Raw genomic sequence first — 115,343 nt, forward strand, 5'->3', positions numbered from 1 at the left:
CTCACAAATCAAACGTGGAAAAGCACCGCAACCTGCCATTCTGCGAAGTATCGCAGGACCAACGGTCTTAGCAAAACTCATCTATGATAAATTTATTCTTTATTTACCCTTATATAGGCAGGTAAAGGAATGGCATCGTTATGGTTTACTAACCAATGATAAGAACCTATCCAACTGGGTGATTCGCACGGCAGAAGATTGGCTTCTTCCATTATATAATCGAATGAAAGAAACCCTCATGAAAAAATCAATTCTTCATGTCGATGAAACCTATGCCCAAGTATTGAACCGCTCAGATGGAAAGCCAGCTCAATCTAAAGCTTACAACTGGGTGTTCCGTAGCGTAGGATCTCAAGGTCCAGCAATTGTTCTGTTCCATAGTGCTTTATCCCGAAGTCGGGAAATTTTGACTGACTTTATGAAAGGCTTTAAAGGGACGATTATCTGCGATGGATATTCTGCATACCATGATGTGCCAAATATTCATTTTGCCAACTGCTGGGCTCATGTTCGTCGATACTGGTTAAAAGCCGAAAGTAAAAATGGACGGATTGGTGTCGATTATTGTGATCGACTTTACCGCCTAGAACGGAAATTTAAGAAACTTCGGCCGAGCGAACGGAGAAAAGCTAGACAAAAAGAGTCCAAACCTATCGTTGAGGCATTTTTCAAATGGATTGACGAATCTCCTTTCTATGGGAAGAATGCCCTTGCCAAAGCTGCGGAATATACATTGAAGCACGCCGAAGGTTTAAAAGCTTTTCTGTATGATGGACGCATTGAAATGGACAACAACCCAGCTGAAAATGCGATTCGGCCGAATGTCATTGGACGAAAAAACTGGCTGTTTTCCGTGAGTGAATCGGGAGCCGATGCAAACGCCATCTGTTTAAGCTTGGCTGAAACGGCAAAAGCTAATGGAATTGATTTTTATCAATACTTAGTGAAAGTATTGTCGGAACTCCCAAGTTTACCAATCCATCAACAGCCAGAAATATTAGATCGCTATTTGCCATGGTCGAAAACAATTTGTGAATCATGTGCAATGGCAAAATAGCCCTTAATCCGAAAAAATATTGGATTGAAGGGCTATTCGTCGTGCGTACCAGAGGGTGCGCATTTTTTTATTTATCTCACATATTTCGGGCTTACGACCAATATGCGTCATTCAATCCAATCAGTGTAAAATCTCCTTCTACCCCGGTGTCAAACCTCAATTACTTCAAGCGGTTATCAGGGAGTTGAATCGAAATGATTCATGATTTTACAAAATGCAAAAATATCTATATCATTTGCGGTCATACAGATATGCGAAAAGGAATCGACGGTCTAGCAACGCTAATTCAGGATTCATTCGAACTCGATCCATACAGCGAGGCAATCTTCTTGTTTTGCGGTCGAAGGAAAGATCGTTATAAATGTTTATACTTTGATGGAGATGGCTTCGCTATGCTTTATAAACGATTGGATAATGGCAAACTCCAATGGCCACGAAATAAAAATGAAGTTCGTCGGCTCACGCAACAACAACTTCGTTGGTTACTTGAAGGACTCACAATTCATCAACCGAAAGCCATACAAAAATCTAAAAAAGGTGTCTTTTAACCAATGATTACTAGTGATATAATCAAGACATTATTGAATTTGGACGGAAATGTGGTGAATGATGTGAGCAATGATTCGAATGAAAAATTAATTCAATTATTAGAAGAACAACTCGCGCAATCCAATAAGAGAAATGAAGAACTGTTGAAACAAATTGAATCGTTGTCACAACAAGTTCGCTATTTAACAAAGCTTCTTTATGGCTCAAAATCAGAAAAATCAAAGTACCAAGCTCCAGATGGACAATGTTCTTTATTTGATGATGACTCTTTTTTTAACGAACCTGAGCACACAGAAGAACAAAGCACGGACACTGTTACCTATACAGTTGTTCGTAAAATACATAAAAAGAAACGAAACGATTTCTTCGTGGATGGTTTAGAAATTGAAGAAATTCATCATCACCCTGAAAACTTACAATGCGAGTGTTGTCAATCTCAGATGACAGAGATCGGCAGCACGATTGTTCGTGAGGAAGCAAAATTTATACCGGCTATTGTGAAGCGTGTTCGACATATCGAACACGCTTATGAGTGCAGGAATTGTAAAAAAGATCTCAGCAAAAATTCACAAATCAAACGAGGCAAAGCACCACAACCAGCGATTCAACGAAGTATTGCTGGACCAACGGTCTTGGCAAAAATCATCTACGATAAGTTTGTTCAATATTTACCTTTATATCGCCAGGTAAAGGAATGGAACCATTATGGTCTCCTTACAAACGATAAAAATTTATCGAACTGGGTGATTCGAATCGCGGAGGATTGGCTTCATCCAATCTACCATCGTATGAAAGAGCTCCTTATGAAAAAATCAATTCTTCATATTGATGAAACATACGCTCAAATACTCAACCGTTCGGATGGAAAGTCGGCTCAGTCTAATGCTTATAACTGGGTATTCCGAAGCGTTGCTTCTCAAGGGCCGACCATCGTCATGTTTCATAGTGCGTTATCGCGAAGTCGGGAAGTTTTAAAAGACTTCGTGGAAAAGTTCAAGGGAACCATCATTTGTGACGGATATTCTGCATACGCTGGTTTACCTAACGTCACATTCGCCAATTGTTGGGCACATGTGCGTAGAAAATGGCTAAAAGCCAACAGTAAAAACGCCGAAAAAGGTGTAGAATATTGTAATCGACTCTACGAATTGGAACGAAAGTTTAAGAAACTTTCACCAAGCAAACGTCGAAAAGCACGAAAAAAATATTCCAAACCGATTGTGGAAGAATTCTTACAATGGGTAGATGAATCTCCTTTTTACGGCAAAAGTGCCCTTGCGGAAGCGGCAAACTATACCTTGAAACATGCCGAAGGTCTAAAAGCATTTCTATATGACGGTCGAATTGCGATTGACAATAACCCAGCAGAAAATGCGATTCGTCCGAGTGTGATTGGTCGGAAGAACTGGCTTTTCTCTGTGAGTGAATTGGGAGCTGATGCCAATGCCGTTTGTTTGAGTTTAGCTGAAACGACAAAAGCTAATGGAATTGATTTCTATCAATACTTGGTCAAAGTATTGACAGAACTCCCAAACCTCCCAATCCATCAGCAACCAGAAATAATCGATCGCTACTTGCCTTGGTCTAAAAATATACGTGAATCATGTGCAATAGCAAAATAGCCCTCAATCTGAAAAAATTCAAGATTGTAGGGCTATTTGTCATGCGTACTAATAGGTACGCTTTTTTAATCCCTGTTTTAAGTTTTTCAATGCGTCATTTGAATTCGGGCTTACAATATTTTTTGAAGTTTGGCTAATATCCTATTGACTTTGGCTAATATCTTCTCTACTTTGACTAATATCCTCTTTTTTGTACGCACGGTTTTTTCATTTGGCAAATATTTTTTGAAGTTTGGCTAATATCCTGTTGACTTTGGCTAATATGTTCTCTACTTTGACTAATATCCTCTTTTCCAATTGCTGATTATTCTCACTTTCCATAAGCTACTTATTCACGAAGTAGGTTATCAGAAGTACTTCACATCCATCAGAAATTCCCTCTTCCATCTTTCTCAGCAGAAAGGCCTTTGTAGACTCATCCCCTTATGAAGTCCAGTTTCGTGCTCGCTTCTCTTCAGATTCCGCGTCACCAGGGACACCTGAAGCTAGCCGTTACTTTTACTTTCACGATTCGGGACTTGCACCTTAGAGATTACACTCACATACCGGGGAACTTGAATAAAAAAGATAACTCATAATGTCTAGAAATTACTCAGACCGGGAGCACCTATTAACCCTCTTCAATCGGAAAGATCTTTTTTTAAAAAATTTTGACTTTTTAATGAACAATTTCGAATCCTAACCAAAATTCCATCAATTACCATTTTATTAAGATTTCGTTTATTCTTCTTTATCCGATATAAAAACATCATAAAATTATATTAATTTATATATATTTTCAATAAAAATAATCGATTATTTTCATCTATAACATGAATTGACATACCGAAAAGTTATACATTATAATGTTTTTCATAAAAATTCACTATAAAGGAGATATGCTTATGGAAATGATTGGTACAGTTATCGTCTATATTATTATGACGTGTGCAGTGATTGGTGCGATTGCTGCTATTAAAAATCCTGATGATGGGCTTGGCAGACAATTTATGGATGGAGTTCATGCAACAGGACAAATTTTCGTTCCTACTGCGGGAATCATGGCATCTATTCCATTTTTGACAATCATTGTAGAGAAATGTGTTAGTCCCATTTTTAAAACAATCGGTGCAGACCCTGCCATCGCTGCGACAACGATTTTAGCTTCTGATATGGGAGGCTATCAACTTGCCCAAACGCTAGCAAACTCTTATGAAGGCTGGATTATGGCGTTAGTTGTCGGATTTATGGCCGGTGCAACAATTGTATTCTCCATTCCAATGGGGTTAGCAATGCTTGACCGTCGCGATCATAAATATATGGCGCTTGGCATTATGTCAGGTATTTTATCGATTCCTTTCGGTGCCTTTATCTCAACAACACTCATCATGCTTTTTAACACAAAAGTACGTGAAGTCATTGGCACTTCAGAAGCTCCTACTTATGTGTTCTCCATTTCAATCCTTCAAGTATTGATTAATCTATTACCACTCATTGTATTCGTAATCTTGCTAGCTGCTGGATTAAAATTCTTCCCTGACTTTATGATTAAAGGCTTTATGCTTTTCGGTAAATTGATGGATACAGCTATTAAGCTAGTACTCGTATTTTCTATCGTTGAAATTTTCACAGGTTTATTCTCCAACCTGTTTGGTGCATGGGGCTTTGATCCAATTATGGCGGATAAAGAAGATCAATTTAGAGCACTTGAAGTTGCAGGAAATATTGGAATCATGTTAGCAGGGGCCTTCCCAATGGTGTACTTAATTCGTAAATACTTGTCGAAACCATTAGAAGTCATCGGCAGTAAATTTGGATTAAGCTCTGCTGGTAGTGCAGGAATCCTTGCGACATGCGCCAATATTTTAGCGATGTTTTCACTTGTGCGCTATATGCCACCAAAAGATAAAGTCATTAATATTTCCTTTGCTGTATGTTCTGCCTTTTTACTTGGTGACCACTTATCCTTTACAGCGAACTTCCAACCTTCCATTATCTTGCCAGTCATTATTGGTAAGTTTTCAGCTGGTATTATTGCCATCATCTTAGCCTTTTGGTTATCAGTGCCAACAGCAAAAAAATTGGAAGCAAAAGATCGTGCGGCAGGCATTATTAAACAAAATGAATACATGGAAGAAACGTCTGAAGCTAGCATGCCTTCACTAACAGAAGGAGAAGTCGCCATGTCAAAAGCGAACTAAAAGGAGAAAAGGCGATGTCAAAAGAATGTGTGATTAGTGCAGGAATTGATATAGGAACAAGCACTACCAAACTTGTATTGAGTGAGTTAGAAATTGAAAATACTGCAGGGTACGGTGTTGTTCCGCAAATCAAAATTACAAATAAACGCATTTTATATCGCAGTTCAATTCATCGGACACCACTGTTAGATGAAGAGATCATTCACATGCCATCCATTCGGCAAATCCTACTGGATGAATTTGGAAAAGCGAATCTCACACCAAAACAAATTCAAACAGGGGCCATTATTATTACAGGCGAAACCGCAACGAAACATAATGCCTCTGAAGTGATCCATACCCTTTCTGATGAAATGGGCGAGTTTTTAGTTGCAACTGCAGGAGCTGATTTAGAAGGGATTTTAGCTGCAAAAGGTTCAGGTGCCTTTGAATATAGCGCTCAACATCCCCATTCCGTCATTGCCAACATTGATATTGGAGGAGGAACTGCCAATATTGCTGTTATCAAAAATAAACAGTTTCTTGGCACATGTACCCTTCATGTTGGGGGACGTTTAATCGAATTTCAATATGATAAAGTAAGTTTCATTGCTCCTCCGATTCGTCAATGGATTCAAGCGACCAACCAAAATATAACGAAGGAAACAAACCGCCTTAATCACGCAATCACTTTATTAATCAATGAAATGGTTGAAAGTTTATTCCTTGCGCTTCATCAACAGATTGAAGCGCATCATCCTTTATTACTTGGCCATGTGCCGAATTGGGATGAACCAATCGATACAATTATGTTTTCTGGCGGCGTTGCCCGTTTCCTCCATTCCAATGAACCAGCAAGGACGGATGATATTGGTTGGTTACTAGCAAAACAAATTAATCAAAGCGAGCTGTTTGATCAATTCCAAATCATCACACCAACCGAAACAGTGGCTGCAACAGTGATTGGAACAAGCATGCAAACGACAGAAATTAGTGGCGCAACGATTCATGTTGAAACAGAAAAATTACCTATTAAAAATTGCCCGATCATTGTCGTAGATTTTGAGAATAAATTAGATCTTTCTCATACGATTTTCCGTGCAGTCAACCAAGCAATGGAAATTTATCGTTTCCATACAGAGGCCATTTCAGTAGCGTGGTATATCAAAAATTTACCCCGTCTGTCCTTTCATCATATCGAGGAAATGGCAACACAGTTCATTGAATTACTTGCGCCCTTCTCGATTCCATATATATTTATTTTTCAACAAGACTATGGAAAAGTTTTTGGTCAAACCCTTTTACGTTTCCCAAAAAACAACACCATTATTTCCATCGATCAAATCCAAGTGGAACACGGCGATTATATCGATATTGGAAAAGCATTAGATGCTGGTGTTGTGCCAGTAGTGATTAAAACGTTAGCTTTTTAAGAAAGGTAGTGTGAAAAAATGAAATTAGCAGTGCGCTTAGGCAACATCACATATCGTTTTCAAGATTTAAAGGAAGTCTTTGCAAAGGCCAATGAAGAAAAGTCTGGTGACCAATTAGCAGGGATTGGGGCAAGCACTGTACAGCAACGGATTGCTGCTAAAATCGTTTTGAGCGAAATCACATTAGAAGAAATTCGAAAACATCCGTTAATCCCCTATGAAACAGATGAAGTAACGCGCTTGATTGATCAAGATTTAAATAATCGCGTTTATGAAGAAATTAAAGGTTGGACCGTTGCTGAACTTCGGGAATATATATTGCAACAACATGTGGATAGTGATGAATTAAAACGTTTAAGCAAAGGTTTAAATTCCGAAATGATTGCCGCAGTTACAAAGCTGATGTCCAATCTGGATCTCATTCATGTGGCCAATAAAATTGAAATCATTACAACAAATCAAACGACAATCGGATTTAAAGGAACTCTTTCTTCTCGTTGCCAGCCAAATCACCCGACAGATGATGTAGAAGGCATCATGATAGGGGCAATGGAAGGGTATAGCTTTGGCGTTGGCGATGCGGTGCTTGGCATTAATCCTGTAAACGATACAGTAGAAAGCATCAAACGTGTACTCCATGGTACGAAGGATTTTATTACAAGATGGGACATTCCAACGCAAAACTGTGTACTTGGACATATTACAACGCAAATGGAAGCAATTCGCCAAGGAGCTCCTTGTGATTTAATTTTCCAAAGTATTGCAGGTACGCAAAAAGCCAATGATGCCTTTGGAATTTCCATTAATTTATTAGATGAAGCTAAAGAACTGATGACACAGCAACATGGCACTGAGAAAAATGTCTTTTATTTTGAAACAGGTCAAGGTTCTGCCCTTTCATCCGAAGCTCATTTTGGAGTTGACCAGTTGACGCTTGAAGCACGAAATTATGGCTTAGCAAGGCATTACCGTCCTTTTATCGTGAATACCGTAGTTGGCTTTATTGGTCCGGAATATTTATACGACAGTAAACAAGTCATCCGTGCAGGACTTGAAGATCATTTTATGGGCAAAATGCATGGTCTCCCAATGGGCGTAGATATTTGTTATACGAATCATATTGTTGCTGATCAAAATGATATCGAAAATTTAGGTGTGCTACTTGCTGGTGCAGGTGTAAATTTTGTCATCGGTGTGCCAATGGGGGATGATGTGATGTTAAATTACCAGTCTTTAAGTTATCACGATATTGCCACCCTTCATCAAACATTGAATAAACCGCCAGCACCTGAGTTTGTGAAGTGGTTAGAAAAGATGGGCATTTATGAAAATGGGAAACTATCGAAACGAGCAGGTGACATTTCCATTTTCCAAACACATGCTTTGTAGAAAGGAGTTGGTCGTATGAGTGAAGTACTATTAGATACATCGTTTTTAGAAGTAGTAGGTACATCAAAGGAGACCCCTGCTAGAATTGGTGTGGGCCGAGCTGGTTTACGTCCTTTAACGAAAACGTGGCTAAAATTTCGTTATGACCATGCCGCTGCAGTAGATGCAGTAAATAGTGAAGTTTCCAAAAGCTTTTTAGATAAAAGAAAATGGCCGATTTTGACAACACAAGCACTAGATCAAGCGACGTATATTCGCCGTCCTGATTTAGGGCGCAAGTTATCAAAAGAAAGTCGCGAATATTTAATGGAGCATGGACAAAAAGGGGCAACGGTGCAAATCATCGTTTCCAACGGGCTAAGTGCAACAGCGATTGAGGAAAATGCGGAAGATGTGTACTTATCGCTATGTCAAAGCCTTGAGTTATTAAATATTCCTTATGCACCCACGTTTTATTTTGAACGGGGTCGCGTTGGGTTAATGGATGAAATCGGCGAACTGTTGCAACCAGAGGTCATTCTTTATTTCATTGGAGAACGACCTGGGTTACTTTCTGCTGAATCCATGAGCGTCTATATGTGCTATCAGCCCAATGCGACAACGATTGAATCGGATCGCCTCGTCGTTTCCAATATCCATCGCAACGGTTTACCCCCTGTGGAAGCAGGTGCATACATCTCCACCATCGTTGAAAAGATGCTGCATTACAAAGCAAGCGGCGTGAAGTTGCTAGAAGCGGAGAAGAAAAGTAAATAAGGATCATAGGTCTCTTCGAATTTTTCGAGGGGATCTTTTTTCTAGAAAAAAATGGTATTTCACTTTCCTAATAATGGTAATACATGTGCTATATTGGACAGATTTTCGGATGTATCGGACAGATCTTAGGATTTATTGGGCAATTTTCCAGATTAATTGGACAGATTTTCCTGATATATTGGACAGTTCTCAAAATTTATTGGACACATCTTCGAATATATTGGACACTTCTCCAGATTTATTGGACACTCCTGAGAAAATATTGGACACCACTTCCGATATTGGACAGTTCTCACGATATATTGGACACATCTTCGGATATTGGACACTTCTTCAGATTTATTGGACACTCTTGAGAAAATATTGGACACATCTTCGGATATTGGACACTTCTCCAGATTTATTGGACACTCCTGAGAAAATATTGGACACAACTTCCGATATTGGACAGATCTCACGATATATTGGACACTTCTTTGAATATATTGGACACTTTTCCAAATTTATTGGACACTCCCGATAAAATATTGGACACCGCTTCGGATATTGGACAGTTCTCACAATATATTGGACACATCTTCGAATATATTGGACACTTTTCCAAATTTATTGGACACTCCCGATAAAATATTGGACACCGCTTCAGATATTGGACAGTTCTCACGATATATTGGTCAGATCTTCGAATATATTGGACACTTTTCCAAATTTATTGGACACTACTCCAAATTTATTGGACACTCCTGAGAAAATATTGGACACCGCTTCAGATATTGGACAGTTCTCATGATATATTGGACAGATCTTCGAATTTATTGGACACTACTCCAAATTTATTGGACACTCCTGAGAAAATATTGGATACCACTTCCGATATTGGACAGTTCTCACGATATATTGGACACATCTTCGAATATATTGGTAATTGGTAAGCGTAAAATAATCCCCACCTTTTAATGATAGGGATTAAATACTATTATTGTGATAAGTTATTAAAAACCCGACAATTCAAAGGAATTGTTTTGGACCAAGGAAGTAGTTGATCAAGCTCATCCATATTGCTTATATCCATATTGGGAAGCCTTTCAAATAAGTAGCGAAGATAATAAAATGGATTTAATTTATTCTCTTTTGCTGTCTCCACAATACTGTAAATGATTGAGCTGGCCTTAGCTCCTTTCGGAGTATTGCTAAAAATCCAGTTCTTCCTTCCGATCACAAATGGTTTAATGGATCGTTCACTTCGATTATTATCGATTTCTAAACGTCCATCCTCTAAAAATGCCACGAGTTTTTCCCATTGGTTGAGGCAGTATGTAATGGCTTGACCTAATAGACTCTTTGGTAAAACATTGCTTTTCTCTGTTTTTAGCCATGCTGAAAAAGCCTCCAACAATGGTTGGCTGTGTTTAAGTCGTTTTTTATATCGTTCTTCTGGTGTACATTCTTTCAAATCACGCTCGATGGCAAATAGCTGATTACAGAAATTGAGTCCTTCCCGAGCTGTGACTGCTGAATGACGTTTGGATTCAGGAAGTACGTTTAAAGCCTCATCGAACTTTCTGCGGGCATGAGCCCAACATCCAACTAATGTTACGCCGGATATCTTATGGTATCCTGCATATCCATCGACATGCAGGTATCCTTTAAACCCTTTTAGGAATTCTTTGGCATGTTCTCCTGCTCTAGTTTCCTGATAGTCATAAAGGACAAGTGGTGGATCCTCTCTTCCAGTCCGATAAAGCCACATGTAAGATTTCGATGTACTTGACCTTCCAGGTTCATGTAAAACCTGAACAGTTGTTTCATCCGCATGTAGAATGTCTTTAGAGAGGAGATGCTCTTTCATTCGTTGATAAATTGGCGCAAGCCATTTTTCGGCACCATAAAGCATCCAATTGGCCATGGTTTGCCTGGATAAGATCACACCTAATCGTTTGAACTGTTGTTCTTGGCGATATAGAGGTAGCCCCTCTACATATTTTTGATTCATAATATAGGCCATGCTTGACGGTGAAGCTAAACTTTTTGGATACACAGATTTTGGGGCAGGTGCTGTAACGATTGGTGTCTCTATTTCATTACGCTCACAATGACGGCATCCATAGACATATCGAACGTGTTTTAAAACTTTGACTTGAGCCGGAATAATCACTAATTCTTGTCGTACTTCTGTGCTCATTTCGTGTGTTTTTTCACCGCAACACGAACAGACCTGCTCTTCTTCGGGTAAACGATATTCAATCGTTTCCATAGGCAGGTTTTCAAACGTAGCTTGACGTTGACCACGTTTCTTTTTACGACGATATGTAATTGTTTCAACAGTTGGCTCTTCGGCTTTTACATTAGACTCTACCTCTGCTTCATTGAATAAAGGTAGTTCTAATTGATTAGGATTTGTTTTTTCGCTTGAAGAGCCAAATTTTCGTTTTTGACTAAGACGATACTGTTCTTCATACCATCGTAATTTCGCCGTCAATTCAACGATTTGCTGTTGAAGTTTTTCAATTAATTCAAATGGGTTTTGGTTAGGATTCTTTAAATTTTTCATCATGTAGTAATAATTCGACGGTTTTAGCTATTTTCCTCCAAGGTTTTTGTTAAAAGTAAAAAATTCATATAACTGTTCTAGCCTTTACTTCTGGGTGTGCTTTCTTTTGCTCCATTGGAAGACCATCCAATAACCAGCGTAATTGCCGATAACTAATTTGTATCGTTCCAGTGTCATTTTCATTTGGCCATTGAAATTTTCCTTTTTCCAATCGACGATAATAAAGCCAAAAACCATTATAGTCCCAGTGAAGAATTTTTAATTTATCTCGCTTTCGATTACAGAACACAAAATAACTTGATGAAAAGGGATCTAAATCAAATCCCTCTTTCACCAAAGCAGCTAATCCATCAATGGATTTTCTCAAATCAGTACTTCCTTTTGCCAAGTAAACTCGTTCAGCTCTTGTACCAACTAACATGTTGATTTCAACGTCCTAACCACTTCTGAAAGAAAGGCCGGATCGAAACCAGGTTTTACTTCAATTGAAATCCCACTAATTTCAATCCGTAATGAATTTTCAACTGTTTGTGAATGATCTTCTAGGGTAACGGATGCCCATTTTGTAGACTTTCCTTGATTTTTTATTGGATTTTCAATTTTTCTTAACCAGTATTTAAACTGGTGAATACTCCATTGATTTTCCTTGCACCAGTTTACTTGAGTTTGACCGCTTTTACGATAGTCAGCGATTCGTTGTTCCCAAACCTTTCGTAATTCAGGATTCTTAGGCATAAAAAAACCTCCTTCAATTTCATCATGAGGAGATTATCTCATGAAATTAGCACATCAAGAAGGTGTGCAAGATTTGACGCTTACATTCAAAAAACCAAGATTTATTTGAAAAACGTTGCCATACTTTTGTATCCTCAAGTATTTCGATATCTTCAAAAGCTCGGTCTGCCAGCAGAGGATTTTGTAGCAATACATTATAATTCCACAACATATACCCGAAGATGTTCTCCCAAAGAGTAAGAGGAGAGATGGTTGTTGTTTGGCGAAGTTGTACAATAATTTGATGGGCTTGATACAGGATTTTTGAAATGACATATTCCCTTTCATTTTCTTCTACATAGCGGAAGTCTGTAGGAGTAATGTATGTTCCGAGCGTATCCATACCATATTCATGTACATGGAAGTAACGAACATCTTCTAATTTTCCGTCCCAAATTTCATCATAAGCAGTGAGAAAATAAAATTGAGTAGCAACGAATAATCCAAAGCGACAGCTGAAATGGGATATAGCTGCCGCCTCTGTACTTGCTTGAGTAATTTCCATCATGAGCTTCAGAAAATCCTTTAGAAAAAATTCTTTATGTATATTTTCCAATGTAAATAAAGGGTTTTTCGGCTCTTCTGTAACAATACTATAGGAATTTAGGAAAGTAAGTTGTTCATATGTTAAAACGGGCATCGTATCACCTCTATGTTATTTCACTGTGTTTAACATAACATGTTTTTGCTGATTTTGTTTGGAGATGATATAGAAGGGGAAAGCCAAACGTCATTTGAGAAGTTTGGCTTTTTCTGATAGGTCTGATTTTTTTCCGATAATCGCTGTGTGATAGCTATGAAGTAGCATGCCTACGATAATAATCGCAAGACCGAAAAGTGCAATTGGATCTGGTAGAGGAACTCCAAGTATCATCATTTCTCCGATAATGACAAATACGACTTCCATTGACTGAGTTGCTTCTACTGCAGCAAGTTTTCCTTGATGATCTCGCACGCGGTCTGTGGCAATAAAGAACAACGTCGTCGCGATTACACCGGAACTAACAGCGACGATAAAGGATTGTATGACTTGGTTCATGGAAGGGAGCCCCACTGTACAAATGGCAATAACAGCTAAAATAATCCAAGCTGGCAGTGATGCAATGGTCATACCAAGCACCCGCTCAAACGCATCGATTCGACTGCCACATAACTCCATCATTTTTCGGTTACCAAGCGGATAACTAAAGGCAGCGATGACTACCGGAATCACTCCAAGCAGTAAGTGATTGAAAGTTACCTCTTTTCCTTGAGGTATTTGAATAAGCATAATACCGATTAGAATAATGCTTGAAATGAATAAGGAAGTGAGCGGTATTTTTTGACGTATGATTTTGTTATCTACGACGGTTACAAATAACGGTGCAAGAAGTACACCGGCAACAATCGTTAGCTGCCACGTTCCTGACACAAGCCAACCAGGTCCATAAGCTGCTGCAAAAGTGAGTGGTGCGTAAAAAAGAACAAAGCCCACGAAACTCCAAAGTAACCATTTTGAAGTATTTTCTCTCATTTCTCTATGTAAATTTTCAAAACCTGTTCGATAAGAGACAATGGCGATAAGGAAGGGGAGCATAAAGAAAAATCTTAGTGAAGAACTCCAAAGCCAACTTCCTCCACTTAACTCCATGGACCGATTTAAAATAAAAGTGACCGCAAAAAATAAGGCTGCAAATATGCCAAGAGTGATTTCTTTCATTATTAACACCTACTTTCTGAGAGAAAACATCGAAAAATTCTATACTACAAATATATTAACAGAATATTCAAACATGATTTATTTCGTTTCTGTCTCAAAGAGTTTGATTTCGTACTGTAATTCTCCTAGTGGACCACCATCCATCGTATAAGCAAAATCCGCACCGAAAGCTTTGACATCAAATTTATGTGGCCCACAACCGATTTCTTCATCAGGAGTAAAGGCAACTCGAATTTTTCCGTGTTTAATTTCAGGATGATTTACTAAATATTCCATTGCCGTCATAATCTCTGCAATTCCAGCTTTATCATCTGCTCCCAGTAACGTCGTGCCGTCTGTTGTAATCAATGTTTGTCCGACATAATTTTTTAAATTTGGGAATTGGTTAGGGGATAGAGTGCATTCATCGTTTAATTGAATTTCTCCGCCGTCATAATTGTCAATCGTTTCGGTTGGACATTTGTTCCAGAAAAATCTGGTGATGTATCAACATGAGCTAAAAAACCAATAGTTGGTACAGGCTTGTCTGTATTGGCTGGTAATGTGGCAAATAAGTAGCCATTCTCGTCCAATGTGATGTCTGTAAGTCCAATCTCTGCTAGTTCATCTTTTAGTACATTTAATAAATCCCATTGTTTTTTCGTAGAAGGGGTTGTAAAGCTTTCCGGATCAGATTGTGTGTCGATTTTAGCGTATCAAATCAATCGTTCAATAACTTTTTCTTTCATGACGCTGCCTCCTTATTAATACTGCCACTATTGTATCATTTTTCCTTTTTTATGATGAGAAAAATGCTGTGTCAAAAATTACTATTGAAAACCCGTGGTGCTAGTTGAGTCTTAACGCTCAACTAGCCCAAGAACAACAAGCGAGTAAGCCAGTAAAATACCATCCAGTGCCGTTTCAAATCCAAAAATCGAGTTCGCTCGAATCTTGGTGATCCGATACAAATCGACTAAAATCGAAAATACGGTTTCTACCAATTTGCGTTTTCGTTTCATCCACTGTTTCCATGCGTTGGGTTGGCGATTCGCTGATTTTTTCGAACGGGCGTCCAAAAAGCGATTCGATGCTCTTCGTACAGCTTCTTTTGCAGCTTTTGGCTGATATACCCTTTGTCACCTAGGTTATACGGATGTGGAATTTGTGTCATGACGGTCTCCGCAGCCATCCGATCATGACAAGACGCTTCAGTGACGACATATCCCATCGGAAGCCCTTGGTCGGTGACCTGCAGATGAAGTTTCAACCCATAGAAAGCGATCTTTTTCGAAGCACAATAGCCAATATCGGCAATTCCACGAAACCGTTTGGCACGATACATTCGGGATGAATGACACCGATCGATCGGCAAGCTGTCCACGACCGCATACGCATGGTCTGCCCGCGTTTGGCCAGCTGGTGCCGTATCCACTTGGTCGCAAAGCTAAGCGCTCGGCAGCGATGGTTGTACCGAGAACGTTCAGGGAACAAGGCCTTGGGAAACAAATTCCCGATCACAAACTGGTGCCAAGCCCGTTCGGAAGTGAAGCCCAGCAACTTTCCAAGGACATGGATGGTGATGATGACTTCGTCTTTCTGTTTCAACCAATGACGATTTCGACGTTGAAGATGAATCTGGATGCTCGACAGTTGAGCGGATACAAAGAATAAAATCGCTGCATATTGTTTTTGAAGTTTGGCTCGATCTGTTGTAAGATGAAAGTGCTCTTGCATGGGGATTCTCCTTTTGATGTTTGGTCGCACTTTCATTTTAAGAAGATCTCATGCAAGGGCTATTTTTATGCTTATCTGATTTTATTAATTAGAATTTATTTATTTAAAATGAGGATGTCCCAAAAGCGAACGCTATGCGAACACTTTTGGGACATCCTCATTTCATTGAGAAATTTGAGATGCAACATAATCAAGATTATCGGAACTCAAATGTATCTAGAATTATAAAATATCCCCGTTCATCAAATTGATGATGGTGTTGCAAAACTAGAGTAAAAACTCGAAGTTATGCATAAGGATGCAGCATAACACATGTAGTAAATATCGATGAAATCCATACCATCGTGGCTGTTCCACCCCATCACTCTTTCGCTCGTTAAATACCCGTTCAATCCCGCGGCGAAGCCCAAACAGCCATTGGCCAAACCTCGTTTTCAAAAAGACAGGAAGAACCCGGCCATAGGCATCTTTCCGTTCCTCGCTATTTTCGGCGGTTGATGGGAGAAAGGAATAAGATTCCTGCTTGTTCGGCTGTTTGTCGAATCTTTTCGCTGCCATACGCGGCATCGCCTAACACAAATTCAATATCCCATTGCCCTAAAGAAATTACCATGGAATGGGGGGGATTTGTGTTGCACACAATTTGAAAAAGTGGGCGGCCACCGTCCACCCAATAAAAAGAAAAAGGGAGAACATACGGGGATGAGAAGAAGCAGATCCTTTGAGAGAACAAAAAATATCCAAATAATGTAAAAGAAAAAGCAGGAGGCTGTCCTCAAAAAGGTCGTTTTACCGATCTTTTGGGACAGCCTCTTTGTTACGTTTTATCAGGCCCTGCCTGATTCCACACCTTCAGTGAGGGCAAAAATTCCTTATGCTCTTACATGAGAAACCATAAATGTGGTAACTCGTCAACCTTCATTCTGTCAGATTTACCGTCGACAAACACCAAATAATTTAAATCAATTGTTTAACTGCAGAAATAGCTTCATAAACAAAATAACCCGAAAAACCAATTAACACTATACCAGCAATAATAGAACTTACTTTTATCATCGAACGGCTCATTAACTTTCTTGTAGTAGAAACAATGGTTAATAAGCCAATGTCATGTAGTAAAATTCCGGTTAACACACCCGTCCCAATGGTGATAAATTTAATTGGATTCGCCATATCATATGAGTTGGTAAGAACCGACCCGAATACGCTTAGCCAAAACACTATATTCCCTGGAGATATCGCAACAAGAAAACCATTTCTATATGAAGAAAACCAAGATTTTGTTGGCTTTTCACCTGATAATGTGATATCATGATCCGCATTTTTAATAGAATCATAACCAATTAAAAACAAAAATACTGCACCAACAATCCACATCGGGATTTGAATAAACGGTTGCTTCAAAATGGAGGCTAATCCGAAATAAAATGCTGCGATTAAAGCTAAATCAATCGTCATACCTCCTAATCCAACAGCCCAACCATGCCAAAAGCCATTCTTGAGACCTTGCTTGATCATTTCTACAGAAATGGCTCCAATTGGCATGGCAATAGAAAGGCCCACAATAACATAAGTAAGATACAATGCCATAAAACCCCACACACTTTTATAAACTTAGTATGATGTACAAATCAGTAATTCTGATTATCAAGATTTAGGATGGAATGGACATACCCCTTTTCTTGGATTATTGTCATCAGTGATTATATACTGTTTCCATTCTCTGTTGCTTTCGTCTCCATATCTTCCTAGATCCGGATGGATTGGGAGATTTTCTATCGACTCTACTTTTGATCGAATTAAATCAATAGCCTTTGGAGTAATATCAGCAAAAATTCTTCTAGGTTGAAAGATCAATATAAGGCTTTTTCCCATGTTCCTAGTAATTCTATGTTTATATGCTGGCATATTAGCTGATACAAAAATAGGTTCTCCATCAAAACAAAATTCCCAAAGTGGAACATCTGGATCAGTTGGAATATTTGCATTCCATTCTTTTTCATCATTCTCATGTAGATATTTTAAAATATTCCAAAAATAATTTTCATAGTAATCAAATGACTGTTCTGGAATTTCAGGTTGCACAAAAACAACCAAAGCATGTTTATTATGCTCATTTTCTCTTGATAATTTCAAAAACTCTCTTAATACATTCGGTAGAGGGCTTAAATCATGATTTTCTATATAAAAATATCTTAAATCGCCTTTTTTCTCAGCGATAGTTCCAAAGTGGCAAGGGAAATTCTTATCAGAAACAACTTTTTCCCAATAAGAATATTCATCTTTTAGTCATTCTGGTATATTTTACCATATTTGAGATCTGATTTGGTTAACATTGAAATGGCTCGTTGCAACACTTTTCTACTCAACTCCACTCAACTCCTTGTCAAAATTCTACATTTATTTTCTATTTTTCCTAATAAAAAGCATAGCACAAAATCTTTAATCCATAGCAAATAATTCCATAATATTTTTCACCCTTTCAATTAATTGTTGTAAACGCTAAACTAGAATCAACAGTTTTCCACAAATAGAACTCAACAGAATTCCCCAAATAAGATTAAACAGTTTCCCCACCATCAATCACTTTCAAATATACTGTTACTAGTCTATTGAAAGTGAGGAATTAGGAGTGAACAGATTTATGCTTTACATCGAGATTCATCGTTTATACAAAGAGGGATTCTCCAAGAGTGCGTAAGAGCCATTCTATTTTAGTGTTTACATCATTGAATAAAGAATCGATTGTACCTTGTTTTGATATACTCACATCCCAAGACTAATACTGCAACATCCAAGTGCCCACAGCGTTATCCACCCCCGACACAAAGGAGTCTAGCCCTTTTCCTCCTCCACAATTCTTCCGGTAGATTTATAATATCTCGCATAAGCTGTGCCAGTGGGGCCATTGCGGTTTTTGGCGACGATGAATTCCAACCGTTCGTATGGCTGTTGGGGTTGGCTCTGTTCTTCGGGCGACAGCCGTTCGTAGTAAGAATCCCGAAATAATAAGATAATCACATCCGCATCCTGTTCGATGTTGCCGGAATCCCGGATGTCGCTCATCACCGGGCGTTTGTTTTGTCTCGTTTCCACTGCCCGATTGAGTTGTGCAAGGCAAACGACAGGGCAATGGAAGTCTTTCGCCATTTTCTTTAATTGTGCGCTGATGTACGCAGTGTTGAGATAAGGATTGTTTCGATCTTCTTCGCAGGCAATGATTTGCAAGTAATCGATGAACACAATCGGTTTTTTCGTTGGGTACTTATTCATAAGTTTCCGGATTTGCGCCCGCATTTGACGGACCGTCAACCCGGCCCGATCGTCGATGTGAAGGTTGGCATTCTTCAGATTGGAAAGGGTGTCCATCCATTCGTTTTTTTGCTCTTCGCTTAAATATTTATAAGGATTGCGCATTTTTAACCGGTTGATGTTGCCGGTGAGGGCGACCAGGCGTTCAAGCAGCATTTTCCGATTCATCTCAAGGGAAAAGATGATCGGCAAATAACCCATCATGCCTGCAGCCAGCGCAAAGTGGTTCATCACGTCCGTCTTACCCATCGATGGTCTTCCAGCGATGATCGTCACTTCTCCTTGCCGGAAACCGCAGAGCATTTTGGCCAGCTCCTCAATATCGATGGGGATGAAGTCGTCCATTTTTTCTGGAAAGAACGGCCGTTCCGCCATGTTGACCAAATCCTGTTCGATGCTTGTCTCGATGGTCATGTTGCTTGTGTACAGTTGATCCAGTTTTGTCTGGATTTCTTCGATGGTCCAGTTTTCCGAGAGGGCTTCTGTCAAGATGGCACTTTTTTGCCGCTCCCGCCATGCATCCAACAGCATGTCCGCGTAATGCTCGAATTTTTCCGGATTGGCGTAGTAGGCAATGGTTGTGAGATACTGTGCCCCGGCATCTCCCACGTCCACCTCGGTCAGGAGAGTTACGTAGTCCACCGGTTTACCCGCGTTGGCTAACTCCTTCATCGCTTGATAGATGACGCGATGGACTTGGGAAAGAAACATCTCCGGCTGGATGCCTGCATCAAGGATCAAATAATTTTCCTGCATCATCGTTCCCAAAATGCTTTTTTCGAGAAGATCCGTGTTCAATTCCCGCATCTTGATCTCTCCCTCCTTAATGTTGAAGCCATTTCGGCTTTGGGGCATCTTCTCCCGCTGTAAAATCCAGTTCGATCGGTTTGTAAATGCTGGCAGGCTTTTGTTTTTTCGCTTCTCTTAAATATTTTTCAAAGTTGGGCGATTTGAATAGCGTACTCGGCCGCAAGTAAACATTCATTTTTTCGTTGTGCAGCCATTGGGTTACTTTCAAATCGATGATGCATTGGAAATCTTTGAACGTATATCCTTCTTTAATCCTTTTGCATAAATCTTCATGATGGATACGCAGATGGGGATTATAGTTTTTATTTGCTTGTTTATTTAAATAATTAATAACTTTAATGATTAAGTTATACTGCCTTATCAAATTGGGTTGCTGCAGCTCGATTTGGACAGTGGAATCTGCCGGAATCTGGTGATGGCCGTCTACCCAATTTGCGACATTTTTGGAATGTTCATTTGCCCGATTTGAGTTGCTCGTTTTCTCACTTTGGGCATCGGCATTCCCATTTGAGTAACCATTTTGGGAAGGTGCATCAGCCCAATTTGTGATTCCCATCTTCTCATTTTGGGTACCGGCATCCCAATTTGGCATCCCATTATGCCCATTTTGGATAGTCCGTCCATGACGAAACAGGTCGCCATCCACAACGAGGTGCGAGATTTTTTCGTAATTGATCCGATACCATTTCCGTTGATTTTGCATCAATTGGGAAATGATATAACCATCCTTTTCCAGTTTTAAAAAAGTCCGAATGATGGTATTCCTGGACAAATAAGGCAACCGTTTCTGCCACTTTTCATATGTATGCACAAACCAATGGTGCCCGTCATGCACAATGGGGGATTGGAGCAGCTCTTTATGCAATAGTTCCAATATAATTGCACCATTCGCCCCAATGGTTTTGGCCAAAATCGGGGAGAATGTGAGTTGAGGACCATTGATCAACATTGTTCCGCCGCCTTTCTTGCCAATTTTTCGTAGAGATTGTTCAGCAACTTTTTCTCTTCTGGAGTGCCACAGAAATGGCAGATGCAATTGGAGTAGCCCTGCCAAGCCCTCAATCCTTTGAATGATTGTGCGAATTTGAATGCCCCATGCTCTGTCCAGAGGTAAAGGAGAGATACATATTTTAAGCTGGGCAGATGAGGGGATTCGCTCCATGCTGCAATGTCCTTTTTGGTGAGCAGGAAGTAGTCTTTTCCTTCTTTGAAAATTTCCTTATGGCGATAAAAAATGGCATAAATGCGCGCCATATCCGCATCGAAAAATTTCGCCAGCTGCTTTGTGGTAAGCACTTTCGTACCGTTGTATTCCATTTTCATCCCTCCTGATGATTTGGTGTTCTACTATCTATATACCTTGCAGAAGGGAAAAGAGGGACATAAGGGGGAATTTTTCTTAAGGATGTTGTATTAACTGATGTGGGTTGTTTTTGTTAATATAAAATTGAGATAAAGCGATTATTTCAACACTGAGGCACATACCCACTAATAATGATTGGGAGTGAGGGGTTAATTTTTTATAGATGTTCTCACACTAAGTATTTAGTTTTTCTTCGGATTTCTGATGTTTCAAACTTTTATTGAAACGATAGGACTTGCCATTCAATGGAGACAGGTTTTTGGATTAAACGTCCGGTAATCCGAGTGAGTAGTTTGAACCGGATGAACTTATTGATTGATAATGTTTTGTTCATAAAGACATTTTGAGTTCTAGCGGTCAAGACTGTAAGATGACATCTTTTAGGACATACAATTTTTTTGAAGGAGAGAAATGAGATGTATGAAAAGGATTTAAAACGGATTGTCAGTTTATTTCCAGAATTGATTGAAGAAGGGCTGTCAGTCGAGGAGGAGGAATATCCCATTCGGAGCAACCATTCTACCTATCGATGCGATTTAAAAGGAAAAGACAAGAATGGGAATACGGTGTATATTGAATTGAAGCTGGAGGCTGGAGAGGCGGTTGTCGCCCAAATGAGTAAATATGCTACGTTTGTCAAAGAGAATGGCCGTTTTATGGTGGCAGCATTTCAGTTTAAAAAAGATGTTATTCCTGTCTTGAATAAACTTGGTTACGAACACAAAGTTGTTGATTATGACAAAGCAAATCAACTATTAAAAGAAAACGAAACCAATCCCAAACTTTTCGAACGTAAAATGAAAGCTCTCCCTTCACATCCCGCATATAAGAAGACCCCGACACAACTGGTCTATCAAGATAATGAACGTGAAATCATTTCCGGCTTATTTCATGAATTGGAAAGTTTGCTTAGGGACTATGTAGAACGCGAATATCATTTACAGTTCATTGGGTTGGATATCAGAAAAAAGGAAGAACATCGCTTATTGTTTCAATCTCCAACTTCGCCTGGCGACCGGTTTGTCATCTATACACGCCCACGAGAGATGAATATCATTGAAATTCAATATGTACCTGATTTTAGTTTTACAACAGGTCATACAACAAAACGCAAAGAAGATTTTAAAGCCTACATAGATGCACATGAAGAGGAAGTCGCTGGCTTATTTGGATTCGATCAATTGCATTCAAGGACAAAAAAAGAAGTTCTTGAGCAAGGAGATCATTTGGATCATCGTAAACAAGCATGGAAAGGATTAAGTTATCGAATTGTTTCACCGATTGATGAATGGTCCAAACCTGATTTTCCTCAGTTTGTAGCAATGAAATTCATTTCATTTGTTGAAACAATATTGCCTGTTTTAGAGGATTTTGAAAAAATGAGCAATAAAGAAATGTAGTGTTCCGTTTCCAATATGGAAAACTACCCGCCTAAACAGTCATCATAGTATTCAGGAAAGATATAAGGGGCGCAAAAGAAATGATCCAATTTTACCGTGATGCCAACTTGCCCATCAGCGAAGATTCAACGTATTATGCCATTATTGAAAAACTGGAAGAAAACGAAAAAAACGCAATGAACCAGATGATTCGTCTTTATTTCCAAAACAATGGATTCCCCAAATCATAAAAAATCGGTTGATTTTATAAAATTCCAGGAATTTATGGAACGATATTACAAAAGCCTTTCCCTGACGTCGGATTTTTATCACAAATGGCTATTCGGAGACGTCAAAATCTTGGGGAGATTTTGACGTCTGTTGTTTGATTATGGGGGAATGCCAATTAATCCTCCGCAGCCGGTGTAAATACCCGTATATGGTGGTCTGCAATGTCCATAAATAAGTAATCGTGGCGGTGGAAAATGGCTCTTGTATGATTATTCCATTGAAAATCATATTCCTTCACTTGATTGGTTTGGAATTTCCATATTCGCATCCGCTCTTCTTCGAGAAAGACACCGCTTTGATACGTTAAAGCAAAGGCAAGGACATTTCCCGTATGAAAAGGAATCTTGATCGATTTTTCCATTTTCAATTGGTGATTGAAGAAAATCAACTCATCCGTTGACGGATCGATGCAGGCATAAGGCTTGAATCGCGCAAATAGGGCATCGTACAAAAGATGATGGCGTAAAGCGAAATTTTCCAGTGAAGTGACGCCTTTACCCGGTTCCGCATAGTTTAATATATGTTTGCCAATCCCTTTGCCGAAAACCCCCTGGTCGCTGTATATACAGATAACCCCATTTTTAAAAGGGAATAAATCCGAAATATAAGGGCCGACCTTCATTTCATCCATAAATTCTCCGGTAAGCGTATAGAAGGAAAGCATCGACCCCCGTAAAAGGCAAAAATGGTTTTCCGTCCATCGGATCATGGAATATCCGGTTGGCAAGCATAGGATGGTTTCGCCATTGAGCTGGACAAGATTTTCCCCTTTTCCTTTCAATAGCGCAATCACATCCCCTTTTTTGCAATCCGCATCGAGAATTTCGTAATTGGTTGTGAAAACGATTTCTTCCATTATTTGCATAAACTCAACCATCCTTTTTATGAAAAAATGAGTATTTAGTTTGATAAATCGAACAGAAAGATGCCGAAAAAAAATAACAATTTGTATAATGTGTAAGTTCCGACAATCTTTTCGGTTAAACGGGTTTTGGAAATATCTTAGATATTCCATATTTTGTTGTTTTTGTATTATCGTAGTTATACATAGTTTTGCATAAAAAGAAAAATTAAACTAGCCTGAATCAAAAACCGCATCGTACACAATAACACGAACACAAATAGTGGGTGTAGAGATGAATCAATACAAAGATATATGTTCACCAACAAGGTTTGATGTTAAAAGATATGATACTCAAAAAAATCCAAGAGAATCCGGGCTTGGCAATAGAGATTTACGTCATTACCCCATTTCGAAATGTCGCATATCAGTTAATTAAATTATTGAATCAAATCCATTTTCCGATCCGCGAAGATGGCAAGGTCATGAATATCGGCACCATGAAGCTGTATGAACTGTTTTATCCCTGAAAGAAACGCAGCACGAAAGCCTTCACTTGAGGATGTTGATCTTGTGCAAATTGGGTTTGTGTTGATGCGTTTTTTCATCCCTGCCTGGTTTCATGATAAAAACAGGTTTCTTTTTGGAGATTATTACCTTTCTGTTTTATAATGATAAAAAAAGCAAAGAAGCGGGGGAAAATCGATGAAATATCTGGTAACCAGTGCCACTGGCGATTTGGCGGGAAGAGCGGTAAAGCATTTGAAAAATTTCGTGCCGGTTTCGGATATCGTGGTGACGGTGCGCTCAGAGGAAAAAGCCGGAACTTTCAGAGAGCAAGGGCTTGAAGTGCGCATTGCGGATTTTTTGGACAAAGAATCCTTGGTGAAAGCATTTCAGGGCATCAACCGCGTCCTCTTTGTCTCATCCAATGATTTGGCGACACGGAAACAGCAGCATCAAAATGTGGTGGAAGCGTTGAAAGAAGCAGGGGTGGAGTTTGTGGTTTATACGAGTGCGCCAAATGCCCAAAACAGCACGCTTATTGTGGCGCCTGACCACAAGTTGACGGAGCAGCTCATTATGGAGTCTGGCCTGGATTATGGATTTGCCCGCAACAATTGGTATTTGGAAAATGAAACGTTCATGCTGAAAGCGGTGAAGAATGGGGCGCCTTTCACATATTCCGCCGGTGAGGGCAGGGTTTGCTATGCCTTGAAGGAAGATTATGCGGAAGCGGCGGCCCGCATTTTGGCCGGGGTTGCGCCTAAGCAAACTATTTACGAACTCGGCGGCGAACCGATCACTTATGAACAGTTGGCGCAAATCGCAAGTAAAGCGATTGGCCGGGAAGTTGAGACCGCATCAGTTTCAGATGAAGAGTATGTCAAAGCGTTGGTGGATTTGGGCTTGCCACCGGAAGCGGCGCAATTCTCTGTCATCGTCCAAAAAGATATCCGCAACGGATTGTTGGATGTGCCAAGTGACGATTTGGAAAAAGTGTTGGGCAGAAAGACGACGCCGTTTGACGAGTTTATTCGGGCATTATGATGATTGTACGTTGGAGAGAAATGGAAAGAGGCTGGGATAAAAGATAAAAAACACCATTTTTTCCCGGGAGAAAATGGTGTTTTTTTGATAATTGAAGAAAATTGATTTCCGTTCCGGGGACGCTTTCCGCGGGCCCGGCTCGAGCCTCCTCGGAGCTCAATCCTTCGCTCCTGCGGGGTCTCGAGAGGGCTCGTCGCAGGAAAGCTTTTGCTTTGCGACTAAGCGTGCGCGACAGGAGCACTCGCCCCGTCACTCCAATCAATTTTTTACAAAAAATCTTTTTGCAGCTCGTTCACTTTATTAGTTATGTCCCAGCCTCTTTTTATCCGTACGTACAGGAAAAAGTTGCGCACTTTTCGCTTCATCTCTAAATGAACAGTCTAGCGGCCTTTATGCTTTTGTTTCGCTTTTTGTTTTTTTAATTCCCATTTTCTTTGTTTAAGTGCTTCGTTGCGTTCTTTTTGGAGTTTCTTCGTTTCCCGTTTGCGTTGCTCGATTTCTTTTTTTATTGCTTCCTGCGCCTTGGTGGAAATCCCGCTTTTTTGCATTTCTTTGGCGACTTTCCGTTGAAGGCGTTTCGGATTCACTTTTTTCTTCAGCTTTTTCCGATCGGCAATTCCAATTTGTTTCCTGCTTTGAATGATTTTAGGCAACCGATTATTCACAAATTCCCATACTTCCGTATCATTGGGCTCTGTGCCGAATACGTAACGATACGCCTTTAATCTTCCGTTTTCGTGATATTCAATCACTCCAATCCAAAACTGGCCATCATAATAAATCGTCAATATCATGACGACTCCCTCCTCTAAAAAATGAATCATGGAATGATGGACAACCCGAGGAAGGGAAGGTTACTGACATCAATATGGCGATTGATGCATCCGGACTACCAACCGGATTGTGTTTTTTCATTCCATTATTTATGATAACAGTTACAACGAAATAAAAACAAACCCCAATTTCAATGGGTGAGGAGCCGTACATATGGAAAAAAAGATGATTGAAACAGAGAGATTAATTCTTAGAGAAATGACAGAACAGGATTTTGACGCATTGTTTGCCGTTTTGGGAGACCCCGAAGTGATGCAACACTATCCGAATGTTTTTGATGAAACCAAAGTGAGGGAATGGATTCATCGGAATATTGAAAGATATGAAATTTTCTCTTTTGGATTGTGGGCGGTTGTATTAAAAGAAACAGGGGAATTAATTGGAGATTGCGGACTGACCATGCAGCAGATTGGCGGGAACATCAAACCGGAAATCGGTTATCATATACGAAAAGATATGCAGAGAAAAGGATATGGAACTGAAACCGCAAAAGCGGTGATCGACTGGGCTTTTACAAATACTCCGTTTCAAGTTCTTTATTCATATATGAAGCACACAAATGCCGGTTCATATCGTACTGCGATTTCGGCGGGAATGAAACTGGTGGAGGAATTTCCTGATAAAGTAAATGGAATCACAAAGGTTTATGCAATTACAAGAGAAGAATGGATTGCTTTGAAAAAGGAATCCATTCTTTGCAGTGTTGAAACTCAATCGCAATTATGAAAGGAAAAGAGTCCTATGAATATCGGAACAATCATCTGTCTACTACTTGCAGTGGTTTTTGGAATGATCTCGATGATTTTTGCGCTATTAAAAGAAAAAGGCGCAATGCTCATTAGTGGATTTAATACGCTGTCCAAAGATGAACAAGCAAACTATGATCAAAAGAAAATGAGCATCGATATGAGAAATTCCCTTTTTCTTTGGTCCATCCTTTTATTATCAGGGGCCCTTTTCGGATATTTTCTCAGTCAGTATGGTGCATTCCTCGCCATTGTCATTTGGCTGATCCTTTTTTCAAAGATGTTCATCTTGATCCAAAAAAAGCCTTTAAGAAATATAGGAATCCATAAAATTTCCAAATGTATAAATTGAGTAAATCGGGAGAAGATTTTTTTATAACAACCAAAGGAGCAGTTCAATGGCGAGCCGCTCTTTTTTATTTGAAAAAATTTTAATATTATGATTATGAATAATCATGTTTGAGTATTTGCGGTAATAGTATTACAATCGAAACATAGTCAATTACGACTATAGAACTTAATAAGAATCTGATGGAAAAAAAAAGTCCATCATTGCGATGTAGTGAATCGAAAAGGGGATAAAAACCTTTCTACCACGCTTTAGGCCGCAAAAGATTTTTATAAAACATCTGTAAAATATCAGGAGGAAATCACAATGATCGTTATCACAAATAAAATTAAAACAAAAACAGGTTTTGCGGAAAAAATGGCGCCATTTTTTACAAGACCAGGGGCTTTACAAGAAATGGAAGGTTTTGTGAAAGTGGAAGTCCTCATTACAAAAAATCTTACAGAATATGATGAATTGAATGTCAATATGTATTGGGAAACAATCGAAGACTTTAACCGCTGGAGAAAAAGTGATGCATTCAGAGAGGCCCATCGAGGACCGGAAAACTCCAGTGAGGTATCTCCAATTTTAGGTAGTGAAATTATCATTTCAGAAGTTGCTTCCACTTTGGAAAAAGCATAATGAAATTACGGGAGGTCAGGCGGATTCTTTCTGCCTGGCCTCCCGATTTTTTTCACCTCAATGATCCGGGGCATGGCCTGGAAGATGCCGGTTTCCATTATGTCAAAGCAAGTTAATAATTTACAGCGTGCACAAAATGGATGGTTTCAAATGCCTGTAAATCATCATCCCGGTTCGCAAAATACCGGTCTTGTAAAGCGGTTGTCATCCTTTTCACCTCAAAAGCCTTGTCCTTATTTGCTCAACACTAATCGGGGGATAAAGAACCTCCTTCTTATTCATCCTATTCAACCATCATCGGAATCATACATAGAAAACGAGTATTACAGAATTCTTTAATTAGTTTGTTCCTTCACGCAAAGTGCGCGTTTATTCAGTAGAAAGCTCATTTTTGAAATCATTCTTTAAAACCGTTTGATGTATTGATAAGCTGATAATGGAGATCTTTGAAAGGAAGTTAGGCTTTGAGTAATTTCGCTGGAAATCGAAATAAATGGAAGAAAATGATCGAGAGAAAAATACGATATGATGCGAAAGTGGTTGAGTATAAATGCCATTTACTAAATTCCCAAAATCGCCGTATCGTTTTATTTCATCTGATAGAAGAACCTTTTACCATTAAAGTGGATGATTTTCAACTGACCATTCCGGTGGGGAGTTATACAACTGCTTATTATTGGTTGGATCGTCCATATAATATGTATTTTTGGAGAGATCATTCAGGACATTATTTAGCTTCGTATTTTAACATTGTAAAGAATACAAAATTCGAAGAGGGTATGGTCGTATTTGAAGATTTGATTATTGATGTCCTGGCGCTGCCAAATGGGGAGCATTTTATTTTGGATGAAGAGGAATTGCCGGAACCCTTTGAAACATTTGAGAATGGCTTCGCTAAAGGGGCATTGGAAACTTTATTAAGTTCGATCGGCGATGTCCTCTCGCAAACTATTGCGGAATCCCAAAGTATTTATAGCCATAAAAAATTTATTCCCATATTAGAAAAGGGGTATAAAGAGCTTTTCTGCTAAGTGTTCTATCGTTTGATTACACCGGATATTGCCGGCATACACAGACTAGGGTGTCCTATTTTAAATGAAAGCGGGAGTTCCAAAAGCATAATCTTTAAGAACTCCCTCCGCCATCCATTAATTCGCCGCCGTACTTTTTTCTTTCTTTTCTTCTTTTGCCTCCTCCAGTTTGAATTCTTCCGCCACTTCATCGACAATGTGTTTTGTCGATGATTTGAATTCCCTCAACGTTTCGCCGACCGCCCTTCCCAATTGAGGCAGTTTTTTTGGCCCGAAAATGATCAGGGCAATCACCAAAATGACAATCAATCCAGGTACACCGATATTTGGCATCCACAATCCCTCCATTCGATATTCATTAACTTTATGAGCCGCTTTGATTCATCACTTGTTTCATATTTCTTCTCTTCATTGACCAGCCGGAAATGAAAATGCTGATTTCAAACAATAGCAATAACGGAATAATAATCAAAAAATCTGAAATAAAATCCGGCGGCGAGATGGACACGCCGACCACCACCAAGATGAAATAGGCCACTTTTCTCATCCGCTTCAATTTTTCCGGTGTCACAATCCCCACATTCGTTAAAAATAAAATCACGATGGGCAATTCAAAAACGGCGCCGACAGGAATCGTCAAATTGAACAGCAACGAAAAGTACTGATTGATTCCATAGGTTTCCGTCGCCCCAATGGAAGTATTAATTTTCGATAAAAATTCGAGCATCATCGGAAATAAAATGAAATAACTGAAACTGATGCCCACTAAAAATAGGAGAAACGAGGCCGGGATGAAGGTCATTGTGTATTTTGCTTCCCTTTCTGTCAAACCGGGTTTTACAAACAACCAAATTTGAAGCAAGGCCATCGGTAAGGTGACCAAAATCGCCAAAATAAACGCACATTTCAGGTAGATCATGATGCCATCCGTATAACCAAACAGATTCCATTCCACTCCAGCCGCGGAAGGTTGATTTTTCAATAGTTGAAGCAGGTCCGGTGCAAACCAGAACCCTACCGCAAGCGATCCGATAAATAGAACCGTAACGAGGATCAACCGTTTCCGCAATTCCTCCAAATGGTCAATGACGGTTTGTTCTTTTTCTTCCATCATTTTCTATCACCCGCTTTAAATTCGCTTGAACCAGGATTTAATACATTTAATGAATGGAAGCGCTTTTCTATTCATTATTCATTTTGAAATTGAAATTTTTTTGAATTTTTAGGTCATACATAATACTTCCAATTACTAAAATAGGAACTGAACAGTAGTGTAAAAGGAGTGGTTCGGAAGGGGAGCGGCTTCAGTTCGTTGGAATCGCGCAGGTAGTGGATTTCATGAACCATAAGGTGAAGAAAAAGGGGGGTATCTGTTTGGTTTCCAGAAGAGAATTTTTGAAAGGTGCAGGATTGGCCATTGGGGGCATGGCACTGGGCGGCGGGATCGTAGGAACGATCGCTGCGAATATGTCTTCCTCCAAGGAAACGCCAAAAGGGGATCACCACGTTGAGACAACCGAGTATAACAAAGCGCTCATGTTTTTTACCCCAACGGAACACGCCGTAATCGATGCGGCGGCGGAGAGGATTTTCCCGAAAGATGAAAATGGCCCGGGAGCAAAGGAATTATTGGTTTCTTATTTCATCGATCATCAGTTGGCGGGTGCCTGGGGGACTGGTTCCAAAGAATATCGGCAAGGACCTTTCTATCCGGGCGAACCGACCCAGGGGTATCAAGGGCACTTGAACAAACAACAAATTTTCCGATTGGGCATTGAAGCTCTCCAAAACGAAGCAAAGAAACGATTCAACCAATCTTTCACCAGCTTGGAAGGTTCACAGCAAGATGAGATTTTACAAGCTTTTGAAAAAGGGGAAGTCGAAATCAAAGGGGTTTCTTCATCCTATTTCTTCTCGCTGTTGCGCAGTGCGACTTTGGAAGGCGTGTATGCCGATCCGTTATACGGTGGAAACCGCAATATGGAAGGATGGAGAATGAAAAAATTTCCGGGACATCAAATGAGTTTTGCAGACATTATCGATAAAGACGAATTTGTTGTGATTGAACCGCAAAGTTTACATTCCCAACATCATTCATGAAAGGTGATTGTGATTGGCGAAAGAATTGAAAAAAACGGATGTCGTGCTTGTCGGAATGGGATGGACAGGTGGAATTTTGGCAGCGGAATTGTCGAAAAAGGGATATAAAGTCGTCGGTTTGGAGCGGGGGAAAAATCAGACGCTTGCCGACTTTCAAATGATGCATGATGAATTGCGGTTTGCCCACCGATTCGAAATGATGCAGGATCTTTCAACAGAAACCGTTACATTCCGCAACAATCTAAAAATGCGGGCATTGCCGATGAGACAATACGGTTCCTTCCTATTGGGGAATAATGTGGGGGGTGCCGGAACGCATTGGAACGGACAAACCTTTCGCTTCTTACCATACGATTTTGAAATATATACAAAAACCGTGGAACGGTACGGAAAGTCCAAAATACCGGAAGAAATGACGTTGCAGGATTGGGGCATCACCTATGTTGAATTTGAAAAATATTACGACCAGTTCGAAAAAACGATCGGCGTTTCAGGAGATGAAGCTCCATTGGGCGCACCGAGATCCAATCCATTCCCGACTCCTCCCATGAAGAAAACCCCAGCCCTCGAATTATTCTTCGAAGCAGCGAAAAAATTAAACTTGCACCCATACATGATGCCTTCCGCCAATTTATCCGAAAACTACACAAATCCGGACAACATCTCGCGTCCCGCTTGCCAATACTGCGGTTTCTGCGAACGTTTCGGCTGTGAATATGCCGCAAAAGCCGATCCGCTGAATACGGTGATTCCGGTTGCGTTGAACACAGGCAACTTTGAATTGCGCACGCACGCCAATGTGGTGGAGATCCTCCATCAAGATGGAAAAGCGGTTGGAGTCAAATATATTGATACGATCACAAGGGAAGAATATATCCAACCTGCGGAAGTGGTGGGCATTACGAGCTATGCGTTAAATAATGTGAGGCTCCTGTTGATTTCAAAAATGGGCAAACCATATGATCCGAACACGGGTACAGGGGTGGTCGGCAAAAACTACTGCTATCAAACATTCGGCGCATCCGCACAGGGCTTCTTTGAGAATAAACAATTCAATTTGTATGCCGGCGCAGGAGCATTGGGGGCTTGTCTTGATGATTTCAATGGCGACAACTTCGACCATTCGGATTTGAACTTCCTCCACGGGGCCAATATTTCCATCACCCAGACCGGCAGAAGACCGATCGCCAACAATGCGACGCCTCCTGGTACGCCATCCTGGGGCGCGGAGTTTAAAAAACAATCCATTAAATATGCCAACAGTGTATTAAGCGTCGGTGCCCAAGGAGCAAGTTTGCCATACCGGCACCATTATCTCGATTTGGATCCGACTTATAAAGACGCTTTCGGACTGCCGTTATTGCGGATCACCTTTGATTTTGAAGAGCAGGATCGTCAGCTGGTGGCGTATTTAGGGGAACAAACGGAAAAAATCATGAAAGAGATGGGCGCGGACATTATTCAAGCAGGAAAAACGTTGGGGCCTTATAATATCGTTCCTTATCAATCCACCCACAATACCGGTGGCGCCATCATGGGGTCCAGCCCGGAGACGAGTGTATTGAATAATTATTTGCAAATGTGGGATTTTGAAAACGTCTTCATTCCGGGGGCCAGCGCATTCCCCCACAACTCCGGCTACAATCCGACAGATACGGTGGGGGCATTGGCATATCGCGCGGCTGAAGGAATTGATTTATATCTGCAAAAGGGCGGATTATTGGTTTAATGTTTTGAATGAGGCGGTGATTGTTTGAGTCTACCCTCCATTGGAATACCGGGACTCATCATTATTTTATTCATAGCCATCTTGTTATTTGGCCCAAGTAAATTGCCCCAATTGGGTAGGGCAGTCGGGGAAACCTTAAGGGAATTTAAAAATGGGACAAAGAAAATCGTGGAAGAGAATCAAAGAGATGAGTAAGATGGCGCGGCTACCTGGAAACGGCCAGTTTTCCGGGTGGCCTTTTTCGTTTTCAATGGATTTGGATGGGGGGAAGGCAGTTTCAATTATAGAGTTCCCTTCATTCGTGCGTATATAAACTTAATTGGTGCGGATGGTACAGCATTTAGTTCGGATAAAGTATCAATTCGTGCGTTTGATAACCCCTTTGGTGCGGATGGTACAGCATTTGGTTCGGATAAAGTATCAATTCGTGCGTATGGTAACCCCTTTGGTGCGGATAGTGTCTTAATTGGTGCGGATGGTACAGCATTTAGTTCGGATAAAGTATCGATTCGTGCGTATGATAACCCCTTTGGTGCGGATAGTGTCTTAATTGGTGCGGATGGCACAGCATTTGGTTCGGATAAAGTATCGATTCGTGCGTATGGTAACCCCTTTGGTGCGGATAGTACAGCATTTGGTTCGGATAAAGTATCAATTCGTGCGTTTGATAACCCCTTTGGTGCGGATAGTGTCTTAATTGGTGCGGATGGCACAGCATTTGGTTCGGATAAAGTATCGATTCGTGCGTATGGTAACCTCTTTGGTGCGGATAGTGTCTTAATTGGTGCGGATGGTACAGCATTTGGTTCGGATAAAGTATCAATTCGTGCGTATGGTAACCCCTTTGGTGCGGATGGTGTCTTAATTGGTGCGGATGGTACAGCATTTGGTTCGGATAAAGTATCGATTCGTGCGTTTGATAACCCCTTTGGTGCGGATGGCACAGCATTTAGTTCGGATAAAGTATCGATTCGTGCGTATGGTAACCCCTTTGGTGCGGATAGTGTCTTAATTGGTGCGGATGGCACAGCATTTGGTTCGGATAAAGTATCAATTCGTGCGTTTGATAACCTCTTTGGTGCGGATAGTGTCTTAATTGGTGCGGATGGTACAGCATTTAGTTCGGATAAAGTATCGATTCGTGCGTTTGATAACCCCTTTGGTGCGGATAGAATCTAAATTCGTGCATATAGAGACCCTTTTCGTGCAGATAAAATCCCAATTGGTGCGTATAGTTCCTTTTTTAGAGCAGAAGAAAATGATTCCCCTCCTTTATGCGAATCCAATATTATTTCCTCTTTGGATACAAATACACATTCAATTTACATTGGAGACTGTGGTAAAATGTGGTTAACAACATCGTTATCAAAGGAGGAAAAGGGTTGGATTGGAATTATTTCATTTTAGCATTGGGAATTGCGGCAGCTGGATATTTTATTGGGGAAGGTTTAAAGAATTTCAAAAGACCCGATGTACTGGATTCATTGGATGATGACGATTACGAACTGATCAATGAACGGGATGTGCATTATTTTATGGGGATTTCCAAAGAAGATGCAAAATCATTGATCCAGGAGCATCCTGACATTCCGCATATTTTGATCAATGGCAAAGTGTATTATCCAAAGGCCCAATTGCGTGAATGGTTATTGAATCTGGGGATGGAACAACAAAAATAATTTTGAATGATTCAACCAAACGATATCCAAGCCCGGCATGATGAAAAAATTATTATAGAAAGAAAGGCTGTATGTAAAGTGAATGATTGGATTACTAAAATAAAGAATAAAAAATTTATCGCATCCTTCAGCGGTGGAAAGGACAGTACGCTCGCTTTATATAAAGCCATACAAGCAGGAGAACCGGTTGGACTGATCGGGATGCTGGATGAAACGGATCACTTCTCCTACTCCCACCGATTGTCACCTGAATTTTTGGAAGCGCAAGCCCGTGCCATAGGCTGTCCCATCTTTACACGCGCCGCCAGCTGGACAACCTATGAAGAAAAGTTCATCCAGTTATTGAAGGAGGCAAAAGCAAAAGGGGCGGAAGTGCTCGTAACCGGCGATGTGGACGTACCTGACCACGGTTCTTGGCACGAAAACGTCGCGAATAAGGTGGGGCTTGATTTATGTATGCCCCTTTGGCACAGAGAGCGTCGAGAAATTGTCGAGGAATTTGTTGATTCTGGTTTTGTGGCCATGGTGACAACAGTGAATTTATCAATGGGTATGCGCATGGATGACTTGGGAAGAATATTGACCCGTGATTACATAGAGGAGCTTGTGGAACGGTCCATCGATCCATGCGGGGAAGCAGGGGAATTTCATACAACGGTGTTGGATGGTCCGATTTTTTCGGCGCCGATTCAAGTGGAAAAGTTGGACATCATTCGTAAAGATGAATATGTCTTTTTGCCGTTGAAATTGAAATAGTAATAAATATCGCATGCTTAATGCAGTTAGCAATGTCCCTGAACTTTTTGGTTATCCAAAGGGCGCTACATTTCGGTGCATCGAATTATTGCCATTTATACACAACATAAAACCATTCCCACCGGCGGAAACGGGCATGAAAAAATATGCAAGTTACTGAATTTAATAAGATCCGATTTGCTCGTTTATGGCGAAAAATGGACATTCTCTGGTGTTTATGGGCATCGGAATAAGGGAATTTCAATAGAAAGGAAGCATTTTGCCCAAATAATCAATTGAATATTTTACCTATACTTGAGAAATCTAAGATATGTGGATGAATAACGGTTTTTATTGGAGGTAGCGCTATTGAATCTCGCAGATGTGTTGATTATTGTCGGTTCGGTAATCATATGCTTCATCTTCATAGTTTTTATCGTCAGTGGATTATATTTGTATTTTATTGACCGCAGCCAAAAGCAACATCCGGTGTTGCGCAATTATCCGGTTATCGGCAGGGCGCGGTACTTATTTGAAACAATCGGTCCCGAATTGCGCCAATATTTATTCGATCATGATACAGATGGGAAGCCCTTTTCCCGATTTGAATATCAAACCATTGTGAAGTCTGCCAAATATAAACGGGATGTGATTGGATTTGGATCATTGCGGGATTTCGAGAAACCCGGTTTTTATATCCGCAATTCCATGTTTCCGAAACTGACGGAAGAATTGAAAATGGATCAGGAAACAAGGGTGAAAACGAAACGGTACATTCTATTGAATGAGCCTTTATTTGGACAAAGGAAAGAAAAATGGGAAGATCATGAATCAAAGGCGTTCCTCTTGCATGATGATGATGCCATTGTGATTGGGGAACATACGAAGCATCCATTCATTGTCAAAGGACAAATCGGCATGTCCGGAATGAGTTACGGTGCCCTGGGCAAAAATGCGATTACTGCGTTGTCCGAGGGTCTCGGCATTGCGAAAGGGACATGGATGAACACCGGGGAAGGCGGACTTTCCGATTATCATCTGAAGGGCAATGTGGATATCATTATGCAAATTGGTCCCGGTTTATTTGGCGTACGGGACAGAGAAGGGAATTTCAACTGGGACGCATTGGTGGAGAAAAGCCAAATTCCGCAGGTGAAAGCCTTCGAAATCAAATTGGCTCAGGGGGCTAAAACCCGCGGCGGCCACATTGATGCCGAAAAAGTGACGGAGGAAATTGCAAGAATCCGCATGGTGGAACCTTATACTTCCATTGATAGCCCGAACCGTTTCAAAGAGTTTAATGATTTCCATACGTTATTTGATTTCATTGAACAAATACGTGAAAAATCGGGGAAACCGGTGGGCATGAAGGTGGTCATCGGAAGCCCGCATGAAGCGGAAGCATTAGCCAAGGCGATGAAAGAATCGGGAAAAGGTCCGGATTTCATCACGGTGGATGGCGGCGAAGGGGGAACGGGTGCGACGTATCAGGAGTTGGCTGATAGTGTCGGTTTGCCGCTTAAGGCCGCCTTGCCATTGTTGCAGAATGCTCTGGTCAAACATGGCGTGCGGGAGCGGGTGAAAATCATCGCTTCCGGCAAACTGTTCTCCGCAGACCGGATTGCGATTGCCCTTGCCATGGGGGCGGATCTCGTCAATATCGCCCGCGGTTTTATGATTACAGTGGGCTGCATTCAGGCATTAAAATGCCATTCCAATGCATGTCCTGTGGGTGTCGCAACGACAGATCCGGATTTGCAGAAAGCGCTGGTCATTGATGAGAAGAAATACCGCACCGCCAACTATGTCATCACATTAAGGGAAGGGCTTTTCCGCATCGCTGCGGCATGCGGCATTGATTCACCGGTACACTTCAAGCCGGAACATGTGGTTTATAAAGATGAAAAAGGCCGGGTGTTCCCGCTGGAGGAGTATTATCAAACGTTGTTGGAAAAATAATTAGGATCGCAAGAATGAAAAGGCTGGCATCCACTCTTGATGAGGGGCCAGCCTTTGATACATGTCTGATTTGCGCCTGAACTTTAAGATGCAAGTACTAAACCACGATGGTAGACATGAGAGAAGCGGAATCTGAAGGAAGCTGGAGGCAAAGTACTGATCCGGGGAACACGAACCTCATAAAAGCTGGTCCATATGTTGAACGATTAAATAAGCGGATGCAGATTAAGGAAAGAATTAAAATTAAAGACAAGGTTAAGAATATTGTGGTCATAAACGCAATAGATGAATTTCCCCAAATTTATCAACCTTAATACCCATATAATCAAAGTAATAAAATAAGAAATATTTACTTTATTAGTAAAATTAAAAAAATAAATTAATTGAAATATTGAAATTTTAAGAAAAATTGTTTAAGATAATTACAATCCTTTAGCATATTAAACAACTGAAGAAATTAATAGTAATTAGATGAATATGGAAGCTTCTGTATGCAATTGATTGTTTGATAAGCCGGGCGTTCATGTGATCGATCAAGCACTAAAGTTTGTTCATGGCAGCAACTTCTTTTTAACGGTTCGAATTTTTTTTAACCATAATCATTAGTATTTCAATAGGAAAAATAAATTATTAGGAGGAATACACATGTCTTTACAATTTGCTTACTGGGCACCAAATGTTAGTGGAGGATTAGTGATTTCCAAAATCCCGCAAAAAACGGGATGGTCCTTTGAAGACAATAAACGTTATGCACAAATCGCCGAAAAGCTTGGATTTGATTATGTATTAATCCAAACCCGGTTTTTGGCAAGCTATGGTGCTGAAAATCAATTGGAGGCGGCAGCTCTTGCATCCGCGTTGGCGGCTTCCACAGAAAAATTAAATCTGATCACGGCTGTATTACCTGGCTTATGGCATCCAGGTGTGATGGCAAAAATTATCTCAACAATCGATCATATCAGTAATGGCCGTGCAGCCATCAACATTGTCAGCGGTTGGTTCAAAGGCGAGTTTAACGCATACGGTGAGCCTTGGTTGGACCATGATGAGCGCTATCGCCGTTCGGAAGAGTTTATTGAAGTATTGCGTGGTCTTTGGACAGAGGAAGAATTTACTTATCGCGGAGACTTCTATCGAATCAATCAGGCTCCTTTAAAGCCGAAACCGGTAAAAACGCCAAAAATCTTCCAAGGAGGAAATTCGAAAGCCGCCAAAGAAATGGCAGGACGTGTATCAGATGTGTACTTCATGAATGGCGGTTCATTGGAAGACATTAAAAAGCAAATCGATGAAGTTAAAGCCCTTCGTGAAGCAAATGGAAAAGGGCAAATTGAATTTGGGGTAAACGGCTTTGTGATCGTTCGTGATACGGAGGAAGAGGCAAAGCAAGTTTTACGTGATATCGTAGAACAAGCAGATCACGAAGCTGTGTTAGGATTTAAAGATTCTGTGAAACATGCCGGCCAATCTACAAATGAAAAAGAAGGTATGTGGGCGAATTCTTCATATGAAGACTTGATCCAATACAATGACGGATTTAAAACCGGATTGATTGGTACAGCGGAGCAAGTTGCAGACCGCATTATTGAATTGAAGAAAATCGGCGTCAACATCGTGTTAACAGGATTCTTGCATTATGACAAAGATCTTCAAGCATTTGGCGAAAAAGTGATTCCATTAGTCAGAGAAAAAGAAGCAAAATTAGAGCTGCAAAATGCGTAATGGGAGAAAGCAAGTACAAGCTCTCAATGGAAAAATGACAGGTTCAGCCACTCTATTGAATATAGGGTGGCTTTTATTTTTGAAACGGTATTTTTTAAGAGCATGAATGGGATTGGATTTAAGGGATCAAAGCATAATGGCGGCTTTTGGAAGGGATTAACGTAAGATTTGTTGTAATCTTTCAGTAAAAAAAATAGGAGGGAGGATTGCCATTAGGTTCTTTTAGGAATGGCTACATCTCCCATTTTTTGTCCAGCCACGTTTTCCAGTTTCCATCCGGGATTCGCTTTCCTAATCCTTTATGTATTGGATTGTACATATACACATAGGCTTGAATCCTTTCGCCGGTTTCCAACACAACTTCTTTGATTTCACGAATATAAAGGTTATCCCTTGTTGGTGCATTTTCATCGTAATCTTCCAATAGGTCCATCGCTTGCAAAGCCTTTTGAAAATGACGTTCTTTAATGGTAATGACTTCTCCGAACACCGTTGAATTTCCTTCGATCATGCAAGGATATTCGCCGCTGATATGTGAATATAGTTCCACATTGTCAATCGCCGCGTTTTGAATGTTTTCGATTGCATTTTTGGGGATGACATGATGATTGGAACACCCTGTCATCAGTGTGCCGTAGACAAAGAAATTTCGATTCATTGCAATCCCTCCGATTTCATTGTGTCAGGAACAACACTCATTATCAACTGGTAAAAAACAATACTTGAGTTTTTGTAATCTAAAGCCGTTATAAAAACACTTCATTAATCTCCTGGTTTTGATAAAGTTTTCCAGTTTTAAGCTGTAAAGCAACCGCTAAAAAAATCTATTTGCCAAAAACATTTTTAATGACCGATTAAATCAATTTCACGCCCCAAACAAAAAGGATAGACACACAGGCTCCCCGTGCATCTATCCTTTTCTTTTAACATCTTTATTTACTCTTCCAAGAAATCATTCTTCATCCCCATGAGACTGCATCACAGCCACCATTTCCACATCTTTCTGACGTTTGAATGAAATGGCCAAAGAGGCGGTTGTAAGCAACATAAAGGCCACCATGTAACCCAATAGGATGAAGTTGTTGTGCCACAAGTAGGAGATATCTCCGCTTGAGATGGCCGCTTTGAAGGCTTGGATTGTATAAGTCATTGGCAATAATGCGTTGATTGGTTGCAAGGCGTTTGGCAACAATTCCATCGGGAACGTTCCGGCACTTGTCGTCAATTGCAAAATCAACACGATGATTGCAATAAATCGGCCAGTGTCGCCCAACAATGTAACAAGCATTTGGATCAACGCCATGAATACGAAGCTGACAATTATGGACGTTAAGATGAATAACGGTAAGTTCTCAACCTCAAGTTTTAATACAACCAACAGAATGAAATCTACCAGTAACGCTTGGATCAAACCGATGATTGCGACAACGCCGAATTTGCTTCCGAACCAGGCGAATGGGTTTTTAGGACGGATCACTGGTCGTTTGAATTCAAAGACGATGGAAAGCATCAATGCTCCGACGAATAGGCCGAGCGACATGAAGTATGGAGAGAAACCTGTACCGTAGTTTGGCACTTCATTGACAGGTTCTTTATCCACAACGACCGGTTCACCCATCATATCATAAGTGTCATCGTTGGCATTCACTGTGCCTGCTTTTTCAGCGCCTTCAGCGAGTTTGTCGGCAAGTTCTGTTGAACCGTCCAATAATTTATCCGCGCCGGATGTCAATTGATTTGCGCCGTCAGAAAGTTTTCCTGCGCCATCTTGAAGCTGGCTGGCACCGTCAGAAAGTTTGTTCATGCCTGCAGTCAATTCATTGGCGCCATTGTTCAATGCAACGGAACCGTTGTAAAGTTTGCTTACCCCGCTTTGCAATGTTTGTTCACCGGAGTTGATTTGGTCAAGACCGGCAATCAATTGATCAAAGGCTGGGGCAGTTTGGGCTTTCAATTTCTCTTCAATGCCGTCAGCTGAACCAAGCAATTGGTTTGTCAATGACGTTTCAAATTGCGTCAATCCTTGGTTGAGCCCTTTGCTGATGCCTTCGGATATTTGAGGCTCCAATTGGGCTTGCAATGAAGTTTTATATTGCGCTTCGATTTGTTCTTTCGAAGGTGAATTGCTTGCGACTTTCGCCATAAAGGCATCCGCTTGCGCTTCCGTCATATAGCCGTTTGCCACAAGGGCGGATTTGATTTGCGCCAATGTTTGGGATTGATTTGAAACCGTTTGTTCCGCCAATTGGCCGGATAGACCGTTGACGATTCCGGTTGTCAATTGAGTTGATAATTCGCTGGACAATTGGGTTTCCAATTGGTCGATTCCAGCACTGATGTCTTTAACACTGTCTTTGAGATTTTCTGAAATTCCCTCCGCCACTTGAGCTGGCAGTTGGTCTTTCATTTGTTTGACGCCATTTTTCACTTGGGAAGTTCCATCCACCAGCGCTGGAAGATTATCATTCACTTGTTTTAGGCCATCTTTCAATTGGCCGGCACCGGAGGCGATGGAATTGGAACCAGTGGCAGCAGTGTTCACGCCTTCTTTGAACTCGATCATTTTGGATGCCAATGTGGCAAGATTTTCACTTAATGTTTTGGAACCGTCGTCGAGTTTAGCAATCCCATCTTTTAATTGGCTTGCACCGTCACTTGCCTGATTCAAGCCATCCGCCAATTCCGTGATGGAATCAAACATTGTTTCCGCATAAGTTTCAATGATTTTTTTGGAGATTTCCGCTTTCACTTCTTTCATGGCAGATTCTCCGATTTGGGCTGAAAGGAAGTTGGTGCTTTCATTTGGCACATATTTGATTTCCAATTTTTTCGGCTCATCATCGAGGATGGTTGTTGCATTTTCAGAGAAGTTTTCCGGAATTTCCACAAGCAAATAATAATCCCGGTTTTCAAGGCCTTTGTATCCTTCTTCCTTGGAAACCACATGGAATTCAAACTCATCGCTGTCTTCCAGCTTATCGGCGAGTTCTTTCCCGATTTGCAAGTTTTCGCCTTCGAATTCTGCGCCTTCATCTTCATTGACGACCGCAACAGGCAAGTCGTTCAAGTTGGCATATGGATCCCAGAATGCCCAGATGAACATTCCGGCATAAAGCAAAGGTACTAGCGCGACGGCGATCACCGAAATGAGCACTTTTTTGTTTGTAAGAAGGAATTTTAGTTCCGCCAAAAAAGACGATTTTTTCACATTGTTACCCCCTAGAAGTAATGACTATTTTGTTCATTTGGTCATTTTGCAGCAAATATGTAGGGCCCTCCTGAAATTGAGTCCCTTCAATGAAAAGTTATTTCGATAATCCTTCAAAGAAATATAATTTAAACAAATCGGACATTTCTTCCTTGTCCAAAGGCGGGTGATGTTGTTCCCAATCAAATATTAAGGCCACATAAGTTTTCAGCATGACAAAGGCGGTGATTTCCGGATTGCATTCTTTGATTTCACCACGGTCAATGGCATCCTGAATAATCCCTTTCATGTAGTCAATGATGGCTTGCTCCACCCGCTGAATGACATCCACAACCGCTTTTGTTCCAATTTCTCTCTCTTCTTGGAAAAGCTTGATCGTGAGCTGATGGGATTTCCGGAATTCCAAAAGCCTTATCAGAACACGATGGATGTTTTCATCAAAGCGGCTATTTGGATCGATGGCGTTTTCCGCTTCGGCCTTCATGTCCCGGATCAGGGAAGTGACAATTTCATCCAGAATTTCTTCTTTGCTTTTGAAGAATGTATAAATGGTTCCTTTGCCGACATTGGCCAGTTTCGCCACCTGATCCATCGTTGTCGCCTTATAGCCAAATAAGGAGAAGGATTTTTTCGCAGCTTCCAGGATTAATTGTTTTCGGTCGATCGCCATTGGATTCACCTCCATTAATCAAAAACTGACCAAATGACAAAATTGGTCATTTGTTTCACGTAATGTACTATACTACAATCAATCAAATTTATCAACCAAAATAAACGGTTTTTAACGTTTATTTAGTGGATATTCTTTTAGAGGGAACAAACACTAAAGAGGAATCAAATTCTACTGAATAAAAAAAGACGCTTGAAAACGTCCTTTGACTGGTGTTAGAAAAAGATATTGCGCAATCTCATGACACGGGAAAAAAATCGGGCATCCTTTGCCATTTTTCCAAAGTATGGATGCTGGTAAGGGGCAAGACATTGTTGGAACAGATCATCACAAAATCTTGATGGTCCATACATTCGGTAACAGTAATCGTGTTGCATCCAGCAATAGTCGACAGGATTTGTCGGGGCACCCGGACCGGAACAGCCTGGTCCGCAATAACGGTAACCGGGATAGCAAATGCCGAATAAAGATTTTCGTGGTTGCATCATTTTCAACCCTCCCTTTCCAATAAAATTTGTTTATTTATAATATGTAGTTTTTGCAGGAATGGGGAGGGCACAAATGGAGTTCCTTCCACCCATTCCGCTTATCAAACGAAATTGGACCGGGACGACGACGGATGGGCTTGTGAAAGATAAAAGAGGCTGGGACAAAACCCCCTCTAAAATGGAAACAGCCCATGAAATTTTGGAATGAAATTTCATGGGCTGTTTTTCATTTTTTCAATAAAAAATAAGGACCTCTTCTGTTAAAATTAAGTTAGCACACAAAACCTAACAGAAAGAAGGGTCCTTATGTTCAAATATTATAACATGAATCAATTAGTTTTGCCTCTAGATTTAGAAATAAAATTACAAGAAAATGATATTGCCTTCCACATTCACCATTTAGTTGAAAGTATTCCAGATGAAGCCTTCCAGCCGTTTCTTCGAAATACAGGTTGTCCTGCTTATCATCCACGCATGATGCTAAAAATTATTTTGTGTGCCTATTCGCAGTCTGTCTTTTCAGGTCGAAAAATTGAAGCGCTATTAAAGGACAGTATACGAATGATGTGGTTGGCACAAGGATATGAACCAAGTTATCGGACGATCAATCGTTTTCGTGTGCATCCGGAAGTAAAAGAATTAATTCGTCAATGTTTTGTCCAATTCCGTTGCCAACTGGTGGAAGAAAAGTTAATCGATCAAGAAGCCATTTTTATCGATGGTACGAAGATTGAAGCGAATGCCAATAAATTTACTTTCGTATGGAAGAAATCCATTGAAAAATACAACCAAAACTTAATTGAAAAGTCCAATCAGTTATACAACGAACTATTAGAAAAAGAAATCATCCCTGAAATGGAGCGGGAAAATGAGGGAGAACTGTCCGTTGAAGAACTCGCTCAAATGGTGCAACAAGTCGATGAAGTCATTAAGGAATATGACCAAAAGATAGAAACATCGCCCGATGCCACAGAACGAAAAGCATTAAGAAGCGAACGAAAATATCCAAAACAAGCGTACAAACAATTAATAGACTTCATTCTACGAAAACAAAAATACCAAAAAGACTTGGACATCTTGGGGGAACGGAACAGTTATTCCAAAACAGATCAAGATGCAACGTTCATGCGAATGAAAGACGACTATATGAAAAACGGTCAATTGAAAGCTGGATACAATGTACAAATCGCAACAGAAGGTCAATACGCACTAGCTTATAGCATCTTTCCAAATCCTACTGATACACGTACATTAATTCCGTTCTTGAATAAGATAGAAAAGGATTATTTTCCGTTGCCAAAGTATATTGTCGCAGATGCTGGTTATGGTAGTGAACAAAACTATGAAGACATCCTTTCGAATCGAAAATGTGAGGCACTCATTCCATATACCATGTATGAGAAAGAACAAAAGAAGAAATATAAACAAAATCCATTTCATCCAGACAATTGGATGTACGACGAAGAAAGTGATACCTACATTTGTCCAAATCAGCAGCGAGTAACCTTCCGTTATCGTTCTGTACGTACAGATAAGACTGGTTTCAAACGAGAATTGAAAATCTATGAATGTGAAAACTGTTCAGGATGTCCATTTCGTTCATCATGCACAAAAGCAAAGGAAGGCAATCACCGAAAGGTCATGGTGAATGAAAAATGGGAACAACAAAAAGAATATGTAAGAGCGAAGCTTTCAGAAGAAAAAGCTGGTTCTATTTTCCGTCAACGTAAAATAGACGTAGAACCAGTTTTTGGATTCTTGAAGGCTAATTTGCGTTTCACTCGATTTTCCGTTCGAGGAAAATCGAAAGTGGAAAATGAAATGGGCATTGCCTTAATGGCCGTGAATTTACGAAAATACACGGCCAACAAAGATCAACTAACCAAAAATAATGGGGATAAATGGAAAAAGGAGAATTTGAGTTGGCTCAAATTCTCCTTTTTCCTATCTAGAAGCTAGTTTTGTCCCAGCCACTTTTCTTTCGTATGGGGCCATTATTTCAGCCCTTTGTAAATTGCAGCCAAACGCTCTTCCATCTTCTCCCAACAATAATGGTTTTTCATCGCTTCCCGTGCGTTTTTACTCATCCGGGCAAGCATTTTCCGATCCTTGTATAAGCGTAAAAACTGTTCAACATATTCTTCGGCGGTTGGATCGTCTTTATCTATCACGATGCCGCATTGATGTTTCTCAATGATATTTTTCATGTCCATTGCCCGATTCACTACGACAGGGATGCCGTTATTCAAAAAGCTGAAAAACTTGTTGGGCAAGGCGTATTTTTTGTTTATATTCCTGATATCAAAGTAAATATAACCTGCATGGACTTGATTCAATTCTTTGGGCAGGTTTTCATATTCCACCCATTTGCAATGGATTGCAGGATGACCGCTGATCAATTTCTTTTCATTATACGAAATGGTCGGATCGATATAGCCGATAATATCGAATCGGAAATTTTTCATCGAATTTTTGCAAAGATCGGCGATTTGTAATATTTTTTTCGGATTCCCTTTTTGATACTGCACAACGCCTTCATAGGCAATGACAAAGTAGTGCTGAAAATGTTCATCCTTTGGCAATTCCTGCTGGTATAAAGGGGAGTTGTAGATGACGGTGACGGGCACGCCTGGATATCTTCGTTGATAAATATTTTTAATGGAATCGGAAACGGTTATGAGATGATCCACTTCCTTCATCAATAATCTCAGCAATTTGCTGTTTTGCTCCAGCTCATGGGCGTCATAGATCACTTTTACGTTTTTCCCTTTTTTTCGGAGAACTTTTTTAATCTGTACGGCTTCATACAACGTGTGCAATTCATGGGCGTGATAAATGTCGGCTTCGACAGCCAACGCCCGTTCATACAACTTGTCAACAAAATAATTTTGCGTATCCATTTCCAAATTGTTGACCATTTTGCCGATATGGGGATTATACATATTTTTGATGTCATAGGTTAAAAACTTGATGCCTTTATATTCAAATTGGTCTTGATTAAAAGTTGGATCTTTGATTCTTTTTAGATTCGGTTCAAAAACGGCACCGTTCGTTTTTCCGGCCACAATGGTGACATCGTATCCCAATTTTTTCAGACTGATCGCTTCCTTTTCAAAGACGCGGATATCTTTGAAAGAATGTTTCCTGATCAATTTGCAAACTTTCATCCGGATTCCTCCAAAAATCTATTTCATTTCATCATCCTATGCTATGTTTCATCTTCCATAAGAGCTGATTCATTTTCCTAATATTTCAATAAAAAATAGAGAGTCACAACATTTGCAGCTAGACATAAGATAGTTTAGAAACTCATTTTCCGGAAAGGTGGATCTTGGTTGAAACTGGTCACCATTGTCGGCGCACGTCCGCAATTTATCAAATCCGCCCCGTTTTCAGATATGTTTCGGAAGGGGCATAAAGAAATCATCATCCATACGGGGCAACATTACGATGAAAATATGTCTGACATCTTCTTCCAAGAACTTGCGATTCCGAAACCGGACTATTTTTTGGGTGTCGGTTCCGGCAGTCATGGGTATCAGACGGGGAGGATGCTTGAAAAAATCGAGCAGGTGCTTTTGAAAGAAAAGCCGGACGGGGTGCTTGTTTACGGAGATACAAATTCCACGTTGGCAGGTGCTCTGGCGGCAAGCAAATTGCATATTCCTGTTTTCCATGTGGAAGCGGGGTTGAGGAGCTACAATAAACAAATGCCGGAAGAACAAAACCGGATATTGACGGACCATATTTCGGATCTGTTATTCTGTCCGACAAAAACGGCCGTGGAGAATTTGAAAAGGGAAGGGATCTTGGACGGGGTCCTGTTGACGGGGGATATCATGGCCGATGCGGTCAATCGGTTCATGAATCTTTCAAATAAGTTTTATTCAAATGGAAAATGGCTGGAAGTGTTGAAAGCCGATAATCCGCATCTGCCTCAATTAAAGGAAAAAGAATATTATCTTGCCACGGTTCATCGGGCGGAAAACACCGACGATTTGATGAAGTTGAAATGCATTTTCACCGCGCTTGAAATGTTGGATCAACCCGTTCTTGTCCCGCTGCATCCAAGAACACGAAAATTGGTGGGGGAGTTGAACATTTCGTTTGAAAATGTGATCATCATTCAGCCGGTGGGTTATTTGCTGATGTTGTATTTGACAAAAAACGCTTATATGGTTGTCACCGATTCCGGCGGCCTACAAAAAGAAGCCTATCTATTGAAAACCCCATGCACCACGTTGAGGAATGAGACGGAATGGATTGAAACGTTGGAAAATGGCTGGAATTGTCTATGCCCCATCAACATCCAGTCGATTCTGGAAAAGGCCTCGCGGAATTTGGACTCACTGAATGAAACGCAACCTCAGGTGTTCGGGGATGGAAAGGCGGCACTCCGCATATGCCAGGCAATTGTTGAACGGTATGCATAAGACCTTTTCATCAGAAGGGGCGCCTTCTAGTTCAATTTTGAAGGTGGCCGTATATTTAGATGCAGATATGAAACTGGCTTTGATATAGAAAAAAGGAGAATGGAAGTGAAATCAGATTCTCCTTTTTTATTAATTCTTATGTTCATTTTTGTCGTCTTTACTTATTGGTTCTTCGGATTCCTTATATTCGGAATTTGATTCTTGAATGATCTTTGCCATTTTTTCTAATATTCTATTGGTTTCCGAAGCATCAATTCCCCTTCTTACAGCGGTTTCAATAATTACATATTGGGCAAACAGCAGGAAAAAAATCATCAAAATGAGAAATGTTAAATTTATTTCCAATAGATCCGAACCTCCGTCTGTTTAACTGATAATACGATTATATAATATGTTTAATATTAGTTAAATTGGTAAATATATGGTAATTTCGTTTTTTTACTTTTCAAAATTCTGAATGTGCACTTGTTTAGTCATGTGGCAATTGTGACCGAGTTTTATTATTGCATTCTCTGTATGATTATCTATCACTTGTTTGATCGGGCATTGAATTCATCTCCTTCTATATGTAAAACCGATTTAAAAGTTGATTTTCTCGTATTCCAAACATTCAAGTCACAAAAAACGGAAATACTATGAAAATCAAATTCCTATGAATATGGTGAAAACCTTGATATAATTGTATTTACCAAAAAATATAAAGGGGTGCGAAACGATGAATGCTTATGAAGAATATATGAAAGCCATCGTCCAACCGATGCGTCAAGAATTGGTGGATGCCGGATTTACAGAATTGACAACGGCGGATGAAGTGCATGAGTTTATGGCAACGACAAAGGGAGTTTCTCTTGTGGTGATCAACTCGGTATGCGGCTGTGCTGCGGGAAGCGCTAGACCGGCAGTTCGGGAAGCCATCAAAGAAATCAAACCGGATCATTTAGTGACGGTGTTTGCGGGACAAGACCGTGAAGCGACTGCCGCGATGCGTTCCTATTTTGAAGAGATTCCGCCAAGCTCTCCATCCATTGCCATTTTGCGTGATGGCCAATTGGAATACTTCATTCCAAGAGAACAAATCGAAGGGTATGAAGTGGGACAAATCCGTGACCATATCGTGGGCGTGTTGAAACAGGCATGCGGCGCGTAATCGTCACGACAGCGGGGAGACCTGATGAGGAATCTTTCCAACTGGCAAAACTAGTGAGTGAGGAATTAAATCTACAAGTTGTACCCAGAAAGAAACGTTCAGTGGCCAAATTGAGCGAAATCTATGATGCCAATGTGATCGTCGCCGGAAAAAACCGGTTGGAGTATTATGGGAAAGGCTCTTCTACGCCTTTCTTTTTTCATCCCGACACGGCGGCTTTCCGTTTGAAGCGGTTGCAAAGAGGGGAAACGGAACCTTTTTTGGAAGCTTGTGCGTTGCAAAACTGCGATTCCTTTCTTGATTGTACATTAGGGGTCGGCTCGGACTCCATCGTCGCATCTTACGCGGTTGGGGAAAAGGGCAGAGTGGCCGGCCTGGAAGTCGATCCCGTTATCGCCTATATCGTCCGCCGGGGATTGAAGGAATATGAAACGGCGGATTCCGATTTGAAACAGGCGATGGAGCGGATTCAGGTCATTCATGGGGAAGCTGTCGGATTTTTGAAGCGGCAACCGGATGAATCCTTTGATGTCGTCTATCTGGATCCGATGTTCGAACAGTTAATAGAAGAATCCATCAACTTTGAATCGTTACGGGAAGTGGGCAGCCACCATCCATTGACGGAGGAATGGGTGAGGGAAGCCTACCGTGTGGCGAAGAAGCGGGTTGTGTTGAAAGCCCATTTCCGTTCCACCCATTTTGAAGACTTCGGTTTTGAGCGGAAGGTGCGCCTCACATCGAAGTTTCATTTTGGGGTGTTGGGAAAATAGATGTATTGTGATTGAAAAAGAGCGGAGGAATTCATTCGCTCTTTTTTATTTCGGATGGTTTCTTGTGGGATGAATGATTTGGCGTAGGAGGATTTTTATGGGGGAATGAACACTGTTTTGGTGCGGATGGATAGGCTTTTAGTGCAGATACAACTTTTTGTACGCTAGCAAGTTTTGCGCAGATACAACTTTCATGGAGCGGTTGATTTATCCCATCCCATATGCAGATAAAGGGACAACATGCGTGAATAGAGCACCGACTTGCTCGGATGGCTATCCCGCTTGCTCGGATAAAGTGTCCGCTTGCTCGGATAACATCCCATCTTGCTCGGATAACCCCTCAACTCGTCCGTATAGATATTTGACGTGCTTGGATAAAGCACAACCTCGCTCAGATAGGGAACAGTTGGAACACCACATTCGCAATTAATCCCCATGTTACACGCTCAACCTCGCACAGAATCCTCCATCTCATAATAAAAAACGCCTTAGTTACGACCACTCAAAACTAAGGCATTGTGGAAGTTATTCTATTTCTTCCTCCATCTCCTTCAACCGATCCAACACTCTTCTTTTCCGGTACAACATGTTTCCCGTTTCGGCAATGGTTTCAATCATGCCTTTATTGGCAAAGGCGCCGAACACAATGCCGGCAATCGGAATCGCTTGGAAAAACTTTTTCCAGCCGAATTGATCCCGGAAAGAATAAAATACTTCCTGCCATCCTTTCAACTGCTGAATCATGTCAGTGGAAGCTTTATGTTCATTCCCTTTCCATAAATCCTTCAAAATCGCTTCCTTTCCGACGATGTCCGCATTGGCGAACTGCAGACATTTCACGATGAAAATGCGTTCCCTTTTATCATTTGGATCGTATCCGTAAATCATGGCAATCTCCTGCAGCGTTTTCAAAGAGATTCCCAAAATCACCGGGATATCGACAACAAGTGTGAATAATCCGCCGACTCCGGTGGAAGCCCCTTGCACCGTTGCGATTGCAGCCCGGTTTTTCCCAAGTTGTTCCGTAATTTTCATCATGTCGTCTATCGGCAATTTTTTTATCTCTTCGATCGACTGAATATTTTTATATGATGAAAACTTGTTGATCCTTTTGATGATGGCCTGCTCGCTGACCAAATATCGCCCGCCTGTTTGGATGTAGCTTCCCAACTCATCCACCAATTTTCCAATTGTCCGCTGAATGGATTTCGGCGTCAACTTGTCCAAAATTTTAAAGGGGATTCTGCCGAGCTTTTCCCAGAAAAATAAATCTTTTTGATCCTTTTCCCAAGCTTCAATTTCTTTCAAATAGCCCAACAATTGCTCTTGTGTCTCCAACGTTCATTCTCCTATCGTTATTTTGCTTTCTACTTTATACGGGCCCCATAGTAAAAAGTTTCGCCCAACTTTAAAGGAATCATGACGGAAATAAAGAATATTAAAATTGGGGGAGTGATAGAATGGTGAAGATTTTTGTGACAAGCAAAATCAGTGATTCAGCACTTAATATATTAAAATCTGTCGGGGAAGTGGAAGTTTGGGAGAAGGAAGAGACGCTGAACGGACAAGCTTTATTGGATAAAATTCAAGATCATGATGCGGTGCTGACAATGGTGAACAATTTCATCACAGATGACATCCTCCAAAACGCACCGAAATTGAAAGTGATCGGAAATTGCGGCGTCGGCTACAACAACATCGATATCGCTTCCGCGGAAAAGCATGGCGTGATTGTGACAAACACACCGGACGTATTGAATAATGCCACAGCCGATTTGACTTGGGCATTGATTCTTGGCATTGCCAGAAGAATCGTGGAAGCGGACAAGTTCGTGCGGGAAGGGAAGTTTACGGGATGGCTGCCCCATTTGTTCATCGGCAATCTGGTCTACGGCAAAAAGCTCGGCATCATCGGACTCGGGAGAATCGGCACCGCTGTTTGCGAAAGGGCAAAAGGATTCAATATGGATGTTTACTATTATAATCGCAACCGCCTTCCGATTGAAAAGGAACAAGCGTTGAACGCAACCTATGCAGACTTGGATCGTTTGCTCCGGGAATGCGACTATATCACCATCCATGCTCCGTTGAACGAAGAATCCCACCATTTGATTGGGCGGGATGAATTGAATCTCATGAAACAGGATGCGTATTTGATTAACACATCCCGTGGGCCGCTTGTGGATGAACAGGCATTGTACGAACATTTGAAAGCAGGGAAGATTGCCGGTGCTGCCCTTGATGTGTATGAACATGAGCCGAAAATTGTGGAAGGGCTGTTGGAACTGGATAATGTCATTCTGCTTCCGCATATCGGCAGCGCCACTTTGGAAACGAGAGCCCAAATGGCGGAACTTGCTGCAAAGAATATCGCCAATGTCCTTACAGGCAAAGAGCCGATTACCCCTGTGACGAAAGGTTGGAGAAAATGAAAATTTTAGTGGCGCCGGATTCGTTTAAAGGATCCCTTTCTTCCATTGAACTGTGCAAAACGATTCGCCAAGGCATCGAAAACGTCATGGATGCGGAAGTTTTGGAAGTGCCGATTTCAGACGGAGGAGAAGGGTTTCTCGAAAGCATTTGTTCGGTCCTTCCATTTCAAATAGAACAGGTAAACGTCAAAAATCCTTTGGGAAGAACGATTCGTGCGAAAATGGCGATTGACCCATTGCAACGTACAGCTTTCATTGAAATGGCAAAAAGTACAGGATTAACCCTTGTGCCAGAGGAGGAAAGGAATCCGTACCAATCTTTCAGCCATGGGGTGGGAGATTTCATTTTGCACGGCCTCGACAAAGGTTGCCGCACCTTCATCATCGGACTGGGCGGCACTGCGACAAATGATGCGGGGGTCGGAATGCTTTCCGCCCTGGGAGTCCTTTTCCGGGATGAAGCCGGAAAGCAAGTCCAAATTGAATCCTTGAGAGATATAGGGAAGATCGCCTCCCTTGATTTGCGGAAGGTGGACGAGCGGCTGTTTGAATGTGAATTCATTTTGGCGACCGATGTGAACAATCCCCTTTGCGGTGAGAGGGGAGCGACCCATGTATTCGGCCCACAAAAGGGAATTGAACACGTGCAGGAGATCGATGCCATTTTGCGCCATTACGGAACCGTGCTGGAAAAACAATTTCATCGGGAGTTGAAGAATCGGGAAGGTGCCGGTGCAGCCGGGGGAATCCCGGTATCCTTTATGGCCCTCTTTGACACCAAAATCCGGCAGGGAATTGATATTTTGATTGAGACGTTGCAATTAGAAAGGCTGCTGCCTTCGACGGATTTCATCATCACAGGAGAAGGGAAGCTGGATAAACAAACCTTCAACGGAAAAGTGATCGAAGGGATTTGCGATTTTGCCAAACCTTATCATATTCCAGTCGTTGCAATTTGTGGTACCATTGAATTATCGAGAAAAGAATTGAAAGAGTTGGGATTGGCCGCGGCTTTTTCCATCTGCAAAGGGCCAGCCGCATTGGAAGAAACGATGGAGAATGCCCGGCAACTTGTCGGAGAATTGGCTGAGAATATTGCGGAGTTGATAAAAAGATAGAAAATAGAAAAGCACTGCCTTGATACATCAATGCAGTGCCTATTTCGAAAAAAATAAAAAGCCACAAACCGTAGCTTTTTATTCAGCGAAACAGAATGAAATTAAGTATACTAAATATAAAATAAATCCGATTGCAATTGTAATCGAGGCCATGCTTATCCCTCCTTAAAAAAACAATGGTCAATCCCTAACATATTTTACTATGAAAAAATAAATTAGGAAACCTTTTTCATGAAAAATCGTAAGTAATTGATAGATTGGACAAAAGTGGGTGAAGCGATTGAAAAAGTGGTGGCAAAAAACGCTCGTATTTTTAGTGGCGTTACTGACATTGGGGATCATTCCTCCGAACCATTCCATTTGGGATCATCTCGAAAATGGACAAGATTCGAACCGGGCACAAAGCGCCAATTATAAAAACATTGGTGTTGCCGAAGAAACCGTAGAATCGTTCGCCGATGAAAACACGGAAACGGTTGACCCGATTGATTCCATCCTTCAGTTGGCAAAGGAACAGTCTTATATAAAATTTGGTTCAAAAATTGCCCCGGTCATTGAAGATGAATTTGAACAACGCATTTTTCCAACGATCGAACAAATTATTTCATCCGCTTTGGCAAATTTGGACGATGAGACAAAACGATATTTAACCATCAGCGGGAAGCCGGGGGGAAATTATTCCGAGAGGATCTTTCATATTGCGGATGGCCGTAGCGGACAAGATTTGCTCCGATTCCATGTGCGCACCGAAAAACGGCCGCTTGAAGGATACTACTACAATTTCCATTACCACACTTATGAAGATCAATTTGCTTCACACCATACGATCGGGGATATCTACTATTCAAAAGACACCCCTCCGAAGTGGTTGTCCTAATATTTGATGATGCTATTCTTTCCCATCGAGCACTGCTCCAAAATCGCGGTTTTACCGGAGATTCGATATTCTGCCACCATCAATATGGTGGTTTTTTTATGGAATTTAGCATGACATAATACCTAAAAGCAATACTGTTGTTATATATCATTTTTCTTAAATTTGGTATTGAAAATAAATCCATTTTACCTTTATAATTGGATATGTTGGGAGGTAAAGTGGTAATGGATATCAAAAAATTGATTCTCTGCATCAATGGGGCGGTCGATGCATTGGAATATGCAACCGCCAGAAAATACATTGAACAGAATTTGGATATTGTGGACGAAAATCGCCATTTGCTCAACAGCAACGCAAGAGAGATTTTGCAGTTTGTGAAGGACAATCTCGGTTCTTCTGAACAGCCGTTAACGAAAAAGGAAATGAACATAATCACCGTGATCAATACATACGCGAAAAAATTGGATGTCCGCGGTTTAAAATTATATTTGAAGGAAAAAGAGAAAGAGCAATTGTTGCAAAGAAAGAACGTATTAAACATTTTGAATGCGGATGCGAAAATTCTATTGACAAGTTTGGGATTTATCAAAGGAAAAGAAATCGTCAATAATTAATGGAACATGAAAAAGAGGCTGGGACAAAACCCCCTCTAAAATGGAAACAGCCCATGAAATTTTGGAATGAAATTTCATGGGCTGTTCTTCATTTTTTCAATAAAAATAAGGACCTCTTCTGTTAAAATTAAGTTACCACACCAAACCTAACAGAAAGAAGGGTCCTTATGTTCAAATATTATAACATGAATCAATTAGTTTTGCCTCTAGATTTAGAAATAAAATTACAAGAAAATGATATTGCCTTCCACATTCACCATTTAGTTGAAAGTATCCCCGATGAAGCCTTTCAGCCGTTTCTTCGAAATACAGGTTGTCCTGCTTATCATCCACGCATGATGCTAAAAATTATTTTGTGTGCTTATTCCCAATCAGTCTTTTCAGGTCGGAAAATTGAAGCCCTTTTAAAGGACAGTATTCGGATGATGTGGTTGGCACAAGGCTATGAACCAAGTTATCGGACGATCAATCGTTTTCGTGTGCATCCGGAAGTAAAAGAATTAATTCGTCAATGTTTTGTCCAATTCCGTTGCCAACTGGTGGAAGAAAAATTAATTGATCAAGAAGCAATTTTCATTGACGGTACAAAGATTGAAGCGAATGCCAACCGATTTACTTTTGTGTGGAAAAAATCCATTGAAAAATACAACAAAAGCTTAATTGAAAAATCCAATCAGCTCTACAACGAACTGTTAGAGAAGGAAATCATCCCTGAAATGGAGCGGGAAAATGAGGGAGAACTGTCCGTTGAAGAACTCGCTCAAATGGTGCAACAAGTCGATGAAGTGATTACGGAATATGACCAAAAGATAGAAGCATCGCCCGATGCCACAGAACGAAAAGCATTAAGAAGCGAACGGAAATATCCGAAGCGAGTGTACAAACAGTTGATTGACTTGATTTTACGTAAACAAAAGTATCAAAAAGACTTCGAAATCTTGGGTGAACGGAATAGTTATTCCAAAACAGACTTAGATGCGACGTTCATGCGAATGAAAGACGACTATATGAAAAACGGTCAATTGAAGGCTGGATACAACGTACAAATCGCAACAGAAGGTCAATACGCACTGGCTTATGGCATTTTTCCAAATCCTACCGATACACGTACATTGATTCCGTTCTTGAATGAGATTGAGAAGCATTATTTTCCATTGCCAAAATATATTGTCGCAGATGCTGGTTATGGTAGTGAACAGAACTATGAGGACATCCTTTCGAATCGAAAATGTGAGGCACTTATTCCATATACCATGTATGAGAAAGAACAAAAGAAGAAATATAAACAAAACCCATTTCATCCAGACAATTGGATGTACGACGAAGAAAGTGATACCTACACGTGTCCGAATCAGCAGCGGGTAACCTCCGATATCGTTCTGTACGTACCGATAAGACCGGTTTCAAACGAGAATTGAAAATCTATGAATGTGAAAACTGTTCGGGATGTCCATTCCGTTCTTCATGTACAAAAGCAAAGGAAGGCAACCACCGAAAAGTCATGGTGAATGAAAAATGGGAACGACAAAAAGAATATGTAAGAGCGAAGCTTTCAGAAGAAAAAGCAGGTTCTATTTTCCGTCAACGTAAAATGGACGTAGAACCAGTTTTTGGATTCTTGAAGGCTAATTTGCGTTTCACTCGATTTTCCGTCCGAGGAAAATCGAAGGTGGAAAATGAAATGGGGATTGCCTTAATGGCCGTGAATTTACGGAAATACACGGCCAACAAAGATCAACTGACCAAAAATGATGGAGAGAAATGGAAAAAGGAGAATTTGAGTTGGCTCAAATTCTCCTTTTTCCTATCTTGAAGCTAGTTTTTTTTTGTTGAAAAATTTAATTGTGTAAACTATGAAATACAAAATAATGTATGGAACAATAATGTACAAAGTAATTACCAACATATCATCTTTATATTCAGCAATTTCTTCTAATAGAGTTAAAGGTCTACCATCGTATACAATATCTTTAAAAGAAAATATGAAATGATCAACAGTCAAATCAGCGAGCATGATTATAATCAAATATGCAATGTAGATGAGTGTATTGATAACGAATTTGAATCTTCTTTTTGAATTTATAGATTCTATCAAAATAACAAAAAATACAAAGGAAATAGCCAGCATTATGATTTCATTAAATTCAACATACCCTGAATTATCAATCAATAATGCAAAGACTATAATAAAATTTATAACTGCCAGTATAATCAAATTTTTCTTTTTCATCCTTTTTTCCCCTCTCCCAATATAGTAGTTTCAATTTTAACAAAAAAAATAATTTTTAAAAAATAAAATTAGATTTTTTCAAACAATTTAAATATTTTTTTACAAAATTAAGAATTTTTGGATATTATTCTTTGCATATAACCTAATCATTGGTATATATCGATATATATGGAATTATTTCAAAGGAATAGGGGATATTTTGGTGAAGAAAAAAACATTTTTTACTGTAGCAGTGACTGTCATCATGTTATTCAGTTTAGCTACAAATCATGCTTTTGCATGGAGTTACAGTAATTATAATTACGGATCTTATGTTCCAAAGTCGGGAACTGGTACAGCAACTACGTATTACGACTCAAGAAATTTCTTACAAACGAGAATTGATTTCAAGTTTGATAGTTATAATGTCAGCTCCATAATCAGTTACAACAAAGGTAATGGCACTGGCGGAAGCTGTCCAGGATATAATGCATATGTGACTTTGGATCAAACTGCTATTCCTGATGGTTCATCCTTAAAAATTTCCGCATGGGAGGTGCTTACTAATCTGCCAAATCCCAAAGTGGACATTGAAGATAATAATCTCTGGGGAGCTGATGATGAATCAGAAGTGGTTGCACTAGGGACTGTCGTTGCTGATAAAGCTTATTATATGACAACTAAATGGCTTGATAATCGTGGAGGTAAATCAACAGATAGCGGCAGAATTCAAGCTCAATTTGCCATGAGCAAAAAAGGTATTTTGGACTATAACAACTGCACTCAATCTTCAACAGTACAGCACACATTCACTTATGGTGATAACCAAGGTAAAGTTGCTTCTATTCAACCTCAAATAACAAAAAGTCTAAAAGCAGTAGCTAGTACAACTGTGCCGGTATCTAATACAACAAGTACTACAAATTCTCAATCTGACTCTCAAGTCATTACTGAATATAAAGCTATTGAACCAACAGAAGATGGGATTACAAAATATAAATCAAAACAAAAAGAGATAACTAAGAAATTAAAATCTAATAAAAAAATTAATGACATTGCAGTCACAGTTACTTTTGCTGAACCATTAAGTTTTGATGAAGTTAAAACAATTACTGAAAAATACAATGTTAATATTGAAGAATTGGAAGCAAGATCAATAGACAGTAATGGCGACAGAATCACTCATGCTATTAAAGGATTGAACAAGTCATTATCTCAAGATGGAAGTAATTTCATAGGATATACTAGTTTACAGGGATATGTTTCATCAGAAAATATTTTTGGTTTAGAATCAGAGGAAAAAATTTTCTTAGTTGATGCCAGTGGAGACAATAATGTAACAGAATTAGAGAAAGACAATTTCGCAGTTCCTCTTACATGGTATTTAGAAGATTTGAATCCTGAAAAACATTTAAAGAAAAAAAACCTTTAATTTAAAATAAGATTGGTTTCGACAGTTTCATTCTGTTATTTTATTTATTAAATGTGCAAAAGGACCGGATTCTTGAAGGCTAATTTGCGTTTCACTCGATTTTCCGTCCGAGGAAAATCGAAGGTGGAAAATGAAATGGGGATTGCCTTAATGGCCGTGAATTTACGGAAATACACGGCCAACAAAGATCAACTGACCAAAAATGATGGAGAGAAATGGAAAAAGGAGAATTTGAGTTGGCTCAAATTCTCCTTTTTCCTATTTTGAAGCTAGTTTTGTCCCAGCCTCTTTTATCATTAATCGGTAAAACATAGTGTAGTCAAATAAATTGTATACAAAATCAGTCCGATATAAATCGTAATCTCCGCCATTGACATCCCCCCAGTGTATTTGGATATTATTATTGTATACAAAATTTTCAGAAAAATGAATTTTAATGCTCACATTTTGGTCATTCTCTTTTATGGTCGCTTTTATGTTATGATAAGAATTGAATTTTACTCGAATGAGGAAAAAAACGTTTTATTTTGATTTTACATAAGACGGGAGAGTATCGATATGCGTCATCCAGAATATGCTTACTTGGATTTGTTGCAATATATTTTAGAACATGGGGTAAAGAAAGAGGATAGAACCGGTACGGGAACGATCAGCATTTTCGGCTATCAGATGCGGTTTGATTTAAGTAAAGGGTTTCCTCTTTTAACAACGAAACGTGTTCCGTTTAAATTGATTGCCAGTGAATTATTATGGTTTATCAAAGGGGATACAAATATCCGTTATTTATTGGAACATAATAATCATATCTGGGATGAATGGGCATTCAAAAAATGGGTGGAATCCGATGAGTATGAAGGTCCGGATATGACGGACTTTGGTCTGCGCGCCGCAAACGATGAAGAATTTGCCAAAGTGTTGGACGAGCAAATGAAAATTTTCCATGAGAAAGTATTGACGGACGATGAGTTTGCGAAACAATACGGAGAATTGGGCCCGGTTTACGGCAAGCAGTGGCGAAGCTGGCCTGGCGAAAATGGGGAAACAATCGATCAATTAAAGAACGTCATTGAGCAAATCAAACGGAACCCGAATTCCCGCCGATTGATTGTTTCTGCATGGAATCCGGCGGAAGTGGATGAAATGGCCTTGCCTCCTTGCCATACGTTATTCCAATTTTACGTGGCGGAAGGAAAGCTTTCTTGCCAACTTTACCAGCGAAGTGCAGACGTCTTTTTGGGCGTTCCTTTTAATATTGCTTCCTATGCATTATTGACACATTTGATTGCCCACGAATGCGGACTTGAAGTGGGAGAATTCATTCACAGTTTCGGGGATACACATATTTATTTGAACCATTTGGACCAAGTGAAAGAACAGCTTTCCAGAGAACCGAAAGCACTGCCGACATTAAAAATTAATCCGGAGAAAAAGTCGGTATTTGACATCGAACTGGAAGATTTGTCGATTGAAGGATATGATCCTCATCCAACGATCAAAGCGCCGGTTGCGGTTTAAACGATTCAATGAAAGCCACAAAAGGATGGAAATGATGTATACCAACTTTGTGGCTTTTTTCATTGCTAGCGATCAATCTTCCTATTTGGCAATTTTATTTTCCATTGATGGCATGCCGGGTTAAAACTTTTTTATGTAAAAGGAAACCTCCTTTTCTGATCATTGAATAATGGAAACAAATTAATTGGATAGAAGTTATATTGTTTTTGATAAAAAGTGTTGCAAACTATGGATGTTTTTGATATATTAATTATCCGGTCATTGATACGGCTGGGAATGCTAAAAAATGATTGACATTTTAGCTGAAGTTAGTATAATAAAATACCAGCTTTAATAGAGGGTTTTTATTTTTGTTAATAGCATAAAAATAGTTGACAACAAAATAGAAAATATATAAAATATTATAGCTGTTGTAAAAATGAACCTTGAAAACTGAACACCGAAACGTTAATGATATAAATTTTCCAATTCGTTGACCCTCGTCGACGGATTGGATACGGACAAAAGTTTGAGCTAATCAAATTTTCTTTTATGGAGAGTTTGATCCTGGCTCAGGACGAACGCTGGCGGCGTGCCTAATACATGCAAGTCGAGCGGACCAATTAGAAAGCTTGCTTTTTGATTGGTTAGCGGCGGACGGGTGAGTAACACGTGGGTAACCTGCCCTATAGACCGGGATAACTCGCGGAAACGCGTGCTAATACCGGATAACACACCGAAGCGCATGCTTCGGGGTTGAAAGATGGTTCTGCTATCACTATAGGATGGGCCCGCGGCGCATTAGCTAGTTGGTGGGGTAACGGCCTACCAAGGCGACGATGCGTAGCCGACCTGAGAGGGTGATCGGCCACACTGGGACTGAGACACGGCCCAGACTCCTACGGGAGGCAGCAGTAGGGAATCTTCCACAATGGGCGAAAGCCTGATGGAGCAACGCCGCGTGAGCGAAGAAGGTCTTCGGATCGTAAAGCTCTGTTGTAAGGGAAGAACAAGCGCAGCAGTCACTGGCTGCGCCCTGACGGTACCTTACTAGAAAGCCACGGCTAACTACGTGCCAGCAGCCGCGGTAATACGTAGGTGGCAAGCGTTGTCCGGAATTATTGGGCGTAAAGCGCGCGCAGGCGGTCTCTTAAGTCTGATGTGAAAGCCCCCGGCTCAACCGGGGAGGGTCATTGGAAACTGGGAGACTTGAGTGCAGGAGAGGGAAGCGGAATTCCATGTGTAGCGGTGAAATGCGTAGAGATATGGAGGAACACCAGTGGCGAAGGCGGCTTCCTGGCCTGTAACTGACGCTGAGGCGCGAAAGCGTGGGGAGCAAACAGGATTAGATACCCTGGTAGTCCACGCCGTAAACGATGAGTGCTAGGTGTTAGGGGGTTTCCGCCCCTTAGTGCTGCAGCTAACGCATTAAGCACTCCGCCTGGGGAGTACGGTCGCAAGACTGAAACTCAAAGGAATTGACGGGGGCCCGCACAAGCGGTGGAGCATGTGGTTTAATTCGAAGCAACGCGAAGAACCTTACCAGGTCTTGACATCCCGCTGACCGCCATGGAGACATGGCCTTCCCTTCGGGGACAGCGGTGACAGGTGGTGCATGGTTGTCGTCAGCTCGTGTCGTGAGATGTTGGGTTAAGTCCCGCAACGAGCGCAACCCTTGTCCTTAGTTGCCATCATTCAGTTGGGCACTCTAAGGAGACTGCCGTACAAATACGGAGGAAGGTGGGGATGACGTCAAATCATCATGCCCCTTATGACCTGGGCTACACACGTGCTACAATGGGTGGTACAAAGGGCGGCAAACCCGCGAGGGGGAGCGAATCCCAAAAAGCCACTCTCAGTTCGGATTGCAGGCTGCAACTCGCCTGCATGAAGCCGGAATCGCTAGTAATCGCGGATCAGCATGCCGCGGTGAATACGTTCCCGGGCCTTGTACACACCGCCCGTCACACCACGAGAGTCTGTAACACCCGAAGTCGGTGAGGTAACCCTCCGGGAGCCAGCCGCCGAAGGTGGGACAGATGATTGGGGTGAAGTCGTAACAAGGTAGCCGTATCGGAAGGTGCGGCTGGATCACCTCCTTTCTAAGGATATAAACGGAAAACATTAACGTTTTGGGTTCAGTTTTGAAGGTTCATGCCTTCAATCAAGAGTTTTGTTCTTTGAAAACTGGATAAACGACATTGAAAGCAAGAAATTTACTGTAAAGTTCTTACGCTTTTCTGATAGAAAAGCAAACCATCAAGGGTTACGAGGCGCAAGCAAATCGTAAGCCGTAAGGTTAAGTTAGTAAGGGCGCACGGTGGATGCCTTGGCACTAGGAGCCGATGAAGGACGGGACTAACACCGATATGCTTCGGGGAGCTGTAAGTAAGCTTTGATCCGGAGATTTCCGAATGGGGCAACCCACTGCTCGTAATGGAGCAGTATCTTAACGTGAATTCATAGCGTTAAGAGGGCACACCCAGGGAACTGAAACATCTAAGTACCTGGAGGAGAAGAAAGAAACATCGATTCCCTGAGTAGCGGCGAGCGAAACGGGAACAGCCCAAACCAAGAGGCTTGCCTCTTGGGGTTGTAGGACACTCTATACGGAGTTACAAAAGGATGGGTTAGACGAACCGTTCTGGAAAGGACGGCCGTAGAAGGTAACAGCCCTGTAGTCGAAAATCCATCCTCTCCAGAGTGGATCCTGAGTACGGCGGAACACGTGAAATTCCGTCGGAATCCGGGAGGACCATCTCCCAAGGCTAAATACTCCCTAGTGACCGATAGTGAACCAGTACCGTGAGGGAAAGGTGAAAAGCACCCCGGGAGGGGAGTGAAAGAGAACCTGAAACCGTGTGCCTACAAGTAGTCAGAGCCCGTTAACGGGTGATGGCGTGCCTTTTGTAGAATGAACCGGCGAGTTACGATTACGTGCAAGGTTAAGTCGAGGAGACGGAGCCGCAGCGAAAGCGAGTCTGAATAGGGCGAAAGAGTACGTGGTCGTAGACCCGAAACCAGGTGATCTACCCATGTCCAGGGTGAAGGTGAGGTAACACTCACTGGAGGCCCGAACCCACGCACGTTGAAAAGTGCGGGGATGAGGTGTGGGTAGCGGAGAAATTCCAATCGAACTTGGAGATAGCTGGTTCTCTCCGAAATAGCTTTAGGGCTAGCCTCGCGTAACGAATACTGGAGGTAGAGCACTGTTTGGACTAGGGGCCCACCTCGGGTTACCGAATTCAGACAAACTCCGAATGCCAGCTATTTAGACGCGGGAGTCAGACTACGAGTGATAAGATCCGTGGTCAAGAGGGAAACAGCCCAGACCACCAGCTAAGGTCCCAAAGTAACCGTTAAGTGGAAAAGGATGTGGCGTTGCTTAGACAACCAGGATGTTGGCTTAGAAGCAGCCATCATTTAAAGAGTGCGTAATAGCTCACTGGTCGAGTGACGCTGCGCCGAAAATGTATCGGGGCTAAACGGTTCACCGAAGCTGTGGATTCGTGCTTCGCACGAGTGGTAGGAGAGCGTTCTAAGTGCGCAGAAGTCAGACCGGAAGGACTGGTGGAGCGCTTAGAAGTGAGAATGCCGGTATGAGTAGCGAAAGATGGGTGAGAATCCCATCCACCGAATGACTAAGGTTTCCTGAGGAAGGCTCGTCCGCTCAGGGTTAGTCGGGACCTAAGCCGAGGCCGAAAGGCGTAGGCGATGGACAACAGGTTGATATTCCTGTACCACCTCCCCGCCGTTTGAGCAATGGGGGGACGCAGGAGGATAGGGAAAGCACGCCGTTGGTCGCGCGTGTCCAAGCCGCAAGGCGGGGAAGTAGGCAAATCCGCTTCCCGTAACGCCAAGCGGTGATGGGGAGCCTCTTTGGAGGCGAAGTTCCTGATTTCACACTGCCAAGAAAAGCCTCTAGCGAGGCGGGAGGTGCCCGTACCGCAAACCGACACAGGTAGTCGAGGAGAGAATCCTAAGGTGAGCGAGAGAACTCTCGTTAAGGAACTCGGCAAAATGACCCCGTAACTTCGGGAGAAGGGGTGCTCATTGGGGTGCAAGCCCCGATGAGCCGCAGTGAATAGGCCCAGGCGACTGTTTATCAAAAACACAGGTCTCTGCAAAACCGCAAGGTGACGTATAGGGGCTGACGCCTGCCCGGTGCTGGAAGGTTAAGAGGAGGAGTTAGCGCAAGCGAAGCTCCGAATTGAAGCCCCAGTAAACGGCGGCCGTAACTATAACGGTCCTAAGGTAGCGAAATTCCTTGTCGGGTAAGTTCCGACCCGCACGAAAGGCGTAACGATCTGGGCACTGTCTCAACGAGAGACTCGGTGAAATTATAGTACCTGTGAAGATGCAGGTTACCCGCGACAGGACGGAAAGACCCCGTGGAGCTTTACTGTAACCTGATATTGAATTTCGGTGCAACTTGTACAGGATAGGTAGGAGCCGTAGAAGGGGGAGCGCCAGCTTCCCTGGAGGCGCCCTTGGGATACTACCCTGGTTGTACTGAAATTCTAACCCGCAAGCCTGATCGGCTTGGGAGACAGTGTCAGGTGGACAGTTTGACTGGGGCGGTCGCCTCCCAAAAGGTAACGGAGGCGCCCAAAGGTTCCCTCAGAATGGTTGGAAATCATTCGCAGAGTGTAAAGGCATAAGGGAGCTTGACTGCGAGACCTACAAGTCGAGCAGGGTCGAAAGACGGGCTTAGTGATCCGGTGGTTCCGCATGGAAGGGCCATCGCTCAACGGATAAAAGCTACCCCGGGGATAACAGGCTTATCTCCCCCAAGAGTCCACATCGACGGGGAGGTTTGGCACCTCGATGTCGGCTCATCGCATCCTGGGGCTGTAGTCGGTCCCAAGGGTTGGGCTGTTCGCCCATTAAAGCGGTACGCGAGCTGGGTTCAGAACGTCGTGAGACAGTTCGGTCCCTATCCGTCGTGGGCGCAGGAAATTTGAGAGGAGCTGTCCTTAGTACGAGAGGACCGGGATGGACACACCGCTGGTGTACCAGTTGTCTTGCCAAAGGCACAGCTGGGTAGCTATGTGTGGACGGGATAAGTGCTGAAAGCATCTAAGCATGAAGCCCCCCTCAAGATGAGATTTCCCATTGCATAAGCAAGTAAGATCCCTCAAAGACGATGAGGTAGATAGGTCCGAGGTGGAAGCACGGTGACGTGTGGAGCTGACGGATACTAATCGATCGAGGACTTAACCAAAAGAAAAGCTTTCAATGCCGTTATCCAGTTTTGAGAGAACAACCTCTCAACTAAATATGGTGAAGTGACGATGGCAAAGAGGTCACACCCGTTCCCATACCGAACACGGAAGTTAAGCTCTTTAGCGCCGATGGTAGTTGGGGGCTTCCCCCTGCGAGAGTAGGACGTCGCTTCGCAAGCAGAAACACCACGAAAGTGGTGTCAGCTTGTAGACAAAGTCCCTAACTAGTGGCCAAATCTACAGGCTTTTTTTGTATAATAGGGATAGAATTCTTGGTTAACGGGGGAAATTTAGGATGTTATCGAAGCGTACTGACAATAATCGAAATCAATTGGAAATGGTGGCTCTTGATCAATTGGTTCCAGAAGATCATTTGGTAAGGAAGATTGAACAAGCCATAGACTTTGATTTTATTTACGATCTTGTCAAAGATACCTATTGCCTAGATAACGGAAGGCCTAGTATTGATCCTGTTGTGCTCATTAAAATGGTCTTTGTGCAGTATTTATTTGGTATTCGATCCATGCGTCAAACGATCAAAGAAATTGAAACCAACGTGGCGTATCGATGGTTCTTAGGATATGGTTTCACAGAGAAAATTCCTCATTTTTCAACGTTCGGCAAGAATTATGTTCGTCGTTTTCAAGGTACTGATTTATTTGAACAGATTTTTTATCGTATTTTAAAAGAAGCGATGAATAAAGGATTAGTGGATGCATCTGTTGCCTTTATTGATTCAACACATGTCAAAGCGAGCGCCAATAAAAAGAAGTTCGATAAGAAAATTGTCCGGGCAGAAACAAAAAGCTATCAAGCGCAATTAGAGTTAGAGATTAACCAAGACCGTGAAAACCATGGAAAAAAGCCCTTTCCCCCGAAAGAGAATGAAGAAACCAAGGAAATAAAGGTCAGTACAACCGATCCTGATAGTGGCTATTACGTAAAAGATGAACGGGAAAAGATGTTTGCCTATTCTTTTCATACCGCCTGTGATGCAAAAGGCTTTGTCTTAGCTACCAAGGTAACGGGAGCGAATATTCATGATAGTCAGGTGTTTGGTCAATTACTCGAACAAGTCATCGAAAAAGTAGGCAAACCAACTGCAGTAGCCGTAGATGCCGGATACAAAACCCCAGCGAATGCGAAAAGTCTATTGGATAAAGAGATTCGTCCAGTCATGCCATATACAAGGCCTAGAACAAAGGACGGTTTCTTTAAAAAGTATGAATATGTATACGATGAGCATTATGATTGTTACATCTGCCCAAACAACCAAACTCTTGAATACCGAACAACAACAAGAGAAGGATATCGACAGTACGCTTCGAAACCGGAAATATGTAAAACGTGCCCATTTTTAGAAAAGTGTACCCAAAGTAAAGATCACACTAAATTTATTCATCGCCACATTTGGGAGCACTATGTGGAAGAAGTCGACCACTTAAGACATACAGAGATCAATAGAAATATATATGATAAGCGCAAAGAAACGATTGAACGGGTCTTTGCCGATGGAAAAGAGAAGCATGGCATGCGATGGACAACTCTACGAGGATTGGAAAAATTGTCCATGCAGGCGATGCTTACTTTCGTTGCCATGAACTTAAAGAAAATGGCAAACTGGACATGGAAAAGACCATGTCCAGCCTAAATAAGACAAGAATCTTAGAAAATGATGAGCAAAAAAAGACAAACCCCTACTCAAATGAAGCATTTGAGTTGGGGTTTGTCGACAGTCTGACACCACGAAAGTGGTGTTTTTTTATTGCCCAAAATAAGCCCCCAACTACCAAAGACCGGAGGTCAGCTCGGCGCGATACAGAAGCAGGAACCAAAAAGTGAAGCGGCAAACCGATTAGAAGCAGACGAGAAGCACGGGGACCAAGAAGATCAAGGAAGCGAGGAACCGGAGCGCAAGCGTCGGGTACGTGAGCACCGGACCGCCGAAGCTGACGCAGAGTAGCCGGTCAACGTGCTTCGGAGTTCGCGCCGATGGTAGTTGGGGGGCCCTCCGCGAGAGTAGGACATCGTTAATGGCTTTTTCATGTTGATATTTAATTTCCATACTGATAAAGACCGAAAGTCTATTCATTTCTTGATAAGGAGACAGAAATCGATTTTATTCAATATTGATATTTTGAGGATACAAAAGTTTTTTCTATGTCTTATTAATTAAAACTAAAATTCCTTACATCCGAAGACAGAAAGTCTTTCTTGATAACAATAGAATATTTAGAAGATATATAATCTTTAAATCTGCCCTCCCTTTTTGGCAAAGCTTATATCAATTGGATTATGATTTTTCCAAAGAAAAATAATATAACCCCAAAATATATTCCCTAAATCCCCAAGATGAAATAAAATAAGTATCAGGTTTTGTAAAGGAAGCACTATTAATTTTAAGAAGGCTTGAAATGCCCGTAAATTTTTGCAAAATATCCAAACCGTTCAACTAATACTGAGGCGGAAATGCTTCAATTGGCGAAACCTTGCTAAGATTTAGATGTTCCTGTTTATGAGGCAATGAAGCAAGGTAAAATAGAAATATAAAAAATACATAGGAGAGAGAATATGATTTCATTAATCGTAGCCCACGACAACAATCGAGTAATCGGTTATAAAAATCAGATGCCATGGCATTTGCCAGGAGATTTAAAATATTTCAAGGAAACGACGATGGGAAAACCCCTCATCATGGGCAGAAAAACCTTCGAATCCATTGGACGTCCTCTGCCTGGGAGAAGAAATATCGTCATCACCAAAAACAAAGATTACCATCATGAAGGGATTGAAGTGGCATCCAGTTTCGAGGAAGCCTTGAAACTGGCAGGCGATGCCGAAGAAATTATGGTGATTGGTGGCGAACAAATATTTAAATTGGCGCTTCCAATGGCTGACCGGTTATATATCACGCATATCGACCATGCATTTGAAGGGGACACATACTTCCCGGAATACGGGGAGGAATGGAAAGCGGTGTCAGCCAGCGAAGTTTATAAGGCAACAGAAGGATTTACGTATCAATACGTCGTTTATGAGAGAAAAAGATAATTTTAAAATGTCTTTGGATAAGCAATGTTAGTTCATTTTCTACTGGAACTCTATCAATCATCCGTCCAAAAAAATACGCCCATCGGCCAACTGGAATGAAATTATTTTCCGGTTGGCCGTTTTTTTTATTTTGTAAGTAAAAAATTCTTTATTATAACGACAAAAATAAGGTAATATGTATAAAAGAGAAAATAATGCATTGAACGCATTAAAATTTTCACTTTTCGAGATAGCGTATTGAAATGTTAAAATCTATTTTTTCGATGAAACATTAGTATAAAAATAGTTTTTCCCACATATAAAAGAATGGATACGCTATTTGCTTGAAAGGAAAAGGAGGCGTTGCAGCATGTCAAAGGTATTTACATCCTTCGATGAAGCCATTGCAGAATTGAAGGATGGGGATACGATCATCGTCGGCGGTTTCGGTTTATGCGGTATCCCTGAAAAAGCGATCGATGCGATTTTGCGAAAAGGGACAAAAAATTTAACGGTTGTCAGCAACAACTGCGGCGTAGATGATTGGGGATTAGGCTTGCTACTAGCCAACAAACAGATTTCAAAAATCATCGCATCCTATGTAGGTGAGAACAAAACTTTTGAACAGCAGTTTTTAAATGGTGAAATCGAGGTCGAACTGACACCTCAAGGAACGCTCGCTGAGAGAATCCGGGCAGGCGGCGCAGGAATTCCGGCATTCTATACGGCAACCGGTGTCGGAACGCCAATTGCGGAAGGAAAGCCGACAAAAGTATTCGATGGGAAAACATACATTGAGGAAAGGGCCATCGTTGGCGATTTCGCTTTTGTAAAGGCATGGAAAGGCGATAAATTAGGAAACCTCGTTTATCGAAAAACGGCAAGAAACTTTAATCCGTTGGCTGCGATGGCAGGAAAAATCACCATTGCCGAAGTGGAAGAGCTGGTTGAAGTGGGTGAATTGGATCCGGATCAAATCCATACGCCAAGCATCTACGTTCAACGCATCCTGGTTGGCGATCATTACGAAAAACGGATCGAGAGAAAGACGACGCGCATAAGAGAGGAGGTTCAACAAGGATGACGCTCACGACCAGAGAGAAAATCGTCAAGCGGGCCGTAAAGGAAATCAAAGACGGCATGTATGTCAATTTGGGAATCGGCATGCCAACGCTCGTTGCCAATGAAATCCCAAAAAATTATCAAGTGTTGTTGCAGTCCGAAAACGGGTTGCTGGGAATCGGGCCATATCCGACGGAAGAAGAAGTGGATGCGGATTTGATCAATGCCGGCAAAGAGACGGTAACGGCAGTGAAAGGAGCCGTATTTTTTGACAGTGCAGAATCCTTTGCCATGATTCGTGGAGGACATATCGATTTGGCCATTTTAGGCGGAATGGAAGTTTCTGAAAAAGGCGATTTGGCCAACTGGATGATCCCGGGAAAAATGGTCAAAGGCATGGGTGGCGCGATGGATTTGGTTCAAGGAGCGAAACGCGTCGTTGTCATTATGGAGCATTTATCGAAAAAAGGGGAGCCGAAAGTTCGGAAAGAGTGCACGTTGCCTCTGACAGGACAGGGCGTGGTTGACCGCTTGATCACAGAATTGGCTGTGTTTGATTTTACAGAAGATGGAATGGTCTTAATAGAAAAATCAAAGGATATCACATTGGAAGAATTAAAAAGCAAAACAGAAGCGGATTATAGCATTTCGCCGAATTTAATAGAATGGTAAAAATTTCATACTCAAAAATTATTTGATTTATGTCATAAAATGCTAGAAAAATAAATATATTTCTACTAACGTCCAATTATGTTTAATGCGTGATACCGAAAGGCGGTAAAAAATGAAAAAACCATTGAAAGAACGGATCCTGGAAACATCGCTGCACTTATTTCAGCAACATGGTTATCACGGAGTCACCGTCGACAAAATCGTGTCGGAAGCAGGCACGTCCAAAGGCGGTTTTTATCACAATTACAAATCCAAAGATGAACTTTTATATGAAATCCATGATGTCTTTATATCCTATGTGATTGAAAAAGCGGAACATTCCTACGCTGAAAATCAAACGCCCATCTCAAGACTTGCGGCAATTTTGCACTCATTCATCAAGGTGTTCGACATGTATAAGCCTTACATCACCGTATTTTATGAAGAAAGCAACTATTTGAATGATGAATTTAAGCAAATCATTAACGAGAAAAGGGACCGCTACCGGAAATTGCTTGAAAAGGTCATCGCCGAAGGGCAGGAAAGCGGCGACTTCCGCAAAGAATTGCCGGCCAACATTGTTACGATGGCGATGATTGGAATGGTCAATTGGACATACAAATGGTTCAAGCAGGACGGTCCGCTGACAATGGAAGAAATTACAGCCATTTTCAAAGATATGATTATTCGCTCCATCGTGACAGAGCAAGGTTTACAAGAGGCGGAACAATTGGGGCAGTTACTGGCACCTGTTGGTCAAAAACAAACCGACTAGTCGGTTTTTATGATAGGGGGAAATGTTCATGAATTTTGAACTAACAAAGGAACAATTGATGATTCAAGAAATGGTAAGAGATTTTGCAGAACAGGAAATTAAACCTTATGCAAGAGAACATGATGAAAACTCCACATTCCCAATCGAAACGTTCAAAAAAATGGGGGAGCTTGGACTTCTGGGGATTCCGTTTCCTGAAGAATACGGAGGTTCAGGTGGAGATACGATTTCCTATGTCATTGCCGTCGAAGAAATCGGAAAAGCCTGTGGCGGCACTGGGCTCAGCTATGCAGCGGCCATCAGTTTGGGCGCTTCGCCAATCTATTATTTCGGAACAGAGGAGCAAAAACAGAAATGGCTCGTTCCGATGGCCAAAGGAGAAGCTCTCGGTTCATTCGGGTTGACAGAGCCGAATGCAGGTTCAGACGCCGGTGGAACAAGAACAAAAGCTGAACTGGTGGGCGATGAATACATCATCAACGGCGAAAAATGTTTCATTACAAATGCCGGATACGCAAGACAAGTGATTGTAACCGCGGTTACCGGAGAAAGGGAAGACGGAAAGAAAATCATCACGTCCTTCATCGTTCCGACTGATGCTGAAGGGGTAATCATCCGTTGCGATTACGACAAAATGGGGGTACGTGCTTCCAACACTTGTGAAATTGTTTTGGAAAATGTCCGCGTGCCAAAAGAAAATGTATTGGGCGACCCGAAACGTGGATACAGCCAGTTCCTGAAAACGTTGGACGGCGGACGGATTTCCATCGCCGCCTTATCGGTAGGGATTGCGCAAGCCGCTTATGAAAAAGCGTTGAAATATGCAAAAGAAAGATATCAGTTTGGACAACCGATTTCCAAATTCCAGGCTATTCAGTTCAAATTGGCTGATATGGCCATGGAAATAGAATTGGCCCGCAACATGGTATATAAAGCTGCGTGGCTGAAAGACAACAATAAACCTTTCGGAAAGGAGGCGGCATTTGCGAAACTTTTCGCATCGGAAATGGGCTTCAGAGTATGTAATCAGGCCATTCAAATTCATGGCGGTTACGGTTACATGAAAGAGTACGATGTGGAAAGACATTTACGGGACATCAAACTGATGGAGATTGGTGAAGGTACTTCCGAAGTTCAACGCCTTGTGATTTCAAGATTAATTGGGTGCTAATAAGGATATAAAGGAGGAATGGAATGGCTGATCTCGTTTATAAAACTATCGGTCAATTATTGGAGGAGCAAGCGGAAAAATATCCAAACAAGGAAGCGGTAGTCTATTCCGACCGCAATTTGAGGCTGACATACCAGGAATTTAATGCGTGGTCCGATCAAGTGGCGAAAGCATTGATGGCTCTTGGCATCCAAAAGGGAGACCATATCGCCGTTTGGACAACGAATGTGCCTGAATGGGTGGCACTTCAATTTGCCACTGGAAAAATGGGGGCACCGCTCGTGACAGTGAATACGAACTACCGTACTGCGGAATTGGAATATTTATTGAAACAATCCGATTCCCAAACACTGATCCTGATTGAACAATACAAAGACCATCGCTTCATCGATACAGTATACGAAATCTGCCCAGAGTTAAAAACATGTAAACCTGGCGAACTGAAATCAAAACGGTTGCCGATGTTAAAAAATGTCATCATTATCAGCGAAAAACAATTCGATGGCGTTTACAACTGGAATGATGTCATTAAATTGGCGGAACAAGTATCGGATGAAGAATTGGATAAAAGAAAAGCTGCACTTCATTATGATGATGTCATCAACTTGCAGTACACTTCCGGAACAACAGGCTTTCCGAAAGGCGTCATGTTGACACACTACAACATCGTCAACAATGCTATCAACATTGCCGAATGCATGAAATTGACGCATGAAGACCGCCTATGCATCCCTGTTCCATTCTTCCACTGTTTCGGATGTGTGATTGGTACGATGGCCATCGTTTCTGCCGGCGGTACAATGGTGCCGATTCAGGAATACAACCCGGTGGAAGTATTAAAAACGGTGGAAAAAGAAAAATGTACAGCTCTTCATGGCGTACCGACCATGTTCATCAGCGAATTGAACTTGCCGAATTTTGATGAATTCGATTTATCCACTTTGCGTACCGGAGTCATGGCCGGTTCCAACTGTCCGGAAGAGCTCATGAAATCCGTCATCCAAAAAATGAATATGAAAGATATTACGATTTGCTACGGACAGACGGAATCTTCCCCGGTGATTACGCAAACGCGCACAGATGATCCGTTTGAGTTGAAAGTGGGATCTGTTGGCCGCGCTTTGCCGAACGTGGAAGTGAAAATCATCGATCCGACAACAGGAAAAGAAGTGCCGCCAAATACACAAGGCGAACTTTGCACGCGTGGTTACCACGTGATGAAAGGATATTATAAAAATCCGGAAGCGACAAGCGAAGCCATTGATGAAGACAATTGGCTGCACACCGGAGATTTGGCCACGATGGATGAAAACGGCTATGTCCGTATTACAGGCCGCCTGAAAGATATGATCATCCGTGGAGGGGAAAACATTTATCCGCGGGAGATCGAGGAATTCCTATATAAAAATCCAAAAATCTATGATGTGCAGATAGTTGGCGTGCCTGATGAAAAATACGGGGAAGAAGTGGCTGCTTTCATCATCTTGAAACAAGGCGAAACGGCAACCGCCGAAGAAATTCGCGAGTTCTGCGAAGGGAAGATTTCAAAACACAAAATCCCGAGATATATCTTCTTTGTGGATCAATATCCAATGACAGCATCCGGTAAAATTCAGAAGTTCAAATTGAGGGAGCAATTCACTGCAAAACTGGTTCATTGATGAATGCAATCGGCGTTCTTTTGAGCGATTGCAAAACTTGTACAAAAAAAGCACTAAAGGTATGGGAAGGAGTAGTATGCCGATGTTTAAGAAAATTTTAATCGCAAACCGCGGAGAAATTGCTAGAAGAGTGATTCGTACCTGCAAAAAATTGAACATTCAAACGGTTGCAGTGTATTCGGAGGCGGACCGGGATGCCATTTTCGTAAGAGAAGCGGATGAAGCCTATGAAATCGGTAAACCTCCCGTTGCCTTAAGCTACTTAAATATTGAAAAAATCATAGAAGTGGCGAAAAAGGCGAATGTTGATGCCATTCATCCAGGCTACGGCTTGCTTTCTGAAAATCCGAATTTTGCCAAACGCTGCGAGGAAGAGGGCATTGTCTTCATTGGACCAAAACATGAAGTCATTGCCGCAATGGGAAGCAAGCTGGAAGCGAGAATCAAGATGAAGGAAGCGGGAGTGCCGATCATCGAGGGCGGCAATGTGGCAATCGAAAGCGTGGAAGAAGCGATCAAAGTGGCAGAGGAAATCGGTTATCCGTTAATGTTGAAAGCTTCTAGCGGCGGCGGTGGCATCGGCATGCAGCGAATCCATAACCAGGAAGAACTTGCAAAAGCCTTTGAGGGCAATAAAAAGCGGGCACAATCCTACTTTGGCGACGGAACGATGTATATCGAAAAATACATCGAAAATCCGCACCATGTGGAAGTTCAAATTATAGCCGATGTTCATGGGAACGTCGTGCCGCTTTTTGAACGGGAATGTTCCATCCAGCGTCGCAATCAAAAAGTCATTGAAGAAGCCCCGTCCCCAACCCTTTCTGAAACGACTCGTGAAAAGATGCTGGAGGCGGCCGTTCGGGCGGCACAATATATCGGCTATACCAATGCAGGAACCATTGAGTTTCTGGTGGATGAGAAAGAGAATTTCTATTTCTTGGAAATGAATACCCGCTTGCAAGTGGAGCACCCGGTGACGGAAGAAATCACCGGCGTGGATCTGGTTGAACAGCAAATCCGCATTGCCCAAGGACTTCCGTTAGAAATTTCCCGCGATTCTTTACAAATCAAAGGGCATGCGATTGAAGCGCGAATCTATGCGGAAGATCCGGTTACATTTTATCCTTCTCCAGGAGCGATTTCGGTTTTGGAATTGCCTGAAGGGGAAGGCATCCGCAATGACTGCGCCGTCGAGTCAGGTTCCAATGTGACCCCGTTCTATGATCCGATGATTGGAAAGCTGATTTGCTACGGCGAAACGCGGGAACAGGCATGCAAACGTTTAGTGAAGGCATTAAAACAGTACAAAGTGGAAGGAATCAAAACCAATATTCCGATGTTATTAAAAATTGCCAGCCACAAAGAATTTATTAAAGGCAATATTACAACAAGTTTTGTAGATGAATATTATTTACCCGAAGTCCAAGTGACAAAGTAATGGAAATGAAGCAATTTGAAGTGGAAAGAGAATAGGGGCGTTTGGGACGCAGGGTGTGGATTTGGTAGTGCCTTATGCGGGATGTGCACGAGCGGTGGTGTTATCCGAGCGAATGAAGGTGCTATCCGCACGAAAAGGATGGCCATCCGCACAAAACAAGGTGGCAAACGCACAAAAAAGATGGTCATCCGCACAAAACAAGGTGGCAAACGCACAAAAAAGATGGCCATCCGCACAAAACAAGGTGGCAAACGCACAAAAAGGATGGCCATCCGCACAAAACAAGGTGGCAAACGCACAAAAAGGATGGCCATCCGCACAAAACAAGGTGGCAAACGCACAAAAAAGATGGCCATCCGCACAAAACAAGGTGGCAAACGCACAAAAAAGATGGCCATCCGCACAAAACAAGGTGGCAAACGCACAAAAAAGATGGCCATCCGCACAAAACAAGGTGGCAAACGCACAAAAAAGATGGCCATCCGCACAAAACAAGGTGGCAAACGCACAAAAAGGATGGCCATCCGCACAAAACAAGGTGGCAAACGCACAAAAAGGATGGCCATCCGCACAAAACAAGGTGGCAAACGCACAAAAAGGATGGCCATCCGCACAAAACAAGGTGGCAAACGCACAAAAAGGATGGCCATCCGCACAAAACAAGGTGGCAAACGCACAAAAAAGATGGCCATCCGCACAAAACAAGGTGGCAAACGCACAAAAAAGATGGCCATCCGCACAAAACAAGGTGGCAAACGCACAAAAAGGATGGCCATCTGCACAAAACGAGGATGTATCCGCACCAAATGGATACTTATCCGCACAAAACGGGCAAACATCCGCACCAATTGAACAAACAGCCCAACACCCACATCCATCAACGCCCTATCCCTTTCCCTAAAGAATAGAAAAATTGGAGGTTGATGATAATGGCAACATTAGTAAAAGCAAATATGGCAGGAACAGTTTGGAAAATCGTCGTATCAGAAGGTGAACAAGTACAAGAAGGACAAGATGTTGTAATCTTGGAATCCATGAAAATGGAAATTCCGATTGCAGCGGAAGCAAATGGGGTTGTGAAGAAAATCTTTGTGCAAGAAGGCGATTTTATCAACGTGGATGATGACATTTTAGAAATCGAATAGGGGGAAAAGGATGAAGCTTCCGACAAAAGTGACGATCAAAGAAGTCGGGCCAAGGGATGGTTTGCAAAACGAGCCCAATTTTATTGAAACAAAGGAAAAAGTGGATTGGATCAACCGGCTGAGCAAAACCGGTTTATCCTATATCGAAGTATCCTCCTTCGTTCATCCGAAGTGGATTCCCCAATTGGCAGACAGCGAAGAAGTTCTAAAGTCCATCAAAAGAGAAGCGGGCGTGACTTATGCGGCGCTGGTGCCGAATATTCGCGGCCTTGAACGGGCATTCAACTGCCATGTGGATGAAATCAGCGTTTTCATGTCCGCCAGCGAAGGGCATAACAAAAGCAATATCAATAAATCGATTGATGAAACTTTCCCTGTATTAAAAGAGGTCGTGGATGAGGCGAAAAAGGCGGATCTAAAAGTACGGGGTTACGTATCGACGGTGATTGCCTGCCCGTATGATGGACCGGTTGCACCGGAGCAAGTGTTGAAAGTCGTTGATCGATTGGCGGAAATGGGCGTTTATGAAATTTCTTTGGGCGACACGATCGGCGTCGGCGTACCTACCCAAGTGGAAAGCTTATTGGAAACTTTATTGAAGCATTTCCCGCCTCAACTCTTTGCCATGCACTTTCATGACACGAGAGGAACAGCCCTTGCCAATGTGGTGAAATCGTTGGAGATGGGCATCACCACTTTCGACAGTTCGACGGGTGGTCTTGGAGGGTGTCCGTATGCCAAAGGAGCGAGCGGCAATGTGGCTACGGAAGATTTGAACTATCTGCTCACCGCAATGAACATTGAAACCGGCGTAAATCCGGAAGCGCTGATTGATTCGGCTTTCTTTATCGAAGAAAAAATCGGCAAGAAACTCATTTCGAAACAATTGGAAATTGCCAGAAACGAAAGGAGCGCAAACGTTGACAACGCTCGTACAGTTTAACGAAATCGAAAAAGGAATCGGTTTGATCACACTGAACCGTCCGGAAGCGGCCAATGCAATGTCCCTTCAACTATTGAAGGAACTGAATGAAACTTTGGTTGCCATCTCCAAAAACCGGGAAATCCGTGTGGTGTTGATCACAGGCAGCGGTGAAAAAGCGTTCTGCGCCGGTGCAGACTTGAAAGAACGGAAAACCATGAATGAACAGCAAGTGAGGGAAACGGTCAAACTCATCGGCAGCACCGTCAATCAGGTGGAAGCTCTTCCGCAACCGGTTATCGCTGTCATGAATGGCGTCGCTTTTGGCGGAGGACTCGAACTCGCTTTAGCTTGCGATCTTCGCATTGCCAGCAGTGAAGCCAAAATGGGACTGACGGAAGTTTCCCTCGGCATCATTCCTGGTGCAGGTGGAACGCAGCGTTTGCCTCGCATCATCGGGGTCGGAAAAGCGAAAGAGCTTATATACACGGCACGAAGAATTTCCGCGAATGAAGCCCTTGAAATCGGCTTGATCAATTCGGTGTACGACAAGGAAATTTTGCTTGAGAAAGCGACGGAACTTGCTTTGGAAATTGCCAAAAACGCACCGTTATCATTGATTCAGGCAAAGGTGGCCATCAACAAAGGCATCGAGGTGGATTTGACAACCGGTCTTAAAATTGAAGAGCTTGCCTACAATGAGCTTTTGCATACGGAAGACCGGTTGGAAGGTTTGGTGGCGTTCCAGGAAAAACGACAACCACAATATCAAGGAAGATAGCCGCGACACATCACAAATCAAAGGAGGATTCATCCATGAGTGATACGGTTACAAAAAAGGCTCACGCAGATTTAATAGAAGAAATCAAAAAAGGTGGCCATGAAAAGTACCATCAAAAAAATAAAGAACAAGGAAAACTGTTCGTACGCGACCGTTTAAAACTGCTACTTGATGAAGATGTGCAAATCGAAGACGGCCTATTCGCCAACTGTGTGGCTGGCGACTTGCCTGCGGACGGCGTGGTGACAGGGATTGGAAAAATCAATGGCCAAACGGTATGCTTTATGGCCAATGATTCCACGGTAAAAGCCGGATCCTGGGGGAAAAGAACCGTAGAAAAAATCTTGCGCATTCAAGAAACGGCCGAAAAACTGGCTTGCCCGATCATTTACCTGGTGGATTCTGCCGGTGCCCGCATTACGGACCAAGTGGAAATGTTCCCGGGACGCCGTGGAGCTGGCCGCATTTTCTATAATCAGGTGAAACTTTCAGGAAAAGTGCCGCAAGTTTGCTTGTTGTTCGGGCCTTCTGCAGCGGGTGGTGCCTACATACCGGCTTTCTGTGATGTGGTCATCATGGTGGAAGGAAATGCATCCATGTATTTAGGTTCACCGAGAATGGCGGAGATGGTGATCGGAGAAAAAGTGGATCTGGAAACAATGGGTGGAGCAAAAATGCACTGCTCCGTATCCGGCTGCGGCGACGTGCTTGCCAAAACGGAAGAAGAAGCCATTGAATACGCAAGAAAATATTTGAGCTATTTCCCGAATAATTACCGGGAAAAGCCTCCGGTGGAAGCGCCAAAACTGCCTGCGAACTTTGAAAAAACGATTGAGGAAATCATTCCAAAAAATCAAAACGTGCCATTCAATATGTATGATTTGATCGATCGAATCATTGATGAAGGTTCCTTCTGTGAAGTGAAAAAACTGTTTGCGGCGGAACTCATTACCGGCTTTGCCCGGATTGATGGACAAGCGGTCGGAATCATTGCGAACCAGCCAAGGGTGAAAGGCGGCGTGCTGTTCCACGATTCTGCCGATAAAGCCGCAAAATTCATCAATCTTTGCGATGCTTTCCATATTCCGTTAGTGTTCTTGGCAGACGTTCCAGGGTTCATGATCGGAACACAAGTGGAAAGACAAGGCATCATCCGCCATGGAGCAAAAATGATTTTTGCCATGAGCGAAGCAACGGTGCCGAAAATTACGGTGATTGTGAGAAAGGCCTATGGAGCCGGGCTTTATGCAATGGCAGGCCCTGCATTCGAGCCGGATTGCGTAATTGCGTTGACAACGGCACAAATCGCCGTAATGGGACCTGAAGCAGCAGTGAATGCGGTTTACGCAAATAAAATTGCCCAGCTTCCAAAAGAGGAGCAGCAGGCCTTCATCGAGCAAAAACGCCAAGAATACCGGGAAGAAATCGATATTTATAAGTTGGCTTCCGAATTGATTGTCGATGATGTCATCGAGCCGAACGATTTGCGTCAAGTGTTGACGGCAAGACTGCATGCTTATGCTTCCAAATATCTTGTATTCTCGGAACGGAAACATGGCGTAAGTCCGGTATAATTGCACGAAAACAGAGCGGGAAGTGTACGCTCTGTTTTCTTTTTGGAAAATCGAAGGATATGAAATTTTTCGTTCGGCGATTAAATTTCGAATTTCGGCGATTAACGGCCACAGCAAGTGCCCCTTTTTCTCGTGCAGGCGATTAAGTTCACAACTTCGGCGAATATTTTTCCAAAAGGGGCGATTATTCCATCAGCTTGGCGATAATCGCCCTCAGCAATTGCACTTTTTCTCCACTGGCGGTCATCTTTCCGGAGTGGCGATAAGTTCCATTCCACTGGCCATTAATCAATGCCTCATGCCGCCAATGATCCAAAAATTACAAATACACCGCCACACAATACACCATGCAAACACAACCCGCAATCACAAATAAATGCCATATCGCGTGATTATATGGAAGCTTTCTCCATGCATAGAATATAGAACCGATTGTGAAAAACAATCCGCCGGCAAGCAAGACACAAAACCCTTCCAAATGGATGAATGCATAAAGCGGTTTAACCGCAAAGATGATCAGCCAGCCCATCACCAGATACAACAATAAGGAAAATGCTTCAAACCGGTGAATAAATAAGCTTTTAAATACGATCCCGAAGATGGCGATCCCCCAAATGATGCACAGGAGAACGAGTCCGAGGGTTCCGCCGATGGCTATCAATAGAAACGGCGTATAGGTTCCTGCGATTAATACATAAATGGATGAATGATCGAGAATGGAGAAAAACTTTTTATATTTTTCGGGCATGCTATGTAATAAAGTGGACATGCAAAACAAAATAATTAATGAAGAACCAAAGATGGAAAAGGAGACAATTTCGATGGCGCTTCCCGAATGGGCGGCCAACAGAATTAACATCACACAGGCAGGAATACTGAAGAGAAATCCGATTCCGTGGGTGATGGCATTCCAACATTCTTCTTTCCAGTTTTTATAATCGAATGCTTCGATGTTGTTCATTTCATCAACCTCCTAATGACTATAACGATATACCAATACTTGCAGCGGCAACACTATCATTTGTCATATATTTGAAATTGTGTTGAAAGTGATGACAGTTGTCATCTTTACAACCATAAAAACCATTTATATAATGATTCAAATTAAGCAAGAGGAAGTGTATCAGTGGGAAAGATTCATATCGTCACGGATTCTTCATGCGACATCTCAATGGAAGAAGCGGCAAGAAAAAATATTCATATCGTGCCACTCTCTTTGCACATTGACGGGAAGACCTATGTCGATGGGGTGGATATTTCTCCGGAGCCTTTCTTGGATATGATGGATCAGGCAAAGGAATTGCCGAAGAGTTCCCAGCCGGCACCTGGCCGATTTCAAGAGGTGTATGAACAATTGGGGAACGTTGGGGATGAAATCATTTCCATTCATGTGGCCGGGAAATTAAGCGGCACATTGCAATCCGCCCGCCAAGGAGCAGAGATGGCAAATGCCAATGTAACGGTGTTTGACTCCCGGTTCATTTCCACCGCTATGGCGATTCAAGTCCGGGAAGCCGCCCGTTTGAGGGATGCCGGAGCATCTGTCAATGAAATCATCAAGCGGTTGGAACTTGTCCGGGCCAACACAAAAATGTATATTTACTTGGAGACGTTAAAAAATCTTCTCAAAGGCGGACGGATAGGGAAGGGGAGGGCGCTTCTCGGTTCCCTATTGAACATCAAACCCATTGCGGTTTTGGAAGAAGGCGAGTATTTGCTCGTTTCCAAGATGAGAAGTTATGGCCAAGTGGTTAAATATATGTACAAAGAGTTTACAAAACATACTTCCGGGAAAACGGTCAAAGCGGTTTCTATTTCCCATGCCGGTGGAATGGACAATGTCGGAACTCCGTTGAAACATTTGATTGAACAGTCAGGATTTGATAATATTGAAGTCACATTCACTTCGCCCATCATCAGCACCCATGCAGGACGGGGCGCCATTGCTTTGGTGTTCTTTGCGGAATAACCGGCCAAAGAGCACTGCCCAAAGTGTCGATTCCCATTTTCGGAGGGATGGACACTTTTCTTTTTTCTCGGAAGCGTTTTAATTTATTTAATTTATTCCAAAATTTATAATAAATTTAAAAAAGCAATCATATTTTATAGAGTTTGGTGCATAAAAAAAGATAATGTTAATAGAAATCTTTTTTGCCCATTGATAGGAGTGTCATAGAATGAATGTTTGGAAAGTCGCCTTTTTCACATTATCCGGCGCGATCGTCTTATTGTTGGCTTTACTCATTTACTGGGCGACTTCGCCAGTGAAAACGGCCGTTCCTTCTGCGGAAGAACCGGAAGCCAAGGAAACGGATAGTGTCCTGTATGTGGAGACGACAGCGGATGATTTTGAAAAATTGGCGATAAAATATATCAAACGAGAATTAAAAAATTCCGCTTTGCCGGTGGAAATCGAGGTTAATGATTCAATTCAGATATCCAGTGAAATTGTCGCATTTGGATACAATGTTCCTGTTTTGATGAAATTCAATCCCGTTGTGAATGAACATGGGAATATCCATTTGGTCCAATCGGAAGTGAATGTAGGAAGTTTAAATCTGCCTCCTTCGATGGTATTGAAATTATTGGATCAGGCAGTCCAATTTCCTGAATGGATGGTTATCAGACCCGATGCCAAAGAAATCTTTGTCGATCTGTCCAATTTAACCCTTTCTTCCGGTGCAAAGGTAAAAGCGAAAGAGATTGACTTGAAAAATAATCAAATTCAATTGGAAATCGTAATACCAAATCAATAGGAGTGAGTATGATGTCAAAAGAACTTGCTACATTTGCTGGCGGGTGTTTTTGGTGTATGGTCAAGCCTTTTGATCGTCTTGAAGGGATTGAAAAAGTCGTTTCAGGTTATACAGGTGGACATGTGGAAAACCCTACATATCAACAAGTTTGTTCCGGTACAACCGGGCATGTGGAAGCGGTGCAAATCACTTTCGATCCGGAAGTCATTCCTTATGAACAACTGGTGGAGATATACTGGAAATTGATTGATCCGACTGATCCGGGCGGCCAATTCCATGATCGGGGAGAGTCTTATCAAACAGCCATTTTTTATCATAATGAAGAGCAAAAAAACATTGCCGAACAATACAAAAAATGGTTGGAAGAATCGGGGAAATTCGACAAACCGATAGCGGTAAAAATTTTGCCCGCAAAACCCTTTTATCCTGCGGAAGAGTTTCATCAGGATTTTTATAAGAAAAAACCGCTCGATTATGAACGATATTTTGTCGGTTCAGGGAGAGCGCAATTTATCAAGCGGCATTGGGGGGATTTATATGAATAAAGAGGAACGTTTGAAACAGTTGACGCCGATGCAATATTATGTGACGCAGCAAAATGGCACAGAACCCCCATATCAGAATGAATATGACCAGCATTTTGAAGAAGGGATTTATGTGGATATCGTTTCCGGAAAGCCGCTGTTCAGCTCAAAGGACAAATTTGATGCGGGATGCGGCTGGCCGAGCTTTGCAAAACCCATCGATCCGGATGAAATTGTCGAAAAATTGGATACATCTTACGGCATGCGCCGCATTGAAGTCCGCAGCAAAACGGCGGACTCCCATCTGGGCCATGTATTTCCGGATGGACCGCGGGCGTTGGGGGGGCTCCGTTATTGCATCAATTCCGCCTCGTTGCGGTTTATTCCTAAGGAAAAATTGGAAGAAGAAGGCTATGGTGAATATTTAAAGCTGTTTGAAAATGATAAAGAATGAAAAAAAAAGATGATCCGCAAAGTGTATCGGATCATCTTTTCATTTTGAATCAAGGATGATCGATTGTATTTTTATACATCGTTCTTCCCGCTCTCACTTTATCAACGATCACATTCACATTGACGGAATCTTCGGTCAATGGAATGACGCCGTTTTTTTGGAGTTTTTTCCAAACGCCCACATGTTTCCGGTAAAGAACTTCTGAAAGGCGGTAAACATCGCTGTTTTTTTCCAATCCCAACTTATAAGTTTCCAATACTTCTTTTTCGATTCCTTTTTTAACCGCTTGCCGGATCGCATTCTCCGATACGTTCACATCAAAACTGTTCACTATGGTGCTCACTGAAATGTTGATGTCGAACTTGACGTTAGTTCCATCCACTTTCGGAACGATTTTCACTTTTTTATTTTTATTCGAAAAGGTAAAGTCGCTTCCATCTATTTTTGTTGACAAATAATTGGTGATGGATTCGTTTGTTATCCATTGCAGCCCATTGGCAGCATCCTTTTTTAAATACCCTTTGAAACCTGTTGGGGTGACAAGGGCTACCCCTTCAATATTATAAGATGCATCAACCCCTCTCTCCGTATGCCAGTTTTCTTTTTCCGTCACATACGGCATCAGGACAATATGGCTTGGTTCATTTAATTGGATAATTAATTTCCGGACATTGATCGGTTCGATGAAAGAATCCTGTTCATATGAATTTAAAGGGTTGGCCAATTTCGTCAGCGTGATGGCTTTTCGTAAAATAGGGGTTTCAATAAAGATTTGTTCCAATGGCTCATCCGTTGCGTAAACCCATGTTTGATAGCGGGTATTGATATATCTTGTAAACGAATTGAGGACTTCATTCAAATGCGCTTCTTTCAGTAACTCTTCACTAAAAATCAAGAAAGTCAAATGACCGAAAAACAATTTCTCATCAACGCTTCTGTACAATTTTTCAAACGCTTCATCAATGGTTTTGCCTTTGATGAACCCCACTTCGGACTGCATCACATCCTGGTTGATTTGTTCGGATCTTGCCACATTCGCAAAACTGACGAGTTGTACGTACACATGAAATTCATCTTCCTTATAATCGATTCCAACCCCATGAACGTAAAGCATCCGTACACTTTCTTCCGAATCCCAACAACCGGAAAGAAAGATCAAACTTGCGATAATCAAAATCATTTTGAGTTGCTTCATTGTTTTCCCTCGTCATTCGTTCTTGTATTATCAATTGGACGTAACATTTCCGGCCTGTCTTTATATTCTTTAGGAGACAAACGGAACAAAGATTTGCCAAGTGTGGACCAGTCCAAATCCGCTGCAAAATTCAAGTAAGGGACTCCGAAAATCCGCATATTCGCAATGTATATAATAAGCAGGAAGATGCAAATGAAAAATCCGAAAAGGCCAAAGAAGGATGTGAAAATAATAAAAATAAAACGGATAACGGTAATGATTGTAAGCAATGACTGGTTGGCAATGGTGAAAGTGGCTACAAAGGATAAAGCAATCACCACAAGCATCGCGGGACTTGTAATTCCGGCACGGATGGCGGCATCTCCGATAATTAATCCGCCCACCACGCTGATCGTGCTTCCGATGGCTGTAGGAAATCTCATCCCCGCTTCCCGGAACATTTCAAACATCAAAAGCAGTATAATCATTTCCAGCGATGCAGGAAAAGGTAATCCATGGCTTGAAATAACAACGGTTGCGAGCAGTTGAAGGGGCAACTGGTTTTGATGAAAAGTGGTCAGTGCAAGCCAAAAGGCGGGAAGTGTAACCCCCATGAAAACGCCGATCAAGCGCATCGCTCTCTCAAATGCGCTGAACAAAATAGGGTATTCAAAATCCTCCCCGGCTTTTAACAAATAAGGGAAGTTCACCGGCGTGATAATGGCGTAACTGACACCATCCACTAAAATGACGATTCTTCCCCGGATCAATGATTGGATGGCGAAATCCGGTCTTCCGGTTTCATTCGTCCATGGCATCATCCATCGTTTTTTATCAATTCGTTCAATTAACGTATCGCCGTTTAAAAGGATATCCGTCTCAACATTTTGAAGCAGTTTTTTCACTTCTTCGACAATTTCCTTATTCGTAATATCTTCCATGTATAATATGGCCACGGTCGTTTTCGATCTCTTTCCGATCACGATTTTTTCCACACATAAAGAATTGGTTGGGAGACGTTTACGGATCAAGGCAATATTCGTAGCAACATTTTCAATAAAGTTGTCCCGCGGCCCTTTTATCAATACTTCCATTTTGGTCTCTTCCGGATTGCGGTTCGGTTTTTTGGCGATATTGCAAGTGAACAGCACCTGCAATTCATCCATATAAATCGCCAGCTTTCCGGTAAAGACATCCGTAATGATCTCTTCTTTTTCAACGGTTTTTTTCAGTTCGGGAAAAGGCAATTTCCGCAATAGATCTTCATTCAGTTGCTGTTCCACTTTTTCGATGAACTTTTCCATCGATGGCAAAATATAATTGAACAGGATTTGTTGATCGATCATTTCTTCGCAAAAAATCAAAGTAAATGGAACGTTTTGGATTTGGAAAGGGTAAAAAATCACATCTTCGGATTTTTGGAACAACTTTTTCAAGGTATCGAGATTGATGGCCGCTTCATCCATGTTCATTCATACTCACTTCTTTCATTTCGTATTTTGCTGGGTGTCGCGACGTACAGTTTTTTTATCCAACATGCTGATCAAAATGAGCATGATCGATAGCAGGAAAAAGAACAGAAACGTAATTTCCAGAAAATAATAATTGTTCCATGTCAGGAAATTTTCATCCTGTATAAGAAACAGGGAGAAATTCAATATCACGAAGGGCGGCACCATATATAGCCAAATTTTCTTTGGCTGCCCTGTGAAATTTAGTATGTCGCAAACGATGAATAATATGATTCCGACACGAATGAGCGTTCCTGCCAACCACTGATAAACGGATAAAAAATCCATATGCTCAATGAAGCGGCCAAGGGACACCAATGTCCATTCTTCATAAGCGGGATAATGTTGCTTTGCAGCCTCTTCCGGCCCGAATTCCACGATGGCGCCAATCAATGGCCCCATCGTCAAACCGATGAAACAAAACATGATAATACCCAGATGATACCATTTCAAAGGTTTTTTAAAATAATGCTGCAAAAAGAGCAACAAAAACAATTCTATGAATCCTGAAGCGGGGAAAATCATGGATATCAACACTGGACGCAACCCGTGTTCCAGCATGGGAAGCAGAAGTTCATAATTTTTCACTTGCATATTGGTGAAAGCTGCGTAAAAACCGAATATAATGACGAAAAAGAGTATGAAGGCATTCACAGTGACGATTGTTTGAATGTTGGTTGAAACCAGCAGGAAACATACGATGATATAAATCAAAATCAAAAAAGTGATGGGAGTGTTTTCTAAAAAGGTGGACGACATCCAAAGAATGGTTTCTCTCAAAGTGAAAGCGGCAAGGAAATAGGCAAAAATGACAAGGCCGAATAATAGGATTTTTGCCCCCACTTTGCCGATTCTTTCAGTCAGCCAAGTTTTCAACGGTTTCATCCGGGATTTTTTTTGTATATAAAGAATCCATAAGATCCATGGAAATATGGCAATGCCGGCCAAAAGGACAGTGATCCAGCCATCCCGTTTCGCCGTTTCCAAAACCGGTGAAATGACGGTTATATGATTTTTTAAACCGATACAAGTCATACAGATAAAAATGATGTGCAAAATCCCAATTTTTATTGAATTGCTCACCTTTTCCATCTCCCACATTTTCCTGTTGTATATAAAGTCTATCCAAAAATAAAAAAAATTCGCTATTTCTGAAGAAAATAGCGAATTTTTTATGTTGGCAGGCGGATTAAATTTTAAATTCACTCACAAGATTCCGTAAATCATCCGCCTGTTTCGCCAATTCCACGGCGCTGGCGTTGATTTCCTGCATCGACGCCGAACCTTGCATCGCCGCTTGGGCGGATTTTTCCGTAGCGTGGCTTGTATTTTGGCTGAGGGCATTCACTTCATTGAAAGATGAGGTCAACTCGTTCACAATTTCCAAAGTGGAACTGATTTTTTCCACCATTGAAATGATGATGGTTGTTGTCTTGTTTGTTTGTGTCAGGATATCGTTCAATACTTCGTTCGTCTCATCCGTCACTTTCACACCGCGGGAAATGGATTCAGCCCCTTTTGCATTTTGGGAAACGATGGTGTCGATTTCATTTTGGATGGAGTGGACGATATCCGCCACTTGTTTTGCCGCTTCCTGGGATTGGATGGCCAACTTCTTCACTTCATTACTTACAACGGCAAAGCCTTTTCCATGTTCGCCAGCCCGGGCCGCTTCAATCGCCGCATTCAGCGCCAATAGATCCGTCTGCTCCGCGATGGCGGTGATGGTTGAAATGATGGAATTGATATCTTTTGATTTTTGTCCCAATGTTTCAATCGTTGAAGTCGTGCTTTTCATTGTATTTTCAATGAAATGTATGACTTCTGTGGAATCTTGTACCGATTTGCTGCCGTTTTGTGCGGCCAGTTGCATTTCTTTTGCCGCTTTTTGAACTTCAAAAGCTTCCTGGTTCAATTCCACCATCGACTGTTCCAAAGCTTTCATTTTCATTCCCGCTTCATTCATTCGATGGATCGTTGTGCTGGAATCATTGGCAATTTCATTGGTGGAGCTGGCAATTTCATCAATGGCGATTGCATTTTCTTCCGCCAAAGCCATCAGTTCCTGCGAGCTGGATGAAACGTGCTCAGCCAAGTTTGCCACTTTTCTGACTAATGTTGATATGGATTCAATCAACAGGTTTGTTGAGTTGGCAATAACCGCAAATTCATCCTTTGTCGCCACTTTCACCCGACGAGTCAAATCTCCGCCGGCTTGGGCAATATCCAAAATCGAATCATTGATTTTGTTCGTATTGATGCGGATGGAACGCAATAGAAGGGAGCTGAAGATGATCGCGATCACCAATGCCAAAGAGGACAGTCCGATGAATGCGACCCGGGAATAATTGGCAAATGTTTCAATTTCCTTGATTGTCCGTTCATTTTTCGACTCCAATAATGTTAATAATTCATCCGCGTGTTTTTCGATGTTTCCTTTGATCGCTTGCCCTTCGCTTCTCTCCATCAAACGGACGGCTTGTTCATAACTGTAATATTGCCGTGTCTCAATCACGCCGCTGGAAGCGTATAAATATGTACGGAAAAATTGATGTATGTATTCGACCAGTTTTTTTTCTTCAGGACGGTTTTCAAATGTGGTGAGAAGTTCTGTCAATTTTTTATCAATGGTTTGTTTCGTCTCACTATATTTATTTAAGTTTTCTTCATCGCCATAAATGAGAAAAGCCTGTTCATAAATCGTCAAATTTGATATCTCGGTGGATAGTTGGTATATTTCCCTTTGTTCTTTCAAGTTCACATCCGAGAAATCATTTAAACTTTGTTGTAGTCTGGTGATGTTGATATAGGATAGAATAAGCATAATCACGATGATTGCAATGAGAATCGAAAAGGTGAGCAAAATTCTGCCACGCATCGTGTGGTAAAAACGGCCTTTCACAGCACTTTTCGATTCCGTTTTTCCACCCTTTGGCTGAACATTTTTCCTGGAGCTGTTTTTCAGTGTCTGCACATTTTCAGTCATTTTTGTAGTCATCCCCTTTAAAAATTCCTGTTTTCAATGTAGCATAATCACGAAATCTATTCTACTATGAAATGTAAAAAAAGTCCTATAGAATGATAATTTGTTTGTATAGGTAGGAGGTACCGAATGAGTCAAAGTTTTTATCAATTTGCACTATCTTTTCGCGGTGGGGATTTATCCGATCCAAAGACCCGATTTGCAGAAAAAATGTTCAAAGATCACAGTTTTCCCAAAGTCAGCGATTCCTTTGAAGAGCTGTCAAGTTATATTGAAACTTTGGCCGATGATGATTTATCGGCAAACGCTTTCGACGAACTTTGGGAAATCTACCGTACGAAAGAAAATTTGGGGGAATGAAGAGGAAAGTATCATTGCATAATTTTTGAAAAAAACGTATATTTTAGTTTGAATACATTGAAATGAGGGAAAGCCATTGAGTATTCATATTAATGCGAAACAAGGTGAAATTGCGGACATTGTGCTGCTTCCCGGAGATCCGCTGCGGGCGAAATATATTGCGGAGAACTTCCTGGAAGACGCGGTTTGTTATAATGAAGTGCGCAATATGTTCGGATTCACGGGAACGTACAAAGGTCACAAAGTTTCCGTGCAAGGGACAGGCATGGGAGTCCCATCGATTTCCATTTACATTACGGAATTGATGCAGGAATACGGTGTGAAAAAATTGATCCGGGTGGGCACTTGCGGCGCTTTGCAAAAAGATGTGAAAGTGCGGGATGTGATTTTGGCCCAGTCCGCTTCCACCGATTCCAAAATGAATGAAATCATTTTCCGTGGAATCGATTATGCACCAACAGCCGACTTTGATTTATTATTAAAAGCATATCAAGCCGGGTTGAAAGCCGGGTTGAATTTGAAGGTCGGCAATGTGTTCACTGCGGATATGTTCTACTCCGAAGAAAATCAAAACGAAAAACTGGCCCGTTACGGTGTTTTGGCGGTGGAAATGGAAACGGCCGCACTCTACACGTTGGCGGCAAAATTCGGCAGACAAGCGCTTTCTGTATTGACCGTTTCCGATCATATTTTGACCGGTGAAATTACGACTGCAGAAGAAAGACAAACAACATTTAATGACATGATCCATGTTGCTTTGGAAGCTGCAATTGAAGCCTGATTTTTCGCCGACGAACCAGGTTTGACAGAATCATTGGCCACTTTTTCCGCATCCAATCAACGAAGCCGAAAATATGTCGACTGTCATAAAATGTTGACAGTCTTTTTCTTTTCGTAATGGCTTGAAACTGTTAATATGAAATATGAAATGTTCGTATAAGAAAGTGTATATGAGAGTGGTGAAATTTATGGAAGAGCAAAATCAACAAGAGAAAGAGACGCAACAAGAAAAAGACCCGCAACAAGAACAAAACAAACCTGCTAAGCGATATATCCGGTTAAAACCGTTCAATTTTATCATGCTGATGGTCTTTACTGTATTATTTACTGCCGGTTTGACAATCTTTGCTTTAACTTTCGGAGACAAGAAAGTGGTCGAAGTTCCGACTGAAAGGCAAGAATTTTCCCAACTATATGATGCCTATGATGAATTGAAAGAAAAATATTATACGGATATCGACGATAAAAAGATTATCCATGGCGCCATCAACGGCATGTTTGAAGCCCTTGATGATCCATATTCCGATTATATGGAGAAAGAAGAAGCGGAACAGTTCAACTCCGAACTCTCATCCAGCTTCCAAGGCATCGGCGCTGAAATCCAGGAACGAAACGGCAATATTGTCGTTGTTTCTCCTATCAAAAATTCTCCAGCGGAAAAGGCGGGGCTGTTGCCGGAAGATATCATTGTTTCCGTTGATGGACAAAGCTTGCAAGGCATGAGCGCGACGGAAGCGGTGCTCTTGATTCGAGGGAAAAAAGGGACTCCGGTAACGTTGACGATCAAACGTGGAAATTCCGAAGATTTAATTGAAATGACCATTATCCGTGATGATATTCCGATTGAAACGGTTTATGGAGAAATGGGGGATGACAAAATCGCCCACATTCAAATCACATCATTCAGTGAAAATACAGCCGACGAATTGAGAAAACTTTTGGATCAATACGAATCGGAAGGCATGAAGAGCATCATTTTGGATGTTCGCCAAAATCCTGGCGGTTATCTGAATGCGGCCATTGATATTTCCAACCTATTTATTGATGAAGGAAAAACGATTGTCAAATTGCAGAGCCGCAAAGGGGAACCGGAAGTCGTTTTAAGCGAAGGCGGCAAAAAATACAAATATCCAATTATAGTATTGATTGATAACGGAAGTGCTTCCGCATCGGAAATTCTCGCAGGCGCGTTGAAAGAATCGGCAGGCGCAACGCTTGTAGGTTTGACATCCTTCGGTAAAGGGACTGTCCAAACGGTGACGCAACTTCCGGACGGTTCAAACTTAAAATATACGACAGGCAAATGGTTGACACCGAAAGGCAATTGGATTCATGAAAAAGGAATCAAACCGGATGTGGAAGTGCAATACCCTGAATATTACAGTGCAACTTATATTGATCCAAATACGGAATTGAAAAGAGGCGTCGTTTCCAACTATGTGAAATCAGCGGAATTGATGCTTGATGCCCTTGGATACAATGTCGGCACAATTGATGAAACCTATGACGCATCAACTGAATCGGCAGTCGTTCAATTCCAAAGAGATCATGGTCTTGAACGTACCGGTGCAATTTCCGGTGATACAACCTATAAATTAATGGATGCTTTGCGTGAAAAAATCCAGAAAGACGATCCGCAAGTTTTAAAAGCGAAAGAGTTATTACAAAATCAATAATTGATGCAATGGGAGGGCTGCATTCAAACCTTTGAATGTCAGCTCTTTCTTCTGAATTGGAGGAATCATGAGTGAAAGATGTCTATTTATTCAGCGGTTTTTTAGGAAGCGGAAAAACTTCCATGCTGGTGGACGTATTAAGGCAATTGAAAGAAGAAGGTTTGAAGCCGGCTGTGATCATGAATGAACTGGGGGAAATCCCCTTTGACTCTCAAGCGGTGGATGAAGATGTTCCATTAAAAGAAATCCTTGACGGTTGCATTTGTTGCACAGGCGGGGAGAAGACGGAAGCCCAAATCCAAACATTGCTTTATGAAGCGGATTTTGACGTGCTCATCATCGAAACAACCGGAGCCGCCCATCCGGTGGAAGCGTTGGATGCAGTGTATTCTCCTTTATTTGCGGACCAGTTGAACATAAAGGGGATTGTGACTGTTGCGGACAGCAGACGTTGGCTTGGGCGGGATCAACTCTCTCCTCAGGCACGGAGCCTCTTTCTGGAACAAATCCGCCATGCCCATCTCATCCTCGCCAATAAAAGCGATTTGTTGACGGAAGAAGAAAAGGCGAGAGTGGTATTTGAATTGCAAGGGCTCAATCCGAACGCCTTCATTCTGCAAACGACTCATGGACGGGTGCCATTGGCAAGTTTGAAAAGTTTACAGGCAACAAAAGGGGATAAAGAAATTCAACCTGCCCAAATTGGACGGCATCTGCACTTGAATTCAAGAGTGATTGAATTCAACCGCAGTTTCACCCAGGAAGAATTTGAGGAATGGGTAAGAGAGCTTCCGGCAACGGTCTATCGGATGAAAGGCTTTGTTCCCATCGAAGGGATGCAATACCCGATGTTATTCCAATATGCATACGGTTTGGTCCAATGGATTCCGGAATATATGAAGATGCCGCCAAAAATCGTCATTATTGGAGAAAATGTACAGTCCGTACCTGTAATCGGCGAAGAAAACCGGTTGTAAATTTCGTAAAGGAAATGTCTTATATCTGTGAATCTCAACTTTTGTCAATAGTTTATTGTTAGCAATATATTTTTCAGTTGTAAAACATTGTATTTTTTTCTTCTGAAAACTCTTTAAATGATTGAGCCGAAAATGATTTGGCGTTTTTGGCAATAGCTGGACCATTTTTTTCAAGTTTTCTCCCTTATCATGGATATATTGAAAGGAGAGAAAAATAATGAAAAAATGGTTCATGACTTTTTGTGCATTATGTTTATTTGCAACGGTGGTTCCCCAAGCAAGTGCAACAACCATCAGTAAGGAGAACACGGGGCAACCTCCAGGAACGATACAAATCATCAAATTTGAAAATCATAACGGAATCATCGTCAAAAAAATTGAACGATGGGCATTAGGAAATGATGAACTTCTGAAAGATATGACACAAGCCGCCGAATTGGCAAAAAAGACCGTAAACAGCATTGTTTCCGATCCTTTTAAAGCCTTCAAGCAACCAACTGCGACCCAGGAAGAGGAAAAAACGGCTGTCAAAGTTCCGGCAAATTCAAACGCTGACAATTCTTCAGGACAGACAAATGCCGCCGCACCATCCCAACATGCCGCAAAAGATGAAACAGAAAGGGGCAAAGGGACAAATAACGGAACGTCCAAACAAATCAATCACTATTTCAAAGGAAATCCATCCAGCCCGTCAAAAGGTGGGGAACAAGCGGCACCTGCAGTTCCATCAACACCAAATGCAGAGCCGCAATCGGAAAATCCTGCAACAAAAGAGAAACCGTCAACTTCTGTTACCAACCAAGTTTCAGAGTTTGAAAGACAAGTCGTTGAGTTGACAAATGCGGAACGGGCCAAAGCGGGTCTGAAACCTCTTACGATGTACAATCCTTTAATGGCCGTTGCGAAAGCAAAATCACAGGATATGGCGAATTTAGGTTATTTTTCCCATACAAGTCCCACTTACGGCAGCCCGTTTGACCAAATGCGTGCAGCCGGTATCCAATACAGAGCGGCTGGTGAAAATATTGCCCAAGGCCAAAGAACACCGGAACAGGTGGTAAATGCATGGATGAATTCACCAGGGCATCGGGCGAATATATTAAATGCGAATTATACCCATATCGGCGTAGGCTTTGTTGAAAATGGATACTATTGGACACAACAGTTCATTCAAATGTAAGGGAAGAAACAAATCACCCATCTCAATTGGTGGGTGTTTTTGTGTGGCTGTGGGTTGGAGGGTTTTTTGGAAAATTAAATGGATTCAGGCTTGCCTGGCAAATAGGCAAAATCCGGCCCGCCTTCTGCTTACACCATTGTTTCTATGGCGCTTTATGATAAAATCAGTGTTGACGGCATAATGTAATCATCAAGAATGCAGTTTCATGAGAATAGGAGAATTATCGTGGACAAAAAAACAATCGTTTTAACAGGTGGGGGAACTGCAGGGCACGTTTCATTGAATGAAGCGATTATTCCTTCTTTGCAAGAGGAAGGCTATTCCATCCATTACATCGGATCCCATGATGGAATTGAAAAAGAATTGATTACAAAAAATTTCCCCGACCTTCCATACCATAGCATTTCAAGCGGCAAATTGAGACGGTACTTTTCATTGAAAAACTTTACGGATCCCTTCAAAGTGCTGGCAGGGATCGGCCAAGCTTTCGCGATTTTGAAAAAAGTCAAACCATCCATTGTATTCTCAAAAGGCGGTTTCGTGTCCGTACCGGTCGTGATTGCGGCGAAATTGTCAAATATACCGGTCGTGATCCATGAATCCGATGTGACGCCCGGGCTTGCCAATAAGTTGGCCCAGCCTTTTGCATCCCATATTTTCACCGTGTTCCGGGAAACCTTGAAATATTTGCCGAAAGAGAAGTCGACATGCACCGGCTCGGTGGTTCGTGAACAGCTTTTTAAAGGAAATAAAATGCGCGGATTCAAACTTTGTCAATTTGAAAATCGAAAACCTGTGCTTCTTGTCATGGGAGGCAGCTTGGGATCAGTCGTCCTGAATGATGCCATCCGGAGCAATTTGCCTGAACTGTTGAAGGATTTCAATGTAATCCATCTATGCGGAAAAGGGAATGTCGATTCGTCTTTATTGGAATTGAAAGGATATAAACAGTTCGAATATGTTACAACGGAATTGCCGGATCTGATCAGCGCGGCGGATTTCGTCGTATCCCGTGCAGGCTCCAACTCCATTTTTGAATTCCTTGCATTAAAGAAACCGATGCTGCTCATTCCTTTATCATCATCGAAAAGCCGCGGGGATCAAATATTGAATGCAAGATTGTTCAAAAATCAAGGATTTGCGGAAGTGTTGGAAGAGGAACAATTGACGAAAGAAACGTTCCTGAAATCCCTGCAAACGTTAATCCGGAATAAAGATTCCATTTTGGATGCGATGTCGAAAGCGGAAAGACCGAAAACGCCGAAAGAGATGATCAAATTAATCCTGCAATATGAAAAATAATAAAAAAGAGGCTGGGACAAAAGATAAAAAACACCATTTTCTCACGGGAGAAAAATGGTGTTTTTTTGATAATTGAAGAAAATTGATTTCCGTTCCGGGGACGCTTTCCGCGGGCCCGGCTCGAGCCTCCTCGGAGCTCAAACCTTCGCTCCTGCGGGGTCTCGAGACTCGGGCTGTTCCCGCAGGAGTCGCCCCGTCACTCCAATCAATTTTCTGTGATATCAATTTTTTACAAAAATTTTTTTTGCAGCTCGTTCACTTTATTAGTTATGTCCCAGCCTCTTTTACTTTTTATTAAATAACTTGTTCTTCTTCATTTTCCTGTTCATTGGCGGTCACCAAGTAAAATAGATCCCGAGGGATTTTATATAAATCGTATTTCGCTTCACCGGCATTGATTTCCTCATATAAAGTCGGATGCAATTCATTCGCGTTGATAACATATTGCAACTTTAAGGAGGCACGTTTCGATTTTTCGTTTTCTTTTCGGATTCTTAGAAAAACTGTGTGAAAATTATATTTGAAAAAAATCTCGTTCAAAAACTCTTTTTTCGCTAATTGATTATATCCTTTTCCTTGGAATGGAACTCCAATCCAAGTCCCCAGAAATCCAGCACCGTCTTGTATATCGTATAGACTGATTGTTCCGATCGGTTGACCCCATTCATCAAGAATCGTTCTTGAAATGGTTTTTCCCAACGCCTCTTCTTCGATTATTTGCTTTGTGATAAACAAATATTCCTCCGGGCTTGCCGCTTTGTGGCGTACATAAGGGAATACCGTTGGGTGGATCATCAATTGGTACAATTCATTAGTTTCAAATAAGTCACGAGGTTTTAGCATTAAAACGCCTCCTTTTTTTAGGATATCTTCAAAAAAATTCCAATTAACACAGAACATATCTGCAACCGAATAACTCGTAAAATTAAAAAGGCGCATCCAACGTTTTCTGAAAATAATTTCGTTGTTTGACCAATATATCTTATAATAAATATAATCGATTCTACAAGAATTTGTTTAAAAAAATACGGTATTTTCTGTGGAAAGTTTGTGAATGTAATAAAACAATTTTATTAAAAATCAGAAGACAGCACAACTAAAAACCCCAATATGATACAGTTGAATAATAAGCGGAAAGAATTAGGAAGGATTTTGTCAATTTTAGAATGATTTACATATATACTACCAACATCGAAAAGAGCCAAAACTGGGTACATTTTACGAATTCAATGGATGTTGCACAAAAATAAAATATGCAATTTTTAAAAAATGTTACTAACCAAAATGAAATTATTTTTTCTTCATCATCAAAAGCCGAAGGACAATGCTTTTTCAAAAAAAAAATGCGCCACAATTCAAGGAAATTTAATTGTGGCACCAAAACTTTAAAAATATAGGATGATACACTTTATGAAAAAAGTGTTTAGGGGTGTCATGTGTATAGTTATTAAATAACCACTTTTATATAAGTTTAAACCTTTTTTAAGGTTGATTTAAAAAATATTGTAAACAATTATGGAAATAATGATGAAAATTTGTTGAAAATTCGGGAGGCAAGTGATTCTGTCCAGGAAACCGCCTCCAACCTGACATTGGATGAAAAGTGCAGATCGGATGTTTCCTTTGCAAAATTCGTGAAGAAAAAAGGGGTTACCTTTTCCGGATGGCAGAGAGTGTACCCATGGAAAGCGGGGAAAAAAGAGGGTGTTAATTTTACTTAATTATTGAAGATAAATTGCTTGAAGTTGTATTTTCAAATGTTACAATTAGTTAGGGCGCCAAATGGGTGTAAAATTTGTAAATCCATCTCCCAAGATTTTTTACATATGATTTGAAAATGCACATGGAAAAACATAAAATTCCCCATTTTCAAATTTATTTTTTTGCAGATAATATTTATATGATGATAAAAGAAAACAAACTTGGCATTTTGAAATAGGTGCAATTTTGTTTGGAACCTCAAAAAATATTGCTGCGGAGGTGGATTGGAATCAACAATCAACGGAAAATGATGGAACAAAATGGATGTATCATATCCTGATGGACTGCCAAAATATGTAGAGGAAAAAATTTTCTTAACACAGAAAATTTTTCATTTAATTTTGTGAAAAATAGTTGTATTTTTTGTGAAGAGTAGTAAGATTGAAATGGAAAAAAGGTTCTTCTCAACAAATTATATAAATGAATATTAATAGAAGAATTCGAAAATTAAAACGGATTGCTATTTAGCAAAATTTGGAGGTTTTTCTCATGTCAAATAATGTTTTTACTGCTGGAACTCCTTGGTCAGCATTTTCTGGTCCGAACTTGGGGTATTTGATGGAACAATATGAACTATTTTTGCAAAACCCTGAGGAAGTGGATGCGGATTTAGTTGAATTATTCCAACAATTCGGTGCTCCAGTATTAGAAGAAGCTTCAAGTGGTGCTCAAGCGGCTCAAACAGGAGATGTGAAAAAAGTATTGGCAGCGATTCGCCTTGCTGATGCGATACGCGCCTTTGGCCACTATGCGGCAGATGTTTATCCATTAAAAGATCGCCCATTGGATTCCGCGAAAATCGAGCCTGCAACTTATGGTTTGACAGATGCGGATCTGGCTGAACTGCCTGCTTCTCTATTCTTTAATAATGTTCCTGCAAACGTTTCCAATGGTAAACAAGCCATTGAATATTTACGTTCATTATATACGGATAAAATCGGTTTCGAATATAGCCATATTGAAGATGAATCTGAACGAAACTGGATTCAATCAAAAGTTGAATCAGGATTCTTCAAAGCGAAATTGACAGCCGAAGAGAAAAAAGCGGTGTTGGAACAACTGACACGCGTTGAAAACTTTGAAAAATTCCTTCATAAAACATTCGTTGGACAAAAACGATTCTCCATCGAAGGTTTGGATACACTTGTAGTGTTGATTGATGAAATTGTTAAATCCGCAGAAACTAATCAAATGAAATCCGTACAAATCGGTATGGCTCATCGTGGCCGTTTGAATGTGTTGACTCACATCGTGAAAAAACCGTATGAAATGATGTTTGCGGATTTTGCCCATGTACCGAATGATTACTTCTTCCCGGAAGACGGTTCAATCGAAATTTCCAAAGGTTGGACCGGCGACGTAAAATATCATATGGGTGCAACTTATCATAAGCCATCAGGTTTAACTGTAAAACTTGCATACAACCCTTCACACTTGGAAGTGGTAAGCCCTGTTGTCGCAGGTTCTACAAGAGCGGCCCAAGAAGAAACATCCAATGCGGGTGAACCGGTGCAGGACACTTCCAAAGCATTGGCGGTGATGGTTCACGGAGACGCTGCATTCAGCGGTGAAGGAATCGTTCAAGAAACATTCAACATGGCAAGAACGAAAGGATTCACAACTGGCGGATCCATCCATATCATTTCAAACAACATGATCGGATTTACGACAGAATATTACGATTCCCGTTCAACACATTATTCTTCCGACTTGGCAAAAGGATATGGCATTCCGGTTATCCATGTGAATGCGGATGAACCTGAAGCGGTTATCCAAGTGGCAAAATTCGCTTTTGAATACCGCCAAACATTCGGAAAAGATATTTTAATCGACTTGATCGGTTACCGCAGATACGGACATAACGAAACAGATGATCCGACTGTGACAAACCCGCTCACATATATCATTGTTGATAAACATCCAACTGTCCGTGCGTTGTATGGTGAACGCATCGCCAATGAGGGTGTTGTGACGAAAGAATATGTTGAACAACTGGACAAAGATGTTTATAGTGAAATGCAAAAATGCTACGACTATGTGAAAAAAGTCGGCGAAGAAAAAGGACCATTCGAAATCGAAATGCCTGAAGCCGTGAAACAGCCATATCCAGAAGTGGAAACAGGCGTTTCAGCGGATGAATTGAAACAAATCAATGAAGAATTGTTGGCATGGCCGGAAAACTTCGAGCCACAAAACAAATTGGCAAGAATCCTAAAAAGACGCACAGAAGCATTGGAAACTGGCAAAATTGACTGGGGTCATGCAGAAACATTGGCATTCGCATCCATCTTGCGCGAAGGAAATCCAATCCGCATTTCAGGGCAAGATGCGCAACGCGGTACGTTCTCACAACGCCATCTAGTGCTTCATGACAAAAATAATGGTTCTGAATGGACGCCATTAAATCATATTTCAGGCGCCAAAGCATCTTTCAGCGTATACAACTCTCCATTGACAGAAGCGGCGATTGTCGGTTACGAATACGGCTACAATCTTGAAAATGAAAAAGCATTGACAATTTGGGAAGGCCAATTCGGGGACTTCGCAAATATGGCCCAAGTGATGTTCGATAACTTCATTTCCGCTGCCCGTTCAAAATGGGGATTAAAATCAGGACTTGTTCTATTGCTTCCAAATGGTATGGAAGGACAAGGTCCGGAACACTCCTCAGCTCGTATTGAACGCTACTTGCAATTATGCGCTGAAAACAACTGGATCGTTGCGAACTGCTCAAATGCAGGAAACTACTTCCACTTATTGCGCAGACAAGCGAAAATGCTTGGCACAGAAGCGGTGCGCCCATTAGTGGTTGCAACACCTAAATCATTGCTTCGTCATCCATTGGCGGCAGCGACTTTGGAACAATTATCCGAAGGCAAATTTGAAGAAGTGATTGAACAACCAGGACTTGGACAAAATGCGAAAAAAGTGGAACGCATCATTTTAGCTTCCGGCAAAGTGACAATCGACTTGGCTGAAGCTGTAAAAGACGGCAAAGGCTTGGATAAACTTCATATCATTCGCATTGAACAATTGTACCCATTCCCAATGGATAAAGTGAAAGAAATCATCGCTCGATATCCGAATGCGAAAGAAATCGTTTGGGTGCAAGAAGAACCTAAAAACCAAGGTCCTTGGAGATTTGTATTGGAATATTTACTCGAACTTGCAGAAGGCAAAAAAGTTCGTTATGTTGGTCGTCCAGAAATGTCTTCTACTTCCGAGGGAGACGCGGATTCACATAAAGCTGCTCAAGCAAAAGTGATCAGTGATGCTTTAGCAGATCTATAATCGAACACATCGTTCATACAGAAAAAAAGATTAGTGTGGAGAATTAAAGGAGGAACCTAAAGTGGCTGAAATTAAAGTCCCTGAATTAGCAGAATCGATTACAGAAGGTACCATTGCACAATGGGTGAAAAAAGTTGGAGATCGCGTTGAAAAAGGCGAATTCATCGTTGAATTGGAAACAGATAAAGTAAATGCGGAAATCATTTCAGAAGAAGCGGGAGTATTGACACAAATTTTGGCTCAAGAGGGCGACACAGTACAAGTTGGCCAAACAATCGCCGTTGTTGAACCAGCTGAAGGCGGAGCTGCTCCTGCACCTCAAGCGGAACCTGCAAAAGAGGCTGCAAAAGAAGAAGCGCAACCTGCACAACAAGCACCAGCTGCCCAACCGGCTCAACCTGCACCGGTTGTTGAAGAAACAAACAGCGGCCGGGTAGTGGCATCACCAGCTGCCCGTAAACTTGCACGTGAAAAAGGAATCGATTTGGCTGCGATTTCACCAGTCGATCCACAAGGCCGTGTACGCGTTCAAGACGTTGCAGCACATGCGGCAAAACCGGCTCAACCTGCTGCCCAACCAGCTCAAACGAAAGCGCCTGTAGTGGCACCAGTTGACGATTCCCGAGTGACTGTGGAAAGAATGAGCCGCCGTCGTCAAACAATCGCAAAACGCTTGCTCGAAGTAAAACAAAGCACAGCCATGTTGACAACATTCAACGAAATCGACATGACGAACGTAATGGCATTGCGCAAACGCAAACAAGAACAATTCGTGAAAGAAAATGGCATCAAACTTGGATTCATGTCATTCTTTACAAAAGCTGTTGTTGCAGCATTGAAAAAATACCCTTATGTAAATGCTCAAATCGTTGGTGACGAAATTCATAAATTCAACATTTATGATATCGGTATTGCTGTATCCACTGAAGAAGGTCTAGTTGTGCCTGTTGTACGTGATGCAGACCGCAAAAACTTCGCTGAAATCGAAAAAGAAATTGCGGAACTTGCCCAAAAAGCACGCGAGAAAAAATTGGCCCTTTCCGACTTGCAAGGTGGCACATTTACAATTACTAACGGCGGTGTATTCGGTTCATTAATGTCAACTCCGATCATCAATGGTACACAAGCCGGAATTCTTGGCATGCACGCAATCGTGAACCGTCCAGTAGCCGTGAACGGCCAAGTTGAAATCCGTCCAATGATGTATGTGGCACTTTCTTATGACCACAGAATCATCGACGGTAAAGACTCCGTAGGATTCTTGAAAACAGTAAAAGAATTGATCGAAAATCCGGAAGACTTGCTTCTAAATTCATAATAAGCAAACTTTCATACTCCCCATCAATTTTGTTGGGGAGTATATTTGATAGGATAGAATGACCAAGGAATATTGACAATTAGTCCTAAATTACGCTATTCTTTTTATAACAACTAAATATCTAGCCTCACTTTGTGGGGTAGAGGTGCGGTATTTATTAGTTTCCTAAGGAGCTTGAGCGGGCAATGACATGGGAAATGAGGAAATATCGCCGAAGTATAGTTATATGCTCAAGTAACTATGCTGGGGTTGCAGTGAATAACTGCAACACTGTCTTACATACTTAATATGTAAGGTGTGCTATTCCAAAGTGGAACTAGGGGTATTAGTCTAACAAATTGATGCGGCCTTAAGTTCTTCTTAGGTCGCTTTTTGTTTGTTGCAGCCTTACAACTCTAATCAGAAACTGGGGGAAGCTTATGAAAAAAAACCTGATGTTACTAATTTTTGCAATGGTGATGGTATTAGCACTTGCGGCATGCGGTTCCGGCAATGATAAAAATGAGGGATCACAACAGGATTCAGAATCCTCATCCGATTCTAAAGGCGTATTGCGGGTGGGAATGGAAGCCGCTTATGCTCCATTCAACTGGTCACAAAAAGATGATTCAAATGGTGCGGTTCCAATCAAAGATTCAAAAGAATACGCAGCAGGTTATGATGTTGAAATCGCAAAACGCATTGCGGAAGGGCTTGGAATGGAACTTGAAATCGTAAAAACGGATTGGGACGGTTTGATTCCTTCATTGCAATCAGGTGCCATTGACCTTGTCATTGCAGGTATGTCACCAACACCTGAACGAATGGAAGTAATCGATTTTACGGACAACTATTATACAAGCGACTTTGTAATCGTTGTGAAAAAAGATGGCCCGTATGCCAATGCGAAATCCATCCATGATTTCAAAGGTGCCAAAGTCACAGCACAACAAGGAACAACTCACTATAAAGTCATCGATCAAATGACAGGCGTTCAAAAACAAGTTCCGGCAAACGACTTCGGTCAAATGCGCATCCAATTATCTTCCGGCGCTATTGACGCATACATTTCTGAACGTCCAGAAGGTATGTCTGCCGCAGCAGCCATCAAAAACTTCACTTACATTGTTCCTGAAGACGGCTTTGAGGCGGATGAATCCGATACTGCCATTGCGGTCGGATTGAAAAAAGGTTCGGATTTAAAAGATAAAATTAACGAAATTTTAGCAGGAATTTCCGAAGAAGAACGTCAACAAATCATGGAAGACGCTATCAAAAATCAACCATCACAACAATAGTGTGGTGAAAGGTTGTCTTGAGATTTTCACTTTACAAGACAACCTTTTTCCATTTTCCTCCTGTTTCATCAAGGATGTTTCATTATTATAATTAAAACTATGAATAAGGAGATTTCTTTATGTCTTTCTTAGAAACGGTTTGGAATATTTTCCTGAATAACTGGGATCTCTTTTTGCGTGGCGCATGGATTGCTCTGATTCTTGCGGTGCTCGGTACGATTTTCGGAGCGATCATCGGTTTTTTCATCGGTATCATGCACACGATTCCAATGCCTAAAAAATCTTTCAAAACATTTGTATTAAAAACTATCAATTTCATACTAACTTGCTATGTTGAAATTTTCCGTGGCACGCCGATGATGGTACAAGCCATGGTGGTCTTTTACGGACTATACGCCATCGATATTCAATTGAACCGGTTCGTTGCAGGTTTGATTGTAATCAGTTTGAATACCGGCGCGTATATGGCCGAATATGTCCGTGGAGGCATCGTATCCATCGACAAGGGACAATATGAAGCCAGTGAAGCGATCGGTATGGGCCATTTCCAAACAATGTTCTATATAATCCTTCCGCAAGTAGCCCGCAATATATTACCGGCTACCGGCAACCAGCTTGTCATGAATATCAAAGACTCTTCCGTATTAAGTGTTATCAGTGTCGTTGAATTGTTCTTCACTACAAATTCCGTTGCTGGTAGTACATATCGTTATGCGGAAGCCTTCTTGATTGCCTGTGTATTGTACTTCATTATGACTTTCACTGTAACACGAATCTTGTTATGGTTTGAAAGGAAAATGGACGGCCATGATTCGTACCGGATGGAACTTGTGACAGGCAACAAGCCGAAAAAGGGTGGTGAGTAACAATGTCTGTGGTCATTGATATACGGCATTTAAATAAAAAATTCGGCGATCATGAAGTGTTAAAAGATGTGAATTTCCAAGTTAAAAAAGGGGAAGTTGTGACATTGATCGGCTCTTCAGGATCAGGAAAATCGACGTTATTGCGATGTATTAACTTGCTGGAAACACCTACAGGCGGGGAAATCATCTTTGACGGGCAAAATATTTTGGATGAAAGCCTGGACAAAAGAAAATACCGCACCCATTTAGGGATGGTGTTCCAACAATTTAATTTATTCAATAACTTGGATGTTTTAGGAAACTGCACGATCGGCCAAATCAAAGTATTGAAACGTTCAAAGGAAGAGGCCGTAAAAAATGCAATGAAATATCTGACGGTCGTTGGAATGGATAAATTCAAGCATGCAAGACCACGCCAGCTTTCCGGTGGACAAAAGCAGAGGGTGGCAATCGCAAGGGCGCTGGCCATGGATCCGGAAGTGATGTTGTTTGATGAACCTACTTCCGCCCTTGACCCGGAAATGGTGGGGGAAGTGTTGAAAGTCATGAGGGATCTTGCCGAAGCGGGAAATACGATGCTCATTGTAACCCACGAGATGGAGTTTGCGAAAGAAGTGTCAGACCGTGTCGTATTTATGGATAAAGGGGTTATCGTCGAGGAAGGCCCTCCTGAGGAAGTGCTTGTGAATCCTAAACATGAACGGACAAGAGAATTTTTAAGACGAACTTTAAACAAATAATAATGACAAGGACCGTTTTGATTAAGAGAAAACGGTCCTTTTTCAGCTCACTTTATTCATTTTCTTTTGATATTGCTGTATATGATGGGAAATGGCCAGATTAAAGAGTTCCGGCCGTTCGATATTTGACAAGTGCCCAGTATTTTCAAACACAATCAAGTGGGAAGACTTGATCATGTAATGCATCAGGTAGGCATTTTGAATCGGTACGACCTTATCTTCCAATGAACCGATAATCAGCGTAGGTACATTAATGGTGAATAAATCATAAAAGTAGTTTCTTCCAAAAGCGGATTGGATGGATTGCAAATACGTATCTTCCCGAATGTAAAAAGCATTTTTCGCCAATTCATAAACATTTTTTTCTTCAGGATTATATAAACATTTTTTGATGAGCCGTTCGTTTAATTGATCAACTGATGATTTCTCCAATAATCGTTTCGTTTTTTCAAGGGTCAATTTTCCAAACAAGGTTGGAATGTAGTAGGTTGTATTGCATAAAATGAGGGATTTTACACGGTTTTTAAAACGCTTACATATTTCCAGAGCCACAATGCCACCCAAAGACAGACCGACAAAGTGCGCTTTATCGATGTTCAAATAATCCAATACTTCAATAATGTCTTTGGCAAAGAATTCAACCTGGATATTTTCCTTTTCCGGAGAGTAACCATGTCCCCTCAATTCAATGATAATCAAACGGTAATGGGATGTAAGTTCCAATTGGGGGGCCCAGGCCTGAATCCGGTTGCCTAACCCGTGAATAAAGACTATTTCTTCACCTTTCCCGACATCCAAGTAATTTAACATCGCAATCACCTTTTCGTAAGCGTTTTCGTGAAACGGCAGGGACGGTTTACTCTATAGTCTTTTGCAATATTTTGACTTTTAATCATTAAATTTGAGAACAAATCAAAATGGTTTATCATTATTATATGTAAATTGCACAGAAATGTACCATGACAACTGTACCTATGTTTTCAATCGTGCCAATGTTTTTTACTTTGGAGACTTCGACTTTTGTAATCAATTTTTTTGTCATGCAAACGGAAAATCAAGCGAATGTCCGGGAATGGGGAAAGATGGGATATGATAAAGAGACAAAAAGCCATCGGAAATCCGAATATTGATCCCGAAAAACCGCATAACTTCTTCAAATTCCTTGAACGTCAAAAGCTCCTGACAGTATTTTGATAATTTTCATGTATATACTGATCATATAAATGATATAATTGTAAACGATATATATAGAGAAGAGAGGGTATGTTTATGTTAAATTTGAAGTGGAAGGATGCACCGACCATCCGAAAAGTGAAATGTGTAAATACTAATGCGAAAAAATATTTAGTATCCAATGTGTTGACTGTTGGAAAAGAATATGAAGTGAAAAATGAAACGGAAGAATTCATTTTTATCATTGATAACACTGGAAAAGTGGGCGGATATTATAAGGAGTATTTTGAAAATATTTAGCACGAGTGCCTCATTCACTCGTGCTTTTTTAAATGGTTTCGATTTTATGCACCGTTTTTTCAAGGGCTTGCTGTTTTTCATTCCAATCGGCTTGGATCCGCAATGTTTCTTCAATGGAATCAAGCAGTTGGGTTTGCGTTTCTTTTAATTGATCCAAATCCGCATGATTGGTAATATTCATCATTTCTGCGTTTTTTTCCGCCATTTTTTCGGAAGTGTTCATCAAGCTTTTGCTTGTCTCATTGGCCCGATGTTGCCGGTTCAAATTGACGAGCATGGAAATTTGGGATTGCCATAAAGGGATGGTCGATAAAATGGATGATTGAATTTTTTCGATGAGCATTTCGTTCGTCGACTGGATCATCCGTATTTGCGGGGCCGTCTGAATGGCAATTTCCCTCGAAATTTGCAAATCATACATTCTCCGGTCCAACCATTCGACGGCATTTTTCATATCGAGCAATTTTTGCTGCATCAACGGGTTGTCCACTTGTGCCGCATCTTGTTCCATTTTTTGCAGTTGTTTGAATGCATCCATCCTTTTCATTTCCAGTGCCGCAATATAAAGATTAATTTTTTGATAATACTCTTCGTTTTTCTCAAATACTTTATTCAGCATGTCGTTGTCGGCCAATAAATTTTGCTGCGCCCGTTTCAAATGAACGGTCAACCGGTCAATTTGTACACTTAACCGGTTATATTGGGAGACGATTTGTTGAACGGATTTTTGCCGCTTGAACAGTTTCCGGAAAAAGCCTTTGCCTTGCTGGGCAAATTCATCAAGATCGATGGAATCCAATTGTTCAACCAAAGATGATAAAATTTCACGGATTGGAGAAGTATCGTTTCTTTGCACTTGGGTTAAAAGTTGATGGGTAAAATGCTTCAACGATTTTTGGACATCCTCGCCAAAACGGAGAACGTCTTCATAATCGGTCATATCCAATCCACTGGCCAAATATAATGCTTTTGACTGCTCTTCTTGAGGGAGGGAAGGAAAGACTATGGGATCCGAAACAGAAAAAGAGCTCCCGCTGCTAGCAAGGGTGTGGAACGGTTTTTCTGAGCTCTTTTTCCCACTCATTGGTCTTCACTCCGATATTCAATCTGTTGTTTCTTTTCCTGCTCAAGTTTTACATATTCCAACTCCAATTTTAAATTCTCAATATCTGTGGCAAGAGCCGCTTTCAAATCATCTTGCATGGAATCCTGTAAATTTTTCATCGCTTTCCGCGCCTCTTCCAAAGCGATGTGCACATCCGCATCCTTGATTTGCTGCTGTACGAGTGTCGTGTAATTTTTGCTCAATTGTACAGCTGAAGGCAGATGGGAATAGAAAAATTCTTCCACCATGTAAAATTTTTGAGGGTTGGATTGAACGATATTGACGATTCTTCTTGACAGTTTCGTCATTTCGTTGATCAGCTTGAAGGATCGGATGGAACGGACCCGGATATATTGTTGTGTCAATGAATTGATATGGCTTTTCGCCTGTTTGATCTGCGACTCAATCTGATTAAATTCCGAGCGTGTAAGACCGAATGCTTTCGCCTTTTTCTGTTTTTGAATGGTTTTAATGGCGACATTGCTGACAATATATATTAAAATTGCGGCAAGCAAAGAAAACAAATCTTCCACCAAATCAAAAGTATCCAACAAAACGACTGCAGTGATGGTAAATAAAAAATTCAGTAAATGCCGTACCAGAAAATTGCTAACCCCCAGCATATGCGTACCTCCTCACGTTCTTAGTATAAATTACGTAGCTTGGAGATGAAAAGTTTCAAAATTTATTACTTTTATTATTTGGAATCTATTTCATGATACAACTTTTAGCATATTTTTCAATTATGTATCCGCTGGAAATGATAAACTTCCGTTCATGCGAGATCCGTATCCATTTTTTTGTATCCCTTTAAATCATCGAAAATTTCGATTGAAATGGATTCGGATTTATTATCATGGCTTCTTTCTTGATGAAAAAAGCGCAAAAATTCTTCGACGGACTGGTCTCTCCCTTCCACTTCAATCTCCATTTGATGGTCTTCGTTCATCCGGCAATATCCTTTCAATCCCAGCTCCATGGCTATTTGCCGGACGAGCAGGCGATATCTTATATCCGCCGCATTTGCTTTTGTACGTATGCGCACCCGCTTTGTCATCCAATTCCCCCGCAATCAATTTTAGTCATTCAAAAACGGTTTCGTCCCTATATTGTGCATTCCAGTCTCAGAAAAATATAAGATGGCTTCCAACAGCATTTTTAATTATAGTTCAAAAAAATTGCTCATTGTGGAAGGGAGGTTTACAATTTTCTTAGATCATTCTTGTGATGATTGCCGATCTTTATTGGTCAAATAAGGTATATGGGCGTGGAATAAAAATGGCTTAATTCGTCAAAATCCATTTCTTTTACCAATCGATCGGTATAAGCAGGCGTGCCCGTCAGATTGAATGATTCGTCAATAATACATATGATTTTAACATATGGAAGCCTTTATTTAATATTAAAGATTGGGGTAGTATTTTTACATGTATAAATTGATTTATATGAAAGCGGATTATGAACCATGGTGGCAGCTGGAAGGATGGGAATCGCACATCGTTTCGGAGCGGATTTTTGAAACAAAGGAAGAGCTTGAGCAAACGCTCCAACAGATGCTGGAAACATTCAGAAAAAAATATGACCATGAGGAAAGCAGGGAAGGGAAGTATTTCGCCTTCTGGTCGGAGGATGAAAAAAACTATTGCGAAGCTTGTGATGAGAATTTACAAATTTTTCATGGTTTAATTGTGCAGGAAGTTGGGTAATCATATATAATAGAAATATCATATAGTTCATTACCCGATCCAAAATAAACGATAAAAAATAAAAAAATCGTTTGACTTTTGTAATATGGTGTTATAAAATGAATATACAATTAAATTGCAAGGCCGGAAACAGATGATTCACATATTACAAAGAGTGATCGGTGGTTTTTACGGTACTCTTCGTAATATGTGAATTTTTTTATTATCAATGTAATAAAATAATTCCATATTGCAAAAATATTTTTATCTTTTTGGAGGTTTTTTCAATGAAACAAGGTACAGTAAAATGGTTTAACTCAGAAAAAGGTTTTGGATTCATCGAAGTTGAAGGTGAAAACGACGTATTCGTACACTTCTCAGCTATCCAAGGTGAAGGGTTCAAAACTCTTGAAGAAGGTCAAAAAGTGGAATTCGAAGTGGTTGAAGGTAACCGCGGACCACAAGCTGCTAACGTAGTTAAATTATAATAATCGAACCTAAAATATTAAGGCTTCCTTCCAATCTTGGAAGCCTTTTTTATTTGTCCGGGATTCGGAATCTAAAAAACAGCGGGTTTTTCCCGCTGTTTTTTTATTATTGTGCGGTATAACCTCCGTCCAAGACCACGGCTTGACCGGTGATTCCTTTGGCGGCATCGCTTGCAAGATAAAGGGCAAGGGACGCAATTTCATCGACTGAAATCAACCGTTTTTGCGGAACCAATGGATATAGCACTTCTTCCAACACATTTTCCACCGGGATATTGCGCGTTTTCGCCAAATCTTCAAATTGCCCCCGCACCAATGCTGTATCCACATAACCAGGGCAGATGGCATTCACCGTAATGTGATAAGGAGCCGTTTCAAGGGCCGCCACTTTTGTTAATCCGATGACACCGTGCTTGGCGGAGTTGTATGCGGATTTGCCCGCAAACCCGATCAAGCCGTTGATGGAAGCGATATTGATGATTCTCCCGAACTGCTTTTTCTTCATATGTGGAATCGCATATTTCATTGTAATAAAAGGCGCCGTCAGCATGATTTTGATCATCAATTCAAATTTTTCAGTGGGAAAGTCTTCGATGAATGACACATGCTGGATTCCGGCATTGTTGATCAAAATATCGATCGAGCCGTATGTTTCTACGGTATAGTCAATCGCCCGTTTTATTTGTTCTTCGCTCGTCACATTGCAGACGACGCTTGAAACCTGTCCGGGCAATTGTTTTATTGCTTGATCCAATTTTTCCTCGTTCAAATCGGAAATGACGACGTTTGCCCCCGCCTCAGCAAAGTTTTTGGCAATTTCAAACCCGATTCCTTGGGCACTTCCGGTGATAAAAAGCGTTTTTCCTTTCATTGACAGAACCTCCAACCGTTTATAATCCTAATGAGAATAAGATGATCGCAAGTATTGTTCCGAGCAGAGGAATGATGACGGTGAGCGCCCCCATTGCCGGATAAGCATCTTTATGGGATTCCTTCGCGATGGCCGTGATCGTGGTCACCACATAACCGCTATGGGGCAATGTATCCAAAGATCCTGAAGCAATGGCCACCACCCTGTGCAATTGTTCCGGATTGACTCCCATATCCAAATAATGGGGAGCAATTAATGGCAAGGCGATAGATTGTCCTCCCGATGAGGATCCGGTGAGACCCGCCAGCACCGCAACCGCAATGGCACCGCCAATAAGCGGATTGCCCGGAATGTTTGTCATGTAATCCACCGTTTGAAGGAAGGCAGCCGTCTGTTTCACAACACCGCCATATCCGACGACCGCAGCTGTATTGGCGATGGCGATTATTGCCCCTAACGCGCCATCCGCAATCGCTTTTTCCCGATTTTTCATATATTTGAAGCTCACAAGATAAGCCGTGATGATGCCGCCGAGCAAAGCGATGATCAATGCGGATGTTCCCAACGTATCATGGAAAATGAAGGAAAATCCAAGAACGACGACCAACGGCAACAGACTGAGCAAAGGATTCGGAAGAGGGCGGATTTCTTCATGTTCAAATTGGTCGGATTCTTTTGCAACGAAAGTTTCACCTCTCGCCACTGCTCGTCCAATCATCCACTTTAACCAAAAATAACCGATAACGGCCATGAAAATGGCGACAATCAAACTCACTTGCCAACCTGCATAAGGTGTCGTTCCCAAGTGTTCAATGGGAATCCAGTTCTGGATTTCCGGAGAACCGGCAGAAGTCATGGTGAATGTGACGGATCCCAATGCCAATGTACCCGGAATAAACCGTCTTGGAAGGTTGGCTTCTTTGAATAGACTTAATGCCATCGGGAAAACAGAGAAGGCAACAATGAACAGGCTCACACCACCATAGGTCAAAACGGCACAAGCCACAACAACAGCCAAGATGGCGTGTTTCGCGCCAATCTTTTCAACAATCCATTTGGAGACGCTATCAGCAGCCCCACTGTCTTCCATCACTTTTCCGAAAATGGCCCCCGCCAAGAACATGAGCCACCAGGAACTGATGAATCCCGTAAAGCCGCCCATGTAGCTGGTAATAAAGTCCGGCGCACCTTCCGAAGCCAATTGCGGAAATATCGTAATTCCGCTGAAAATGGCTGCAATGAATGCCGCAAAAGGCGCCGCAATAAGCAAGTTGACGCCGCGCATCGTCAAATAGATCATCAGCGCCAAGCTTCCCAACAGCCCGATGAAACCTAAAATCATCGGATTCCCCCCTTTAGTAAGTTACGAAATTTCTGTTAAAATTCAGAGATTTCTATTAAATGTGTATGTGACCGGAAATTGTTTCATTCTTTTTGATAGCCCTTTTCTATTAAATGGGTAAAAAGTCTAATAAAAAATAAAAAAGGAGCATCTTCCTCTTGATTGTGAGGAATTGCTCCTATTAAGCGGCAGGGGAGGGGAAAGATTATTCATCTTCCGTTGAGACCGATTCAAGGGTGGAGGTCACGATATATTTTTCTCCCTGATCCGTATCCATGATATATTCGGTTTTCACTTCTCCAAGCCCTTCAACAAAGTACTTTCTGTTGACGTAATTTTCACCGGATTCTTCGATTACAATGGCCTCATCAAAGTTTTTATAAGGTGTTTCGACAGGTTCATCGATTTTTATGATTTTCCAGTTGCCGAAGGATGTGCCAACCTCGATCGGTTTTGCAAAATACGTTTCAATAGGCTGCATGGACTTTATGTCTTCCATGTCCGGAAAAGCGGCATCAAGGTCCACCGGCTCTTTGTAAACAATCTCGATTTTTTCATCACCGATTTTATAAATGGTCATCATGGTCACACCGCCGTTATCGACAATTGTGCCCACATACTGATCGTCCAGCCAAGTCGTTTTTTCGGTATATGAAGCAAATTCATTGCCATCGCCCAAAAATTTCGCCGTCGATCCGTCCGGTTTTAAAAATTGGCTTAATTCCAATTCATCCGCCGGTTCTTCTTCCACCGCATTTTGATTATCCCCATTTTCTTCTCCATTAGGCGTTTCTCCGTTCACAGGTTCGGGATCGCCCGCATTGTCTTGTTGTTGGCAGCCAAACAGCAGAACCAGCAGAAAAATCATGGAAATTCCCATTGCTCTCATCACGCACAGCTCCTTCCGTTCTATATTACTTATTATTATAAAACGATATTATTGCCCATACACTAATTTTTTAATAATTATATTATGTAAACTAGTTTGGGATTGGATAAATCCAAAAAAGCCATTCCTGGCCAAATTCAAATCCAAAAAAAAAGAGTGAATAGGGGAAACGCAATACTTTCCCCATCCACTCTTTTAAGGATTCTCATTTTTTTCTATTATAAAAGCCCTTGAGCTTCTTTCCACTCCAGGAATTCATCATATGTGCATTGCTTGTCGATGATGGAGCCGTCTTCCTGAATTTCAATGACGCGGTTTGCAATCGTTTGGATGAATTGATGGTCGTGGGATGTGAAAATCATCGCGCCTTTGAAGGCGATCAATCCATTGTTCAACGCTTGAATGGATTCCAAGTCCAAATGGTTCGTCGGTTCATCCAAAAGAAGCACGTTCGCGCCTGAAAGCATCATTTTGGCCAGCATGCAGCGGACTTTTTCGCCCCCGGATAATACGGAAGGGGATTTTTTCACTTCTTCGCCGGAGAACAGCATACGGCCCAAGAAACCGCGCAAGAACGTTTCCGTTTGATCTTCCGGAGAGAATTGGCGCAACCAATCCACCAGGGTTTTTTCTTCGCCCTCAAAGTATTTGGAGTTGTCCATAGGGAAGTAGGCTCTGGATGTTGTCACGCCCCATTTAAATGTTCCGCCGTCCGCTTGGCGTTCTTCCATCAAAATATCGAGCAATGCGGATTTGGCCAATGGGCTGCCAAGCAGCACGATTTTATCATCCCGGTTCATGATGAATCGAATATCTTTGAACAGCTCTTTTCCGTCTTGGAGCGCTGTCAAACCGTCCACCGCCAGACAGTCGTTGCCGATTTCCCGGTTGATTTTGAAATTGATGTAAGGATATTTGCGGCTTGACGGTTTAATATCCTCCAATTGGATTTTTTCAAGCATTTTTTTGCGGCTTGTCGCTTGCTTGGATTTTGACGCATTGGCGGAGAAGCGGGCGATGAATTCTTGCAGCTCTTTGATTTTTTCTTCTTTTTTCTTGTTTTGTTCCTGCGCCATTTTCAATGCCAATTGGGAAGATTCATACCAGAAATCATAGTTCCCTACATAGATTTGGATTCGTCCAAAGTCCAAATCGGCAATATGGGTACAAACTTTATTCAAAAAGTGACGGTCATGGGAAACAACGATGACCGTGTTTTCAAAGTTGATCAAAAACTCTTCCAGCCAGCGAATGGCTTTCAAATCCAAGTGGTTTGTCGGCTCGTCCAATAAAAGGATGTCCGGCTTGCCGAAAAGGGCTTGGGCAAGCAATACTTTCACTTTATCGGAACCTTCCAAGTCCGCCATTTTCAAATAGTGCTTTTCATCGGGAATGCCAAGGCCATGCAAAAGGGTGGCCGCTTCGGATTCAGCTTCCCAACCGTTCAACTCGGCAAATTCGCCTTCAAGTTCAGCGGCGCGCATGCCATCTTCATCTGTAAAATCTTCTTTCATATAGATGGCTTCTTTTTCTTTCATGACGTCATACAGGCGTTTATGGCCCATAATGACCGTCTCCAGCACCGTATATTCGTCATATTCAAAATGGTTTTGCTTCAATACGGCTATCCGTTGGTCTTTTCCAACAATCACTTGACCTTCCTGCGGTTCAATTTCTCCAGATAATATTTTAAGGAACGTGGATTTGCCCGCTCCGTTCGCTCCGATAAGACCATAACAGTTTCCAGGTGTAAATTTGATATTCACATCTTCAAATAGTTTGCGATCGCCATAACGAAGACCTACATTACTTACTTGAATCATGTAAGTTCCTCCTTTGTTACTACTTCAATGTATAAAAAAGATGGAATCCAGCGCCATTTTCTCTTTTACACATAATGCCACCATTATATCAGGAAGTGGGGCGAAAAGCTATAGAAGGTTTACATTCATTCGTAAAAGGGGAGGGGATTGGGGGAAAACATAGAAGCAAATCGAGTAGGAGGGAGCGATTAACTCCCGTCCTCTCACACCACCGTACGTACGGTTCCGTATACGGCGGTTCAATTAAGATCATTGACGCAAGTTTTCATAACGAGCTTCAAGACTTTCCAACCCTTGGTTTCTCCAATAGGAGTTACCAAGGGTTCTGTGTAATATTGGACTATTTGAAATACGCCAATAACTCTTCCGAGTATTTCCCCATTCATACGCTTGCCATTGTGGTACGCCAAGCTGAATAAGGTTGCGTGTCTTTGTTTTCGGTTTCTTCCAGTTCTTCCATAGACACATTCGAAGTCTTCTACGAATCCATTTATCTAATTCAAGGAATATAGATTTGGTGTCTGCTAACGCAAAATATCCACACCATCCCACTAGATATTGATTCAGTTTCTGAATGCGGTATTCCATCGGGTAGGGCATCTTGCGTGATGTGATTTCACGAACTTTATTCTTCATTCGTTTAAGGCTTTCTTTTGCGATACGAACCTTTGGCTCTTTATGATAGGTAAAGCTAAATCCTAGAAACTTACGTTTCCATGGACGGTCGACCGCTGATTTCTTTTCATTTACTTTCAGTCGTAGTTTTCCTTCAATGAATCGTTGAATGCTTGCCATTGTGCGAAGTCCTGCTCGTTTACTTTTCACGTAAATGTTACAGTCATCCGCATATCGAACGAATTTGTGTCCTCTTCTTTCCAATTCTTTATCTAGTTCATCTAGTACAATGTTAGATAGTAGCGGACTTAATGGTCCTCCTTGTGGAGTTCCTTCTAATGTGCTTGACACCACACCATTAATCATGACTCCCGATTGTAAATACTTACGAATCAATTTCAGTAATGGTTTATCTTGGATTCTCTTCGCGAGTGTACCCATTAATCTGTCATGGTTGACCTTATCAAAGAATTTCTCCAAGTCCATATCTACAACCCATCGATGTCCATCTCTTATATATTCTTTCGCTTTCCTCACCGCATCATGGGCACTTCGGTTTGGTCTAAATCCGTAGCTGTTTTCAGAGAATGTAGGGTCATACACTTTTGAAAGTACTTGGGCGATTGCTTGTTGAATCAAACGGTCTGTTACGGTAGGGATTCCTAGTAAACGAACACCGCCGTCAGGTTTCGGGATTTCGACTCTGCGGACTGGCATTGGTTCATAAGTTCCCTTGAGAATTGCCTCCTTAATAGATAGCCAGTTTTCGACTATGTGCTGTCGTAGGTTTTGTACGGGCATCATATCTACTCCGTGGCTTCCTTTATTCTGTTCTACACGTTTTAGTGCTTGAAGCATGTTCTCCCGTGACAGGATTTGATTCAAAAGCATCGTTATTCTCCTTCCGTGAATAGCTGTTCTCTTTATGCCAGTGGTCACTCCACCCTCCAAGAGGTCCCCCACGGGATTCACCGCTTCCTTCCTCAAGTGAGGTACTACGTTTTCTGTGTTCATCATGACTCACTGAATGCC

Annotated in this window: 104 protein-coding genes, 3 rRNA genes, 5 pseudogenes and 1 riboswitch (1 of these 113 running past the window's edge); of the genes and pseudogenes, 69 read left to right on the plus strand and 43 right to left on the minus strand. The window is 41.6% G+C overall.

Annotation, left to right across the window (positions count from 1 at the left end):
• The 7 genes from NSS77_RS13940 to eutC form a co-directional block, all read left to right on the plus strand.
• Positions 1 to 1,057: the 3' portion of an IS66 family transposase gene (locus tag NSS77_RS13940; protein WP_342471294.1), read on the plus strand. 542 nt of this gene lie to the left of the window's left edge; the window shows 1,057 of its 1,599 coding nt (coding positions 543-1,599); its start codon lies off the left edge, out of view; its stop codon occupies positions 1,055 to 1,057.
• Positions 1,058 to 1,251: 194 nt separating this feature from the next.
• The gene (gene tnpB, locus NSS77_RS13945) at positions 1,252 to 1,605 is read left to right on the plus strand and encodes an IS66 family insertion sequence element accessory protein TnpB (RefSeq protein WP_141603390.1); all 354 of its coding nucleotides are present in this window, start codon (positions 1,252 to 1,254) and stop codon (positions 1,603 to 1,605) included.
• Between the two features lie 3 nt (positions 1,606 to 1,608).
• On the plus strand, positions 1,609 to 3,228 hold the full coding sequence (locus NSS77_RS13950) for an IS66 family transposase (protein WP_211358719.1): 1,620 nt from the start codon (positions 1,609 to 1,611) through the stop codon (positions 3,226 to 3,228).
• 884 nt (positions 3,229 to 4,112) lie between these two features.
• The gene (gene eutH, locus NSS77_RS13955; RefSeq protein ID WP_342469287.1) at positions 4,113 to 5,408 is read left to right on the plus strand and encodes an ethanolamine utilization protein EutH; all 1,296 of its coding nucleotides are present in this window, start codon (positions 4,113 to 4,115) and stop codon (positions 5,406 to 5,408) included.
• Positions 5,409 to 5,422: 14 nt separating this feature from the next.
• The gene (locus NSS77_RS13960; RefSeq protein ID WP_342469288.1) at positions 5,423 to 6,820 is read left to right on the plus strand and encodes an ethanolamine ammonia-lyase reactivating factor EutA; all 1,398 of its coding nucleotides are present in this window, start codon (positions 5,423 to 5,425) and stop codon (positions 6,818 to 6,820) included.
• 18 nt (positions 6,821 to 6,838) lie between these two features.
• Positions 6,839 to 8,209, plus strand: coding sequence for an ethanolamine ammonia-lyase subunit EutB (locus NSS77_RS13965; protein WP_342469289.1), 1,371 nt, complete (start codon positions 6,839 to 6,841; stop codon positions 8,207 to 8,209).
• A gap of 15 nt (positions 8,210 to 8,224) precedes the next feature.
• Positions 8,225 to 8,965: an ethanolamine ammonia-lyase subunit EutC gene (gene eutC / locus NSS77_RS13970; protein WP_342469290.1), complete on the plus strand. Its 741-nt coding sequence runs from the start codon at positions 8,225 to 8,227 to the stop codon at positions 8,963 to 8,965.
• 976 nt (positions 8,966 to 9,941) lie between these two features.
• Here the strand turns inward: eutC and NSS77_RS13975 are convergent.
• The 13 genes and pseudogenes from NSS77_RS13975 to NSS77_RS14035 all read right to left on the minus strand — a co-directional run bounded on the left by NSS77_RS13975 (position 9,942) and on the right by NSS77_RS14035 (position 21,144).
• Positions 9,942 to 11,519, minus strand: coding sequence for an IS66 family transposase (locus NSS77_RS13975; RefSeq protein WP_340715078.1), 1,578 nt, complete (start codon positions 11,517 to 11,519; stop codon positions 9,942 to 9,944).
• Positions 11,520 to 11,580: 61 nt separating this feature from the next.
• Positions 11,581 to 11,937, minus strand: coding sequence for an IS66 family insertion sequence element accessory protein TnpB (gene tnpB / locus NSS77_RS13980; protein WP_145986160.1), 357 nt, complete (start codon positions 11,935 to 11,937; stop codon positions 11,581 to 11,583).
• Positions 11,931 to 12,251, minus strand: coding sequence for a hypothetical protein (locus tag NSS77_RS13985; RefSeq protein WP_003352856.1), 321 nt, complete (start codon positions 12,249 to 12,251; stop codon positions 11,931 to 11,933). The genes tnpB (NSS77_RS13980) and NSS77_RS13985 overlap by 7 nt, the downstream gene beginning before the upstream one ends.
• A gap of 46 nt (positions 12,252 to 12,297) precedes the next feature.
• Positions 12,298 to 12,930: a Fe-S oxidoreductase gene (locus tag NSS77_RS13990; protein ID WP_342469291.1), complete on the minus strand. Its 633-nt coding sequence runs from the start codon at positions 12,928 to 12,930 to the stop codon at positions 12,298 to 12,300.
• Between the two features lie 90 nt (positions 12,931 to 13,020).
• On the minus strand, positions 13,021 to 13,989 hold the full coding sequence (locus NSS77_RS13995; protein WP_208649848.1) for a multidrug resistance efflux transporter family protein: 969 nt from the start codon (positions 13,987 to 13,989) through the stop codon (positions 13,021 to 13,023).
• Between the two features lie 108 nt (positions 13,990 to 14,097).
• Positions 14,098 to 14,675, minus strand: a pseudogene (gene pepT, locus NSS77_RS14000) (peptidase T); the annotation flags it as partial.
• 153 nt (positions 14,676 to 14,828) lie between these two features.
• Positions 14,829 to 15,705: pseudogene (locus tag NSS77_RS14005) on the minus strand (IS982 family transposase).
• A gap of 267 nt (positions 15,706 to 15,972) precedes the next feature.
• Positions 15,973 to 16,318 (minus strand): annotated as a pseudogene (locus NSS77_RS14010) (transposase); the annotation flags it as partial.
• A 344-nt stretch (positions 16,319 to 16,662) separates the two neighbouring features.
• The gene (locus NSS77_RS14015) at positions 16,663 to 17,295 is read right to left on the minus strand and encodes a LysE family transporter (protein ID WP_016839582.1); all 633 of its coding nucleotides are present in this window, start codon (positions 17,293 to 17,295) and stop codon (positions 16,663 to 16,665) included.
• A gap of 57 nt (positions 17,296 to 17,352) precedes the next feature.
• Positions 17,353 to 17,925: a YqcI/YcgG family protein gene (locus tag NSS77_RS14020; RefSeq protein WP_342471295.1), complete on the minus strand. Its 573-nt coding sequence runs from the start codon at positions 17,923 to 17,925 to the stop codon at positions 17,353 to 17,355.
• A 615-nt stretch (positions 17,926 to 18,540) separates the two neighbouring features.
• Positions 18,541 to 19,824 (minus strand): DnaB-like helicase C-terminal domain-containing protein, encoded by a 1,284-nt coding sequence (locus tag NSS77_RS14025; RefSeq protein WP_342469292.1) that lies wholly within the window; start codon positions 19,822 to 19,824, stop codon positions 18,541 to 18,543.
• Positions 19,825 to 19,840: 16 nt separating this feature from the next.
• The gene (locus NSS77_RS14030) at positions 19,841 to 20,776 is read right to left on the minus strand and encodes a conserved phage C-terminal domain-containing protein (RefSeq protein ID WP_342469293.1); all 936 of its coding nucleotides are present in this window, start codon (positions 20,774 to 20,776) and stop codon (positions 19,841 to 19,843) included.
• The gene (locus NSS77_RS14035; RefSeq protein ID WP_342469294.1) at positions 20,770 to 21,144 is read right to left on the minus strand and encodes an ORF6N domain-containing protein; all 375 of its coding nucleotides are present in this window, start codon (positions 21,142 to 21,144) and stop codon (positions 20,770 to 20,772) included. Before NSS77_RS14035 ends, NSS77_RS14030 begins: the two co-directional genes overlap by 7 nt.
• 462 nt (positions 21,145 to 21,606) lie before the next feature.
• On the opposite strand from NSS77_RS14035, the gene NSS77_RS14040 reads away from it, so the two are divergent.
• The gene (locus NSS77_RS14040) at positions 21,607 to 22,590 is read left to right on the plus strand and encodes an endonuclease NucS domain-containing protein (RefSeq protein ID WP_342469295.1); all 984 of its coding nucleotides are present in this window, start codon (positions 21,607 to 21,609) and stop codon (positions 22,588 to 22,590) included.
• Between the two features lie 80 nt (positions 22,591 to 22,670).
• The gene (locus tag NSS77_RS14045) at positions 22,671 to 22,820 is read left to right on the plus strand and encodes a hypothetical protein (protein ID WP_342469296.1); all 150 of its coding nucleotides are present in this window, start codon (positions 22,671 to 22,673) and stop codon (positions 22,818 to 22,820) included.
• 155 nt (positions 22,821 to 22,975) lie between these two features.
• Here NSS77_RS14045 and NSS77_RS14050 read toward each other — a convergent pair whose 3' ends face one another.
• Positions 22,976 to 23,725 (minus strand): hypothetical protein, encoded by a 750-nt coding sequence (locus NSS77_RS14050; RefSeq protein ID WP_342469297.1) that lies wholly within the window; start codon positions 23,723 to 23,725, stop codon positions 22,976 to 22,978.
• A 356-nt stretch (positions 23,726 to 24,081) separates the two neighbouring features.
• Here NSS77_RS14050 and NSS77_RS14055 point away from each other — a divergent pair, with 356 nt between their 5' ends.
• On the plus strand, positions 24,082 to 24,231 hold the full coding sequence (locus tag NSS77_RS14055) for a hypothetical protein (RefSeq protein ID WP_342469298.1): 150 nt from the start codon (positions 24,082 to 24,084) through the stop codon (positions 24,229 to 24,231).
• 175 nt (positions 24,232 to 24,406) lie between these two features.
• Entirely contained in the window at positions 24,407 to 25,252 is an 846-nt protein-coding gene (locus NSS77_RS14060; RefSeq protein WP_342469299.1) for an SDR family oxidoreductase, read from the plus strand.
• Between the two features lie 380 nt (positions 25,253 to 25,632).
• Here the strand turns inward: NSS77_RS14060 and NSS77_RS14065 are convergent, their stop codons facing one another.
• Positions 25,633 to 26,046: a YjdF family protein gene (locus NSS77_RS14065; protein WP_096550904.1), complete on the minus strand. Its 414-nt coding sequence runs from the start codon at positions 26,044 to 26,046 to the stop codon at positions 25,633 to 25,635.
• A gap of 193 nt (positions 26,047 to 26,239) precedes the next feature.
• On the opposite strand from NSS77_RS14065, the gene NSS77_RS14070 reads away from it, so the two are divergent.
• The 4 genes from NSS77_RS14070 to NSS77_RS14085 all read left to right on the plus strand — a co-directional run bounded on the left by NSS77_RS14070 (position 26,240) and on the right by NSS77_RS14085 (position 28,836).
• Entirely contained in the window at positions 26,240 to 26,812 is a 573-nt protein-coding gene (locus tag NSS77_RS14070) for a GNAT family N-acetyltransferase (RefSeq protein ID WP_342469300.1), read from the plus strand.
• A gap of 15 nt (positions 26,813 to 26,827) precedes the next feature.
• Complete coding sequence (locus NSS77_RS14075) at positions 26,828 to 27,184, plus strand: DUF3784 domain-containing protein (protein ID WP_342469301.1); 357 nt, start codon at positions 26,828 to 26,830, stop codon at positions 27,182 to 27,184.
• Positions 27,185 to 27,487: 303 nt separating this feature from the next.
• On the plus strand, positions 27,488 to 27,805 hold the full coding sequence (locus tag NSS77_RS14080; protein ID WP_342469302.1) for a heme oxygenase: 318 nt from the start codon (positions 27,488 to 27,490) through the stop codon (positions 27,803 to 27,805).
• A gap of 503 nt (positions 27,806 to 28,308) precedes the next feature.
• The gene (locus NSS77_RS14085; protein ID WP_342471296.1) at positions 28,309 to 28,836 is read left to right on the plus strand and encodes a DUF402 domain-containing protein; all 528 of its coding nucleotides are present in this window, start codon (positions 28,309 to 28,311) and stop codon (positions 28,834 to 28,836) included.
• 117 nt (positions 28,837 to 28,953) lie between these two features.
• On the opposite strand, the gene tatA (NSS77_RS14090) is transcribed toward NSS77_RS14085, so the two are convergent.
• Positions 28,954 to 29,169, minus strand: coding sequence for a twin-arginine translocase TatA/TatE family subunit (gene tatA / locus NSS77_RS14090; RefSeq protein WP_096550906.1), 216 nt, complete (start codon positions 29,167 to 29,169; stop codon positions 28,954 to 28,956).
• 31 nt (positions 29,170 to 29,200) lie between these two features.
• Complete coding sequence (gene tatC, locus NSS77_RS14095; RefSeq protein WP_342469303.1) at positions 29,201 to 29,950, minus strand: twin-arginine translocase subunit TatC; 750 nt, start codon at positions 29,948 to 29,950, stop codon at positions 29,201 to 29,203.
• A gap of 260 nt (positions 29,951 to 30,210) precedes the next feature.
• On the opposite strand from tatC, the gene NSS77_RS14100 reads away from it, so the two are divergent.
• The 3 genes from NSS77_RS14100 to tatA (NSS77_RS14110) are packed head-to-tail and all read left to right on the plus strand — an operon-like array spanning position 30,211 to position 32,860.
• Positions 30,211 to 30,936: a gluconate 2-dehydrogenase subunit 3 family protein gene (locus tag NSS77_RS14100; protein ID WP_342469304.1), complete on the plus strand. Its 726-nt coding sequence runs from the start codon at positions 30,211 to 30,213 to the stop codon at positions 30,934 to 30,936.
• Positions 30,937 to 30,949: 13 nt separating this feature from the next.
• The gene (locus tag NSS77_RS14105) at positions 30,950 to 32,665 is read left to right on the plus strand and encodes a GMC family oxidoreductase (protein WP_342469305.1); all 1,716 of its coding nucleotides are present in this window, start codon (positions 30,950 to 30,952) and stop codon (positions 32,663 to 32,665) included.
• Positions 32,666 to 32,689: 24 nt separating this feature from the next.
• Positions 32,690 to 32,860 (plus strand): twin-arginine translocase TatA/TatE family subunit, encoded by a 171-nt coding sequence (gene tatA, locus NSS77_RS14110; RefSeq protein ID WP_096550910.1) that lies wholly within the window; start codon positions 32,690 to 32,692, stop codon positions 32,858 to 32,860.
• A gap of 86 nt (positions 32,861 to 32,946) precedes the next feature.
• Here the strand turns inward: tatA (NSS77_RS14110) and NSS77_RS14115 are convergent, their stop codons facing one another.
• A complete protein-coding gene (locus NSS77_RS14115) occupies positions 32,947 to 33,693 on the minus strand; it encodes a hypothetical protein (protein WP_342469306.1) in 747 nt (248 codons plus the stop codon).
• A gap of 354 nt (positions 33,694 to 34,047) precedes the next feature.
• On the opposite strand from NSS77_RS14115, the gene NSS77_RS14120 reads away from it, so the two are divergent.
• The 4 genes from NSS77_RS14120 to sfnG all read left to right on the plus strand — a co-directional run bounded on the left by NSS77_RS14120 (position 34,048) and on the right by sfnG (position 38,760).
• Positions 34,048 to 34,344, plus strand: coding sequence for a DNA-binding protein (locus tag NSS77_RS14120; RefSeq protein WP_141602566.1), 297 nt, complete (start codon positions 34,048 to 34,050; stop codon positions 34,342 to 34,344).
• Between the two features lie 6 nt (positions 34,345 to 34,350).
• A complete protein-coding gene (locus NSS77_RS14125) occupies positions 34,351 to 35,100 on the plus strand; it encodes a diphthine--ammonia ligase (protein WP_342469307.1) in 750 nt (249 codons plus the stop codon).
• Positions 35,101 to 35,448: 348 nt separating this feature from the next.
• Positions 35,449 to 37,038: an FMN-binding glutamate synthase family protein gene (locus tag NSS77_RS14130; protein WP_342469308.1), complete on the plus strand. Its 1,590-nt coding sequence runs from the start codon at positions 35,449 to 35,451 to the stop codon at positions 37,036 to 37,038.
• A 645-nt stretch (positions 37,039 to 37,683) separates the two neighbouring features.
• Positions 37,684 to 38,760 (plus strand): dimethylsulfone monooxygenase SfnG, encoded by a 1,077-nt coding sequence (gene sfnG, locus NSS77_RS14135; RefSeq protein ID WP_342469309.1) that lies wholly within the window; start codon positions 37,684 to 37,686, stop codon positions 38,758 to 38,760.
• 232 nt (positions 38,761 to 38,992) lie between these two features.
• On the opposite strand, the gene NSS77_RS14140 is transcribed toward sfnG, so the two are convergent.
• The 4 genes from NSS77_RS14140 to NSS77_RS14155 all read right to left on the minus strand — a co-directional run bounded on the left by NSS77_RS14140 (position 38,993) and on the right by NSS77_RS14155 (position 43,126).
• Positions 38,993 to 39,418: a gamma-glutamylcyclotransferase family protein gene (locus tag NSS77_RS14140; protein ID WP_342469311.1), complete on the minus strand. Its 426-nt coding sequence runs from the start codon at positions 39,416 to 39,418 to the stop codon at positions 38,993 to 38,995.
• A gap of 294 nt (positions 39,419 to 39,712) precedes the next feature.
• The gene (locus tag NSS77_RS14145) at positions 39,713 to 41,968 is read right to left on the minus strand and encodes a YhgE/Pip domain-containing protein (RefSeq protein ID WP_342469312.1); all 2,256 of its coding nucleotides are present in this window, start codon (positions 41,966 to 41,968) and stop codon (positions 39,713 to 39,715) included.
• Between the two features lie 97 nt (positions 41,969 to 42,065).
• Positions 42,066 to 42,638 carry a TetR/AcrR family transcriptional regulator gene (locus NSS77_RS14150; protein WP_342469313.1) on the minus strand — a complete coding sequence of 191 codons (573 nt, stop codon included), beginning with the start codon at positions 42,636 to 42,638 and terminating at the stop codon, positions 42,066 to 42,068.
• 215 nt (positions 42,639 to 42,853) lie between these two features.
• Positions 42,854 to 43,126: a Parvovirus coat protein VP1-like protein gene (locus tag NSS77_RS14155; protein WP_342469314.1), complete on the minus strand. Its 273-nt coding sequence runs from the start codon at positions 43,124 to 43,126 to the stop codon at positions 42,854 to 42,856.
• A 73-nt stretch (positions 43,127 to 43,199) separates the two neighbouring features.
• Between NSS77_RS14155 and NSS77_RS14160 the strand changes: the two genes are divergently transcribed.
• Complete coding sequence (locus tag NSS77_RS14160; RefSeq protein ID WP_342469315.1) at positions 43,200 to 43,334, plus strand: hypothetical protein; 135 nt, start codon at positions 43,200 to 43,202, stop codon at positions 43,332 to 43,334.
• Positions 43,335 to 43,432: 98 nt separating this feature from the next.
• Complete coding sequence (locus NSS77_RS14165) at positions 43,433 to 45,085, plus strand: IS1182 family transposase (protein ID WP_342468636.1); 1,653 nt, start codon at positions 43,433 to 43,435, stop codon at positions 45,083 to 45,085.
• A 35-nt stretch (positions 45,086 to 45,120) separates the two neighbouring features.
• Here NSS77_RS14165 and NSS77_RS14170 read toward each other — a convergent pair whose 3' ends face one another.
• Positions 45,121 to 46,293: a glycosyltransferase gene (locus tag NSS77_RS14170; RefSeq protein ID WP_342469316.1), complete on the minus strand. Its 1,173-nt coding sequence runs from the start codon at positions 46,291 to 46,293 to the stop codon at positions 45,121 to 45,123.
• Positions 46,294 to 46,461: 168 nt separating this feature from the next.
• Here NSS77_RS14170 and wecB point away from each other — a divergent pair, with 168 nt between their 5' ends.
• Positions 46,462 to 47,559, plus strand: a complete 1,098-nt coding sequence (wecB, locus tag NSS77_RS14175; RefSeq protein WP_342469317.1) for a UDP-N-acetylglucosamine 2-epimerase (non-hydrolyzing) — start codon at positions 46,462 to 46,464, stop codon at positions 47,557 to 47,559.
• 129 nt (positions 47,560 to 47,688) lie between these two features.
• Here wecB and NSS77_RS14180 read toward each other — a convergent pair whose 3' ends face one another.
• Positions 47,689 to 47,904, minus strand: coding sequence for a hypothetical protein (locus NSS77_RS14180; RefSeq protein ID WP_342469318.1), 216 nt, complete (start codon positions 47,902 to 47,904; stop codon positions 47,689 to 47,691).
• Between the two features lie 370 nt (positions 47,905 to 48,274).
• Between NSS77_RS14180 and NSS77_RS14185 the strand changes: the two genes are divergently transcribed.
• Complete coding sequence (locus tag NSS77_RS14185) at positions 48,275 to 48,706, plus strand: BrxA/BrxB family bacilliredoxin (protein ID WP_342469319.1); 432 nt, start codon at positions 48,275 to 48,277, stop codon at positions 48,704 to 48,706.
• A complete protein-coding gene (locus NSS77_RS14190) occupies positions 48,694 to 49,476 on the plus strand; it encodes a class I SAM-dependent methyltransferase (protein ID WP_342469320.1) in 783 nt (260 codons plus the stop codon). Before NSS77_RS14185 ends, NSS77_RS14190 begins: the two co-directional genes overlap by 13 nt.
• A gap of 525 nt (positions 49,477 to 50,001) precedes the next feature.
• Here NSS77_RS14190 and NSS77_RS14195 read toward each other — a convergent pair.
• Positions 50,002 to 50,814 (minus strand): EcsC family protein, encoded by an 813-nt coding sequence (locus tag NSS77_RS14195; protein ID WP_342469321.1) that lies wholly within the window; start codon positions 50,812 to 50,814, stop codon positions 50,002 to 50,004.
• A gap of 122 nt (positions 50,815 to 50,936) precedes the next feature.
• Between NSS77_RS14195 and NSS77_RS14200 the strand changes: the two genes are divergently transcribed.
• From NSS77_RS14200 to NSS77_RS14220, 5 genes and pseudogenes are all read left to right on the plus strand, one after another.
• A complete protein-coding gene (locus tag NSS77_RS14200) occupies positions 50,937 to 51,908 on the plus strand; it encodes a D-glycerate dehydrogenase (protein ID WP_342469322.1) in 972 nt (323 codons plus the stop codon).
• Positions 51,905 to 53,026, plus strand: a complete 1,122-nt coding sequence (locus NSS77_RS14205; RefSeq protein WP_342469323.1) for a glycerate kinase — start codon at positions 51,905 to 51,907, stop codon at positions 53,024 to 53,026. Before NSS77_RS14200 ends, NSS77_RS14205 begins: the two co-directional genes overlap by 4 nt.
• A gap of 271 nt (positions 53,027 to 53,297) precedes the next feature.
• A complete protein-coding gene (locus tag NSS77_RS14210; RefSeq protein WP_342469324.1) occupies positions 53,298 to 53,903 on the plus strand; it encodes a YpjP family protein in 606 nt (201 codons plus the stop codon).
• 224 nt (positions 53,904 to 54,127) lie between these two features.
• Positions 54,128 to 54,517 (plus strand): hypothetical protein, encoded by a 390-nt coding sequence (locus tag NSS77_RS14215; protein WP_342469325.1) that lies wholly within the window; start codon positions 54,128 to 54,130, stop codon positions 54,515 to 54,517.
• A 167-nt stretch (positions 54,518 to 54,684) separates the two neighbouring features.
• A pseudogene (locus NSS77_RS14220) lies at positions 54,685 to 56,330 on the plus strand (IS1182 family transposase).
• Here NSS77_RS14220 and NSS77_RS14225 read toward each other — a convergent pair.
• A complete protein-coding gene (locus tag NSS77_RS14225; RefSeq protein ID WP_141602958.1) occupies positions 56,322 to 56,747 on the minus strand; it encodes a hypothetical protein in 426 nt (141 codons plus the stop codon). The pseudogene NSS77_RS14220 and the gene NSS77_RS14225 overlap by 9 nt on opposite strands.
• 202 nt (positions 56,748 to 56,949) lie before the next feature.
• Between NSS77_RS14225 and NSS77_RS14230 the strand changes: the two genes are divergently transcribed.
• The 19 genes from NSS77_RS14230 (at position 56,950) to NSS77_RS14320 (ending at position 79,090) form a co-directional block, all read left to right on the plus strand.
• A complete protein-coding gene (locus tag NSS77_RS14230) occupies positions 56,950 to 58,158 on the plus strand; it encodes a hypothetical protein (RefSeq protein WP_168412631.1) in 1,209 nt (402 codons plus the stop codon).
• A 72-nt stretch (positions 58,159 to 58,230) separates the two neighbouring features.
• Positions 58,231 to 58,425 carry a hypothetical protein gene (locus NSS77_RS14235; protein WP_342469326.1) on the plus strand — a complete coding sequence of 65 codons (195 nt, stop codon included), beginning with the start codon at positions 58,231 to 58,233 and terminating at the stop codon, positions 58,423 to 58,425.
• 291 nt (positions 58,426 to 58,716) lie between these two features.
• On the plus strand, positions 58,717 to 59,673 hold the full coding sequence (locus NSS77_RS14240) for a thymidylate synthase (protein ID WP_342469327.1): 957 nt from the start codon (positions 58,717 to 58,719) through the stop codon (positions 59,671 to 59,673).
• Between the two features lie 528 nt (positions 59,674 to 60,201).
• Positions 60,202 to 61,754 (plus strand): 16S ribosomal RNA (locus NSS77_RS14245).
• A 195-nt stretch (positions 61,755 to 61,949) separates the two neighbouring features.
• Positions 61,950 to 64,876: ribosomal RNA gene (locus NSS77_RS14250) — 23S ribosomal RNA — on the plus strand.
• Between the two features lie 60 nt (positions 64,877 to 64,936).
• Positions 64,937 to 65,052: ribosomal RNA gene (gene rrf, locus NSS77_RS14255) — 5S ribosomal RNA — on the plus strand.
• The 16S, 23S and 5S rRNA genes sit together here, the layout of an rRNA operon.
• Positions 65,053 to 65,172: 120 nt before the next feature.
• Complete coding sequence (locus tag NSS77_RS14260) at positions 65,173 to 66,528, plus strand: IS1182 family transposase (protein ID WP_342469328.1); 1,356 nt, start codon at positions 65,173 to 65,175, stop codon at positions 66,526 to 66,528.
• Between the two features lie 920 nt (positions 66,529 to 67,448).
• Positions 67,449 to 67,928 carry a type 3 dihydrofolate reductase gene (gene folA / locus NSS77_RS14265; RefSeq protein WP_342469329.1) on the plus strand — a complete coding sequence of 160 codons (480 nt, stop codon included), beginning with the start codon at positions 67,449 to 67,451 and terminating at the stop codon, positions 67,926 to 67,928.
• Positions 67,929 to 68,277: 349 nt separating this feature from the next.
• Positions 68,278 to 68,991, plus strand: a complete 714-nt coding sequence (locus NSS77_RS14270; RefSeq protein ID WP_342469330.1) for a CoA transferase subunit A — start codon at positions 68,278 to 68,280, stop codon at positions 68,989 to 68,991.
• A complete protein-coding gene (locus NSS77_RS14275; protein WP_342469331.1) occupies positions 68,988 to 69,641 on the plus strand; it encodes a CoA transferase subunit B in 654 nt (217 codons plus the stop codon). Before NSS77_RS14270 ends, NSS77_RS14275 begins: the two co-directional genes overlap by 4 nt.
• A 112-nt stretch (positions 69,642 to 69,753) precedes the next feature.
• Positions 69,754 to 70,395: a TetR/AcrR family transcriptional regulator gene (locus NSS77_RS14280; protein ID WP_342469332.1), complete on the plus strand. Its 642-nt coding sequence runs from the start codon at positions 69,754 to 69,756 to the stop codon at positions 70,393 to 70,395.
• A gap of 28 nt (positions 70,396 to 70,423) precedes the next feature.
• Entirely contained in the window at positions 70,424 to 71,566 is a 1,143-nt protein-coding gene (locus tag NSS77_RS14285) for an acyl-CoA dehydrogenase (RefSeq protein WP_342469333.1), read from the plus strand.
• Positions 71,567 to 71,589: 23 nt separating this feature from the next.
• Complete coding sequence (locus NSS77_RS14290; protein WP_342469334.1) at positions 71,590 to 73,227, plus strand: AMP-binding protein; 1,638 nt, start codon at positions 71,590 to 71,592, stop codon at positions 73,225 to 73,227.
• An 82-nt stretch (positions 73,228 to 73,309) separates the two neighbouring features.
• Entirely contained in the window at positions 73,310 to 74,668 is a 1,359-nt protein-coding gene (locus NSS77_RS14295) for an acetyl-CoA carboxylase biotin carboxylase subunit (RefSeq protein WP_342469335.1), read from the plus strand.
• Between the two features lie 15 nt (positions 74,669 to 74,683).
• Positions 74,684 to 75,520 carry a hypothetical protein gene (locus tag NSS77_RS14300; protein ID WP_342469336.1) on the plus strand — a complete coding sequence of 279 codons (837 nt, stop codon included), beginning with the start codon at positions 74,684 to 74,686 and terminating at the stop codon, positions 75,518 to 75,520.
• 77 nt (positions 75,521 to 75,597) lie between these two features.
• Positions 75,598 to 75,813, plus strand: a complete 216-nt coding sequence (locus tag NSS77_RS14305) for an acetyl-CoA carboxylase biotin carboxyl carrier protein subunit (RefSeq protein ID WP_342469337.1) — start codon at positions 75,598 to 75,600, stop codon at positions 75,811 to 75,813.
• Positions 75,814 to 75,823: 10 nt separating this feature from the next.
• The gene (locus NSS77_RS14310; RefSeq protein ID WP_342469338.1) at positions 75,824 to 76,756 is read left to right on the plus strand and encodes a hydroxymethylglutaryl-CoA lyase; all 933 of its coding nucleotides are present in this window, start codon (positions 75,824 to 75,826) and stop codon (positions 76,754 to 76,756) included.
• Positions 76,734 to 77,516 (plus strand): enoyl-CoA hydratase, encoded by a 783-nt coding sequence (locus NSS77_RS14315; protein ID WP_342469339.1) that lies wholly within the window; start codon positions 76,734 to 76,736, stop codon positions 77,514 to 77,516. Before NSS77_RS14310 ends, NSS77_RS14315 begins: the two co-directional genes overlap by 23 nt.
• Before the next feature lie 35 nt (positions 77,517 to 77,551).
• On the plus strand, positions 77,552 to 79,090 hold the full coding sequence (locus NSS77_RS14320) for an acyl-CoA carboxylase subunit beta (protein ID WP_342469340.1): 1,539 nt from the start codon (positions 77,552 to 77,554) through the stop codon (positions 79,088 to 79,090).
• 184 nt (positions 79,091 to 79,274) lie between these two features.
• Here the strand turns inward: NSS77_RS14320 and NSS77_RS14325 are convergent, their stop codons facing one another.
• Together NSS77_RS14325 and NSS77_RS14330 are read right to left on the minus strand one after the other, a co-directional pair.
• Positions 79,275 to 79,406, minus strand: coding sequence for a hypothetical protein (locus NSS77_RS14325; protein WP_342469341.1), 132 nt, complete (start codon positions 79,404 to 79,406; stop codon positions 79,275 to 79,277).
• Between the two features lie 3 nt (positions 79,407 to 79,409).
• A complete protein-coding gene (locus NSS77_RS14330) occupies positions 79,410 to 80,051 on the minus strand; it encodes a hemolysin III family protein (protein WP_342469342.1) in 642 nt (213 codons plus the stop codon).
• Positions 80,052 to 80,216: 165 nt separating this feature from the next.
• Here NSS77_RS14330 and NSS77_RS14335 point away from each other — a divergent pair, with 165 nt between their 5' ends.
• The 4 genes from NSS77_RS14335 to msrB all read left to right on the plus strand — a co-directional run bounded on the left by NSS77_RS14335 (position 80,217) and on the right by msrB (position 82,824).
• A complete protein-coding gene (locus NSS77_RS14335; protein ID WP_342469343.1) occupies positions 80,217 to 81,059 on the plus strand; it encodes a DegV family protein in 843 nt (280 codons plus the stop codon).
• Between the two features lie 208 nt (positions 81,060 to 81,267).
• Positions 81,268 to 81,846 (plus strand): YpmS family protein, encoded by a 579-nt coding sequence (locus NSS77_RS14340; RefSeq protein WP_342469344.1) that lies wholly within the window; start codon positions 81,268 to 81,270, stop codon positions 81,844 to 81,846.
• A gap of 11 nt (positions 81,847 to 81,857) precedes the next feature.
• Positions 81,858 to 82,391, plus strand: coding sequence for a peptide-methionine (S)-S-oxide reductase MsrA (msrA, locus tag NSS77_RS14345; protein ID WP_342469345.1), 534 nt, complete (start codon positions 81,858 to 81,860; stop codon positions 82,389 to 82,391).
• Positions 82,378 to 82,824, plus strand: a complete 447-nt coding sequence (gene msrB / locus NSS77_RS14350) for a peptide-methionine (R)-S-oxide reductase MsrB (protein WP_342471297.1) — start codon at positions 82,378 to 82,380, stop codon at positions 82,822 to 82,824. Before msrA ends, msrB begins: the two co-directional genes overlap by 14 nt.
• A gap of 49 nt (positions 82,825 to 82,873) precedes the next feature.
• Here msrB and NSS77_RS14355 read toward each other — a convergent pair whose 3' ends face one another.
• The 4 genes from NSS77_RS14355 to NSS77_RS14370 form a co-directional block, all read right to left on the minus strand.
• Complete coding sequence (locus tag NSS77_RS14355) at positions 82,874 to 84,019, minus strand: Ger(x)C family spore germination protein (RefSeq protein ID WP_342469346.1); 1,146 nt, start codon at positions 84,017 to 84,019, stop codon at positions 82,874 to 82,876.
• On the minus strand, positions 84,016 to 85,470 hold the full coding sequence (locus NSS77_RS14360; protein ID WP_342469347.1) for a spore germination protein: 1,455 nt from the start codon (positions 85,468 to 85,470) through the stop codon (positions 84,016 to 84,018). The genes NSS77_RS14355 and NSS77_RS14360 overlap by 4 nt, the downstream gene beginning before the upstream one ends.
• Before the next feature lie 15 nt (positions 85,471 to 85,485).
• Entirely contained in the window at positions 85,486 to 86,592 is a 1,107-nt protein-coding gene (locus NSS77_RS14365; RefSeq protein WP_342469348.1) for an endospore germination permease, read from the minus strand.
• 106 nt (positions 86,593 to 86,698) lie between these two features.
• On the minus strand, positions 86,699 to 88,495 hold the full coding sequence (locus tag NSS77_RS14370) for a methyl-accepting chemotaxis protein (protein WP_342469349.1): 1,797 nt from the start codon (positions 88,493 to 88,495) through the stop codon (positions 86,699 to 86,701).
• A gap of 126 nt (positions 88,496 to 88,621) precedes the next feature.
• Here NSS77_RS14370 and NSS77_RS14375 point away from each other — a divergent pair, with 126 nt between their 5' ends.
• The 6 genes from NSS77_RS14375 (at position 88,622) to NSS77_RS14400 (ending at position 94,767) form a co-directional block, all read left to right on the plus strand.
• Complete coding sequence (locus NSS77_RS14375) at positions 88,622 to 88,852, plus strand: YozE family protein (protein ID WP_342469350.1); 231 nt, start codon at positions 88,622 to 88,624, stop codon at positions 88,850 to 88,852.
• A gap of 76 nt (positions 88,853 to 88,928) precedes the next feature.
• Complete coding sequence (gene deoD / locus NSS77_RS14380; protein WP_342469351.1) at positions 88,929 to 89,633, plus strand: purine-nucleoside phosphorylase; 705 nt, start codon at positions 88,929 to 88,931, stop codon at positions 89,631 to 89,633.
• A gap of 187 nt (positions 89,634 to 89,820) precedes the next feature.
• A complete protein-coding gene (locus tag NSS77_RS14385) occupies positions 89,821 to 91,308 on the plus strand; it encodes a S41 family peptidase (RefSeq protein ID WP_342471298.1) in 1,488 nt (495 codons plus the stop codon).
• Between the two features lie 71 nt (positions 91,309 to 91,379).
• Positions 91,380 to 92,285, plus strand: coding sequence for a GTP-binding protein (locus tag NSS77_RS14390; protein WP_342469352.1), 906 nt, complete (start codon positions 91,380 to 91,382; stop codon positions 92,283 to 92,285).
• Positions 92,286 to 92,499: 214 nt separating this feature from the next.
• Positions 92,500 to 93,465 carry a CAP domain-containing protein gene (locus tag NSS77_RS14395; RefSeq protein WP_342471299.1) on the plus strand — a complete coding sequence of 322 codons (966 nt, stop codon included), beginning with the start codon at positions 92,500 to 92,502 and terminating at the stop codon, positions 93,463 to 93,465.
• 225 nt (positions 93,466 to 93,690) lie between these two features.
• Positions 93,691 to 94,767, plus strand: coding sequence for an undecaprenyldiphospho-muramoylpentapeptide beta-N-acetylglucosaminyltransferase (locus NSS77_RS14400; RefSeq protein WP_342469353.1), 1,077 nt, complete (start codon positions 93,691 to 93,693; stop codon positions 94,765 to 94,767).
• Here NSS77_RS14400 and NSS77_RS14405 read toward each other — a convergent pair.
• Together NSS77_RS14405 and NSS77_RS14410 are read right to left on the minus strand one after the other, a co-directional pair.
• Positions 94,739 to 94,957 (minus strand): annotated as a pseudogene (locus NSS77_RS14405) (hypothetical protein); the annotation flags it as partial. The gene NSS77_RS14400 and the pseudogene NSS77_RS14405 sit on opposite strands and share 29 nt — an antisense overlap.
• A gap of 104 nt (positions 94,958 to 95,061) precedes the next feature.
• The gene (locus NSS77_RS14410; RefSeq protein ID WP_342469354.1) at positions 95,062 to 95,610 is read right to left on the minus strand and encodes a GNAT family N-acetyltransferase; all 549 of its coding nucleotides are present in this window, start codon (positions 95,608 to 95,610) and stop codon (positions 95,062 to 95,064) included.
• 1,407 nt (positions 95,611 to 97,017) lie between these two features.
• Here NSS77_RS14410 and NSS77_RS14415 point away from each other — a divergent pair.
• The 5 genes from NSS77_RS14415 (at position 97,018) to NSS77_RS14435 (ending at position 104,020) form a co-directional block, all read left to right on the plus strand.
• A complete protein-coding gene (locus tag NSS77_RS14415; RefSeq protein WP_342469355.1) occupies positions 97,018 to 99,819 on the plus strand; it encodes a 2-oxoglutarate dehydrogenase E1 component in 2,802 nt (933 codons plus the stop codon).
• A 61-nt stretch (positions 99,820 to 99,880) separates the two neighbouring features.
• Positions 99,881 to 101,137: a 2-oxoglutarate dehydrogenase complex dihydrolipoyllysine-residue succinyltransferase gene (odhB, locus tag NSS77_RS14420; protein ID WP_342469356.1), complete on the plus strand. Its 1,257-nt coding sequence runs from the start codon at positions 99,881 to 99,883 to the stop codon at positions 101,135 to 101,137.
• A gap of 132 nt (positions 101,138 to 101,269) precedes the next feature.
• Positions 101,270 to 101,448, plus strand: a riboswitch (Lysine riboswitch).
• Between the two features lie 108 nt (positions 101,449 to 101,556).
• Entirely contained in the window at positions 101,557 to 102,414 is an 858-nt protein-coding gene (locus NSS77_RS14425; RefSeq protein ID WP_342469357.1) for a transporter substrate-binding domain-containing protein, read from the plus strand.
• 119 nt (positions 102,415 to 102,533) lie between these two features.
• Positions 102,534 to 103,280, plus strand: coding sequence for an amino acid ABC transporter permease (locus tag NSS77_RS14430; protein ID WP_342469358.1), 747 nt, complete (start codon positions 102,534 to 102,536; stop codon positions 103,278 to 103,280).
• A gap of 2 nt (positions 103,281 to 103,282) precedes the next feature.
• The gene (locus NSS77_RS14435) at positions 103,283 to 104,020 is read left to right on the plus strand and encodes an amino acid ABC transporter ATP-binding protein (protein ID WP_342469359.1); all 738 of its coding nucleotides are present in this window, start codon (positions 103,283 to 103,285) and stop codon (positions 104,018 to 104,020) included.
• A 42-nt stretch (positions 104,021 to 104,062) separates the two neighbouring features.
• Here NSS77_RS14435 and NSS77_RS14440 read toward each other — a convergent pair whose 3' ends face one another.
• Positions 104,063 to 104,830, minus strand: coding sequence for an alpha/beta hydrolase (locus NSS77_RS14440; protein ID WP_342469360.1), 768 nt, complete (start codon positions 104,828 to 104,830; stop codon positions 104,063 to 104,065).
• A gap of 459 nt (positions 104,831 to 105,289) precedes the next feature.
• Here NSS77_RS14440 and NSS77_RS14445 point away from each other — a divergent pair, with 459 nt between their 5' ends.
• Complete coding sequence (locus NSS77_RS14445) at positions 105,290 to 105,493, plus strand: DUF6501 family protein (RefSeq protein ID WP_342469361.1); 204 nt, start codon at positions 105,290 to 105,292, stop codon at positions 105,491 to 105,493.
• A gap of 28 nt (positions 105,494 to 105,521) precedes the next feature.
• Here the strand turns inward: NSS77_RS14445 and NSS77_RS14450 are convergent, their stop codons facing one another.
• From NSS77_RS14450 to NSS77_RS14460, 3 genes are all read right to left on the minus strand, one after another.
• On the minus strand, positions 105,522 to 106,577 hold the full coding sequence (locus NSS77_RS14450) for a toxic anion resistance protein (RefSeq protein ID WP_342469362.1): 1,056 nt from the start codon (positions 106,575 to 106,577) through the stop codon (positions 105,522 to 105,524).
• Positions 106,574 to 107,221: a 5-bromo-4-chloroindolyl phosphate hydrolysis family protein gene (locus NSS77_RS14455; RefSeq protein WP_342469363.1), complete on the minus strand. Its 648-nt coding sequence runs from the start codon at positions 107,219 to 107,221 to the stop codon at positions 106,574 to 106,576. The genes NSS77_RS14450 and NSS77_RS14455 overlap by 4 nt, the downstream gene beginning before the upstream one ends.
• Before the next feature lie 152 nt (positions 107,222 to 107,373).
• Positions 107,374 to 107,655 carry an acylphosphatase gene (locus NSS77_RS14460; RefSeq protein WP_342469364.1) on the minus strand — a complete coding sequence of 94 codons (282 nt, stop codon included), beginning with the start codon at positions 107,653 to 107,655 and terminating at the stop codon, positions 107,374 to 107,376.
• A 370-nt stretch (positions 107,656 to 108,025) separates the two neighbouring features.
• On the opposite strand from NSS77_RS14460, the gene NSS77_RS14465 reads away from it, so the two are divergent.
• Both NSS77_RS14465 and NSS77_RS14470 read left to right on the plus strand, forming a co-directional pair.
• Entirely contained in the window at positions 108,026 to 108,304 is a 279-nt protein-coding gene (locus NSS77_RS14465; RefSeq protein ID WP_342469365.1) for a DUF1033 family protein, read from the plus strand.
• A 266-nt stretch (positions 108,305 to 108,570) separates the two neighbouring features.
• Entirely contained in the window at positions 108,571 to 108,771 is a 201-nt protein-coding gene (locus NSS77_RS14470) for a cold-shock protein (RefSeq protein WP_342469366.1), read from the plus strand.
• 106 nt (positions 108,772 to 108,877) lie between these two features.
• On the opposite strand, the gene NSS77_RS14475 is transcribed toward NSS77_RS14470, so the two are convergent.
• The 5 genes from NSS77_RS14475 to ltrA form a co-directional block, all read right to left on the minus strand.
• A complete protein-coding gene (locus NSS77_RS14475) occupies positions 108,878 to 109,642 on the minus strand; it encodes a 3-hydroxybutyrate dehydrogenase (protein ID WP_342469367.1) in 765 nt (254 codons plus the stop codon).
• A 19-nt stretch (positions 109,643 to 109,661) separates the two neighbouring features.
• Positions 109,662 to 110,981, minus strand: coding sequence for an SLC13 family permease (locus NSS77_RS14480; protein ID WP_342471300.1), 1,320 nt, complete (start codon positions 110,979 to 110,981; stop codon positions 109,662 to 109,664).
• Between the two features lie 208 nt (positions 110,982 to 111,189).
• Entirely contained in the window at positions 111,190 to 111,873 is a 684-nt protein-coding gene (locus NSS77_RS14485) for a hypothetical protein (RefSeq protein WP_342469368.1), read from the minus strand.
• A gap of 218 nt (positions 111,874 to 112,091) precedes the next feature.
• Positions 112,092 to 113,696 carry an ATP-binding cassette domain-containing protein gene (locus NSS77_RS14490; protein WP_342469369.1) on the minus strand — a complete coding sequence of 535 codons (1,605 nt, stop codon included), beginning with the start codon at positions 113,694 to 113,696 and terminating at the stop codon, positions 112,092 to 112,094.
• Between the two features lie 249 nt (positions 113,697 to 113,945).
• Positions 113,946 to 115,202: a group II intron reverse transcriptase/maturase gene (gene ltrA, locus NSS77_RS14495; protein ID WP_342471176.1), complete on the minus strand. Its 1,257-nt coding sequence runs from the start codon at positions 115,200 to 115,202 to the stop codon at positions 113,946 to 113,948.
• Positions 115,203 to 115,343 lie beyond the last annotated feature (141 nt).

Source organism: Ureibacillus sp. FSL K6-3587, assembly GCF_038593165.1.
GTDB lineage: Bacteria > Bacillota > Bacilli > Bacillales_A > Planococcaceae > Ureibacillus > Ureibacillus suwonensis.

Excerpts from the sequence above, each read along its gene's own strand:
- NSS77_RS14025 (WP_342469292.1), bottom strand. The coding sequence starts at position 19,824 with ATGCGGGAATTGAACACGGATCTTCTCGAAAAAAGCATTTTGGGAACG.
- NSS77_RS14330 (WP_342469342.1), bottom strand. The coding sequence starts at position 80,051 with ATGAACAACATCGAAGCATTCGATTATAAAAACTGGAAAGAAGAATGT.
- NSS77_RS14425 (WP_342469357.1), top strand. The coding sequence starts at position 101,557 with ATGAAAAAAAACCTGATGTTACTAATTTTTGCAATGGTGATGGTATTA.
- NSS77_RS14465 (WP_342469365.1), top strand. The coding sequence starts at position 108,026 with ATGTATAAATTGATTTATATGAAAGCGGATTATGAACCATGGTGGCAG.
- NSS77_RS14490 (WP_342469369.1), bottom strand. The coding sequence starts at position 113,696 with ATGATTCAAGTAAGTAATGTAGGTCTTCGTTATGGCGATCGCAAACTA.
- NSS77_RS14225 (WP_141602958.1), bottom strand. The coding sequence starts at position 56,747 with ATGAAAAAGAAAAATTTGATTATACTGGCAGTTATAAATTTTATTATA.
- tatC (WP_342469303.1), bottom strand. The coding sequence starts at position 29,950 with ATGATGGAAGAAAAAGAACAAACCGTCATTGACCATTTGGAGGAATTG.
- NSS77_RS14045 (WP_342469296.1), top strand. The coding sequence starts at position 22,671 with ATGATCCAATTTTACCGTGATGCCAACTTGCCCATCAGCGAAGATTCA.
- NSS77_RS14165 (WP_342468636.1), top strand. The coding sequence starts at position 43,433 with ATGTTCAAATATTATAACATGAATCAATTAGTTTTGCCTCTAGATTTA.
- sfnG (WP_342469309.1), top strand. The coding sequence starts at position 37,684 with ATGTCTTTACAATTTGCTTACTGGGCACCAAATGTTAGTGGAGGATTA.
- NSS77_RS14060 (WP_342469299.1), top strand. The coding sequence starts at position 24,407 with ATGAAATATCTGGTAACCAGTGCCACTGGCGATTTGGCGGGAAGAGCG.
- NSS77_RS14355 (WP_342469346.1), bottom strand. The coding sequence starts at position 84,019 with ATGAAGCAACTCAAAATGATTTTGATTATCGCAAGTTTGATCTTTCTT.
- NSS77_RS14385 (WP_342471298.1), top strand. The coding sequence starts at position 89,821 with ATGGAAGAGCAAAATCAACAAGAGAAAGAGACGCAACAAGAAAAAGAC.
- NSS77_RS13985 (WP_003352856.1), bottom strand. The coding sequence starts at position 12,251 with ATGCCTAAGAATCCTGAATTACGAAAGGTTTGGGAACAACGAATCGCT.
- NSS77_RS14035 (WP_342469294.1), bottom strand. The coding sequence starts at position 21,144 with ATGGAATACAACGGTACGAAAGTGCTTACCACAAAGCAGCTGGCGAAA.
- NSS77_RS14370 (WP_342469349.1), bottom strand. The coding sequence starts at position 88,495 with ATGACTGAAAATGTGCAGACACTGAAAAACAGCTCCAGGAAAAATGTT.
- NSS77_RS13950 (WP_211358719.1), top strand. The coding sequence starts at position 1,609 with ATGATTACTAGTGATATAATCAAGACATTATTGAATTTGGACGGAAAT.
- NSS77_RS14305 (WP_342469337.1), top strand. The coding sequence starts at position 75,598 with ATGGCAACATTAGTAAAAGCAAATATGGCAGGAACAGTTTGGAAAATC.
- NSS77_RS14015 (WP_016839582.1), bottom strand. The coding sequence starts at position 17,295 with ATGGCATTGTATCTTACTTATGTTATTGTGGGCCTTTCTATTGCCATG.
- NSS77_RS14435 (WP_342469359.1), top strand. The coding sequence starts at position 103,283 with ATGTCTGTGGTCATTGATATACGGCATTTAAATAAAAAATTCGGCGAT.
- tnpB (WP_145986160.1), bottom strand. The coding sequence starts at position 11,937 with ATGTTAGTTGGTACAAGAGCTGAACGAGTTTACTTGGCAAAAGGAAGT.
- NSS77_RS14295 (WP_342469335.1), top strand. The coding sequence starts at position 73,310 with ATGTTTAAGAAAATTTTAATCGCAAACCGCGGAGAAATTGCTAGAAGA.
- NSS77_RS14415 (WP_342469355.1), top strand. The coding sequence starts at position 97,018 with ATGTCAAATAATGTTTTTACTGCTGGAACTCCTTGGTCAGCATTTTCT.
- NSS77_RS14075 (WP_342469301.1), top strand. The coding sequence starts at position 26,828 with ATGAATATCGGAACAATCATCTGTCTACTACTTGCAGTGGTTTTTGGA.
- eutC (WP_342469290.1), top strand. The coding sequence starts at position 8,225 with ATGAGTGAAGTACTATTAGATACATCGTTTTTAGAAGTAGTAGGTACA.
- NSS77_RS13960 (WP_342469288.1), top strand. The coding sequence starts at position 5,423 with ATGTCAAAAGAATGTGTGATTAGTGCAGGAATTGATATAGGAACAAGC.
- tnpB (WP_141603390.1), top strand. The coding sequence starts at position 1,252 with ATGATTCATGATTTTACAAAATGCAAAAATATCTATATCATTTGCGGT.
- NSS77_RS14280 (WP_342469332.1), top strand. The coding sequence starts at position 69,754 with ATGAAAAAACCATTGAAAGAACGGATCCTGGAAACATCGCTGCACTTA.
- NSS77_RS14215 (WP_342469325.1), top strand. The coding sequence starts at position 54,128 with ATGGATATCAAAAAATTGATTCTCTGCATCAATGGGGCGGTCGATGCA.
- folA (WP_342469329.1), top strand. The coding sequence starts at position 67,449 with ATGATTTCATTAATCGTAGCCCACGACAACAATCGAGTAATCGGTTAT.
- NSS77_RS14470 (WP_342469366.1), top strand. The coding sequence starts at position 108,571 with ATGAAACAAGGTACAGTAAAATGGTTTAACTCAGAAAAAGGTTTTGGA.
- NSS77_RS14030 (WP_342469293.1), bottom strand. The coding sequence starts at position 20,776 with ATGTTGATCAATGGTCCTCAACTCACATTCTCCCCGATTTTGGCCAAA.
- NSS77_RS14190 (WP_342469320.1), top strand. The coding sequence starts at position 48,694 with ATGCGGCGCGTAATCGTCACGACAGCGGGGAGACCTGATGAGGAATCT.
- NSS77_RS14040 (WP_342469295.1), top strand. The coding sequence starts at position 21,607 with ATGTATGAAAAGGATTTAAAACGGATTGTCAGTTTATTTCCAGAATTG.
- NSS77_RS14085 (WP_342471296.1), top strand. The coding sequence starts at position 28,309 with ATGATCGAGAGAAAAATACGATATGATGCGAAAGTGGTTGAGTATAAA.
- NSS77_RS14320 (WP_342469340.1), top strand. The coding sequence starts at position 77,552 with ATGAGTGATACGGTTACAAAAAAGGCTCACGCAGATTTAATAGAAGAA.
- NSS77_RS14340 (WP_342469344.1), top strand. The coding sequence starts at position 81,268 with ATGAATGTTTGGAAAGTCGCCTTTTTCACATTATCCGGCGCGATCGTC.
- NSS77_RS14360 (WP_342469347.1), bottom strand. The coding sequence starts at position 85,470 with ATGAACATGGATGAAGCGGCCATCAATCTCGATACCTTGAAAAAGTTG.
- NSS77_RS14170 (WP_342469316.1), bottom strand. The coding sequence starts at position 46,293 with ATGAAAGTTTGCAAATTGATCAGGAAACATTCTTTCAAAGATATCCGC.
- NSS77_RS13975 (WP_340715078.1), bottom strand. The coding sequence starts at position 11,519 with ATGATGAAAAATTTAAAGAATCCTAACCAAAACCCATTTGAATTAATT.
- tatA (WP_096550906.1), bottom strand. The coding sequence starts at position 29,169 with ATGCCAAATATCGGTGTACCTGGATTGATTGTCATTTTGGTGATTGCC.
- NSS77_RS14140 (WP_342469311.1), bottom strand. The coding sequence starts at position 39,418 with ATGAATCGAAATTTCTTTGTCTACGGCACACTGATGACAGGGTGTTCC.
- NSS77_RS14200 (WP_342469322.1), top strand. The coding sequence starts at position 50,937 with ATGGTGAAGATTTTTGTGACAAGCAAAATCAGTGATTCAGCACTTAAT.
- NSS77_RS14290 (WP_342469334.1), top strand. The coding sequence starts at position 71,590 with ATGGCTGATCTCGTTTATAAAACTATCGGTCAATTATTGGAGGAGCAA.
- NSS77_RS14185 (WP_342469319.1), top strand. The coding sequence starts at position 48,275 with ATGAATGCTTATGAAGAATATATGAAAGCCATCGTCCAACCGATGCGT.
- NSS77_RS14430 (WP_342469358.1), top strand. The coding sequence starts at position 102,534 with ATGTCTTTCTTAGAAACGGTTTGGAATATTTTCCTGAATAACTGGGAT.
- NSS77_RS13995 (WP_208649848.1), bottom strand. The coding sequence starts at position 13,989 with ATGAAAGAAATCACTCTTGGCATATTTGCAGCCTTATTTTTTGCGGTC.
- NSS77_RS14155 (WP_342469314.1), bottom strand. The coding sequence starts at position 43,126 with ATGATGCAACCACGAAAATCTTTATTCGGCATTTGCTATCCCGGTTAC.
- NSS77_RS14205 (WP_342469323.1), top strand. The coding sequence starts at position 51,905 with ATGAAAATTTTAGTGGCGCCGGATTCGTTTAAAGGATCCCTTTCTTCC.
- NSS77_RS14455 (WP_342469363.1), bottom strand. The coding sequence starts at position 107,221 with ATGCTGGGGGTTAGCAATTTTCTGGTACGGCATTTACTGAATTTTTTA.
- NSS77_RS14310 (WP_342469338.1), top strand. The coding sequence starts at position 75,824 with ATGAAGCTTCCGACAAAAGTGACGATCAAAGAAGTCGGGCCAAGGGAT.
- eutH (WP_342469287.1), top strand. The coding sequence starts at position 4,113 with ATGGAAATGATTGGTACAGTTATCGTCTATATTATTATGACGTGTGCA.
- NSS77_RS14065 (WP_096550904.1), bottom strand. The coding sequence starts at position 26,046 with ATGATATTGACGATTTATTATGATGGCCAGTTTTGGATTGGAGTGATT.
- NSS77_RS14070 (WP_342469300.1), top strand. The coding sequence starts at position 26,240 with ATGGAAAAAAAGATGATTGAAACAGAGAGATTAATTCTTAGAGAAATG.
- msrA (WP_342469345.1), top strand. The coding sequence starts at position 81,858 with ATGTCAAAAGAACTTGCTACATTTGCTGGCGGGTGTTTTTGGTGTATG.
- NSS77_RS14125 (WP_342469307.1), top strand. The coding sequence starts at position 34,351 with ATGATTCAACCAAACGATATCCAAGCCCGGCATGATGAAAAAATTATT.
- NSS77_RS14450 (WP_342469362.1), bottom strand. The coding sequence starts at position 106,577 with ATGAGTGGGAAAAAGAGCTCAGAAAAACCGTTCCACACCCTTGCTAGC.
- NSS77_RS14150 (WP_342469313.1), bottom strand. The coding sequence starts at position 42,638 with ATGGCGATCGACCGAAAACAATTAATCCTGGAAGCTGCGAAAAAATCC.
- NSS77_RS14270 (WP_342469330.1), top strand. The coding sequence starts at position 68,278 with ATGTCAAAGGTATTTACATCCTTCGATGAAGCCATTGCAGAATTGAAG.
- NSS77_RS14475 (WP_342469367.1), bottom strand. The coding sequence starts at position 109,642 with ATGAAAGGAAAAACGCTTTTTATCACCGGAAGTGCCCAAGGAATCGGG.
- NSS77_RS14410 (WP_342469354.1), bottom strand. The coding sequence starts at position 95,610 with ATGCTAAAACCTCGTGACTTATTTGAAACTAATGAATTGTACCAATTG.
- NSS77_RS14485 (WP_342469368.1), bottom strand. The coding sequence starts at position 111,873 with ATGAGAGCAATGGGAATTTCCATGATTTTTCTGCTGGTTCTGCTGTTT.
- NSS77_RS14050 (WP_342469297.1), bottom strand. The coding sequence starts at position 23,725 with ATGCAAATAATGGAAGAAATCGTTTTCACAACCAATTACGAAATTCTC.
- NSS77_RS14445 (WP_342469361.1), top strand. The coding sequence starts at position 105,290 with ATGTTAAATTTGAAGTGGAAGGATGCACCGACCATCCGAAAAGTGAAA.
- NSS77_RS14275 (WP_342469331.1), top strand. The coding sequence starts at position 68,988 with ATGACGCTCACGACCAGAGAGAAAATCGTCAAGCGGGCCGTAAAGGAA.
- NSS77_RS14240 (WP_342469327.1), top strand. The coding sequence starts at position 58,717 with ATGCGTCATCCAGAATATGCTTACTTGGATTTGTTGCAATATATTTTA.
- NSS77_RS14285 (WP_342469333.1), top strand. The coding sequence starts at position 70,424 with ATGAATTTTGAACTAACAAAGGAACAATTGATGATTCAAGAAATGGTA.
- NSS77_RS14440 (WP_342469360.1), bottom strand. The coding sequence starts at position 104,830 with ATGTTAAATTACTTGGATGTCGGGAAAGGTGAAGAAATAGTCTTTATT.
- ltrA (WP_342471176.1), bottom strand. The coding sequence starts at position 115,202 with ATGCTTTTGAATCAAATCCTGTCACGGGAGAACATGCTTCAAGCACTA.
- NSS77_RS14260 (WP_342469328.1), top strand. The coding sequence starts at position 65,173 with ATGTTATCGAAGCGTACTGACAATAATCGAAATCAATTGGAAATGGTG.
- NSS77_RS14375 (WP_342469350.1), top strand. The coding sequence starts at position 88,622 with ATGAGTCAAAGTTTTTATCAATTTGCACTATCTTTTCGCGGTGGGGAT.
- NSS77_RS14460 (WP_342469364.1), bottom strand. The coding sequence starts at position 107,655 with ATGACAAAGCGGGTGCGCATACGTACAAAAGCAAATGCGGCGGATATA.
- NSS77_RS13990 (WP_342469291.1), bottom strand. The coding sequence starts at position 12,930 with ATGCCCGTTTTAACATATGAACAACTTACTTTCCTAAATTCCTATAGT.
- NSS77_RS14080 (WP_342469302.1), top strand. The coding sequence starts at position 27,488 with ATGATCGTTATCACAAATAAAATTAAAACAAAAACAGGTTTTGCGGAA.
- NSS77_RS14160 (WP_342469315.1), top strand. The coding sequence starts at position 43,200 with ATGGAGTTCCTTCCACCCATTCCGCTTATCAAACGAAATTGGACCGGG.
- NSS77_RS13965 (WP_342469289.1), top strand. The coding sequence starts at position 6,839 with ATGAAATTAGCAGTGCGCTTAGGCAACATCACATATCGTTTTCAAGAT.